This is a genomic window from Nonomuraea sp. NPDC046570, assembly GCF_040645915.1.
Classification (GTDB): domain Bacteria; phylum Actinomycetota; class Actinomycetes; order Streptosporangiales; family Streptosporangiaceae; genus Nonomuraea.
Genome location: NZ_JBEYZF010000010.1, coordinates 1 through 112943 on the forward strand (window position 1 = coordinate 1; position 112943 = coordinate 112943).

Sequence of the window (112943 nt, forward strand, 5' to 3'; positions counted from 1 at the left end):
CAGGACCGACCGGACCAGGTCGTACCCGGTGACCAGCCAGCCCTCGTGCCCATCAGGGAAGGGGAAGCGGCTGATCGGGCCGTGCTCGCGCGCCTCGATCAGCTCCTTGGGCGGGTCAAAGGGACAACCGGGCTGACGCGCGGTCGGCATCGTGGTGACGGTGTGTTCCATGGTCATTCCTCTCATCGGCCTAGGTTCTACTCGCGATAGTACGTGTTTTCCGCAACTCGAAAGCTACGTTGCGTTCAGAATTCCTGTCAACCGCAGGAAGTGCATTAAGGCAGGCAATCGCCACTAAATTGATGCAATGACGCTGCGCGCGAATGCAATGGTGCGCTGCAATATCTGTGCAGCGCGAGCGCAGCGGGCAACCGCGCACCGCCTTGGTTTCCGAACCGTTCATGGCGTCCACCATCGCCGACGGCTCTGATACCGGGCCGTTGCCGTACTGACACGACACCGCATCAGACCTGATCGCCGCTGGGACCTCCGCCAGCCCTGGATCGCCGAAAATCCAACACATTCGCTCGACCTGCGGTGATAACGGTCCGATGAAGGTCGACGGTGTGCACGCAGTGGCGATTAGTCGATTGTCGCCACGGTTCGGCACAATTGCCGATGTGCGAGTTGGATTGCTTGGGCCGTTCGAGGTTCGGAACCGTGATGGGGCCGTGGTGGAGGTTCCTGGCATTCGGCTGCGCGCACTTCTGGCCGCACTCGCCCTCGAACCTGGCCGGATCGTCACGCGTTCGAGGCTGGTGGACTGGATTTGGGGGCAACGGCCGCCCGCGGACGAAGTGAATGCCGTGCAGGCGTTGGTGTCCAGGCTGCGCAGGGTGTTGCCGGACGGTGTGATCGAGGCGGAGTCCGGCGGCTACCGGCTGGCCGTGGCTCCTGATGCCGTGGACGTGTGCCGGTTCGAGCAGCTGGTCGGTCAGGCCCGTGCCGCCGAGCCTGCGGCGCGGGCGGATCTGCTGCGCTCGGCCTTGGCACTGTGGCGCGGTACGGCCATGGCGGACATCGCCCTGCGAGACAGCGATGCGTTCGACGCCACGGTCGCGCGTCTGGACGAACTCCACGTTGCCGCGCTCGGGGATCGGGTGGATGCGGATATTCGCCTCGGCCGTGGCTCGGAGCTGGTCTCCGAGCTGACCGAGCTGGTTGCCGCGTACCCACTGCGGGAGGGGTTCGTGGCGGCCCTGATGCGAGCGCTCGCCGAGGACGGGCGTGGGAATGAGGCCTTGACCGTGTACCAGCGGACGCGTGAGCGGCTCGCTGAGGAGTTGGGCGCCGATCCATCGGCCGAGCTCTCCGCGCTGCACACCGCGTTGCTCCGTGGCGAACTGGGCGAGCGGGCGGAGAACCGCAGGACGAACCTGCGCGCCGAGCTGACGAGTTTCGTCGGCAAGGACGGTGACGTCGGCGCGGTCGCCGGTCTGGCCATCAATCACCGACTGGTCACCTTGACGGGGGCGGGTGGCTCCGGCAAGACAAGGCTGGCCACGGAGGCCGCGCGGACGATGCTCGCCGAGCTGCCGGATGGGGCGTGGCTGGTCGAATTGGCCTCGGTGCAGGCAGGCGGTGAGCTGGCGCAGGCCGCCCTCACCGCGATCGGCCTGCGTGACCAGGCGGTGCTCGGTGATGCGCGGGCTGGGGAACCGATGGATCGGCTCATCGCCGCGGTCCGGGAGCGCGCGATCTTGCTGGTCCTGGACAACTGCGAGCACGTGATCGAGGCGGCCGCGGCTTTCGCGGATCGGCTCTTGGGGGAGTGCCGTAGGCTGCGGATTCTGGCCACGAGCAGGGAACCGCTCGGTATCACCGGGGAGGTGCTGTGGCAGGTCGAGCCACTCGCGCTGCCCGCGAAGGAAGCGGACCTCTCCGAGGTCGGCTCCTCGCCCGCGGTGCGGCTGCTGCGAGACCGCGCGGGCTTGGTGCGCCAGGACATCGGCTCCGACGCGCACACCTTGTCGGCCATGGCGCGGATCTGCCGGGCGCTCGACGGGATGCCGCTGGCGATCGAACTGGCTGCGGCACGGCTGCGCACCATGTCCATCGATCAGCTGGCCCGTCGGCTCGATGACCGATTCCGTCTGTTGACCAGCGGCAGCCGTACGGTGCTTCCCCGCCACAAGACGCTGCGCGCGGTCGTGGACTGGAGCTGGGATCTGTTGACCGAGCCCGAACGCGGTGTGCTGCGGCGGCTCTCGGTGTTCTCCGGCGGGGTGAGCCTGGATGCGGCCGAACGGGTGTGCGGGGATGAGGCGTTCGCCGGGGAGCAGGTACTCGACCTGTTGACCGCGTTGATCGAGAAGTCGCTGCTGCTCGCCGACGGCGAGGGCACTCCGCGCTACCGGATGCTCAACACCATCAGGGAGTACGCGGGACACCGGCTCGCCGAAGCCGGGGAGACCGAGTCGGCGCGCCGGGCGCACCTTGCCTACTTCACCGAGCTGGCCGAGACGGCTGAGCCGTACCTGCGTCGGGCCGAGCAACTGGAGTGGCTGGCCACGCTTGAGGCCGAGCACGACAACATCGGTGCGGCCCTGCGCGGGGCGATCGCCGAGGGATGGGCCCAGGAGGCGATGCGGCTGGTCGCGCCCGTGGGCTGGTACTACTTCCTCAGTGGGCACAGGGCCGAGGGCACCGAGTTGTGCATCGCGGCGGCCTCGCTGCAGGGTGAGGTGTCCGATGAGGTGCGGGCGATGGCGTACGGCATCGTGACGGTGTTCCTGACCTCCGGGCCTGGCCGCGATCAGTATCAGGCGCGGGAGTGGATCCAGGAGGCGCACCGGTTCACCCAGCGCATTGGGGATCGCCACCCTATGCTCAGGTTCGTCGGGCTGTGGGAGCGGATGCTGCGGGAGCCGACGGAGTTCCTGCCCGCGTTCGAGCCGCTCATCGCCGACGACGATCCCTGGGTGCGCGCGACGGCCAGGCTCGCTCGTGGCCGCATGCGGCTCACACTCGGCGGCGACGAGACTGACGTCGACATCGACATCGAGATCGCCCTCGCCGAGTTCCGCACGCTGGGTGAACGCTATGCGATCTCGTTGGCGCTGACCTTCCTGGCCGATCGGCTCACCATGCGCGGCGAGTTCGCCGGCGCGTGTGAGCACTACGAAGAGGCGGTTGTGGCGCTGACCGAGGTAGGCGCGACCGAGGACGTGGTCGGCCTGCGGGCGCGGCAGGCTCAGTTGTACTGGCTGCTCGGCGATGAGCGATCCAGCACCTCCGCCATGGCCGAAGCGCAGCGGTGCGCGAGCGGGATCGCCTGGCCGGACACCCTTGCCGAGCTGGCGCTTACGAAGGCGCAGCTGGCGCGCTGGCGCGGCGAGCCGGACCAGGCACACCAGCACCTGGCCACGGTACGGGCGATGCTGGGCAACGCGGAACTAAGCGACATGGCCCGCGCCAAGGCCATGGACCTGTACGGCTACCTCACCGAGGATCTCGAGGAGGCCCGCGCGTATCGGAGCGAGGCGTTCGGTACGGCTGTGGAGTCGACGTATCTGCCGCTGATCGCCGAGGTGTTGATCGGGATCGCGGATCTCGCGCTGCGCCAGGGACAGTACGAGCAGGCCGTGCGATTGCTCGCGGCAAGCGACGACGTCCGCGGTACGCCGGATCGTTCGCAGCCGGATGCTTCCAGGATCGCCGCGGACACGCGAGATCGCCTCGGTGAAACCGTGTTCACCGAGGCGACCCGTGCCGGCCGGGGGCGGGATTGGCGTGAGCTGGCCGAGATCACGCTCGCTCCCTGACCGGGGTGTTCCGAGCCAAGATCGAAGCCCTTGCGCCAAGGCACCTGCCCTGCTGGGCTAGCGCAGCCACCGCAGGGCTGCGTCGGCGCAGTCCTCGGGGCTGCTGTTGAAGGCGATGGTTGCGTCGGGCGCGTGCTGCCGGACCAGGTTGACCACCTTCTCGAAGAGTTCGAGCAACGGCTCGTGCGTGCGGATGCCGCCCCCGATCACCACGCAGGCGTAGTCTTCGCGGGTCAGCGCCTCCGCGATCGCTCCTTCGGGGTTCTCGTCGAGTGCCACCAGGCACCAGTCGGCCTCGATACCATGATCGTCGAAACGGGCCTGACCGCGTGCTATCGCCGTCTGGACCGGCGCCGGGTCCCAGCCCTGGATCTTGGCGGGATCGAGACCGAGCACCAGTACTCGTGCCACTGTCACGCATCCTCCCTCTCGCAGAACGTTTCCACGCCCAGCGCACCCCATGCCGTACCGGCTTGTCGGTGTTGATCGATAATGTCCCGCACATGGCTGATGCAGTACTGGCGTACTCCTACGCCCGATCCTTTGGGCTTGAGCTTCCCTCGGGTCGTCTGGAGTTGTCCACATCGGGTGGGATGACTCGGCAGGGTCTGGTGACCCATCCGCAGTTCTTCAGCGGTCTGCTGACGCGGGCAGCCCCTGCGGCGGCCTGGCTGCTCGGCGTGGCCGATGTCGCGAAGGCGCGCTACTTCGGCGCTCGCCCGACGGGGATCGTCCGGGACCCAGCGGTCACCTGCCGGCGGGCTCGCAACCTGGTGGAGGCGTCGGCGTGAGCCCGTGGGAGAAGGTCCGGCGACAGATCGAGGGCGGAACCGGCAACACCGAGTTGCTGGCGTTCGTGGCGGCGCTGGACGAGCCGGCTCGTAAGGCTGTGGCCGCACAATTACCGGGTTACCTGGCCGAGCGACTGCGCAGCGACCCACGGGCCCGCTGGGAGGTCGTCATGCGGGCCTCCGCGTTCCGCATCGTGGGGGCAGCCTGTATGTCTGGGGCCTCCCAGGTGGCGACCTGGCTCAACCGGCGGGAATTCCGGGACATGCGAGCGCCGAAGGAGGACGCGGAACGAATCGCGCGACTGCTCCGCGGCAGGAAGGAAGAATGGCGCCGGAACCTGGCCCACCGGCTGGTCGACGGACTTCGGCCGGGTAGGGGCGGCACTGCGGCGCGCTCGGAGGGTGAGCCCGGCTGGGACCTGGCGGCGACCCTGGTGATCGAGACGGGGATCCAACCTGCCGAGAACGACGCCTTCGTGGCAGGTTGGGTCTGGGACCTGCACCGTCAACTGTGGATGGGCGCGGAGAGCCAAGTGGTCCGTGACCACCCTCTCCTGGACGTCATGGTCCCCCGGCTGTTCCACGCGGCAGGCGTCGCTCCTGCGCTGACGCACGACTGGCAGTGGAACACCGGGCATCAGCTCCCCTCGATCATCGGCGTACTGGCCGAACTCACGGTCGAAGGGCGGTTGGATCGGCAGGCATTGCTGGACGCATGCGCAGCACGGTTCCTACGTGGCGGTGAGGCACGGGATGTCGAACCGTTCGTGATCCTCTGGAAGGAACTGCGGCCGACAGTCGCCGAGCTCCCCGTCGTGGACCTGGTCCGGGTGCTTCCAGCCGCCGCCTCCCCGCTGGCGCAGTTGGCCGCAGACGAGCTCCGCCGCTTCGACGAAGCGGGCGGGCTCGACGACGACCTGTTCGCCGAGGCAGTCGGCGCTCTGGCATTCCGGCCGGAGAAGAAGTACGTCACGGCCGCGTTGCAGTGGATCGCTCAAGCGGCGCCGGAACGCGCCGACGGCTCGCTCACGGCCCTCGCACAGATCTTCGGCCTGGACACACCAGCGCTCCGTGATCGAGCGGTACGGCTGGCGATCAAACTGGCGCCGCACGCGAGCCCGGCAGCTGGGAGCGTGGTGCGGGAAGCGGCGGCGAGTCTTCCACCGGAGCCTCTCGGCCGGATCGCCCACGTCTTCGGTGAGGTCGAGCCGACACCGCCGGAAGCGCCCGTCGCCGGGGTCCTGCTGCCGGTGGCCTCCCTGCCCGACTTGCCGCCGCCGATCACCTCGGCGGCGGACTTGGCGGAGGAACTGTCCGCCTTGGGCTGGCCGCACAACACTCCCATGAAGCTCGAACGGCTCCTCTCCGCGATGGTCGAGCTTACCCATCGTGACCACGCTGCCACCGCTGAGGCCCTACGGCCATGGTGGAAGGAGAGATGGGACCGGTTCAGCCCGTTCTGGGTTGGCTGCGCGACCGTCTACAACCCCCACGCACTGTTGTCCCTCTGCGGGCTCGCGGTCGTGGCACCCGCGGACAGTGCCGAGCTCTCTCGCCAGATCACCGAATATCTGGATAAGAACCCTCCGTACCAGACCGTGCTGGACTGGTTCGTCCGGGACCGCTTCCGGGAGGTCATCGCGCTGTTCGAGGCCGGCCGGACCATTCCAGTACTGCTGGCCACCCCCACCGCTCCCACGGGGCATGTCGACGCCGACACGCTGATCAGCCGGCTGGAACGACTGGGTGACGCCGAACCGCTGCCCCTCGACTTCCATCAGGCCCTTCTTCGCTTGCCTCGCGCTGTCGATCCAGCGGCGCTCGCGCGGGCGGAGAAGCTGACTTCACCGGCGGGCAGGCGACTGGCAGCATGGCTGCGCGGCGGCGGACTGGCCGACCCGGTCATGACATGTCGCCTGGAGCGCATGAGCCGCTCGGCGGGGTATCAGAACTCCGTCGATGTCGCCGAGCTCCACATCCGCATGACCCCGGCACAGGACCTACCGGAGCCCGTCCACGATCTGTGCGTTCTGAAGCCGAAGGCATGGTTTCAGGGCCATTCGGAACGCATGGTGTGGTGGCCGGCCATCATGCCCTCCCACCGGGAAGTGATCGCCGCGCACGTACTGGAGTGTTTCGCCGTAGACATCGCCAACAGCCACGCCCAAGTGGATGTGCTCCCCACCCTGGTCCGTGGCGAAGGCCCGGTCGGCCTGGCGACCGGGAGCGCGATCGCCATGGGAATGGGACACAAGCTTCCTGCCACACGAGCGTGGGCGACCGACGCGGTGAAGATCCTCGCTCTGCGCGGCGAACTGCCCGCAGACGACCTCGGGTGGGCGCTGGGGCGTTTGGTCCGGGCGGACACCGTGAAACTCAGCCGGGTCACCCCTGCGCTGGAGGAACTCGCACTCTCCGGTGCGCACGCCGAAACGTGGACGATCCTGGCCAGCGCGCTTCCAGCCATGCTGCCCGCCGCTGGAGAACGACCTCGTCCGGGCCTGGCGGACCTCCTGGCCGTCGCGGTCCAGGCCGCCGCCCTCGCCGGGGCACGGGCCGATGTTCCCGAACTGGCCGAGGTGGCCGCGCGCAAGGGCGGCAGCCGCCTCACCGCGGAGGCTCGCCGTCTCCTGCAAACAATCAGCATGAGGTGAACGCCGAGCCCTGCTTCCAGAGCCATGGCGAGACGTTCCAGCCCTGTCACTAGCTCGCTTCTCGGAGCGGTTCGAATTGAACGTTGAGACGCACTTCGAGGGCCTCGGCGAGGCGTTCCAGCATCGGGATGGTAGGCATGGTGCCTCCCGCCTCGAAGCGCGCGACAGCGGGCTGCTTGAGGCCGGCCCGCTCGGCGAGCTCAGCCTGGGTCAGGCCGAGTTCCTCCCGCCGCTTCCTTACGGCCTCGCCGAGTTCGAACCGAAGCCTGGCGGCTTCGTAGGCGGCACCGGCCCCAGGACGGCTCATGATCTCGGCGCGCTTGTCCGACCACGCCCTGCGCTCGCCCATGTCGATCACTCCTCGTCCACCGTGTGCGCCTCGACGACGCATCGCCGCATGGCCCGCACAGCTCGTTCAATCTCGGCCGTCTCCCGCATCCGCTGCTTGCGGAAGACCGTGAGCAGGATGATGCGCCTGCCCGGGGCGATCCAGTACGTGATCCGCACCGCCTCGTGGGAGAGATGGAAGCGTAGTTCCCGAAGCTTGCCACGCAGTTGCCTGGTGTACGGCTCGTCGAGAAGGACGCCGCGCTCGGCAAGCAGATCCACGTAGAAGACAGCTGTCTCCTGGTCATCCTGGCTGAGCGAGTCGAACCACTCGTCGACCTCGGGTTCCAGTTCCACCTCTCCCCAATTCATAACACGGACGTTATATGAACGGCAAGTGCCGCATCCGCCGAATAGGGAATCAGCCCAGTTCACCGGCCAGGCCAGCGTGTATGTCGCAGAAGGAGGCGACGGCGGCGAGCAGGACGCTCGCGGTCGTGGGACCACGCCTGCGCTCCCCATCACTGAGTCGGCCATCGCTTCATGGCCCGCACAGTTCGTCGGCCGTCTCCTGTATCCGTCACTCTCTCTCACCAGGGGCCGCTCTCGGTGATCCTTCCTGGGTAGGGTCTGGTTTATGGGTGTCGAGGTTGAGATCGTCAGTGAGGTGAGCGAGGAGGTCGTGGGTGCGTTCGGGCGGCTGTTGCCGCAGTTGTCGGTGGGGGCGAAGGCGCTTGATCGTGAAGCGGTGGCCCGGCTGGTGGCGTTCGACGCGAACATCGTGCTGGTCGCTCGGGTGGGTGGGCAGATCGTGGGCACCTTGACCCTGGTGGTCTTTCCGCTGCCGTCTGGTGTTCGGGCTCGGGTCGAAGACGTTGTGGTCGATGAGGTCGCGCGTGGGCAGGGTGTGGCGGCGGCGCTGACGGACAAGGCGTTGGAGCTGGCCGGGGAGGCCGGAGCTCGCACGGTGGACCTCACGTCGCGGCCGTCGCGGGAGACGGCGAACCGGCTGTACGAGCGGGTGGGTTTCCGGCGGCGGGAGTCGCTGGTCTACCGGTTCGTGCTGGAGGGATAGCGGTCGGCAGGCATTCGCGGGTCGTGTTCACAGGGCGGACCTGGTTGCTTTCGAAGCCGCGCGCACCGCTCCGGCGGCGGCCTTGACCGCGCTGTTGATGGAGATCTCGCCGCGCATGCCGGGGGCGGCCACCATGTCGCCCACCAGGTACACGTCGTCGCCGCGGTCGATCGCGGGGCGGTCGCGCCAGGTGTGCCCCGGCAGGTCCAGCGCTCCCGCACGGCCCTTGGCGAACGCCGACCGCTGCCAGGTCGTCCGTTCCCGCCAGCCGGGGACCGCCTGGTCGGCGAGCGCCTCCAGCCGGGCGCGGGCGTCTCGTCTGTGCTCGTCCTGCCGTACCGGCATGTCCAGTTGGAACAGGGTCTCGCCGGGTGGCGCGACCGTCGGGTCCTGCATCGAGTAGCTCTCGTGGAAGCCGCCGCTGTCGAGGTCCCAGCAGATGAAGCGGTCGCGCGGGTCCGGGTGGACGGCGAGGTCGAGCATCGCGCAGTTGCCGCTCTCCCAGCTCAGCGATGTGTCGCCGAGGAGGGCGCGGGCGGAGGACAGCTCGGTCGCCACGATCGTGGGTCCGCCGGGCAGCTCGGTGATCCTGGACTTCAGCTCCATGCGGACGCCCAGTTCGCGGGCGCGGGCGGCGAGTCTGCCGATGACGGCCTGCCAGCCGCCGATCACCCACCGTACGGCGGGCGGGCTGGGCGCGAACACCCGCCGCAGCAGTTCCCACACGAAGGCGGCCGACAGGCGGCCGGTGTCGGCGTCGAGGGTGACGACGCTGATCGCGTTGGCGGCCACCTGGGCGGTCTCCGCGCCGTGCGTGCGGGACACCCAGGTGAAGAAGTCCTGGTCGACAGGCGCCTCCCGGCCTCGGCCGAGCATCATCAGGCGGACGAACCCGGCCGGCGGAAGCCTGCGCATCCGGCCGCCGTACAGGAATCCCATCCGGATGGCGTCCCTGCCCTTCGGCCTGCCGAGCGGGCCCGTCAGCCCCCGCGAGGTGAGCCACGTCCAGTGCGGGCCGTCGGCGTAGAAGACGTGCGCCCCTTCATGGGCGATGTACGGCGCGCCACTCGCGCGGGCCCGTCCGCCGAGGGTGGCATGCGCCTCGTGCAGCGTGACCCGCGTTCCGGCCTCGGCGCAGGCGATGGCCGCGACGAGCCCCCCGAGCCCGCCTCCGACGATCGTGATCTCCTTCGACACCCTGGTCCCCTTTCCCGCTTCCTGTCTCACTTCATGAGAGGGAAACGGGACCCGCGGATGTGACATGGCGGCGGGAAGATCTTGGCGCATGGGTCGCGCACTCAAGGCGCAGAGAGTGGCCTTAATGACCCCTCATATCCCAAGAATATGCAATAGTGACAAGTCGACTATCCCTATCACCCGACCGTCACCAGTTCGTCACGAGCCCTTACCGTCAATTCGGTGATGAATAATTGACGCCTATCTCTGACAATAAGGTCATGACCGAACAGACGTCCCTGTTCATGGTGCGAGCTTGGCACGAAGGTGCTGGTGAGGAGGGGTTTCGAGCCCGGATCTTGATAGCGGATCTGGAAACCGACACGGCCGCCATATCCCTATCCGCGGCCACCCGGGAAGAAGTGATCAACAGGCTGTGTGAATGGCTGGAAGAAATGACCACCCCTTGACACTGCCAATACCCCGGCATACGCTCGCACTCGAAATGCCGCATGAGAAGGGCACCCCATGGACAGCAATGCCGCTGTCGCGGGTTCCGGAGAAACTGCGGAGTCGGTGGGTCCGGCCAGGCTGAGGTTGCTCGGTGCCTTCGAGGTGACGGAGAGCAGGCCTGCGGCGCACGGGTGCTGGGGGGAGCTACCCCACAGCGCCCGCCGACTGGTCGCGTTCCTCGGCCTGCACGGCAACGTGACCCGCGATTTCGCGGCGGGCAGCCTGTGGCCGGACTCCAGGGAGTCCCACGCCCAGGCGGACCTGCGCACCGCCCTGTGGCGTACGGGCAGCATCTGCCCGGGGCTCGTCGTCGGCAAGCGGACCTCCTTGCAGCTCAACCCCCAGGTCAGGGTCGATGTCGCCGAGCTGCAGGAGCTCAGCCGGCGGCTGCGGGCGGGGCACCTGGTGGAGGGCGGCGGGTGGTCCTACGGCGTGCTGCTGCCGGGGTGGTACGACGAGTGGGTCGTGGTCGTCCGGGAGCGCTACCGCCAGCTCCAGTTGCACGCGCTGGAGGAACTCGCGGAGCAGCTGCTCACGCGCGGCGCGTACGGCCCGGCGCTGGACCTGGCGCTGACCGCGGTCGAGTACGAACCGCTGCGCCAGAGCTGCCAGCACCTCGTGGCCCGGATCCACCTCGCCGAGGGCAACTTCGCCGAGGCGGTCCGCTCGGTCAACGCCTTCAAGGATCTCCTCTGGCGCGAGCTCGGCGTCCAGCCGTCTCCCGAGCTGCTGCGCCTGGTCACCTGGTAGGCGGGTGGGCTACTCCTCCATCCCGGCGGCGGCCTTGAGGCGGTCCAGGATCGAGGGGTCCTTCTTCTTGGGGTAGGTCAGGCGTCCGACGGCTCTGCCGACCGCGCCGACCTGCGGCGGGGCCGCCTTGTACGCGACTGTGACCACGATCTTCCCGGTGTAGCCGGGAAGTAGCTTGATCAACTGGTCCACGCCGTCGTTGCCGATGTCGATGCAGCCGGAGGACCCGGGCATGACGCCGCCGTGGAGGTAGAAGCCGCTGCGCCTGCCGGTGTTGCCGCAGCCCGGAGGCGCGGGGAGGAGCTTGAGGGGGGCGAGGGGGACCCTGCCCGCTCCCCAGTCGCCGCCGTGCAGTGAGACGCCGAAGGGATCGGTGAACGTGCCGCCGGGGAGCATCTTGAGCCGCTCCGCCGTGGAGAATGTGGCGAACTGGGTGGCGCTGAACTGGAACGAACCCTCGGGAATCGGGCCGTTGTCGGCTATGCCGACGTACCGGGGATTGTTGAGGTAGGTGTCGTCCTTGCTGCCGCCGCAGGCCGTGGCGTCGCCGGGGCGTACCGTGTAGGGCCGCCCGGACTGGGCTTCGACCCGCATGACCTGGGCGCCGTCACCGGAGACCGTGAACCATTTGCCGTCGAAGTGGGCGGTGATCTTCTTGTACGTGGGCTTGGCGCCGGGCGGGTGGGTGAACTTGGTGCCGAGCACCGCGCGCTGGATGCCGGTGGCCGCCGCCGCCAGCGGGATCCTGTGGCCTACCGGCTGAAGGACGGGGGTGAGTTCGTGGGCGAGGAGTTGTTCGCCTGCCGCCGGGCCGGGGCGGGAGGCGCTGCGGCCGGTGGTGGGGCGTGCGGGCGTTGCCGAGCCGTCCTCGGGCACCTGTGCCGGTTTCCCGGAGGCGCGGCCGGTCGGCCGGCTCGTCCGCTGGCTCATCCTCATGTGCGGCTCCTCCGCGGGGTGGGTTCTCACGGAAACTTGATGGAGAACGGTTCGTAGGCCCAGTTCTTGAAGGCGATCGTCGGCTGTGGTTTCCGGTCCTTGAGCGGGGTGGAGTAGGCGATGCCCTTCAGCCTTCCCTCGCGCAGCGCCTTGGCCAGGATGCGCGCCCAGTCCCGGCCGGCCTGGCCGCCTTCGGCGTACAGCCGCTGGATGTTGCCGATGACCCAGAGGGCCTCCATCTGGCCCTTGGCCAGCCGGGCGTCGCCGCCCTTGTACTCCAGGAGGTAGATGTCCCCGACGTCGACATTCGCGCCCTTCAGCATGATGTCGTCGAAGCCCTGGCCGTAGCGTCCCTGCTTGATGGGGTTGTCGAAGCCGATGAGGCGTTTGTCCTTCAGTGCTTCCGCCCGGCCTCCGGCCACGCCGTGGTCGTGGGACTCGTCGCGGCGGGCCATCAGCAGTTTCGGGTCGCCCTGTGGCGGGAGCTTGGTGATGCCCTTGTCGCCGTTGAGGAACCTGACCCAGGCGTTGAGGTCGCCCGCGGTCTTGACGCCTTCGATCTGGTTGATGGCGTCGCTGAGCGAGGTTCGCCGGTCGTGGAAGTACTTCTTCAGTGCCGCTTCGTCGTATTCGCCGGTCTCCGCCAGCCGGCCCAGCAGCTTGTCCAGCCGGGCGACCTGTTCCGGCGTGACCTCCGGCGGGAAGCAGGGGGAGGCGCACTTCTTCAGCGCCGAGGCGGCCAGCGGCTGGTCGGCGAGTGCCCGGCGCAGGTTCTCGTCGGAGCGGAGCCGAGCCTCGGAGTCGGGGTCCATCCGTCCCAGGCGGTTCAGTTCACTATCGACGCGTGCCTTGTCCACGGGTCCGGAAGGCTCCGGCCTGCGGGGACCGCCTGGTGTCTCGTCCAGCAGCCCGCCGTGCTTGCCGGTCAGCGCCTCGGCCCGCGCCTGGTGGGCCCGCTCCACGAGCGCGCCGCCGACGACCAGACCGGCACTGATCATGCTCTGGCCGATCAGCATGAGCAGGGCGGAGGCCCGCTCGCCGGGGCTGAGCCGGGAGAGCTGCTCCAGTTGGGCGACGAACTGCGCGCCCATCAGGATGCCGCCCGCCGCGTCCGCGCCGAATCCGACGATCAGCAGCGCCTTGCCCACCCGGGTCATCCGCAGGGAGGTGGCGCCCAGGCGTCCGAGACCTATGACGCCGCCGGCGATGTTGACGATTTCGAGGGCGTTCTCCAGGTCGAGCTCGAAGGTGCCCGCGTCCACCCGCTTGGCGACGCGGTACGCCGAAGGAACCGCGCCGACCAGCCCGATCGGGATCAGCAGCGCCATCGACGCGCCCCCGGTGAACGGCGCGGCCGCGACCGCGGCGATCGACAGGACCGTCGACAGGTTCTCCACCGACTCGGAGAGCAGGCTGCCCAGGCTCGCCTCGATCCGGATCGTGCGCACCGTTCCGCCGAGCCCGATCGCCACCCGGCCCCGGCCGTACCCGTGGATGCCCTCCAGGAGATTCCGCACGCCGTCGGCGATGGCGTCCTCGCGGGTCTTGCCCACGCCGGTCTCGTCGCCGCTCTTGGGGGTGGTCACGTCGGAGATGTAGACCTGGGCTCTGCCCTTGGCCGACGGCCGGTCGGCGACCTCCAGGGTCAGCGCCATCGTCCGGCCGAGGTCGCTGACGAATCTCGCGTTCAGCGGCTCGGCGTCGCCGATCTTGCGCCGGGCGCGCAGCGCGATGGTCTTCTCCAGCCTCTCCTGCTCCTCGGTGGCCGCCTCCAGGTCGCCGTTCTCGGTCCCGGCCTTGATGGCGGCGATGCGCTTGGCGTTGTCGGCGCGTCGCCGCTCCAGCCGCTCGCCGAGGGGGGCGACGGCCAGTCGCAGCCCGTCGAGTTCCGTCGTGATCTCCGCGCGTTCGTCGGCGGTGAGGGCGGCCTGGCCGAGCCTGGCCGCCAGTTCCTTGATCCGTTTGAGGGTCTGTTCCCGGCTGTCGCGCGCGGCGGTGACGCCCGCTGTCGCCATCTCGTCCGGCTCGCGGGCCAGTACCGGGAGGTAGGCCACGCTCGGGGCCCGCACGATCGCCTCCCCTCCGCCGCGCACCTGCGACATCGCGGCTCTGACCAGGTACAGGCCGGGGCCGGGGAAGGTGACGAGCTTCTGGTCCGACGGCATGGTCAGGACATCCAGGGCGAGGCGGATGCCCGTCCCGATGTACCGGAGGATGGCGTTGGCCTGGATCAGTTGCAGGGCGCCGACGCCCACCGGCCCGAGGTCGCCCGTGATCGAGTCGATGGCGCGCCGGACGTCGGCCTTGGCGTAGGCCGTGGCCCGGCCGAAGCGTACGGCCGCGGCCTCGCCGGTCCGGATCTTCTCGCCGCGCAGCTTGGTCGCGTCGGCCGGTTCGCCGATCTTCTCGTCCGGGATCCGGACGCGCTCCCAGGTGAACGCGTAGCGGCCGAGCGCCTCGTACACGGACGGGAACTGCACCTCCATGCGCATCCGGTGATCGGTGCCGAGCGCGGCGTCGAACAGCGGCGGCGCCACGTCCGGGATCGCCGACAGCAGCGCCGGGAACGCCGAGGCGTTCGCCGTGGCAGGCTGGTCGCGGAGCTGCTCGTCGCCTCGCGAGCCACCGGCCAGCCGGTTCACGAACCCGGCGTAGCGCCTGAGCAGCTCGGCCCGGTCGGCGGAGTACGCCTCGGCGTCCCGCGCCAGGTCCGGCTGGGTCCGCGCGTATCCGAGGAAGAGGACCGCGGCGCCGGTGTGGCGCAGCCGGGTCGGCGGCCGGCCCTTGCCCGCGCTGGTCAGGTCCCACATGGCCGTGTAGGCCTCGGCCGCGTCCTTGTGCGCCGCCAGGCCGACGTCCATGCGGATCGCTTCAAGGACCATCGCCGGTTGGTACAGCGCGTCGATGATCTGGTTGACCGTCTCCGCGCCCGCGACGCGGTCGCTCTCCGACCCCGCGCGCGCCTTGCTCAGCTGTTCCGCGTAGCTCCGCAGCAGTTCCCCCTGCTGGGCCAGCTCCCGCTCGAAGATCGAGCGGGTGTACCAGGCGGGCAGCGGGTTGCCGCTCGCCTTGACCATCGAGACGAAGTCCGCCCACAGGTCGATTCCGGCGGCGCCGAGGGTGAGCAGTTCCTGCTGCTGGGTGGAGAGCTGGAGCTGGAGCTTCTTCTTGCGGAGGAAGCCGATCAGGGCGAGCGCGGGCCGGATCAGCAGCGTGATCGTGCCCACGGGTTCGCCGCCCTTGGCGTCGCGGCGGTCCAGGAAGCCGCCCGTGCGCTCGAAGTTGCCCTTGCCGAGCTCCGCGTACGCCTCGCGGCCCAGGTCCGGGTCGTACCCGGGGCCCACGAGCCGCTCCAGCACGAGCCCCATGAGCTGCGGGCCCTTGGGGCCCGGCCGGTAGGTGAGGGTGTCGGGCGGTTCGAGGACGAGGCCGCTGAGGGAGACCGTCAGCGCGACCCGCGACGGCCGCTGCTCCGCTTCGTCGCTCTGCCGCTGAACGCGACCGGCCATCGGCGCCAGCTCCGCCGGTCGGCCGCCGGCCAGCAGGGCGTCCGCGGCGGCCTCCGCCTGCCGTTCGTGTACGCCTCCGCTGGGCGCGATGCCGTCCGGCGCGGACTGGACGCCGGGGCCCGCGCCGGACTGCTGGACGACGTGCGCGAGTTCGTGGGCGAGCAGGTGACGGCCCTGAGCGGTGTGCGGGGCGTGTCGTCCGGCGCCGAAGACGATGTCACGGCCGACGGTGTAGGCGCACGCGTTCACCGCGCCGGCCGCGAGCGCGGCCTGCGCGTCGTCGTGCACGCGGACGTGCCCGAAGTCGTACCCGAAGTGCTCCTCCATCTCCTCCCGGACGCCCGGGTCCAGGGCCTGGCCTCCCCCGCCGGCCACCTGGCGGACGATCGGCGGCACCGCCGTCACCGCGCGCGACGGCGTGTCCTCACACCGCTGCACGGCGGCGCTCCGGCAGTCGGCGCACGGGTGGCCCTTCTCCTCGCACGCGCACTCCTGGCGCTGCACGACCGGCGCGGTCCCCCGGCCCAGCAGCCGCAGCGCCGCCCGGTTGCCGAGACCGCCCCGCGAACCCGGAACCGGGTCGGCCGACCGAGCTCCGGGCGGACGGCCTCCGCCGTGCTCGATTCCGGTGGACTCCGGCGCCCGGCCACGCGCGAGCCCCCGCATCACGACCCCTTGTCCGCCGCGGCCGCACCGCTCCGGATGGCCTTCCGCCTCCTCGGCGGAGCGGGCTCGATCTCTTCCGGTACGGCTTCCGCCTCCGTGCTCGGCGGCGGGTAGTCGCGATCCGTGCCGCCGCACCGACCCGGGGTGTCACGACTCGATGAGACGATGCGCCGGCACGAGCAGTTGTCGATCTTGGTGATCGTGCCGTCCTCGTCGGCCGTCACCTCGGCCAGGACCACCCACGGACTGTCGGGAGGCGCCGGGCAGGCGGGATTGCCGCTCTGGGGCTCCCCGCCGGGGGGCTGGTGCGAGGCGGGACAGCTGTCCAGGATCCCGAACTCGTAGCCGTCCCGGAAGCGGGAGTACTCGCAGGCGAGCTGGTCACAGTCGCAGCCCGCCGGTTGGGCGTGGATCGGGCGGGCCCGGTGTTCGCGGTAGCGGATCGCGACGTACAGGGGGCCGGTCCGGTCCTTGACGTACACCTCGGCACACCACGGATCGGTGCCGACTTCCCCGCGCAGCGGCACCTCGCAGGCCTGGTCGACGACGATCTCGTCGCCGTACGGGCCCAGGACGTAGCCGGGCTCCACCCGCACCAGCCACGGCTCGTTCCCCCCGGTCCGGGCCGGGACGACGCACACCAGCGCGCCGCACACCACGCCCCAGCCGTGCAGGTACCGGTTGTGGCGCCGCATCCGGTCGCGGAAGTAGTCCGCCTCCAGTGTCAGGTCGTCGGGGGTGATGAGCTGGCGGGGGAAGTAGCGCGGGCGTTCCAGGGTGTCGGATCCCGCCTGCCCCGTGCCGTCCTGCCCGCAGCAGGCCGAGTACCCGGTGGTGGTCGTGTGGTGCATGGGCCCTCCTCGGAGTTCGATGGTCAGCGCCGCCGGCCGTTGTCCGGGCGGCTCTCCTCGACGATCCGGGTGAGGATGTCGAAGAGGACGGCGTTGCCGAAGACGACCGGACGGATCTCGATGTCGACGTCCTGGATGACGCAACCGTCGTCGTCGCGGCGCAGCCGCAGGTTGGCCAGCGGGACGCAGGGGTCGCGGGGCGGGTCCGGGCACTCGCGGGTGACCCAGCGGGCGAGCGCGCCGTAGTCGATCTCGCCGTGCCGCAGGACGTCGGGGAAGCGGCAGCTCACCTCCACCGGGTCGGCGCATCCCGGCTCGAACCCGATGGAGTACTGCTCGCGGATCGCGCCGGGTGCGCACGGCGTCGCGGTGGAGCAGTCCCCCGCGAGCACCGCGACCGGGTCACCGTCGCACTCCTGGTAGCAGAGCGTCACCGTGACGCACGGGTCGTCCTCGTGGTCGGGGCGACGCCGGGGTCCCGCCGACGTGTCCGCCTCGGGTTCCTCCGCACACACCCTGTCGATGAGCGCGGCGGGGATGGCCACCGGGGCGCTGTCAGCCGGGACGATGATCTCGCGGCCCCACCCGTCGATCGCCACACCGGAGGTGACGATCACCGTGCACGGGTCGTCGCCCTGGACGACGTCGAGGCCGCACACCACCCCCGTGCCCACGACCATCCGGTTCAGCAGGCGGCGCATGGCGATGCCGTACGCCGTCTCCAGCTCGAAGTGGTAGACGTCCATCATCTTGCCGTGGAAGAACCGGTTGCGGCGTGGCGTGGCCAGCCCGCCGCGCCACTCCATGCGGGTCCTTCTGGTTCCTTGCATCGCTTCTCCTGTCACGATCCCAGCACTGTGGTCACGCCGATCCGGGCGCGCTCGCCGACCCGCCCCGGCGGTTCGCCGCCGAGAACGAACGCCTCGCCGAGCACCGCGCCGTCGTCCAGGCGGGTGGCGGGCGGCTCGCCGCCCACGATGGCGTCCACGCCGACCGTCGCCTGCAGGCCGATCGCGAACCTCGGCTCGACCACGCCGACCCGGCCCATGGTGTGCACGGGCCGCTCCCGGTCGACCAGCTCCCGTACGGCCCGCAGCCGCTCCGGCGAGAACGCGGCCCCCCGGTACACCCGTACGGAGAACCGGTGGGCCACCGACTCGAACAGGGGCGCGCCGAACTCGTCCCCGCTGATGAGGTGCGAGCCGTCCACGACCGCCGTCGAGCCGAGGATCGCCCCCTGCGGCTCGGCCGCGGCCAGCACGGTGGTCAGGCCCAGCACGGACGTCCCGCGCTCCGCCGCCGGGCTCGTCTCCCCGGCAGCGAGCGCCCACCATGCGGATTGCACGATCGGCTCCTCGACCAAGGCGTCCATGCTGGTCGCCCGCCGCAGCGTGGCCCGGAGCCCCGCGGCGGTGCCGCGGTCGGCGGCTTCGGTGAGGGCGTGGGCGACCGCGTCCCGCAGTTCCGCCTCGGTCCAGGTGGGCGACAGCTCCAGCCCCACCCAGCGGGCCAGCTCGGCGAGGAACGGGCCGGGCGCGGCGGCCGGGCTCAGCAGCCGCCCGAGATCGGCCACCTCGGCCTCGACCTCGCCGAAGAGGCTCTCCACGAGAGCCAGGTAGCGGGGCAGGAATCCGGTCTGCTCGGGCTCGGGCCGGTAGATGGCGGGCAGGTGCTCCAGGTAGCCGGAGTGGTCGAACTCCAGGCGGATCTGCTCGACGGCGGGCGAGCCGGCGCCCTGCCCATCGAAGCGCAGGCCGATCCAGGCCAGGCGGGCCGGGGGCCGGTCGATCAGGTGCTCCCCCAGGTCCGGGGGGCCGGGCGACCAGGCGGGCGCGGGGAAGGGGTCGGGTCCGGCGGGGTCGACGGGGGGCGTGGCGGCGGGGTCATCGGTGGTGTGGATGAAGAACCGGACGTGCGCGCTCTGGGGCGGTGCGGCCATCGTCGCGGCCAGGCGGTGCCAGGTTTTGGCTGCTTCCGTGAAACCGCCGAACGGGCCTCCCCAGGCCGTGCCCCGCCGCACTGACGCGGCGTGCAGCGCCAGCCGTACCGGCGGCTGGTCTGCGCCGGGGTGGACCAGCAGCCCGGCGCTGTGGTCCAGGGCCAGTGCCGCGACCGGGCCGGGGTAGCCCGGCGCGGCGCCCACGAACGAGCCGTCGCGCCGGAGCCTGACGACCCGGCCGCCCTCGGCGGCGTTCTCACCGACGTAGAGCGCGTCTTCGGTCGCCGCGAGCCCCAGCACATCCCCGTCCAGCGGTACGGCGAGCTCGTCGAGCAGGTGGCCGGAGACGTCGGCGACGAGCACGGTCCGGCGTTCGCGGTCGAGGATGTGCACGCGTGCGCCTTCGACGGCGACGGCCACCGGATCGGCCACGGCCGCCTCGGCGGACAGGGTTCGCCAGAAGCCCGGCACCGCCTGGCCGCCCGCGGTGAACTGCTGGACCCGGTGCCGGTCCGCGACGTACACCCGGCCGTCGGGGCCGCCGCCGAGCGCCACGGGGGTGTCGAACCGGCCCCAGACATCGAGCAACTGGAGTGTGGCCAGGTCGAAGAGCAGCACCTGATGCGTGCCCGCGTCGGCGACGAGCAGGGCGTGCCGCTGGGGGTGGGTCAGCAGGCCGCGCGGGTCCGCCGGGCCGGGGTCCGGGAAGCAGGTCAGCGGTTCCACCGTGCCGTCACATCCGTCTGTCCGCAGCACGGCGCCGGGAGCGGTGGTGAACACCGTGCCGTCGGGGGCCACGGTCACGCCCGCGCAGCCGTCCGGTGGTGCGAGCGCGGCGAGGCCGGGCGGTGGCGGGCCGTCCGGCGCGGGCAGCCGGGCAAGGACCAGCCGCCCGTCCACGATCTCGACGTCGTGGCGGGTGAAGTCCGGCCACGCGTCGTCCCGGTTGGCGAACAGGTAGGCGTTCATCCTTCGACGCCCATCCAGCCGACCTGCCACTGCCCCAGCAGCTCGCGCAGATTGGGCGGCTCGGCTCCGCCGTCGCGGATCTCGTCGCTTCCGCCGGACGGAGTGGCGAAGGCCAGCACCAGCACCTGGGCGGTGAACCCTGCCGGGGTCGGGTCCACCACGCTGAGCAGGCCGTCGAGGATCACCTGGCGACTCCCGTCGCCGTCGGGGATCTTGAAGAGGCGGGAGCCGTCGAGCCGGGCGAAGTAGGCGGGCGTGGCCAGGAACTCGCCCGAGCCGGTGGGTATTTTGGCCTGCACACCGCCGACCAGCACATACAGGCCGCGCAGCGCGGCCTCCACGCGGCCGCCCCAGGGGGCCCACTCATCCCAGTGGGTCGGGTCGGCGACACCGCAGGCGATGTGCGGCTGCGTCGGCGGCCGGGCGTTGCGGCGCTGCGCGAGGCTGAGGTCCTTGTCCAGCTTGCACTCGCGGACCGCGATCTCGGTGAGGACGAGGGCGCGCCCGCTGAGGATCTCGGCCTGGTCCTGGGCCGGGCTGCCGTCCGGGTTGAGCGCCACCCAGCAGAAGATCGGCTCCTCGCGCAGCCGTACGGCGCCGCGGGTGTCGCAGGCGCCCTCGCGCAGCTCCACCTCCTCCAGGTCCTCGTCACGCGGGTACCGCACGGTGAGCACATACCGCTGGGGCCTGCCGTCGAGGTCGCCCGCGACGGGCGGCACCGGGAGCGTGCGGCCGCTGGTCAGGACGATCTCGTGGCCTAGGTCGTCGATCGCGTACCCGGCGCCGACGAGGACCTGGCGATCGCCCTTCCGGCCGCTCACCGTGAACCCGGCGCCGATGCCCGGCTGGTGCAGGCTCTGGTTGTGCAGCCAGCGCATCTCGCGGTTGAACGCCTCGATGCTCTGCAGGTCCGAGGCGAGCAGGCGCTGCCCGTCGAAGAAGCGCTGACGCTCGATGGAGCGTGAGGCGTCGATGAAGCTCATGCCGGCCGCCGATCATGTCGCAGGGAGAATGAGCCGTACTCCTGGACGCCGATCCAGGTGACGGCCAGGCCGGCGGCGCGTGTCAGCACCCCGGCCCCGTCCTGTGCCCGGTCCTGGGACGCCGCCCACGGCATCAGCAACCGGTAACTGAACCCGTCCTTGGTGGCCTCGGCCACGTGCCCGAACGGCGTGAGCGGCAGCAGGGGCGCGGCGGAGGTCCACAACGGCCCGCTGATCTGGGCGAAGTAGCACGGCACGGCGGTGAACCCCGCCGCCGAGGTGTCGATCGCGACCTGGACGCCCAGCTCCCGCCACTCCTCGTCGAGCTGTTCCATCCATGGCTGCCACGAGGTCTGGCCCGTGACGGTCGCCCCGTGCCCGATGAGCGGACGCGCCAGCGGCCGGACCCGCGGCGGCCTGAACCCACCACCGGCGTCCCCGGTCGCCAGTGCGACCCCGTGCCGCGCGCTGAACGCCGAGCGCGGCACCCAGCTCAACTTGACCTCGCCGCATCCGCCCCAGGCCAGCACCAGATAGAAGGTCTCCTCCCCCTCCGGTACGGCGACCCGCCGGCCCTCGCGTAGCGGCAGCTCGCGGCCGTGACAGTCGTAGGCGAGTCCCGGCTCGACGGCGGCGAACCCGGCGGCGACGGTGACGGCGAGCCCGGCGGCGACACCGTAGGCGTGGTGCAGCGCCCGGTTGTGCCACCAGCGGACCTGGTCGTCCAACCGCGCCTGATCGGCGAAGTCCCCCAACGCGAGCCGCTCACCCGGCCCGTGCCGCAGGCGCTGCGGCTCCATCGGCGTCGGCGGCTCGTGCCGCAGGTACTGCGGGTCCGTCGGGGTCGGTGGCTTGGTCATGGTGCTCTCCTCGCCTCGATCTCGTGTGGGCCGGAGGCCACCAGGCTGATCGGGCCCAGGCAGAGGTCGCCGCAGCTTGGCGGGCCGCCGTCGGCCGCCAGTTCCAGGGACGCCACATGGGACACGCCCGGAACGCCGTCGAGGACGCCGAGCACCTCGGCGCGGTACACGTCACGGCCGAACGGCCAGCCGGTGCCGTCCGGGCCGCCGGTGAGGGGGTCGAAGAACCGGTCGAGCGCGAGTCGGATGGCCTCCGGCAGGTCAGCGGGCCGAACGCCGGGGGCGGGGACGACCGAGGCGCGGACGGTCACGGTTACGTACACGGGACCGGCCACCTCGACCCTCGTGCCGAGCACCCGCCGCCTGCACAGGTGGGCGGCGACGGCCTGGAGGAGTCCTCGGCTCGGTTCGGGACGGCCCTCCGGGAGGTGTGGGAGGACGAGGACGGTGACGATGCCCGGCGTGGTCAGGCAGGGGAAGCCCGGGTGGAGGTTGGCCCGCGCCTCGGCTCGGGCCAGCCGTACCCCCGGGGTCGCCAGCGCCAGCGCGACATGGTCGTCGAGGGTCACGGCGCGCGTGGACTGCGCCTGCCCGTCGGCGGCCCGCGCAGCGGCCTCGGCCACCGTCTCCTGCGCGGCACCCCCGACGGCGGCCACGACGTTGGTGACGACCAGCCGTGGGGTGGGTGATTGAGGCTGGTTGGGGAGTGATGCGTGGTTGCCTGGTGAGGCGGCTAGGCGGGTGATGGTGCCGGGGGGCAGGTTGCCGTTCTCGGCGTGGGTGAGGTCTGCGGTGAGGAGCAGGGTCGTGCCGGTGGGGGCCACTCGGCCGCGCTCGCCGTCGCCGAGGGTCACCACGCCTGCCGTGGGGTCCACCAGGGCGTGTGCGTCGGCGCGGGTGGAGGCGTCGAAGTCGGCTCGCCACGTCCAGGTGCGCCAGGTTCCGTCTTCCAGGCTGGTCAGGCGGAGGCTGTCCGCGACTACCGGAGCCCCGGGGATCTCGATGCGTTGAGCGGGGCCGCCCGTGCCTCGCTGGACCGCTGCCGCCTCGATCGTCAGCGTACGGGCCTTGGGATCGTAGGCCAGGATCCGGATTGCGGGCCGGTCAGCGGCGGGTGGCGCGAACCCCAGCCGCTCGACCTCGCCATGCGCGTCCAGCGCCAGGTCGAGGGCGGCGTATTCGCCCCGGCTCGGCGGGGTTCCAGTGACCGTCGCCTCTCGGGCGATCCGCAGTGTCGAGACCGCGGGGACCGTCTGCACCACCTCCACCGCGTTCGCGGCCAGGCAGCGCAGCACGGGCGCGGCGTCGTAGGCGCCCCCGGCCAGGCGGACCCTCAGCCACACCAGGGCGTCCTCGCTCCCTGGCAACGCGCGGGCGGCGGCCTTCGCCGGAAGGGTGAGGACCACCCGGCCGTCAAGAGTGAGCCCCCGGGTACCGTCCTCCACAACCATCCGGCTCCACATACCCGGACCGGTCAACAGCTCCCAAACCAACCGCACCGAGTGGTGCCGCGACCGATCCACACCACTCAAGGGACCAGGTTCGGCTACGGCGAACCCGAGGCTGAGGGTGCTGTCCTGTGGCCACGGCGACTGGACGGCGAAGCCGACGTACAGCGCGGATCCAAGCCGGGGATCCGGCCCGAACGGATGCATCGGCTCACCGCGCCGCCAGGCGTCGGTCAGGTCGCTCACGGGCACATCCGCACCACTGAGCACAGGCATGTCCCGGCCACCGAGCACGCCCCTGCCCCCACCACCACCGAGCACGGCCGCGAGTCGCCCCGGCTGGACGGTCAGCCCGTGTGGGGCGCGGAACCGGACCGCCGCCCCGAACGGGTCGAGGCCCTCGAACTCCAGCCCCGGCGGCAGCGCACAAGCCCGCGCCCCGGAGGGCAGGCGCAGGTCCAGGATGGTGCGGGCGGGCCGGGGCGGGTGCGGTGTGACCCCGGCGAGGGCCAGCAGCCGACGCCGGTGCGCGTCGGTCACCTGGTTCACCATGTACAGGTCCAGGTCCGCGACCCAGGCGAACAGCTCCATCAGCGTGACGCCCGGATCGTGCGCGTTGTGGTCCGTCCACGCGGGCGCGTAGAAGGGGATCAGGGCGCGGCCCTCGTCGACGAGGTCCTGCCAGCGCCGGTCGTCCAGGTTGGGCAGTGGCAGCCCGGTCACCATGGTGCCTCCTCCTTCACGCCAGCCTCAGCCGCAGTTCGCCCGCGACCACGGTCCCGTTCGGCGGGATGTCGACCCGCTCGCCGCCGATCCGCCCGTCCACCGACACGGCCAGCCGTTCGACGTGGTCCACGCCGTCCACCCGGTCGAGGACCGCGGCGACGTCGGACAGGTGGACCGCGCGGCCCGGCGGCCAGCCGCCGCCGTCGGGCCCGCCCTGCAGCGGGTGCAGCAGGCGGGCCAGCGCGGCCCTGGCGCGCCGCTCGACCGCGCCCGCCTCGGTGGGGTCGCGGGGGACGATCACGGCGTCGACGTCGACCGGCCGGTAGGAGGGGCCGGTGACGTCGATCCGCCGCAGCGCGGCGACGGTGGCGGGCGCCCGCGCCTCGACATACCTCCGGACGTGTTCGCGCAGTCCGTACGACGGCCACGGGAGCGGGTCGGCGGAGGCCGGGATGATGACGAGGGTGACGTGGCCCGGACGGCGCCCGCCTCCGGCCGGGAAGGCGTGCGCGACGGCGACCGCCGGTGACGCCTCGCGGGCGAGGGTGGCCAGGTCGGTGGCGGCCACCGCCCGGCCTCGGTGCCGCAGCGTCGCGGGACCACGCTCGCGTACGGCCCGCAGCGTCTCGGCGTCGGCGCCCCCTTCGGCCGCGACGGGGTTGGTCACGCCTTGGACGCCGCCGAGCGCCCCCTGAAGCTGGGTGATCGCGTCCACGGGTACGTTGCCGAAGGCGCCGCCGCCGCTCTGGTAGCGCCGGGCGAGGACGGCCGACCCGGCGGGCGGCACCCTGCCGTGCGTGCCGTCGCCGAACCGTAGGCGTCCGCGGGAGCGTTCGAGCGTGTAGTGCCGGTCGCCGGGGCCCGAGCCGAGCAACTGGTCGTGGCCGGTCCACCGTACCCAGATCTCGGTCACCCGCTTGGCGCGGTCGCGGCGCAGCCGCAGCGGGCCGTACTCGACGTCGGCGCCGCCTTCCCCGCCGAGCAGCTTCTCGATCTCCAGGACCGCCCGGCGGCCTTCGGGGAAGAGCTCCAGGGCGACGACCCGCCATTCGACGTCGGCGCGCGGCCCGGCGAGTTCGCGGATCTCGATGTGCTCGCCCGGCAGCACCGGCGCCCGGCGTACGGCGAGGACCTGGCCGGGCAGCCCGGTCCCGGCGCCGACGGGGTCGTCGACGATCGTCTCCTGCTGGACCGCCCAGGTGGCGTTGGGGAACAGGCCGCGGATGGCGGGCGATCCGGGCGGGCCGTCCTCCTTGAGGCGTACCCGCAGCCAGGACCGGGGCACGCCGAACCGCGCCAGGGGCTTGCCGTCGCCGGGGCCGATCAGGCTGACCAGTCCCGGCAGCCGCAGCCGGCGCGTCTCGTCGTCGACGTGCAGGCCGCGCCAGGCGCCGCCGTCCCAGTACTCCCACACCTGCGCGGGCCCGAGCAGGTCGGCGGGGTCCTCGTCGACGTCGAAGAAGAACCCGAGCCGGTCGGCGGGCAGCGGCTTGTCGAACCCCAGGTAGAGCGCGGGCGTGGTGTCGGCCGGAGGGGTGAAGGGCCGGAACGTCCGGCCGGTCCAGATCGCCTCCTCCGTCCTGTCGGTGTGGACGAAGTCGTTGTAGGCCATCACGCTCTCGGGGAAGAACGGGCCGAATGTCCAGGAGTAGCCCAGCTTGAACGATGACAGCGCGGGCGGGCGGCTGACCACGTAGGTGAGGCTGTTGGTCTCCGCGTTCTCGGCGGCCGACTCCTTCCAGGTGACCTTGCGGGTGACGCCGAAGCCGCCGCTGACCAGCCGTACCCGCATCCAGCGGGCTTCGACGCCCGCCACGGTGGCCGGTTCCATGTCGCCGGGCACGATGAGGTGCACGGTGCCGGACGGGGTGGTCGAGGGTGGGTCGAGGTCGGCCGGGTAGCTGGTCGGGGATGTCGCCGGTCCGGGCACGAGCGCCCATTCCCGGCCGTTCCAGTACTCCCAGGCGACCCGGTGCGGCAGCGGGGTCTCGCGGTCGGCCGTGGTCTGGTCCTGGGGGGTCGGCGTGCGGATGTAGCAGATCCGCAGGTCCGCGCCGGGTTTGGTGAACACTTCGGCGGAGGAGAAGTAGAAGACGGAACCCGGCTGCGGTTGCAGGCCGAACGGGTAGAACGGCGCGCTCAGGTCGGCGGGGGAACCGTCGGCGATCCCGTGCTCGGGCGGGAATCCGCCGGTGATCTCCGGTGGCTCCCCGACCGGGGTGGTCAGGCCGATCTCGCGGGTGATGACCGTGGCCAGCCTGATCCGCTCGACCTCCGGCAGGAGCTGGGCCGGGTCCGGCAGCAGCGGTTCGGTCAGCCGGCCGCGCACCCAGAAGTTCTCGACGCCGCCGACCGTGGTGGGCTTGGTCTCCGCGCAGCCGGTGAGCAGGTGGACGGTGCCGTTCCGGCGGAACCGCGCGGTGCTGTCCTGCTGGGCGGCGGACGCCGTGTCGCAGGCCGCGACGGTGTTCGCGAACGGCCGCCAGATCACGCCGTCCCAGTACTCCCAGATGGAGTCGAGCGGTTCGGAGGCCCCCTGGCTGAGCTCGAACTCCACCGTGACATGGCTTTCGGCGGAGAGCGCGAGCAGGGTGCGGTGCGCCAGGTAGAGGTGGTGCGGCATGTCCTCCAGCTCGGACAGGCGCCAAGGGTGGAAGGGCCGCCCGGCCGTCAGCGCGGGCAGGTGGTCGATCGACTGGTCGCGGCCGGGCCACAGGCTGCGCAGTTCGGCGAGCCCGGCCGACGCCAGGCCCGTCGCGTGCTCGGTCTCGAACACCACCTGGTCGGGCGGCGCCGTCGCCGCGGTGTCGTCCGGCTGCGACGGCTTGGCGGCGAGCCTGGTCCCGGCGGGTACGCGGCTGTCGGCCGCGTTCGGGGCGAGGGTGAAGACCACCGGGGCGCGGGCGGCCTGGGCGGGGATCACCCGGACGCCCAGCAGGTCGAGCAGCACCAGTTGGAGCTTGTCCGGGGCCTGGTTCAGCCGGGTCGTGAGCGCGGCGAGGTAGCGGGCCAGCACCTCGGACAGGGCGACGTCGGGGCCCTGCTCGCCCGGCAGCCACTCGGGCGCGTACCCGGGCCGGCGCGCGAGCAGCGCCGCGACGAAGGCCGCCGCGTCGCGCGGATCGACGACCGGACGGCCGGGTACGGTCACCGCGATGTCCCTTCGTCCAGGTAGAACGGGTACACGAGGTTGTGCAGCGAGTTGGTGGCCCGGACGCGGTAGTGCACCTCGATGTCGAGGCGGCCGGGCAGGGCGGGGTCGGCCGTGACGGTGACGTCGAGGACGTCGATGCGCGCCTCCCAGTCGACCAGCGCCTCGTGGACCCGGGTCCTGATCCGGGTCATCGTGGTGGCGTTGACCGGCTCGAAGACGAAGGCGTCCAGGCCCGCGCCGAAGTCGGGGCGCATCACCCGCTCACCGGGACTGGTGCCGAGGATGATCTGGATGGCCTGGTGGACATCCTCCTCGTACGCGGCCATGGTGACCGCCCCGTCCGCGCGGACCGAGACGGGGAAGCTCCAGCCGGAGCCGAGGAACGCCCGGGGGTCGGTGGGGGGCATCGACTCACCCGCCGATCTGGACGGTGGGCAGACCGGACAGGATCGGCGCGCCGCACCCGGCCAGGTCGCCGACCCGCGCCGCGCCCCGCCCGCCGATCAGGACCGTGAGGCTGCCCAGGACGATCGGGCTCGGCGGGTGCGGCCCGGCCGGTGGCGGCATGGCGCAGGTGTGCGTGTCGCCCATGACGGCGGCGGGCAGTCCGCCGATGAGCACGGTGGGCACGCCGGGCCCGGTGACCGTGCCAGGGTGTCCGGTGGGGTCGAGCACGCGTACGGCTGGCGGCATGGCGTCGTCTCCCTTCGCGAAATCAGTTGATCTTGACGAGCGGGGCGGTGACGTTGCAGACCGTGCCCGACTTCACCGTGGTCGCGGCCACGCCGTTGATCTCGACCGTGCCGCCCTCCAGCGAGATCTTGGGAGCCTTGAGCTCGATGCTGGCGGCCGCGGTGATCGACACCGCCTGTCCCTTGTTGTCCAGGCTGATCCGCACCGTCCCCGCCAGGTTGGTGAGCTCGATCTTGGTGGGATCCATGACGATCTTCTGCTTGGTGGCCGTCGTGATCGTGACGGACTGCAGGAGGTCGTCCAGCACGATCTCGTGACCGCTGCCCGCCCCCACCCCGCTGCGGATGACGCGGGTGGACGGGGCGGTCAACGGATCGGTGACCGGCACCCGGTCGCGGTCGTTCCACAGGCCGCCGACCACGAAGGCGTCCGTGGGGTCGTCCCCGGCCAGCGCCACCAGCACTTCGTCGTGCATTCGCGGCACGTAGAAGAAGCCCGCGCCGTCGCCAGCCCCGATCGCCGTGAGGCGCGCCCACACCTCCTGGTCCAGGGCCGGCAGGCGGACCAGGATCTTGCCCTCCATGAGCAGGTCGACGTTGTTGGTGACCGTGCCCGCCGCGATCCTGACCTCCCGCCGGGGCCCGGCCTCCTCCTGCGCGGCGCTCCGCTCGAACAGCGTCGACATGTCGCTCCCCTTCACCCGATGCCCTGGCCGTTGACCCGGGCCAGCCCGCCCACGCCCTTCGGCGTGGGGATCGAGCCGAACCAGACCTCTTTACGCGCCTCGAACGAGGTCTTGAATCCGCCGCCGTCGATCGTGTGAGTGGCGGAGGTGATCCGGTACAGGCCGCTGAACTGGTCGCCCAGCCCCTGCAGGTCGATCACCCGCCCGGCTTTGACGGCGAGGTTGCCGACCGTGCTCCCGCTCCCGGTCAGGCGGTTGTTCAGCCGCGGCAGCAGCTCGCTGAGCAGCTTCTTGGGCATCGTCGCCGGGCCGACGGCCTCGACCGTGAGCAGCTTGCGCGCCTCGGCGGGCCCGACGACGCCCTCCAGCGCGCCGAGCCCGGGGAAGATCCGCAGGTCGAAGGCGGCCCGGTCGTAGTCCCAGCTCAGGATCACGACCACCTCAGTCTTGATGCTCGGCAGCCACACGCGGGCGGAGACGCCGAGGACCTGCCCCACGGTGGTCAGCCTGGGCGTGAACTCCGACAGCGACTGGCCCCAGGCGAGGCCGACGCTCGGCGCGTAGTCCTGGACGAGGAACTGGAAGCGGAGGACCGAGCCCTGCGGCTCCTGCGTGTGGTCGATGTACATCTCCCAGCCGTTGTCCTTCGCGATCCGGCTGAGGAAGTCGAAGTCGCTCTCCGCCTGCTGCAGGCGCACGCCCTTCTTCGCCTCCAGCGGGCTGACCGCGTACGCCATGACGAGGGTGAGGAACGACAGCGCGGCGCCGACCGGGTCGTTGAGCGGGACCAGCAGGTTGGTGGCCGACACCAGCGAGGTGACCAGGGCGTCCGGCAGCGGGAAGTGCCCGATGGCCGGCAGGTTCAGCATGAACCCCCGGTCCTTGGTGCCGATGGTGAGCCGCTGGAGGAAGTCGTGCGCGACGATGGTCAGCGTGGGCATGCCGCCGTTGGGGAACGACGCGTTGATGCCGGTGATCTCGCCGACGAAGACCCGTTCCAGTGGGTCGGGGGCGTAGCCGAGCGCCAGTGTGAAGCCGTTGTCGACCTGCAGCAGCGGGTGGTCCAGCCAGCGCAGGTCCGGGTTGGCGACGGAGATCTCCACCCGGTCGGCGCCCTGGATGCCGTCGGTGTGGCTGATCCGGCTGACGCAGCCGCGCAGCGCGGGCGGGATCGGCTCCCCGTCGATCTCTATGCGGTACTCGGGGGCGTAGGCGGGGAATCTGGCCATTCAGCGCACCACCTCGCCGGTCTCCGGGTCGTTGAAGGGCAGGGCCGGGATGCGCAGCACCAGTCCGGCGGCGAGCGCGCGGGGGTCGGCCAGCGCGTTGGCGAGCGCGATCGGCCGCCACAGCCGCGGATCGTCGTAGTAGCGGGCGGACAGCCCGCTCAGCGTCTCCCCGTCCACCACGGCATGGAACTTCGAGAAGTCGGCGGTCTGGCGGCCGACCTCCTTCGCCTCCCGCTCCGGGTCGATCACCCGGTTGAAGGTGACCGAGACGCGGGCCCGCACGGGACGGCCGTCGTCGGCGAACATCTGGAACTTCTGGCCCGCCCGCACCAGGACGCAGTGGAAGTCGAGGCTCCCCCACTGCACCCGCAGCACCGGCGGCGCGTGCAGCTCCTTGTCGATGTCCAGCAGCCGGACCACCTGCCCCGTCAGCTCCCTGACGTCCCGTTTGGGCAGGCTGTCGGTGTCCCAGGTGTCGAACAGCAGCTCCATCTCAAGGGTCTGCGTGTTGCCGTTGACGAACTGGACGATCGGCCCCGACAGGCCCGGGATCGCCTGCGTGGCGAAGGCGTTGTCCTGGTTGAGGGTGTACTCCTCCGGATTGAAGGGCAGGAACACGACCTCGCCCGTGTGGACCACGGTCACCTGCAGTTTCGTCAGCGCCATCGCGTGTCCCGTCCAGATTCAGAAGGCCCGGCCCAACCGCTCGCGCTGAGCGATCAGGCGATCGTCGAGCCGGTTGACGATCTGGTCCGCGAGCCGTTCCAAATCCACCGGTACGGCTCCGCCCTGCGCGGCCCCCGGGCCCGTCGCGGGCTCCTGCCCTCCTCCCGGCCGTGACCACGGTCCGGCGGGCGAACGCCCCTGGACGGCGGCGGGAGCAGACACGAAGGGTGCCCCGGAAGGGGATGCGGCGAACGGCGCGGCGTGCACCATGCCAGGCATGGGCTGCCGTCCGGCAGGCCGCTCGACCCGCTGGTACCCCTGCGCCACCCTGGCCACCAGCTCACCGAGCATCCGGCCCACCACACCACCGGACCCCATACCGGCCCGGCCCTCCGGCAGCCCTCGGACCACGCCTCCGGCCGCCGCCCCCCGCACGAAGACCACGCGCGACAGGCCATGCCGTGGCGGATGGACCACGGCAGGAGGCAGGCCACCTGGGGCGGCGGCCCCAAGGCGGTAGGTCACGGAGCCGAGGCGGTGGGTCACGTGCCGTACCTGAACGGCGGAGCCGAGGCTCGCGGGTCGCTGGGCCTCGACGGTCAGGCGCGGGCGGGCGGGAGAGAGCCGCGCGGCCCCGGCGGGCCGCCACATCCGGAGAAACGCCAGATCCGGGGTACGGCGGGCGCGCTCCAGCCGCCCCCGGCCGCGAGTGCGCTCGCGGGCCCACGCCAGCCAGCGGTTCTGCCTCACGTCGGCGTCCCTTCGTTGATCCGGTGGTTGATGGCGGAGACCTCGGCGACCCACTGACGGCGGTCCGCATGTTCCAGGTTCATGACCGACTCGATGGGCCAGTGGAAGTGATAAGCGATGAAAGCTACCTCCTCGTACAGCGCCTTGAGGGGGTAGCTCAGAACCCCCCCGAGCCGTTCACCGCCGACGCGAAGCGGTGCTCACACTGCGGGCACGAGGTCTCGGCGGCGGCGCCGTGCTGGTTGGCCTGGTTGTAGAGCTCCTGAAGGAAGGCCAGGTCGGCGGCGTACAGTCCTTCGATGACCTTCGGGGTGATCTGCGGGACCGTGCCCAGCGACGTGATCACCCGCGACAGGATGATGACGATGAGGTACGCCTCGTTCTGCCGCACGCGGGGGTCGCGGAGCGGGTGGATCTCGTCGGCCGCCGTGGCCAGGCGCATGGTTCCGTGCCGGTGCAGCGTCCCGTCGTCGTCGGCATAGCCGAGCGGGAGGGTGAACTCGCGTTCCGTCTGGAACATGCTCAGGCCCTCTCGATGCGTTCGTGGGCGAGTTCGAGAGTCTCGATCGCGACGTCCGTGCCCTTGGCGCTGAAGTCGGGGCCGTCCCACTTGGCCGGCCAGGCCTCGAAGAAGTTCCAGCGCATGACCTCCTTGCCGGTGAGGTCGTTGAGGATGATGCTGCCGTTGCGCCTGGAGACCTTGCCCCGAGTGATGTCGCGGTACCAGTCGTACAGCTCGCGCGAATCGGTCAGCCCCCACTTCAGGGTGATGTTCGAGTACTTGGTCGGGCCGGGCAGCTTGCGGTTGGTGGTGTTGTCGCCGCCCTCCCGGTACTCGATCGGGTCGGTGCTGGCGCCGAAGCCCGAGCAGTCGGTGAAGCCGCCCTGGGTGATCCCGTCGATCTCCAGCAGGAAGTTGAAGTTGCGGTACGGATCGACACGCGCTCCTGTCGCCATCGATGACTCCTCGGGTTAGTTCGTGGGGATCTGGGAGAACTGGGCGATCCTGAAGACGACGAACTCCGCCGGCGTGACCGGGGCGACACCGATTTCGATGATCACCTGCCCGGCCTCGCGGATCTCCGGCGGGTTGGTCGAGGCGTCGCACTTCACGTAGAAGGCCTGCTCGGGCTGGGTGCCGAAGAGGGCGCCGTCACGCCAGACGCGGGTCAGGAACGCCGTGACACTCCGGGTGATCTGCTGCCAGAGGGGGTCGCTGTTGGGCTCGAAGACGGCGAACTGGGTGCCCTCGTCGATCGACTCGCGCAGGAAGTTCATCAGGCGGCGCACGTTGATGTAGCGGATCCTGGCGTTGTCCGAGGCGCCGAGCGTCCGTGCGCCCCACACCCGGATCGCGCCGTTGAGCGTGCGGATGACGTTGATCCCGTCGGGGTTCACCACGCCCTGCTCGGCCTTGGAGGTCTGGTAGGCGAGCCCGAGCGCGCCGCGCACCACCTCGTTGGCGGGTGCCTTGTGCACGCCGCGCAGGGTGTCGACGCGGGCGTAGATCCCGGCCATCAGGCCGCTGGGCGGGATGAGGATGTCCTTGCCGGTCGCCGGGTCCCTGACCTTGACGTACGGGAAGTAGATCGCCGCGTAGTCGCTGGTACTGGTCAGCCCGCCCATGATGGCGGCCTTCGTGACGGTGGTGACCCGCTGCCCGTCGAGGATGGCGAACCGGTCCTGCAGGTTGAGGTCAGCGCAGTGGTCGATCAGCGCCGTCTGCACGGCGTCGTCGAGCGCGCCGGGCGCGGCGACGATCGCGATCTCGTCGATCGCCGCGAACTTCGTCAGCACGCCGTTCACCTGGGCGAGGTCGTCGAGGTCGCCCACCCGGGCCACCCAGCAGACCGAGCCGCCGTTGTTGAAGAAGCCATACACCGAGTGGGCCAGCACCTGGTTTCCCGCGTCGAAGTCCCCGAAGTGGCGCTTGAACTGCTCGAAGCTGGTCACCTGGACCGGCTCGCCGGCCGCCGCCAGCGGGTACGGCGTCCCGTCGGGCGCGACCGGCATCTTGGCGCCGTCGGAGACTCCGACGAAGCCGCCGGTGCTGGTGCCCACACCGGAGATCGACGGAGTGAGCGGGACCTCCTCGACGTAGACGCCGGGCGTCTGGTAGCTGGGCATCGGAACTCCTTGTCTCAGGGGGCCAGTTCGATGTCGTACGGATCACCGGCGGAGGGGACGGTGACGGTTCTGCCGGACGCCGTGAAGCCGGGGGCGGTGGCGCGCAGCGCGTGGTCTCCGGCGCCGACGCGGGAGAACACGAAGCGTCCCGCGCCGTCGGTCGTGGCCGCGAAGGTCGCGTCGAGCGTGACGTCCGCGCCCTCGACGGGCAGGCCGGTCCCCGCCGCCCGCACGGTCCCGCCGATCGCGAACCGGGCCGCGCCCGCGGTCGCCGGGTCGAGGTCGTCGTCCAGGGTGACCTGCTTGGTCAGCACCGGAGGGCCCTCGGGCACGGCGTCCTGCGGGTCGATCGCGATCGTGACCATCAGGTGGAAGGACGGCCTCGGCGGCACGCCGAGCGCGCTCCAGAACTCCCCGAGGCTCCTGCTGTCATCCGTCTGGGCCACCCACACCTGGACCGGGAAGGGCTGGCCGGTCAGAGAGTTGCGCAGGTGGCCCGGCGGGACCAGGGGGAAGCGGCTGAGTTTGGCCAGCGCCAGGCCGAGGAGCCGGTGTTCCTCCTCGACACCGAGCGCGTCCGGCTTCTTCGACCAGGCCGTGACCAGGTAGTCGCAGTCGACCCGGAGGGGTGGCGTGCGGCGGACGAAGACCCCGCCGACCCGTTCCACGATGGGGACCGGGTCGCGCAGCAGGCGGTTCTCGTGCACGCCGTACAGGAAGAGGTCGAGGGTCGGCTGGACGAAGGCGAAACCCTTGTCCGGGGGTTTGAAGGTGATGTCCACGCCGGTCAGGGACGGCGGGACGGCGGGGTCGTCGAGCAGGGCGCGGATGGTCAGGTCCAGGTCCTGGAACACGGCTACCTCCGGTCCTCTCCGGCCCATCCGGCCAGGTGGCCGGCGTATTCGCCGATGTCGCCCGCCGACAGCACCCGGCCGATCTTCTGGTGCTCGCGCCAGGCCGCGCGGACGAGGTGGGTCATGCCGATCCGGCCGCCGTCGGCGCAGGCAAGGTAGGCAGAGGCCAGCACGATGTTCTTGATGTTGCCGCCGGACAGCCGGAACTGCCGGGCCAGGAAGGCGTGGTCGATGTCCTCCTCGACGGGCGCCTCGGGCGGCAGGAAGCCGCGCCACATCCGCTCCCGGTACGACTCGGTCGGCATCGGGAACTCCACGACGAAGTGCAGCCGCCGCAGGAAGGCGTCGTCGAGGTTCTCCCTCAGGTTCGTCGCGAGGATCGCGATGCCGTCGTACTGCTCCATCCGCTGCAGGAGGTAGGCGATCTCCAGGTTGGCGTACCGGTCGTGCGCGTCGCGTACCTCCGAGCGCTTGCCGAAGATGGCGTCCGCCTCGTCGAAGAACAGGACGGCGTTGGCGCTCTCCGCCGCCGTGAAGACCCGCTCCAGGTTCTTCTCGGTCTCGCCGATGTACTTGCTCACCACGGTCGCGAGATCGATCTGGTAGAGGTCGAGCCCGATCTCGGCGGCGACCACGCCCGCCGCCATCGTCTTGCCCGTGCCCGACGAGCCCACGAACAGCGCGCAGATCCCCCGGCCCAGCGCGAGCGCCCGGCCGAAGCCCCACTCGCCGAGGACCCGCCGCCGCTGCGCCACCCGGTCGCGCAGCTCGCGCAACTGGGCGAGGGTGTCCTCGGGCAGGATCAGGGAGTCCCACGAGTGGACCGGTTCGCTCTTGCGGGCCAGGGCCGCCAGCTCGTGACCGGACTGGGCGCGGGCCGCCGCGAACAGCTCCGCGGGCTGCGGCGCGCGGCGGGGGACGGTCGCGACCGCCTCGGCGATGCGGGTGGCGGTGAGCCGGTACCGGGTGGCCAGGTTCTCGACGAGGTGATCGTCCACGCCGATGCCGGCCGCCGCCAGTTCCCGCCGCCACCAGTGGCCCCGGGTCTCGGCCGACGGCGCGGGGAAGGGCACCACGACGACGCCCAGCGGCCCGCCCTCGCGCCCGTCGCCGGCCCACGGCTGCCGCCCGGCCAGCATGGTCGGCGGGCCGGCGCCCGAGACCTCGTGCAGCAGGCGCTCGTAGGCGCGCTCGCCCCGGATCGCGTCGACGCCGGTCACGAAGATGGCGCAGTCCTGGATCCACGCCTCGCGGAAGGCGACCCTGAGCACCTCGTCCAGCGGTGTCGGCGCCCCGGCAGCGAGCTCCAGGTCGACGGTCAGCAGCGCCAGCCCGCGCTCCGCCGCCAGCGCCTCGGCCGCGCCCCGCTGCCCGGCGTCCGGCGGACCGGCGAAGTACAGGCGGAGCGGAGGCGATCCGGGCCCGGCGTCCCGCGGCGGCAGGGCCTGTCGCGTGACCGCTTCCAGCGGTACGCTCGCGAGGCCGCCCCGCGGCCGGGCGAGCCGCGCGCACGGGGTGATCCGCGAGTCCAGGGTCGGCTGGCCGATCAGCAGGTGCAGGATCTGCTCGTCCACCCGCATCACCCGCCCGAGCAGCGGCTGGTACGGCTGGGCCGGGTCGGCGATCAGGTGCAGGAGGCCGTGCCGGACCAGCGGCGCATCGGCCGCGACCCGCCGCCGGGCCTCGATGCGTTCGGCCGCGGAGGCGCACAGCAGGTTGAGCGCGAGGTCGACGGTGGGCCGCCGCTTCGTCACGTCGTCCTGGAGGTAGGCGTAGAGCCGCTCGTAGCGCAGGTCGAGCTCCGGGGCCGTGGCAACGACCAGCAGGTCCAAGTCGAAGGGGGTGAGGTCGAAGGCTTGGGTGAGCCGGTTCAGCACGGCCCCGTGGTCGAGGTCGGGGGGCGGGTCGTCCGGGGGGAACAACGGTTCGCCCGGCTGTCGCCGTACCAGGCGGGTGACCTCGTCCGCGCCGATCACCAGGCCGCGGTAGGGGTCGTCGGCCGCGCCCGGCCCGTACACGTCGGCGGCGAGTTCCAGGGCGTGGGTGAGGAGGGCGTCGAGGCGGCGCAGCGCGGGCAGCAGCCCGAATCCGTGGAGGGCGACCGGTCCGTTCGTCAACGGCTCCCCCCTCCAGGGCCGTCCGCCTGCGCGGTGCCTGAGTTCCGTTGGATCCGCGGCATCGCCGTCGGGCAACGAGCCCACTGTGCGAACGCGGCGTCTCCGCAGCGTCACCGGCCCGTCTCCGCCGTGTCGCCCCCGGTGCGCCGTCAGGGGGCGGGCAGCCGTACGGTGACCGTTTTCGAGCTGCCGCCCCGGTCGGACAGCCGGCCGAAGGTGAGGGTGAGTCTCGTGCCGGTCGTGGCGCTCGCCAGGAGCGGGTGGGCGCGGAGCACCTCGGCCACGGGGCGGGCCCAGGTCACGGTCAGCTCGCTCAGGGCGCGGCGGGGATCGGAGACGGTGAGCGTGGCCGTACCGTCGCCGTGTTCCCTGAGCAGGACCGCGCACGGAGCGGAGGCGGTAAGGCGGCCGGCGGTGCCGTCGTTCCAGAAGTTGACGGCGGTGATCCCGAGCGACGGGATGTGGACTCCCTGCCTGCGGCCGGTGTTGGCGAGCACGTGCGCCCAGCCGGGGTCGGCGGCGCGGGCCCGGGTCTGCGCCAGGGTGGCGCCCGGCAGGAGCAGGTAGACGTAGTCGGCCGCGCGGGGGTCGGTGCCATGGTCGAGCCAGAGGGTCGCGTAGCCGCGGGTCGCCGAGCCGCCGGTGCGTTTCTCGCGCAGCGTGTTCAGGCGGGCGCCGCCGGGCAGGACGTAGCCGCCGTGGCCGTCCAGGTGCGCCCAGCCCTCCCGGTCGTCCACGATGAGGAGGGCGTCGGTTCTGCGGTTGTCCACGATGGTCTCGACCGGGACGCCGTCCTCGCCGGTGATCGCGGCGCCCAGGCAGAGCACCGCGTCGTCGAGGAAGAACCACGACTTGAAGGCCTCCATGGTGCTCTCGAAGCCGTTCAGGTGCTGGCCGACCGTCGCGTACCTGCCGTCGGTGGCGCCGCCCACCCACCGGCCCGGCGGGCAGGTGTCGCCCCATCCCTCGCCCGCGCCGTCGGGCAGCCGCCGGGTGGAGACGGTCGTGCCGGGCAGCCGGTAGGGGTCGACGGTCTGCCAGAAGAAGTCGGAGTACTGGTCGCCGTGGCCTTCGGCCCACCAGTAGAGCATTCCCGAGCCGGTGTGCCAGCCGCGCGTGTTCTCGCCGTTGCCGTGCTCGTAGTGGCCGATCCGGTAGGAGGCCATGCTGAGGCCCGCGCACCAGCCCGGCCGGCGATGGACGGCGCGGGCACTCATCGCCAGCAGCCGGTGCCCGGCGGGCTCGCTCGCGGCGGGGATCGCGTCGTCGTCCAGGATCGCGGCGAGCCGGGCGTGGAACCCCAGGTCGCCGCTCTCCTTGAGCATCGGCCTGACCGTGTCCCGCCGCGCCCACCCCTTCACCATCCCCTGCCAGCGGGCCCGCTCGGCGGCGGAGGCCGCCTCGCCCAGCAGCAGGATCGAGGCGGCGATCGCGTGTCCCCTCCGGTGGTCGCCGTACGGTTCCCTGCCGATGCCCCGGCCGCTGACCAGGTCCATGCAGAAGCCGTCGTGGACGACCGGCGCGAACGACCTCTCGACCATGTCGAACACGATCTGCAGGTTCGGGTCGGTGACCTCCCACGGCGAGCCGCGCAGCACCGCGAACAGCGTCGCGAGACCAGACAGCAGCACCGCTCCGTACCCGCCCTGGTAAGGGACGGAGGTGTGCTGGACGAAGGAGCCGTCCCGGTAGATCCCGTCGCCCTCGTGGACGTAGGGGAAGATCGGTGAGAGCGCCGAGACGGCCAGCGCGGCCTTGCCCGGGTCGGACCTGAGGGCGGCGCGCAGCAGCATCACCGTGCACAGGTCCACCCGGTTGGCGCCGGTGCTGGTGCCGCTGTAGTCGTCCAGACGGCATTCGGGGACGAAGTGGTCCACCGCATCCCGTAACTAACGCCCTGCTCTGTCGATCCGCCAGGTGCGGGCCGATCAGCACGGCCGCGTCGAGGAGCTTCTTGGGGGTGCCGATCTGCCAGTCCCACCAGTTTCCGGCCGGGTCCGCGCCCGCGGCGTACACCTGCCGCCGGTAGTGGTCGACGCCGGTGGCGACGGCCGCGGCCAGGTTCGCGTCGCCGGTCAGCCCCGTGCCCGGCAGGGCGTACGCGCGGGCCATGGTCCGCAGCCGCGCCGGGGTCTCGGCGAAGGACGGGAACCCCAGCCCGGGCCAGAGCGACCCGCCGGCCGGCGCCATGGTGTCCCGATATCCGGCCGCCACCGCCCCCAGCTTCGCCAACCGGCTCCGGTACGGCTCCGCCCCCGCGTCGAACCCCGCCCCCGCCGTCACGTCCCGCCAGCGACGGCGCAGCGCGGCGAAGGCATCCTCCCCCGGGACCAGCGTTCCGGCCACGGCGGCACCACTGAGCCGGAGAAATAATCGCCTGGAGTACCCGCGCACGCCTCCATTATCGAACGTAACTCAAAGTGATCATATGATGACGCTATGCTACGAGGCATGTGTTCGGATGCCTGCGCGGTCTGCCATCACCACCTTCGGACGGCGCATGAGCGCGGGCCCGCGGAGCTGGACATGCTCCGCTGGCCGCTCACCCGCCTGCACGCGCTGCGCGACGAGCGGCTGCGCGCGCTGATCGCGACGGCCAAGCGGCACTCCCCCTGGCACGCCGACCGGCTGCGCTCGATAGACCCCGACACCTTCGACCCCCGCCGGCTGGCGGACATACCGCCCATGACCAAGGCCGACCTCATGGCGAACTGGGACCGGATCGTCACCGACCGGCGCCTCACCTTCGAGTCCGCCGCCGGCCACCTGCGGCACATGGCCGAGCACGGTCCCGCCCACCTGCTGGACGGCTTCAACGTCGTGGCCAGCAGCGGCTCCAGCGGGCAGCGCGGGGTGGTGTGCTGGGACCGGCCCGGCTGGCTCACCTCGGGGCTGGTGTGGTGGCGGCTGCTGGCGGGCACCTCCCCGGCGCTCGCGGCCGGGGAGGGGAGGATGGCCGTGCTGGCCATCGGGACACCCGCCCAGGTCAGCAGCCAGGTGCTGCGGACCTTCGGCCCACTGGTCGGTTCCTGCCGGTTCTTCCCCGTCACGCTGCCGAAGGACGAGCTCATCGCCCGGCTGAACGCCTACCAGCCCACCGAGCTGTTCGGGTACAGCCACGTCCTGGCCGATCTGGCCACCTGGACCGGCAGCGGGCTCGCCGTCGCCCCCCGCCACGTGATCTCCCTCTCCGAACCGCTGACCGCCGCCGACCGCGCGACGATCGAGACCGCCTTCGGCGTCGGCGTCTGCGACCTGTACGGCACCTCGGAGACCGGCCTGCTGGCGATGTCCCGCCCCGGACAGGCCGAGCTGCACCTGGTGGAGGATGTCGCGGTCTACGAGCCGGTGGACCGGCACGGCAGCCCGGCGCCGGAGGGCACGACGGCGGCCTCGCTCCTGGTCACCAACGTGGTGAACCACGTCATGCCGCTCATCCGCTACCAGATCTGCGACGAGGTGACCCTGCTCCCCGCCCGGCGGGACGACCCCCGGCACGACGACCTCCGGCACGACGACGCCTGGAGCGGCAGGCGCCTGGCGCCGGTCCAGGGGCGCAGCGTGCCGCCGTTCCGCTACCCGGGGGGAGCGGTGGTGGACTGCTCCGTGTTCAGCGTGCCGCTGACGGCGGTCCCGCGCATCGACGCCTACCAGGTTCGACAGACCGCTCAGGGGGCCGACATCCGGCTGCGCCTGCGCGGCGACGGCGACCTGGATGCCCTGGAACCTCTGCGGCATCAGGTGATCAGCCGACTACGCAGCCCCGAACTGCCCGACCCGCAGGTCGTCATCACCGTGGTCGAGCAGCTCGACCGGCTGCCCAGCGGCAAACTGCCCTGCTTCATCAGCCTCTGACCTCTCGGGAGAGACAGTGGACATCCTCAGCGCGGCCCCCTTCGCCAAGCCATCGGTCTTCCGGCCCGGTATCGAGGAGTACGCCGAGCGGCACACCACCCCCACCCATCCCGAGCTGGACGCGCTCGCCGCGCGCACGCGCGAGGTGTGCCCGGAGTTCTCCGGCATGATGACCTCCCCCGCCCAGATCACCTTCCTCGGCATGCTCGCGTCGATGGTCCGGGCCGAGCGCATCCTTGAGGCGGGCACCTTCACCGGCTACTCCGCCCTCGGCATGGCGCGCGTCCTGCCCGACTACGGCGAGCTGGTCACCGTGGACGACTACTCGGTCGACGACCGCGCCAGGCAGCTCGCCCTGGACGCGTTCGCCGCGAGCCCGTACGGCGGGCGCGTCCGCCTCGTCGAAGCGGACGCGATCGCCGCCCTGAACAGCGAAACCGGCCCGTTCGACCTCATCTTCCTGGACGCGAACAAGCCCTGCCACCGCGCCTGCTACGAGATCATCATGAGCCGGAACCTGCTGGCGCCCAACGGCGTCCTGGTCATCGACAACACCTTGTGGTGCGGCCTCGTGCTGGACCCGCCCGTCCCCGGCAGCGCGCACACCGACCCGATGGAACGCCTCATGGCCGCCTGGGCCCACGACGTGGTGGCCCTCAACGCGCACATCGCCGGGGACCCGCGCGTGACGAACGCGCTCCTCACGGTCAGGGACGGCATGTCCCTCATCCGCCACGCCCACTGAAGACAACTCAGAGTATCCATTCAGCTACTAGTAGTGACAAAGGTCGATCGGTAGACATCAGTTGAACGCTCTCCACCTGAAGGAGAAACGCTGATGAAGGCACCAACCGCGGCAGAGGTGTGGCGGCCCGACTCGTTCCAGTTCTTCAGGTAGCGGGCGGCGGTGCCTGCGCGAGGTGAGATGTGGTTCGCCGTCCTCCCCGACGGCGAGGCGGGTCTCGCCGCGGTCGGGATGCTGCGCTCGCGGACGACCCAGGTGGTCGAGCACGCGTCGGGCCGGCCGTGGCTGATCGGCCAATGGCCCGACGACCAGCTGCGCCTGGTCCGCGCGGGATCGACGCAGGCGGCGGTGATCGGGCGCTGTCCGATCACCGCCCACCTGGCCGCCCGGCTGGCGCGGATGCGGCACATCGAGCAGATCGAGCAGGTGGCCGCCGGCCTGCCCGGCAGTTTCCACCTGGCCGCCTCGGCGGGCGGCCGGACCCGGGTGCGGGGCAGCGTCTCGGCGGTACGGCGGGTCTTCCACGCCCGGCTGGCCGGGGCGACCGTGGCCGCCAGCCGCTCCGACGTCCTGGCTCGGGCGATCGGCGCGCCGGTGGACGAGCGGGTCCTGGCCGCGCGGCTGCTCCCCGGCGGGGTGGTCCATCCGCTGGAGGACGCCTGCGTGTGGCGGGGCGTCAGCGCGGTGCCGGCCGACCACGGCCTGTCGCTCGAACCCGACGGCAGGGCGTTCATCCGGCGGTGGTGGCAGGTGCCGTACCCGGTGCTGCCGCTGGGTGAAGGGGCGTTGGTGGTGCGCGAGGCGCTGGTGGCGGCCGTGGACTCCTGCGTCCGCGATGGCGGCGTCCTCAGTGCGGACCTCTCCGGGGGGCTCGGCTCCACCAGTTTGTGTCATCTGGCCGCGCGTGGATCGGCGCGCCTGGTCACCGTCCACTGCGAGGGCATGGACCCGGGCGGCGACGACGGCCTGTGGGCCCGCCGGGCGGCGGCCGGACTGCCGAACGCCACGCACCTCACGGTGAGCCGCGACGAACTGCCGCTGTGGTTCGCCGGGCTGGGCGAGCGGCCGGCGGCGCTGGAGGAGCCGTCCGGCTGGGTCCGTGACGCGGCCCGGCTGGCCGCCCTGGCCGGGCGGATGACCACCGCCGGTTCACGGCTGCACCTCATGGGCGGCGGCGGGAACGAGCTGTTCAGCCCCCTGCCCTGTTACCTGCACGACCTGATCCGGCGCCGCCCGCTGACCGCCCTGATGCACCTGCGCAAGCGCCGGGCCCGGTGGCGACAGCCGTGGTGGACGGTGCTGCGCGCCCTGGCCGAGCACACCACCCACAGCGCATGGCTGGCCGCGCGCGCCGGTGACCTCGGTACCCGCCCGGCTCCCGCGGATCCGTACTCGATGGCCTGGGGTCCCGCGCTGCGCATGCCCACCTGGGCCACCCCGGCGGCGGTGCACGCGGCGCGCGAGGTGCTGGCCGGGATCGCCGCCGCCGACCCGCCGCCGCTCGCGCCGCAGCGCGCCCAGCACACGGCGCTGCTCCACGCGCGCACCAGCGGCAACGGCATCCGCCGGATCGACCAGGCCACCTCCCGCCTCGGCCTGACGTACACCGCGCCGTTCCTCGACGACGCCGTCATCGAGGCCGCGCTGTCGGTACGGCCGCACGAACGCATGGCGCTCGCCCCCTACAAGCCGCTGCTGACCGCCGCGATGGACGGCATCGTGCCCGCCCCCATCCTGAACCGCAGAACCAAGGACGAGTTCGGCGCCGGCTTCTACGCCGGGCTGGGCCGCCACCGGATCGAGTTACTGGAGATGTTCGCCGACTCCGAGCTCGCCCGGCTGGGGCTGATCGACACCGGCGTGCTGCGCTCCGCCCTGGTCGGCCCCCACCCGCAGCCGGACGTCATGGGCCCCCTGTCCCAGACGCTGGCCTGCGAGATCTGGCTGCGCTCACTGACCACCACGGCGACGGGAGACACCCGATGACCCTCTCCCGACGGTAATCTGAGGTGGGGTCGGCGGAGGAGGCGGGATGAGCGGCAGGGCGGTGGTTTTGCCGAGGCTTGTGCTGCTGGTCGCCGTACTGCTGGGGATCGGGCTCATGTACGCCGGGGCTCATCTGTGCGGCCCGGCTCCGTCCATGGCGGGTGTCTGCGCGCACGGCGACGGGCCTGCCGAGGTGGTCGCCGCGCAGGAGCAGCCCGCCGGTGAGAATCCGTTCGTGCTCTGTCTGGCCGCGATCTCGGCGCTGCTGATCGCCGGTGTGGTGCTCGTGCTGCGGCTGGGGCGGATCCCGGCCGAGGGCGGGGGCGCGCGGGAGCGGCCGGTGTCGTTGCCCGCCGTGCGGGGGTCGCCGCCCGTGTTCGGGCTGGTCGTTCAACGGGTCGCGGTTCTGCGGGTGTAGCGGGGCCGTGGCCAGGTGTGGCCTGGTCGACGGGTTTCTGTACACCTCGACACAACCGTGAGCGATCCATGACTTCGATCGATCGACGGTTCTTCCTGCGTGCCGGACTGGCCGCCGCAGGGGGAGCCTTGCTTTCCGCGTGCTCCGACAGCACGAGTTTCGTCCAGCCCACGAGCGAGCGGGTGCGGGCGGCCGAGGCGGCGCGCCGCCCGGGGAAGGTCAGGGAGTTCGTCCTGACCGCCCGGGAGGGCCAGGCCGACCTCGGCGGGCCGAGCGTCAAGACCTGGCTGTACGGCGAGCGCCTGCCGGGCGAGGCGATCCGCGTCAACGCCGGGGAGGTCGTCAGGGCGCGGCTGGTGAACCGGCTGCCGCAGCCGACGACGGTGCACTGGCACGGCCTGGCGTTGCGCAACGACGCCGACGGGGTGCCGGGGGTGACCCAGCCGAACATCGCCGCGAACGCGGAGCACGTGTACGAGTTCACCGCCCCGCATCCCGGGACCTACTGGTTCCATCCGCATCACGGCACACAGCTCGACCGGGGGCTGTACGCGCCGCTGATCGTCGAGGATCCGCGGGAGCCGCTCGGGTACGACGCCGAGTGGGTCGTCGTCCTGGACGACTGGATGGACGGCGTCACCGGCACCCCGGACGACGTCCTGACCGAGCTGACCTCCATGAGCGGCATGGACGGCATGGACGGCATGGGCGACATGTCGGGCGGCGGGCACGAGGGGCACGGCGCCATGGCGACCGAAAAGCCGTCGGAGAAGCCGTCAGCACAGCCGTCTGGAAAGCCCAGCTGGCCGCACATGATGATGAACGCCGAGAGCGACCTGCTCGGCGGCGACGCGGGAGACGTCTACTACCCGCACTTCCTGGTCAACGGCCGCGTCCCGGCGGCCCCCGAGACCTTCACCGCCAAGCCGGGCACCCGCCTCAGGATCAGGCTGATCAACGCGGGCGGCGACACTGCGTTCCGGGTCTCGCTGGGCGGCCACACGATGACGGTGACCCACACCGACGGCTTCCCGGTGGACCACGTCGAGACCGACGCGCTGCTGCTGGGCATGGGCGAGCGCTACGACGTGCTGGTACACCTCAAGGACGGCGTCTTCCCGCTGGTGGCCCTGGCCGAGGGCAAGCGCGCGCTGGCCAGGGCGCTGGTCCGTACGGCCAAGGGCGCCCGCGCGCCGGAGGCGGACGCCCGGCCGGCGGAGCTGGAGGGCAGGTTGGCGGGCTACGACCAGCTCAGGCCGGCGGCAGCCGTACGGCTGGCGCAGAAGGCCCCGGATCGGACGGTCACCCTCGAACTCACCGGAAGCATGGCGAAGTACGACTGGGCGATCAACGGCCGGAAGTACGACCCGAAGGTGATGGAGCCGATCGCGGCCGGTGAGCGGGTGAGGTTGTCGTTCGTGAACGCGAGCCTGATGTGGCATCCGATGCACCTGCACGGTCACACCTTCGCCCTGGGCGGCACCGGCGTGCGCAAGGACACCGCGATCGTGCTCCCGGGCCAGACCGTGCACGCCGACTTCGACGCCGACAATCCGGGCCTGTGGATGATCCACTGCCACAACCTCTACCACGCCGAGGCCGGGATGATGTCCCTGCTCGGCTACCAGGCCTGAAGGGAGCCAGCGATGGTGATCAAGAAGTTGGGGGCGCTCCTGCTCGCGGCGGCGGTCCTCACGGCCTGCGGTACCGGTACACCCGAGCAGAGGCCGGAGAAAGAGGCCGCCGACCCGGGCGTCGGGCACATCCACGGGCTGGGCGTCGACCCGGGCACCGGCAAGGTCTACGTCGCCGGTCACTACGGCCTGTTCACGGTCGAGGGCGGGAAACTGGCCCGGGTGGGCGATCGCGACGCCGACCACATGGGCTTCACGGTCGCGGGGCCCGGCGCCTTCTACGCCAGCGGCCATCCGGCGGCCGGTGACATCCAGGGCGGCCAGGCGCCGCACCTGGGGCTCATCCGGTCGGCCGACGCCGGGCGCACCTGGCAGCAGGTGGCGCTGGCCGGCCAGGCGGACTTCCACGCCCTGCAGGTCGCGGGCACGGTCGTGTACGGCTACGACAGCCAGACCGGCCAGATCTGGCGCGGCTCCGAGGGCGGCGAGAACCTGCGCGCCAAGGCCAGGCTCGACCTGCTCGACCTGGCCTCGGGCACGAACGCGCCGGACACCGTGTACGCGACCACCCCGGACGGCGTGCGGGTCAGCACCGACGGGGGCGCGTCCTTCAAGCCGCTGAAGGGCGCCCCGCTGCTCGCCTTCCTCGATGTCACCGGCGCGGACCGGCTGGTGGGCGTGGCCCCGGACGGGCAGGTGCACGCGAGCACCGACAACGGCGCGACCTGGCAGCCCGGGGGCCGCCTGCCGATGCAGGCTGTGGCCTTCACCGCGGTGTCGGCCGACCGCCTGCTGGCCGCGTCCATGGACGGCACCGTGTACGAGTCCACCAACGCCGGAAAGGACTTCACCACGCTGCACCGGCCGTGAGGACGCGAGCGCCCGGTGAACGGGCGCTCGCCTCCCCAATGAGTGGTCGGATATATCATCTGGACAACAGATGATTACCTGAGGAGGCCGGGATGCCCGACTACGGGCACGACCTGATGTTCGGCACGTTCATCACCCCCAGCGCCCACCGCGGCGTCCAGGAGGCTCTGCCCGCGTCCTTGCGCGGCAAGGCGATCGCCCCCGGCGACGCCGCCTATCCGGGAGTCCGGCACAGTTACTCCTGGCCCGGCTCGCCCGCTCTGGTCCTCCGCCCCGAGAACGCCGACGAGGTTGTCACCGCGCTGGCCTACGTCCGCGCCCAGGAGCTCCCCCTGGCGGTGCGCAGCGGCGGGCACGGCATCAGCGGCCGATCCACCAACGACGGCGGCATCGTCATCGACCTGGCCGAACTGAACCGCGTCGAGGTCCTCGACCGCGCGAGCGGGCGCGTCCGCCTCGAACCGGGCGCCCGCTGGGGCGAGGTCGCCCGGAAACTCGCCCCGTACGGCCTGGCGATGAGCTCCGGCGACTCCGGCGGCGTCGGCGTCGGCGGCCTGACCACGACGGGCGGCATCGGCTACCTGGCCCGCAAGCACGGTCTGACCATCGACCACGTCACCGCCGTCGAGATGGTCCTCGCCGACGGCACCCAGGTCCGCGCCGACCGGGACCACCACCCCGACCTGTTCTGGGCCGTGCGCGGCGCGGGCGGCAACTTCGGCGTGGTCACCGCATTCGAGCTGGAGGCGTACGAGGTCGGCGACGTGGTCTACGCGGGGCTCGTGGTGGACGCCACCGAGACCGCCGCGTTCCTGCGGCGCTGGGGGCGGCTGGTCGAGGAGGCGCCCCGGGAGATCACCAGCTTCCTGACCCTGGCGCCCGCCCGTGGCGGCAATCCGCCGGTGGCGCAGATGACGCTCGTCTACGCCGGGGACGAGGTCGAGGCGGCGCAGGACGCGCTCAGCCCGTTCCTGGGCGCGGGGCCGGTGCTGGACCAGCAGGCGGCGGTCGTGCCGTACCCGGAGCTCGTGCGGGCTTCTGGGCAGCGGCATGAGGGGCATGGGCTGGCCGAGGTGCGGTCGGGGCTGGTGGAGCACGTCACGCCTGAGATCGCGGCCGGGGTGGAGGGGATGCTGCACGCGGGTGACACCCTGTTCACGCAGTTCCGCTCGGTGGGCGGGGCGGTCAACGACGTACCGGCGCAGGCCACCGCCTACCCGCACAGGACGCAGAACTTCTCCCTGCTCGCGGCCACCGTCCCCGTGCTGTCGGCCCGCCTGAACAAGCGCTGGGAGGCGTTGCGCGAGCACCTGAACGGCCTCTACCTCAGCTTCGAGACCGACACCAGCCCGGAACGCCTCGCCGACGCCTTCCCCGAACCGGCGCTGAGCAGGCTGCGCGCCCTCAAGCAAATCCACGACCCCGACAACGTCTTCAACGGCAACTTCCCCATCCGCTGAGACGATCAGGGCGGTGCCGTAACGACCCGTTTAGTGTGCTGTTACGGTAGAGCGCTGATACGCCGTGACGTCATGTCGGCAACGTCATCGGCACAAAAGTCTGGTGACGGGGGCGTACGGTGCTGCGACGGTCGGCGTTCGCGCCATTGCTGGATCGCTTCCACCATCCCGCGCAGGTCGTCGTCGGCGGGTTCGGCACAGTGATCCTCATCGGCACCGTCCTGCTCACGCTGCCGATCTCCACCACGACCGGCGAGTCCGCCGGGTGGGTCGCCGGGCTGTTCACCGCGACCTCCGCCGTGTGCGTGACCGGGCTGGTCATCGTCGACACCTCCGCGCACTGGTCGGTCTTCGGCCAGGTGGTCATCGCCGCGCTCGTCCAGGTGGGCGGGCTCGGCATCATGACGCTCGCCACGCTGTTCACCGTGCTCGTCTCGAAACGGCTCGGCCTGCGCGCCCGGCTGTTCGCGCAGACGGAGAGCAAGCTGCTCAGCGCCGCGGGCATGCGCCGGGTGGTGCGCAACGTCGTGCTGTTCAGCCTGATCTCCGAGACGATCGTGGCCGTCGTCCTCACCCTCCGCCTGATGATCGGGTACGGCGAGCCGCTCGGCCGCGCCGCCTACCTCGGCGCCTTCCACGCGGTCTCCGCCTTCAACAACGCCGGCTTCGCCCTGTGGCCCGACAACCTCATGCGCTTCGTGGGCGACGCCTGGATCTGCCTGACCATCGCCGCCGCGGTGGTCGTCGGCGGCCTCGGCTTCCCCGTGGTGTTCGAGCTGCTGCGCTCGTGGCGACGGCCCCGCACCTGGTCGCTGCTGACCAGGGTCACCCTGACGCTCACCGTCATCCTGATCGGCGTGGGCACGCTGGCGTTCCTGACCGCCGAGTGGCGCAATCCGGGCACGATGGGCCCACTGCAGGACTCCGACAAGCTCCTGGCCAGTCTGTTCGCCTCCGCCATGACCCGCTCGGGCGGCTTCAACTCGGTGGACATCGCGCAGATGAACCCGTCGAGCTGGCTGGTCACCGACGTGCTGATGTTCATCGGCGGCGGCAGCGCGGGCACGGCGGGCGGCATCAAGGTCACCACCGTCGGCCTGCTGGCGTACGTGGTGTGGGCCGAGTTGCGCGGGGAGACGCGGGTGAACATCGCGCACCGGCGACTGCCCGAGACGTCGCAGCGGCAGGCCCTGTCCATCACGCTGCTCGGTGTCTCGCTGGTGACCGCGGGTACGTACACCCTGCTGGTGCTCACGCCGTTCTCGCTGGACCAGGTGCTGTTCGAGGTGATCTCGGCGTTCGCCACCAACGGGCTGTCCACGGGCATCACCTCCGGCATCCCGGTGGCCGGGCACATCGTGCTGAGCATCCTGATGTTCGCGGGCCGTATCGGTCCGCTGACCCTGGGCTCCGCGCTCGCCCTGAAGGAGCGCACCCGCCGCTACGACCTACCCGAGGAGCGAGTCATCGTTGGCTGAGAAAAGGAACGACCCGGTCGTGGTGATCGGGCTGGGCCGCTTCGGCAGCTCGCTCGCCCTGGAGCTGGTCCGGCGCGGCACCGAGGTGCTGGCGATCGACCACCGGGCCAAGGTGGTGCAGAGCCTGGCCGGGCAGATCACCCAGATCGCCGTCGCGGACTCCACCGACATCGAGGCGCTGCGCCAGCTCGGCGTGCCCGACTTCTACCGGGCGGTCGTGGCCATAGGGGGTGACCTGGAGGCCAGCATCCTGACCGCGTCCCTGCTGGTCGAGCTGGAGATCGACGACGTCTGGGCCAAGGCGGTCAGCAAGCAGCACGGCCGCATCCTCAACCGCCTCGGCGTCCAGCACGTGGTCTTCCCCGAGCACGACATGGGCGAGCGGGTGGCCCACCTGGTGAGCGGTCGGCTGATCGACTACATGCAGGTGGACGAGAACTTCGCGCTGATCACCACCCGGCCGCCGAAGGAGTTCGTCGGCATCCCGCTGGGCCGCTCCAACCTGCGCCGCAAGTTCGGGGTGACGATCGTGGCGGTCAAGAGCGAGGGCGAGGAGTTCACCTACGCCACCGCGGACACCGAACTCGACTACAGCGACATCATCATCGTCTCGGGCCGCACCGAGGCGGTCGAACGATTCGGGGAACTCGGTTAAAAACGCAACCCGGTTAACATAGGCGCATGAGCGAGCACGCCGGGCTGCGCGCCCGCAAGAAGGAGCGCACCCGCCAGGTCCTGTCCGACACCGCGATCGCCATGTTCCTGGCCGACGGCTTCGACCGGGTGTCGGTGGCCGACATCGCGGCGGCGGCCGAGGTGTCCAAGCCGACGCTGTTCCGCCACTTCGCGGCCAAGGAGGACCTGATCCTGCACCGCATCGCCGACCATCAGGGCGAGGCGGGCAGGGTGGTGCGCGACCGCCGTTCCGGCGAGACTCCGCTGGCGGCGCTGCACCGGCACTTCCGCGCCGGGCTGGACGCGCGCGAGCCGGTGACCGGGTTGTGCGATGTGCCGGAGGTGCTGGCTTTCCACCGGTTGGTGTTCGACACGCCGACCGTCGCCACCCGCGTGGCCGAATACGGCGCGGCCGACACGAGTGCGCTGGCCGAAGCGCTGGCCGACGCGGTCCCGGCGCCCCCACTCGCCCCGCGGTTGATAGCCGCCCAAATCATCGCCGTGCAACAGACGCTTTCCCGGAACAACTGGGCCGAACTGGCGGCAGGCCGGACCGCGGCGGAGGTGTATCCGGCGGCGGTCGAGGCGGCCGACCTTGCCTTCTCCCTGCTCAGCGGGGGTGCGGAAGTTCTGGGCTACTGACGCGTACTGCCAGGGAACCACCAGGGTGAGTGACTACCCTCCACGGCATGAGCTGGCAGCGCAAGATCAACAAGGTGCTGGCCCAGCACGCGGGATTCCAGATCAACAGGGTAGGAAAAGAAGAGTACGCCGTTCCGGCGCGTGAGGCCGTGGTCAGACCGCCGGCCGATCATCAGATCGACCGCCTGCTGCGGCGGCCCGTCTTCATCCTCTCCCCCGTCCGATCGGGCTCGACCCTGCTCCGTTCCATGCTGAACGCCCACTCCGCCGTACACGCCCCGCACGAGCTGCACGTCAGGCGGCTCGGCGTGGATTTCGGCACCACGCTGGCCGAGCAGGCGATGGACGCCCTCGGCCACAACCGGGCCGACCTGGAGCATCTGTTGTGGGATCGGGTCCTCCACCGCGAGCTGGTGCGCAGCGGCAAGCAGATCATCGTCGACAAGACCCCCGCCAACGCCTTCGCCCACCGGCGGATCACCACCTGCTGGCCCGACGCCAGGTTCGTCTTCCTGCTGCGGCACCCGGCCTCCATCGCGACCTCCTGGCACGAGGCCAGCCCGGACAGGCGCACGCCCACCCAGGCCGCCGCCGATGCCCTGCGGTACATGAAGGCGGTCCAGCGGGCCCGCGAGGCGCTGGACGGGCTGACCGTGCGCTACGAGGACCTGACCGCCGACCCCGAAGGCCAGACCAGGGCCGTCTGCGACTTCCTGGAGATCCTCTGGGAGCCCGCGATGCTCAGCTACGGCGACCAGGCAGTGCTGCGCAAGGGGCTGGGCGACTGGAAGGACAAGATCCGCTCGGGCGAGGTGCAGCCCGGCCGGGAACTGCCCGCCCCGCACCAGGTCCCCGAAGCGCTCAAACCGATCTCCCGAACCTGGGGCTACCTGCGATGAGGATCCGCTATGTGCTGCTGCACGCCTACGGCATGGGCGGCACGATCAGGACGGTGTTCAACCAGGCCAACGCGATGGTCGCGCTGGGCCACCAGGTGGAGGTGGCCAGCGTGGTCCGGCGTCGCGACCTGCCCCGCTTCGAGCTGGACCCGCGCGTCACCCTGATCCCGCTGGTGGACCAGCGCGACGGCGCCGGCCAGGACTCGGTCGCGCGCAAGCTCTGGCGGCGACTCCGCGGCAAGATCGTCCCGTACGGCGAGCCCGCCGCCGCCTTCTTCACCGAGCGGGCCGAGAAGGCGGTCATCGACTACGTCTCCACCCTCGACGGCGGCATCCTGGTGACGACCAGGCCCGCCCTGAACCTCATCGCGGCCCGCCGCGCCCCCGCCGGCGTGATCAAGGTCGGCCAGGAGCACATGAACCTGGCCACCCACCGCGAGCCCGTACGCCGCCAGATCGCCCGGCACTACCGCCGCCTCGACGCGGTCACCGTGCTCACCGCCACCGACCGCCTGGAGTACCGGCGGCTACTGCCGGACACGCCCGTCGTGCAGATCCCCAACGCGCTCCCGCCGCTGCCGGGGAACTTGTCGAGGCAGGAGCACCCGGTCGTGGTGGCCGCCGGGCGGCTGGTCGCGCAGAAGGGCTTCGACCTGCTCATCCCGGCCTTCGCCCAGGTGGCCGCCCGGCACCCCGAATGGCGGCTGCGCATCTTCGGCGCCGGCCCGCGCAAGGAACGGCTGAGCGCGCTCATCGAGGAGCACGGCATGGGCGCCCACATCTCGCTGAAGGGCCGCTCCGACCGCCTCTACGACGAGATGGCCAGGGCCTCGATCTACGCGCTCAGCTCACGCCACGAGGGGCTGCCGATGGTGATGATCGAGGCCATGGCGCACGCGCTGCCGATCGTCGCCTTCGACTGCCCCACGGGGCCGAAGGACGTGCTCACCCACGACGTCGACGGCCTGCTCGTCCCACCCGAGGACGTCGACGGGCTGGCCGCCGCGCTCAACCGCCTGGTGGAGGACCCCCACCTGCGGGTACGGCTGGGCGCGGCGGCGGCCGAGACGGCCAGGGAGTACTCGGCCGACGCCGTGATGCCGCTCTGGGAGGACCTGTTCAACGAACTGCTGGCCAAGGAGCCCGTCACCGACAGCTTCAGGCCATCAGGGCGGTGATGCGCTCCCGGTCCCAGGCGCCGTCGGCGACCACCAGCGAGTGGGCGAGGTCCAGGGTGTCGCCCGGGGCGAGCCGTACCTCCTCGGAGAAGGCGATCGACGGGTTGACGGCCGCGAACGGCTCGGTGCGGACGAACCAGGTGGCCTCCCCGGTGAACACCAGGGTGGAGGAGCGGTCCACCTCGTCGTGCTGACCGACGAAGGCCAGCCAGGAGGCGGTACGGCCCATCATCTCCGGCCCCCCGCCGCCGTCCGAGGCGAGCACCTCGCCGCCGGTGAACGAGCGCGGCCCGCGCCAGAACAGCCCGCTGTAGCCCGCCATGGGCCTGCCGTTGGTGGTCGGGCTGCCGAACATCAGGTCCTCGCCGCGTACGTTCCGCAGTGTCGTGGCGAAGTCGAGCCGCCACCAGCCCTCGCCCTCGACGACCGCGATCGTCCGGGTCTCGTCGATCCAGTGCTCGCCCTCCTGGGTCCACCAGGTCAGCCGCTCGACGCCCGGCGAGAGCCACTCCTCGTGCCGGATGGCGCCGTTGTTCGGCAGGTCGACGTAGGCCCGCTCGGCGTGTACATAGCTGCCGCCGCCCCAGAAGTTCTGGCCGGACAGCCAGGAGGCGGTCATCTGCAGGCCCTTGTGCCAGCGGTGGTCGTGCGGGCGGTACCCGGTCACGAGGTCGCCGCTCAGCGTGCGCAGCGGGTGGAAGTACGGCTTGGGCGACTCGTACTGCGGCATGTCGGGCCGGTACACATACCGCATCACCTCGACGCCGCCGAGCTCCGCGACCAGTTCGGTTCCCGTGTCCTTCACAGGGCCATGCCCCCGTTCATCTGGTGGTGGAAGGGACTGTCGGGGGTCAGCTCGGCTCGGGTGACGGGCCTGCCGGTGAGCGCCGAGGCGTAGAGGCCGGCCACCAGTTCCAGCGTGCCGCGGGCCTCGGGGCCGCTGACCGGTGGGCGTTCGCCGCGCTCGAAGGCGTCCAGCAGGTCGGCGAGCTGGGCGGTGTGTGAGCTGGGCACGTCCTCGCCGGGCTGCCAGAGGGGGGAGGTGGAGGTCCAGTCGGCGTTGCGGTAGCCGTACAGGTGGCTCAGTTCGACCGTGGCGTCGGCGAAGTCGAAGCGCAGGTAGCTCTCCTCGCGGCGGGACAGCAGGCTGTTGACCACGCTGGCCATCGCGCCGTTCGCGAAGCGGACGATCGCCATGGAGACGTCCTCGGCCTCGGTGTCGCGGTCGAGCCGCCCGGCCATCGCGCGCACCTCCTCCCACTCGCCGAGGACCGACAGCATGAGGTCCATCTGGTGGATGCCGTGCCCCATGGTGGGACCGCCGCCCTCGGTGTCCCACTTGCCGCGCCAGGGCACCGCGAAGTAGTCGTGGTCGCGGAACCACGTGGTCGTGCACAGCGCCACCAGTGGCCGCCCGAGCGCGCCGCCCGCCACCAGCTCGCGCAGGTGCCGCGCACCGGACCCGAACCGGTGCTGGAAGACCACCGACGAGTACGGCCCGGCCGCGCCCTCGGCCGCCGCGATGGCGTCGTACTCGGCCAGCGACAGGCAGAGCGGCTTCTCGCACCACACCCACGCCCCGGCCCGCAGGCAGGCGACCACCTGGGCCGCGTGCAGGAAGGGCGGCGTGCAGATGTGCACGAGGTCAGGCCGCTCGGCCTCCAGCATCTCCTCCAGCGAGGTGTACGCGGCGGGGACGGCGTACTCGGCACAGAACGCCTTGACCCGCCCCTCGTCCACGTCGACGGCGGCGACCACCTCCGCCCGGTGGGCCTGGGCGGCGAGCGCGGGGATGTGGCAGCTTCCGGCGATCCCGCCTGTGCCGACGATGGCGACGCGGACCATACGGCTCCTCCTCAATGGTAAGCGCTTTCCAGCCTAGTTGCTAAGGATCATCGTAGTAAGTCCCCCTAAGCCTTCAGGTTGTGCAGCGCCCCCACATGTGGGATCTCTCTGGGATATGACAGCAGCTCTCGCGGCGGGCGACCCCGAGCGAATCGGCGGCTACGCCCTGGCGGGCCGCCTCGGCAGCGGCGGGCAGGGCGTGGTCTACGAGGGGTACGGCGAGAGCGGCGAACGCGTGGCCGTCAAGGTCCTGCACGTCGAGTCGTCGCTGCGCCGGCCGTTCGGCAAGGAGGTCGCCGCCGCCCGCCGGGTGGCCGCCTTCTGCACCGCCCGCATCCTGGCCGCCGACCTGGACGGGGACCGGCCGTACATCGTCAGCGAGTTCGTCGACGGACCCAGCCTGCGGCAGGCCGTCACCGAGTACGGCCCCTACACCGGGGACGCCCTGCTGCGGCTGGCCATCGGGACCGCCACCGCGATGGCCGCCATCCACGACGCGGGCGTGGCCCACTGCGACCTCAAGCCCGACAACGTCCTGCTCGGCCCGGACGGGCCCAGGGTGATCGACTTCGGGATCGCGCGGATCGTGGACCACTCGCTGACCGCCTCGCGCGGCGTGGTCGGCACCCCCGGCTATATGTCGCCCGAGTTGTTCTCCGGCGGCCTGCCCGGACCTGCGACCGACGTGTTCGCCTGGGGCGCGGTCATGGTGTTCGCCGCGACCGGCCAGGCGCCGTTCGAGCGCGACCACGTGGCCGCGGTCATCCACCAGGTGCTGCGCTCCGAGGTGGACCTGACCCGCCTGGACCACCCGCTGCGCGGCCTGGTCGCCGCCGCGCTCGCCAAGGACCCCGCCGCCCGGCCCGGCGCCCGCGACCTGCTCCTCGGCCTGCTCGGCGGCGGACAGCCCGGCGACCCGCACGCCACCCTGCCCCCCTCCCCGGCCGGTGACCTGCTCGACGCGGGCAGCCGGGCCGCCGCGGGGCTGGCCGGGTCGCCCGGCGTGCCTCCGCTGGGCGACCGGGCCGAGCGCGCCTTCGCGGAGCTGTCCCCCGGCGCCCAAGGGCTCGCCGCCCAGCTCCTGCTCCGCATGGTCAGGCCCGGCGAGGCGGGCGACGACCTGGTCAGCGTCGACCCCGGCGAGGTGGCGGGGCTGAGCGGCGAGACCACGATCGAGCCGGTGCTGGACGTGCTCAACGAGGGCGGCATCGTGCGCGGCAACGGATCCGGCGTGGGGATCGCCAACCCCGCGCTGCTGAAGGCGTGGCCCCGGCTGCGCGACCTGGTCGCCGAGGAGCGCGAAGGACTGGCCACCTACCAGCGACTACGGGAGGCGGCCAGGAGCTGGAACCAGTACGGCCGCCGCGAAGGCGACCTGTACAACGGCGTGGCCCTGGAACAGGCCACCGCCTGGGCCGCCACCGCCCGGCGGCGCCTGGAGCTGAGCCCCGTCGAACGCTCCTTCCTCACCGGCAGCGCCGGGCTGGCCAGGCGCAGGGCCAGGCGGCGGCGGGCGCTGTCCGGTGTGCTGGCCGTCCTGCTGATCGGCGCGACCGCGCTGGCCGGACTGGCGGAGCTGAACCGCCGCGAGGCCCAGGACGCCAAGGTCACCATCGCCGCGCAGCGCGACGAGGCGGTCGCCCGCGGCCTCGCGGCCAAGGCGGACACGCTGCGCGAGTCGGACCCGGCAGCCGCGCTGCTGCTCAGCGCGGCCGCCGCCCGGATCGCGCGGGTACCGGACACCGAGCACGCGCTGATCGGGTCGCTGGGCCAGCCCGACGTGGTCCGCCGGGTCAGCCAGGCCATCGGGGTCGGCGAGGACGGCCGCTCGCTGATCGAGGTCTCGAACGGCACCGCGACCGTGACCGACGCGATCACGGGGGCGACGGTCGCCACGGTCCGGGGGGTGCCGAAGGACGTGCGGCGCGCACACCTGTCGATGGACCGGTCACGGCTCGCGCTCGCCTCCTGCTCCGACGTCTACTGCGGAGACGAGACCATCACCGTGACCCTGTGGCTGACCGAGACCGGCGTGCGAACGGACAAGGTGGTGCTGGAGCCGGAGGAGGACAACAGCCTGATCATGCTGGCCTTCGACGGCCACCAGGTGGTGCGCAGGAAGGCCGAGTGCGGCCGGTCCCCCGTGGTCGTCGGGCAGGCGGCGGCCCTGGGCCTTCGGGCTTGCTCGACGGACAAGGGGTTCGGCCTCACCGACGGCGACGGGCGGGTGACGGCCTCACGGCTGATCGACAACAAGAGAGAAGTCGAGCAGGCCGTGCTCGGTCCCGACGGACGCATGCTGGCCGTGCAGTGGCACCGCGAGACCGACACCTCGTCGCTGCGCGGCGTCGATCTCTGGACGGTGGACGGCACCCGGATCGGCAAGCACCTCGCCCGCGGCGTCTACCCCGAGTACCAGCCGGTGGCCGACGGCAGTTCCGGCTCGGGGGAGTGCGAGCTGGGACAACTGGTCCTCGGTGACGTGCTCACCACCGAGCGATGCGGCCAGGTGATCATCTGGAGTCACCTCGACAGCGACCCGGACAGCCCGCCGGACCTTCCCGGCGACGAGTTGTCGCCCGACGTGGCGAGCATGGGGCAACTGGCCCGCTACGAGCACTCCCGGGGCGTGCAGGTGAACGCCACGCAGGACGGCCGCTTCCTGACCATCGTCGGCGGGGGTGACCTGCGCGTGGCCGACACGAGCGCGTACGCGCGGAAGGGGTCGGCCGCGCTCCGAGCGCTCAGGTCCGCCGCGTTCAGCCCCGACGGCCGGATGATGGCGGCGATGGACGACACGGCACTCCACCTGACGGACATCACCACGGGCAGGACACGGGTGATCAAGGAGAAGTGGGTCTCCCCCAACCCGTCGCAGACCCTCGAGAACCAGCCCATGCCGCCGATCCGGTTCTCACCCGACGGGCGACTGGTGGCGGTGAACGGCGACCAGGCCGAGGTGGTGCTGGTGGAGGCGGCCACCGGAAAGGTGACAGGCAGGCTCACCGTGCCGCATGACCGGACCCCCGTCCCTGACGTGCCGTCCTCGACCAAGGGGGACATCCTGGCGATGGACTTCGCGCCCGACGGCAAGACCCTGGCGATGGCCACCGACATCACGGCCGGCGACGTCGGCGACCACGTCCGGGTGTGGGACCTGACCGCGGCGCGGGAGGTCGCCCAGATCCCGGTACTGGCGGAGAGCGTCTACTTCAGCGCCGACGGGAAAAGCCTCATCACCGGGCACCTCGACTCGGGTCTGTGCGCCATAGACCTGGCCGTGCGGAAGTCCACCTGCCCTGACGACAGCAGGGATCGCGGCTTCCGGCTGTCCGGATACGTCACCGGCCCGCTCGGCTTCTCCCCCGACCGCAAGCACATGCTGCTGCGCCTGGGCGGTGGTTCGGTCGTCCTCTGGGACCCGGTCACCGGGAAGATCACCAGCAAGATCATGCGCGGTCACACCGGCCGCTGGATCTCGGCGGCCGCCTTCTCCCCGGACGGCAGGCTGCTGGCCACCGGCGGCTACGACAACCTCGTCGTCCTCTGGGACCTGGCGAGCGGCACAGCCATCGGACGCCCGTTCCGCCACCACGGCGACGTGCTCGCGGTGGCCTTCGCCGCCGACGGCAGGACGCTGCACAGCGTGGACGTCTCCGGCGCTGCGCACGTCCAGCGCCTGGACCCCGAAGGGGCGGCACACGCCGTCTGCGCCAAGGCCGGACGCGACCTCACCGACGAGGAGCGCCGCCTCCACGGCGTCCCGGTCAGCCGGGCGTGCCAGGGGTGACGCGGAGACCGGCGAACAGGTCGTCCTCGCGGTCGGGCGCGTCCACCGTGCAGCGCATCCTGATGAAGCCCTCCCGGGAGAAGACGCGGGCCTGGGCGTCGTCGGGCATGCGCAGCAGGAAGATGCTGTCGGTCTGGCTCTCGTGCGCCCGCAACGCCTTCACCTTGTGCTGCACGTACGCCGAGACGTCCACCGTGGCGGTGATCTGCTCCTCGGGGACGCCGAAGTCGTCGGGCAGCTCGAAGTCGCCCATCTCCATCCCGGCGGCGCGCAGGTCGTCGAACATGCCCTTCGCGCCCTCGCGCGAGGCGGCCGCGTAGTAGAGCTTGGCGGGGATCCCGGTCGCCTCGGTCGCCGCGACCGCGACGCGGTGCGCCTGGATGTGGTCGGGGTGGCCGTAGCCGCCGTTCTCGTCATAGGTGACCACGACGTCCGGCCGGTACCGCTCCATCAGCTCCGCCAGCCGGGCCGCGGCCTGCTCCAAGGGGATGTTGCAGAAGGCGCCGGGGTCGTCGTTGCCGGCCCAGCCGTCCATGCCCGAGTCGCGGTAGCCCAGCAGTTCCACATCGGAGATGCCCAGGTGGGACGCCGACTCGCGCAGCTCGGCCAGCCTGCGCTCGGCGACCGCGGCGTCGTCGTGGCCGTCCTCGCCGGGCTTCACCCCGCCGGGCCCGTCCCCCTGCTCACCGTTCGTGCAGGTGACCAGGACCGTGCGGATGCCCTCCTCCGCGTACCGGGCGAGAATCCCACCGGTGCTGATGACCTCGTCGTCCGGATGGGCGTGCACGGCCATGATCGTCAGCGCTCGGTCCATGAGATCCCCAATCCTCAGTAATGGTCCGCCCCTACTGTACGGCGAGCGAGCCGCCAGGATCGCGGACGTACCGCGCACTAGAGTGCGAAGGTGGCCGAACCCACCTACCGCCGGCGGCTGCTGGTGCTGGCGATCTGCTGCATGAGCCTGCTGATCGTCAGCCTGGACACCACGGTGCTCAACGTGGCGCTGCCCTCGATCCGCAGGGAGTTGAACGCCTCCGTCTCCGGCATGCAGTGGACGATCGACGCCTACACCCTGGTGCTGGCCGCGCTGCTGATGCTGTCGGGCTCGATGGCCGACCGGTACGGCCGCCGCCGGGTCTTCCAGCTCGGCCTGGTCGTCTTCACGATCGGCTCGGTCCTGTGCAGCCTCGCGCCGAGCCTCGGCTGGCTGGTGGCCTTCCGCATGGTGCAGGCGGTCGGCGGTTCGATGCTCAACCCGGTGGCGATGTCGATCATCACGAACGTCTTCACCGACCCCAAGGAGCGGGCCCGCGCGATCGGCATGTGGGGCGGCGTGGCCGGGCTCAGCATGGCCGCGGGGCCGCTGGTGGGCGGGCTGCTGGTGGACACCCTGGGCTGGCGGTCCATCTTCTGGCTCAACCTGCCGCTCGGCGCCGCCGCCCTGCTGCTGACCGCGCTGTACGTCCCCGAGTCCAAGGCGCCCACACCGCGCCGGATCGACCCGGTCGGCCAGCTCCTGGTCATCGTGCTGCTCGGCTCGCTCACCTTCGGCATCATCGAGGTGCCGTCGACGGGCTGGCTCTCCCCGCTCATCCTGGGCTGCTTCGCGCTCGCCGCCTGCGCGCTGGCCGGGCTGCTGCTCTACGAGCCCAGGCGGGTCGATCCGCTGATCGACCTGCGGTTCTTCCGCAGCGCGCCGTTCAGCGGCGCCACGGTCGTCGCGGTGGCCGCGTTCGCCGCGCTGGGCGGCTTCCTGTTCCTCAACACGCTGTACCTGCAGGAGGCGCGCGGCCTGTCCGCGCTGAACGCCGGCCTGTACACGCTGCCCATGGCGGGCATGACGCTGGTCGCCGCCCCGCTGTCCGGCCGCCTCGTCGCCGCCCGCGGCCCGCGCCTGCCGCTGGTGCTGGCCGGGCTCGCGATGGCGGCCAGCGGCGTGCTGGCGGTCGCCTTCGACGCCGCGACCTCCGACCCGCTGCTGATCACCGTCTATGTGCTGTTCGGCGGCGGGTTCGGCCTGGTCAACGCGCCGATCACGAACACCGCGGTGTCCGGGATGCCGATCGCCCAGGCGGGGGTCGCGGCGGGTATCACCTCGACCAGCCGCCAGGTCGGGCAGTCGCTCGGCGTCGCGGTGATCGGTTCGGTGATCGCCGCGAGTGCGGGATTCGCGGCGGCCGGCCGTACCTCGTGGTGGATCATCACCGGTTGCGGGGTGGCGGTGCTCGTGATCGGCGCCGCCACCAGCGGCCCGTGGGCCGCCGGGACGGCCGAGCGCACCGCCGCCAGAATGGCCGCCGTCAGAACCTAGGCGGCCACGACTCGCACGCGGTCACGACGTCAAGCGGACGTCGTCTGGTCGTGCGCGGAGTCGGCCTGCCTGGCCTCCTCGCGCGTCGAGTCGGCGCCCAGCTCCTCCCGCAGCCGCTCGAGATCGATGTCGTGGTTCGTGTACTTCAGCTGGCGCGCGACCTTCGTCTGCTTCGCCTTGGCCCGTCCTCGCCCCATGGCTCCACTCCCTGTCCCCGCACTCATCCTAACTTGAAGAATTATGCAACTCGCTATATTACGATAGTTGCATGCCCGTTCCGCTGTACCAGGCCAAGGCAGATTTCTTCCGAACGCTCGGGCATCCCGTGCGCGTCCAGGTGATGGAGCTGCTGCAGCAGGGTCCGCTGCCGGTCCGCGACCTGCTCACGGAGATCGACATCGAGGCGTCGAGCCTCTCCCAGCAACTGGCCGTGCTCCGCAGAGCCGGCATCGTCACCGCGACCCGGGACGGCGCGACCGTCGTCTACGCCCTCTCCAGTCCGGACGTCGGACACCTGCTGATCGCCGCCAGGGCCATCCTCACCGACATGCTAGCCGGACAGGGCGAGTTGCTGGCCGAACTTCGCGCCGAAGCACGCGGCTAGCCGAATACCAGCGCGACGGCGGTCCATTGTCTCGAAAACCCATCTTGTCGCTCTTTGGGCCTTGACAGTTCGGTGCGCTGAAGGAAATTGACCGCAGGGCGGATTAATCGCGACTTCGGGCTCTCCACGGCGTTCCTCTCCTGTCCGACCAGGGCCGGACGACCGCGTTTCACGAGGTACGCGCGACTGCTGAATGACGCGCGCTCCTCTTGATTTGATAAATTCGGCGACCATGGGCGGGCAGGGGAGAAACGCTCATGAAGCAATGGGTATTCGATTCCGCGGCCTGGTGGCGATTGCCGCGGTGGCCCTTCTGGCCCCGGGAATCGGGCAGCTCTGGGAAACGTCGCTGGAGTCGCTGCCGGAATTCTCCCCGCCGTACGTCGCCGCTACCTGCGGTTTGCCAGGAGGAGGATCCGTTAGGCTCTGGAGCCATGGTCTCCGAGCTGTTCGACCCCAAGGCCTGGCAGGTCGTCGAGGGATTCGACTTCACCGACATCACCTACCACCGAGCTGTCGACCAGGGCACCGTGCGCATCGCCTTCAACCGGCCCGAGGTGCGCAACGCCTTCCGGCCGCAGACGGTCGATGAGCTGTACCGCGCCTTCGACCACGCCCGGCAGAGCAGCGACGTCGGCTGCGTGCTGCTCACCGGCAACGGGCCCTCGCCCAAGGACGGCGGCTGGGCGTTCTGCTCGGGCGGCGACCAGCGCATCAGGGGCAAGGACGGCTACCAGTACGCCGACGGCACCAAGGCGACCGGCCGCCTGCACATCCTGGAGGTGCAGCGGCTGATCAGGTTCATGCCCAAGGTCGTCATCTGCGTGGTGCCCGGCTGGGCCGCGGGCGGCGGGCACAGCCTGCACGTCGTCGCCGACCTGACGCTGGCCAGCGAGGAGCACGCCCTCTTCAAGCAGACCGACGCCGACGTGGCCAGCTTCGACGGCGGCTTCGGCTCGGCCTACCTGGCCCGCCAGGTGGGCCAGAAGTTCGCCCGCGAGATCTTCTTCCTCGGCGACACCTACACCGCGGCCGACGCCCACCGGATGGGCATGGTCAACGCGGTCGTGCCGCACGCCGAGCTGGAGACGACCGCGCTGGAGTGGGCCCGCAAGGTCAACGGCAAGTCGCCGACCGCGCAGCGCATGCTGAAGTACTCCTTCAACCTGATCGACGACGGCCTGGTGGGTCAGCAGCTCTTCGCCGGTGAGGCGACCCGGCTGGCCTACATGACCGACGAGGCCGCCGAGGGCCGCGACTCCTTCCTGGAGAAGCGGGAGCCCGACTGGAGCCCCTACCCCTGGCACTACTGATGATCGAGGTGCCTCCGGCGCTCCGTGCCCACCACCTGAAGCACGAGGCCGACGCGGGCGCCGCCTGGTCGGACGGGCTGCCCGCGCTGGCCGAGAGCTTTCTCAACCGCTGGGACCTGCGCCCGGACGGGCCCGCGGCGCACGGGATGATCGCGCTGGTGCTGCCCGTCGTGCGCGCCGACGGGTCGCGGGCCGCGCTCAAGCTGCAGCCGGTCAACGACGAGAGCGCGGGCGAGGCTCCCAGCCTGCGGGCGTGGGCGGGCGACGGCTCGGTGCTGCTGCTCGACGAGGATCCCGCGACGGGGACGATGCTGCTCGAACGCCTGGACGGCGGGCGGTCGCTGTCGTCGGTGCCCGATGACATGGAGGCGCTGCGGATCCTGTCGGAGCTGCTGGCCAGGCTCGTCGTGCTGCCCGCGCCACCTGGGATGCGGCGGCTCGCCGACGTCGCCGAGGCCATGCTCGCCGCCGTGCCCGGCGCGCTGCCCGAGCTCGGGGAGGGCGACGCCGGGTGGCTGCGGACCTGCGCGGGCGCGGTGCGGGAGCTGGCCGGGGAGGCGGGTGACCGGTTGCTGCACTGGGATCTGCACTATGACAACGTGCTGGCCGGTGAGCGGGAGCCGTGGCTGGCGATCGACCCCAAGCCGCTGGCCGGGGACCCGGGGTTCGATCTGCTGCCGGCGCTGTGGAACCGGTGGGGGGACGTGGCGGCGAGCGGGGATGTGGCGCGGGCCGTACTGCGGCGCTTCGATCTGATGGTGGACGTGCTGGGGCTCGACCCGGGGCGGGCCGCCGGGTGGACGCTGGGCCGGGTGCTGCAGAACGCGCTGTGGGACGTGGAGGACGGCGAGCCCGCCCTCGACCCGGCCCAGCTCGCCATCGCCGAGGCGGTCCTGCGGCGCGCCTGATCCGTCAAGTCGCGCACTAACCGGCCAAGCCGACTTAAGAGGTTAGAGATTGACCAAGGTCAGGGCGGGTACGTACTCGACGCCCCCGACGACGGCTGTTCGACGGGGGCACCAATGTGCTCAGGACACCAAGATGGCGATCTTGCCCCGGCCGTGCCTGGTCTCGATCTCGCGGTGGGCGTCCGCGGCCCGCTCCAGCGGGTAGGTCCGGCGGATCGGGAAGACGAACTCGCCCCTGCTGATCAGCTCGGCGTACCGGCCCAGCCGCTCGGCGCTTCTGACGCCCTGCGTGGTCTTGACGCCGAGCCCGGCGGCGCGCTCGTGCTCGAACAGCGTCAGGATCCGGGCGCGGTCCTTGACCAGTTCCAGGGAGACCTCCAGGGCGTGACCGCCCGCTCCGTCCAGGGCCGCGTCCACACCCTGGGGAGCCAGCGCGCGCACCCGGTCGGCCAGGCCGTCGCCGTACGCCACCGGGATCGCGCCGAGTTCCCGCAGGTAGTCGTGGTTCTCCGGGCGGGCGGTGCCGATGACGGTGGCGCCGCGCATCCGCCCGAGCTGCACCGCCGCGGTGCCGACCGATCCGGCCGCGGCGTGGATCAGGACGGTGTCGCCCTCGCCCACGGCCAGCCCGTCCATGGCCAGCTCGGCCGTCTGCACACCCGCCGTGAGCGCCCCCGCGACCTCCCACGGCACATTGGCGGGCTTGGGCGTGACATTGGCCGAGGGCACCACGATGTACTCGGCGTAGGCGTTGAGCAGCGAGAACCCCAGTACCTCCGCCCCCACCGCGACCTCGGTCACCCCCTCACCCACCTGATCCACCACCCCGGCGAACTCGTTGCCCGGCACGCGCGGCAGCGGAGTGTCCACACCCTGGGGAACCCATCCCGCCCGCACGGCGGCGTCGAAGGGCTGTACGCCCGCGGCCTTCACCCGCACCCGCACCTCCCCCTGGCCGGCCTGCGGCGTCTCCAACTCCATCACGCGCAGCACCTCGGGCCCACCGGCGGACGAAAAAGCAGCAGCTCTCATGGGAAACAGCCCCCTTGTCTCGGATACCGCCCCCAGCCTGCAACCTCAAGTCATCTTGAGGTCAACCCACCCGTCCCCCCATGAGCTGACGTGGCGTAGTAATTTGGCTACGTACGGCACACATCAGGATTCGGGGGAATCATGAGTCACCTGGTCGCCATCGCGTACCCGGACGCCAACACCGCCATTCAGGTCCGGGACCGGCTGTTCGCCATGCAGAAGGAGAAGCTGATCACGCTCGAGGACGCGGCCGTCGTCGAGCGCCAGCAGGACGGGAACATCAAGCTCCACCAGGTCGCCAGCGCCGTCGGGATGGGCGCCGCGGGCGGCGCGCTCTGGGGCGGCCTGATCGGGCTGCTCTTCTTCATGCCGCTACTCGGCATGGCGCTCGGCGCGGCCGGCGGCGCCGCCAGCGGCAAGATGACCGACCTGGGGGTGGACGACAAGTTCATGAAGGATCTCGGCGAGGATCTCACGCCCGGCACCGCGGCGCTGTTCCTGCTGGTCGTCAAGAGCACACCGGACAAGGTGGTCCCGGAGATCGCCCAGTACGGCGGGCACATCCTCAAGACCTCGCTGAGCACCGAGGCGGAGACCCGTCTGCGCGAGACCCTGGAGGCCGCCGAAGCCCAGGCCCGGCCCGGCACGCAGCCCCAGGGCTGACCACGACCGGGCGGGGCCCGCAGCACCCGCCCGGCGCGGAACTCCCTCCCAGGAGTGAGCCGGGAAACCGCTCCTGTCGGCGATCACACGGGCCTCCTGATCTCCGAGGATGGGACCAACCAGCCCAGGAGGTCCCGATGCTCACCTATGAGGAAAGATTGGACGCCCCTGCCCCACTGGCCGCGACCTGCCCTCCGGCGGCAACGGCCTGATCGGCATCCGGGAGCGCGCCACCGCCTGCGGCGGCACCGCGAGCACCGGCCCCCGCCCCGACGGCCCCGGCTTCCAGGTCTCGGTACGGCTCCCGCTGACCGCCCGGACGGTGACGGCATGACGATCCGCGTGGTGGTCGCCGACGACCAGGAACTGGTCCGCGGCGGATTCGCGATGATCCTGGACGCCCAGCCCGACATCCAGGTCGTGGCCAAGGCGGGCGACGGCCAGGAGGCGCTGGAGGCGGTCCGCGCGCACCGGCCCGACGTGCTGCTGCTCGACATCCGGATGCCCAGGATGGACGGGATCGAGGCGGCGCGGCTGGTGTGCGCGGAGAGCGAGTGCCGGGTGCTCATGCTGACCACGTTCGACCTGGACGACTACCTCTACGACGCGCTGCGCGCGGGGGCGAGCGGGTTCCTGCTCAAGGATGTACGGCGGGACGACCTCGTGCACGCCGTCCGGGTGGTGGCGGCGGGCGAGTCCCTGCTGGCGCCGTCGGTGACCAGCAAGCTCATCGCCGAGTTCACCTCCAGGCCGAGCGCGCCGGGCGGGGTGCCGGTGGCGGAGCGGCTGGCTGTGCTCACCGTGCGGGAGCGGGAGACGCTGCAGCTCATCGCGCGCGGGCTGTCGAACGCGGAGATCGCCGAGTCGATGGTGGTCAGCGAGCACACGGTGAAGACGCATGTGAGCAAGGTGCTGACCAAGCTCGGGCTGCGGGACCGGGTGCAGGCGGTGATCGCGGCGTACGAATCTGGCCTGGCCGTACCCGGTATTTCGTGAAATTTAGTGATCCGCAAGCAGGCTGCAATGTCATTACGAATACTCAGAAAGGACACATAACGGGGATATAGTCGGCCTCTTCGCAGGGGGCACACCGAGGGGGACACCAACGCAGATGGGCGACTTCGTCGACTCCGCGCTGGCCTTCCCGGCCGTGCTCTTCAGCTTCCTGCTCGTGGTCGTGGCCGGCTACTGGATCGTCGTGATGTTCCTCGGCGCGGATCTCGACACCGAGGGACTGCAGCTCCCGCTCGGCCTCGGCGGCGTGCCCGCGGCCGTCGCCTTCTCCGTCTTCGTCGCCCTCGCCTGGTTCATCAGCCTCGCGGGCGTCACCCTGCTCAGTGGCCTGCCGCTGATGTTCGCCGTGCTCGCGGCCGCCCTCGCCGGGGCCTGGCTCGGCACCCGCCTGACGATCATCCCGCTCCGGCGGTTGTTCCCGGACGCCGCGGAGCCCTCGCGCAACGACTTCGTCGGCCGCATGTGCGTCATCCGCACCGGCCGTGCCGGCAACGACTTCGGCCAGGCCGAGGTCACCGCCGCCGACGGCTCCTCGGCCGTCGTGCAGGTCCGTACGACCGGTGAGGACAGCCTCGGTCGCGGCCAGCACGCCATGATCTTCGATTACGACGCAGAGGGCGAGTTCTTCTGGGTCATGCCCTATGAAAGGGATCACTAGTGGATGTCATCTCCGCCGGCTTCGGCATCCTGCTGGCCGTCATTCTGATCGTCGTCATCGGCCTGATCTTCACCATCAGCCGCCTGTTCCGAAAGGTGGAACAGGGCAAGGCGCTCATCGTCTCCAAGGTCCGGCGGGTGGACGTCACCTTCACCGGCGCGGTGGTCCTCCCCGTGCTGCACAAGGCCGAGGTGATGGACATCTCGGTGAAGACCATCGAGATCGTACGCGCCGGTCAGGAAGGCCTGATCTGCCGCGACAACATCCGGGCCGACATCCGGATCACCTTCTTCGTCCGGGTCAACAAGACCGTGGAGGACGTCATCAAGGTCGCCCAGGCGATCGGCACCGTCCGCGCCAGCGACGAGCGCACCCTGCAGGAACTGTTCAACGCGAAGTTCTCCGAGGCGCTCAAGACCGTCGGCAAGCAGCTCGACTTCGTCGACCTCTACACCAAGCGCGACGAGTTCCGCGACCAGATCATCCAGGTCATCGGCACCGACCTCAACGGCTACAGCCTTGAGGACGCGGCGATCGACTTCCTCGAGCAGACCCCGATGTCCAAGCTCGACCCGGCCAACATCCTCGACGCCCAGGGCATCCGCAAGATCACCGAGCTGACGGCCGGCGAGAACGTGCGGACCAACGAGTTCCGCAGGCACGAGGAGAAGGAGATCACCCGCCAGAACGTGGACGCCCGCGAGGCCATCCTCGAACTGGAGCGCCGCCAGGCCGACGCGGAGATCAAGCAGCGCCGCGAGGTGGAGACCATGCGGGCGCGCGAGGAGGCGGAGATCGCCCGCGTGCAGGCCGAGGAGCGGCTCAAGGCCACCAGCGCCGCCATCAAGACCGACGAGCAGATCGGCGTCCAGCACGAGAACCGCGCCCGCGAGGTCGCCGTCGCGGAGAAGAACCGCGAGCGGGTCATCGCCATCGAGAGCGAGCGGATCGAGAAGGACCGCATGCTGGAGGTCATCTCCCGCGAGCGGGAGACCGAGCTGTCGCGCATCTCCAAGGACAAGGAACTGGAGACCGAGAAGCGCTCCATCGCCGAGGTCGTCCGCGAGCGCATCGTGGTGGAGAAGACGGTCGCCGAGCAGGAGGAGGCCATCAAGCGGCTGCGCGCGGTCGAGGAGGCCGAGCGGCTGCGGCAGACCCTGATCATCCAGGCCGAGGCCGAGGCGCAGGAGAACCTGGTCAAGGACATCAAGGCGGCCGAGGCCGCCGAGGCCGCCTCCAAGCACCGGGCGCGCGAGGCGCTGGTGCTCGCCGAGGCCCGGCAGCAGGCCGCCGACCTCGACGCCAGGGCGAAGATCCGGCTGGCCGAGGGCATCCAGGCGGAGACCGCCGCGGCCGGGCTGGCCGAGGTGCAGGTCAAGGAGCGGGACGCGGAGGCGATCGAGAAGGTCGGCCGCGCCGAGGCGATCGTGGTGAGCGAGAAGCTCAAGGCCGAGGCCGAAGGCGCGCGGGCGATGGCGGTGGTCGAGGGCGAGCGGCTCAAGGCCGAGGCCGAGGGCGAGCGGGCCAAGGCGCTGGTCATCGGCGACCGGCTCAAGTCGGAGGCCGAAGGCCGGCAGGCGATGGCGCTGGCCGAGGCCGCGACCGTCGGCGAGAAGCTCAAGGCCGAGGCCGAGGGTCTCACCGAGAAGGCCGCCGCGCTGGCCGCGCTGGACGACGCGAGCCGGGCGCACGAGGAGTACCGCCTGCGGCTCGACGCCGACAAGGAGATCAGGCTCAAGCACATCGACGTCCAGCGGCAGATCGCCGAGTCCCAGGCGAGCGTGGTGGCCGCGGGCCTGTCGAAGGCGAACATCGACATCGTCGGCGGGGACACGATGTTCTTCGACAAGGTGGTCGGCTCGATCACCGCGGGCAAGGTCGTGGACGGGTTCGTGGAGCACTCCGGGGTGGCCAGGGCGATCGCGGAGCCGTACCTCAACGGGTCGGCCAGCCTGCCCGGGGACCTGGCGCGGCTGATCGGCGGGATCAGCACCGAGGATGTCAAGAACCTCACCGTCTCCACGCTGCTGATGCAGCTCATCGCGAACGGCGGCCCCGACTCCGCCAAGCTGAACGAACTGCTGGAGTCCGCCAAGCGGCTGGGCGTGGCCGAGTCGCCGGTGGCCGCGCTCACGGCGGTGAAGCACTGACATGACGACCGAGCAGGCGGGGCCCGGCCCGGCGCGGGGCGCCGCCTCCGGCCCCACGACTCCAGGCACGGACGCGAGTACGGCCAGCGCCGGGATCGGCGGGATCGAGGCCGGGACCTACGAGGTCCTGCGCACCCGCCTGGCGAACCAGGCCAGGGAACTGGCCAGGGCGGCCGAGGCGGTGAACGCCGAGCGCCTGAAGGTGTTCGGCGGCGCCGAGCTGCGCCTGATCGGCACCGAGCGGATCCGTACCGAGAACAACTGCGTGCCGCGCGACATCGTCTCCGTGGGCGATTTGATGATCTTCGGCTACAACGTCTTCATCGGCCTCAAGCCCGAGACCACGGTCGACGACGTCTTCTCCGTGCACTCCTTCTCCCGCGAGGACGAGGCGTTCCGGTTCGACGCCGGGACGCTGCCCGCGCTGCAGGACGACCAGTTCAAGAAGGACTTCGCCGAGCTGTACCGGTACTACAAGGAGACCCGCCTGCTGCAACTGCGCAGGGTGGAGGGCAAGCTGCTGGCGGTCTTCCAGACGGGCCCGGCGGACCTGCGCGTGCTCCGCTGGTCAGTCACCACCACCGGAGTCCCGAAATATCAGGACAATCGGGGGGAGCGGGATCATGTCTTCCCGCCCTCGCACGACTTCGAGTGGATCCCCACCACCCGCGACGACCACATCCTCGGCCGCCACCCGCACATCTCCATCCAGGGCGAGGTGTTCGTCGAGACCGTCGGCGGCGACCTCACCGTCAAGATCGAGAACAACACCGAGTCCGGCGCCGGCGTCTACCGCGAGCCGGTCGCCGAGCCGCTGCAGAGCCTGGCCGACGCCGACGTCGAGCACGCCAGGATCGGCCCGCTCATCCTGCTGCGCGTCAAGCCGTACAAGGAGGACGAGTGGCGGCACCTGGTGTTCAACACCAGGACCAAGGGCGTGGTGCGGCTCGACGGGATCGGGCAGGCGTGCCAGCGGCTGCCGGAGGACCAGGGGCTGATCTTCCCCGGCGGCTACTACCTGTCCACGGGCGTGTCCAAGACGTTCGACACCGACGTGACGGATCTGGAGTTCGAGCGGGTGATCCGCTCCCCCAACGGTGAGGACGTGCTGTACGCCTTCCACGCCAAGGGGGACGGGCGGTCGCTGCTGCTGCCGTACAACGTGATCAGGAAGGAGGTCGCCAACCCGATCCCCTGCCACGGCTACTCGATCTTCGACGACGGCACGCTGGTCGTCTTCCGGGCGACCTCCGACGAGCCCACCCGCGTGCACCCGATGCAGGTCTGGCAGACGCCGTACGTCTCCGACACCTACGCCGCCGCGCAGCCCGTCGGCACCGGGCCACTGGACCGGATCGGCAACGCCGAGCTGGTCAGGGGCGTGTCCGACTGCCTGTCGGTGGCCCGCATGGTCGAGGAGATGGCGCCCTCGGCGGCGACGTTCGAGGCGCTCATCGCCACCTGCACGCGGGCCTTCGACCACTACCACTGGCTGGGCGAGCAGGGCCTGCGCACCCCGCTGGCCGACGTCCGGGCGACCGCCGAACAGGTCCTCGACGAGTACGAGAACGTCGAACAGCTCACCCTCCAGGCCAGGACCACCCTGGAGCGGGCCGCCGCCGAGACCACCGAGCTGGTCCGGAAGGCCAGAGGCGAGACGCTCACCTCCGCCGACGCCTGGGTGTCCCGGCTGGCCGAGCTGCGCCGCCGCCAGGGCGGCCTGGTGACCCTGCGCGAGACCCGGTACATCGACCTGAGCAGGCTCGACGAGCTGGCCGCCGAGCTGTCCGGCGAGCTCGAATCCGTGGGCCGCCGCGCGGTCTCCTTCCTGGAGGGCACCGACGCCTTCACCGGCTACCACGCGGCCGTCGCCCAGTTGGAGGCCGACGCCGCCGCCATCGCCACCGCCGCCGAGGCCGCGCCGGTCGGCGAGCGGCTGGCCGCGCAGGCCGAAGGGCTTGAGGTGGTCACCGAGGTGGTGGGCTCGCTCGACATCGCCGACGCCACCGTCCGCACCTCGATCCTGGAGCGGATCGGGGAGGTGATGGGCGGGGTCAACCGGGCGCGGGCCGTACTCGACGGGCGGCGCAGGCAGTTGCTGTCCACCGAGGGGCGGGCCGCGTTCGCCGCCGAGTTCGCCCTGTTCGGGCAGGCGGTCACCGGGGCGCTGGCGATGGCCGACACGCCCGAGCGGTGCGACGAGCAGCTCGGGCGGCTGATGCTGCAACTGGAGAACCTGGAGTCGCGCTTCGGGGAGTTCGACGACTTCGCCCAGTTGCTGACCGGCAAGCGGGAGGACGTCTACGAGGCGTTCTCGGCGCGCAAGCAGACCCAGCTCGACGAGCGGGCCCGGCGCGCCGACCGGATCTCCACCTCCGCCGAGCGCATCCTGGCCAGCGTGGCCAGGCGGGTGGCGACGCTGGGGTCGCTGGAGGAGGTCAACACCTACTTCGCCACCGACCCGATGGTGTCGAAGCTGCGCGCGGTGGCCGCCGAGCTGCGCGAGCTGGGCGACTCGGTACGCGCCGAGGAGCTCGAAGGCCGGGTCAAGGCCGCCCAGCAGGAGGCGGGGCGGTCGCTGCGGGACCGCCTCGACCTCTTCTCCGACGGCGGCGAGACGCTGCGCCTGGGCCGCCACCGGTTCGCGGTCAACACCCAGCCGATCGACCTGACCCTGGTGCCGCACGACGGCGAGATGCAGTTCGCGATCACCGGCACCGACTACCGCTCCCCCGTCCCCGCCGACTTCGCCGACACCCGCCCGTTCTGGGACCAGCTCGTCGTCTCCGAGACCCCGGCCGTCTACCGCGCCGAACACCTGGCCGCCACCCTCCTCGCGTCCACCCCACCCGAGGAACTCCACACCGCCAACCTCCTCGACCTGGTACGGCGAGCCTCCGAGGACCGCTACGACGAGGGCTACGAACGCGGCGTCCACGACCACGACGCCGCCGCCATCCTGGACACCCTCTTCCGCCTGCGCGAAGGCGCCGGACTGCTGCGCTACACCCCCGAGGCCCGCTCCCTCGCCCAGCTCTGCTGGTCCCACGGCCTCGACGATGTTTCACGTAAAACATTCACCACCCGCGCCACCTCCCTGGCCCGCGCCCGCGAAGCCTTCGGCCACACCGCCGCGATCGAGTCCCTCGCCCAGGAGCTGGCCGCCCGGGTCGCCGACTTCCAGACCCGCCTGAGCGCGAGCGCGGATCTCGGCCTGGCTGCGCTCGCCGGGGAGTACCTCGTCGAGGAGCTCGCCGCCCAACCGGCCGGCTTCGTCACCAGCGCGGCGGCGCGCGACCTGCTCGACCGGTTCCGCCAGGCGCTCGGGCCGTCCAAGGCGAGAGAGTTCGACGACGACCTGCGCGCCCTGGGGGGCGACCTGGTGGCGAAGGTGCAGCTCGTCCAGGCGTGGTTGAGCGCGTTCGATCCGGTGCCCGAGCTGGCCGAGGCGATAGCCGTACAGCTGTGTGACCTGCCGAGGCACGACTCCAGTGCCATGCTCACCGCGACCGTCGAGGGGCTGCTCGGCACGCACCCGCGGGTCGCCGACCGGAAGCTGGAGCTGCGGCTGGACGAGACGCTGGCCAGGACCAGGGTGTTCAGGCAGGAGCGGGTGCCCGCGTTCCGGGCCTACCAGCGGCGGCGCGGCGAGCTGGTCGCCGCCGAGCGCGACCGGCTGCGGCTGGAGGAGTACAAGCCCAAGGTGATGAGCGCGTTCGTGCGCAACCGCCTGCTCGACGAGGTGTACCTGCCGCTGATCGGCGACAACCTGGCCAAGCAGCTCGGCGCGGCGGGCGAGGGCAAGCGCACCGACCAGATGGGCCTGCTGCTGCTCATCTCCCCGCCCGGCTACGGCAAGACGACCCTGATGGAGTACGTCGCCAGCCGCCTCGGCCTGGTCTTCGTCAAGGTGAACGGCCCGGCCCTGGGCCACGAGGTCACCTCGCTGGACCCGGCCGACGCGCCGGACGCCACCGCCAGGCAGGAGGTGGAGAAGATCTCCTTCGCGCTGGAGTCGGGCAACAACACGCTGCTCTACCTGGACGACATCCAGCACACCTCGCCGGAGCTGCTGCAGAAGTTCATCTCGCTGTGCGACGCGCAGCGCCGCATCGAGGGCGTCTGGAACGGCCGGACCCGGACCTACGACCTGCGCGGCAAGCGGTTCGCGGTGTGCATGGCGGGCAACCCGTACACCGAGTCGGGGCAGCGGTTCCGCATCCCCGACATGCTGGCCAACCGCGCGGACGTGTGGAACCTCGGCGACGTGCTGTCGGGCCGGGACGAGCTGTTCGCGCTGAGCTACATCGACAACGCGCTCACCTCGAACCCGGTGCTCGCGCCGCTGTCCACTCGCGACCGGGGCGACGTGGAGATCCTGGTCAGGCTGGCCAGGGGGGACGAGTCGGTGCGTACCGACCAGCTCGCCCACCCGTACTCCAAGGTCGAGCTGGACCAGATCCTGAACGTGCTGCGCAAGTTGCTGCGGGTGCAGCGGGTGGTGCTGGCCAACAACCAGGCCTACATCGCCTCGGCCGCGCAGTCGGACGAGGCGCGCACCGAGCCGCCGTTCCGCCTGCAGGGCTCCTACCGCAACATGAACAAGCTGGCCGAGCGCATCGTCCCGGTGATGAACGACGCCGAGCTGGAGTCGGTCATCGACGACCACTATGTGGGCGAGGCGCAGACGCTCACCACGGGGGCAGAGTCCAACCTGCTCAAGCTGGCCGAGTTGCGCGGACGGCTGACGCCCGCGCAGGAGGCGCGCTGGGCCGAGGTCAAGGCGGCCTACCTGCGGGCGAAGGCGCTCGGCGGGTCGGCGGACGACCCGGTGACCCGCGCGGTGGGGGCCATCGGGCTGCTCGCCGACCGGGTGGGCGACATCGGCCAGGCCATCCGCCACCCGGACCGCTGACGGCCCGCTCGCCCGCCCCGGCTCCTCAGTCGTCGAGGCGGGCGAGCACCGTGCCGGAGATCTGGGCCAGCACCCGGAGCTGCTCCTCGCTCAGCAGGTCGATGAAGTGCTTGCGGACCGAGGCCACGTGCCCCGGAGCCGCCTCCTCGATCACCCGCAGCCCTTCGGCGGTGAGCACGATCATCGCGCCCCGCCCGTCCTCGGCCACCTCCTGCCTGCGCACCAGCCCGCGCTCCTGCATGCGGCTGAGGTGGTGCGAGAGCCTGCTCTTGGACCAGCGCATGTGGGTGGCCAGCTCGGTCAGCCGTTGGCGGTGTCCCTCGGCCTCCGACAGGTTCGACAGCACGTCGTAGTCGGGCTCCGACAGCCCGGACTCGCGCGACAGGTCGCGCTGCACCTCCAGGTCGAGCAGCAGGCGCATGCGCCGGTACCCGATCCAGGCGGCCATCTCCGTCTCGTTCAGCCAGTTCACGGCCTCATCCTAGTTGACACGTCATCAACTCTCGAGCTCGGCGGTGGCCGCGTTCTGGATGGCCGTGGCCCGGGTCAGGAAGTCGAGGATGAGCTCGAGCTGCTCGTCGGTGTAGCCGTCGTACAGCTCGGTCAGCCCTGCCACCAGGCCGTGGAACATGTCGCCGAACATGGCCAGCCGCTCCCGGTTGAGCTCCACGATGACCCGGCGCCGGTCCTTGGCGTCCTTCACCCGGCGCACCATCCACTTGGCCTCCAGCCGGTCGATGAGCCCACTCACCGAGGCCGGCGCGAGGCCGGTGTGCTTGGACATCTCCCCGGCGGTCAGCGGCCCGAGGCGTTCGAGCACGTCGAGCGCCTTCTCCTCGGTCATGCTCAACCCGACGCGCGCACTGACGACGCCATGGAACATGACCGCCGCGCTGCTGTTCTCCCGGCCCGCGACGAACAGCTTCTCGAGAAGATTCTTTCGGTGATCCGAAATATCTCTGGACACGGCCATCCTCTGGTGCTTATATTTCGTTCGACCGAACGAAATAATCTGAGAAGAGGTTACCAGATGAAGGCTCTGATCATCGGATGCGGGATCGGCGGCCCCACGACCGCGATGGCCCTGCAGCGGGTCGGCATCGACGCCGAGATCTTCGAGGCGTACGGCGCCGCCGCCGACGGCGTCGGCTCCTTCCTGAACATCGCCTCCAACGGCCTGGACGGCCTGCGCGTGCTCGGCGCCCACCGCGAGGTCATGGCCGAGGGCGTGCCCACCCCCGAGATGGTCATGTGGAGCGGCAACGGCAAGCGCCTCGGCGCCGTGCCCAACGGGCTGCCCCTGGCCGACGGCACCGTGAGCCACACCATCCTGCGCGCCGACCTCTACCGCGTGATCCGCGACACGGCCGTCTCCCGCGCCGTCCCCATCTCCTACGGCAAGCGCATGGTCTCCTACGAGGACACCGTCCACCAGGTGACCGCCCACTTCGACGACGGCACCGAGGCCACCGGCGACATCCTCATCGCCGCCGACGGCGTCCACTCGCGCACCCGCACCCTGCTCGACCCCGCCGCCCCCGCACCCCGCTACGCGGGCCTGCTCAGCTTCGGCGGCATCGTCAAGGACCCCGACTTCACCGGCGAACCCGGCGTGTACAACATGGTCTTCGGCAAGAAGGCGTTCTTCGGCTACACCGTGGCCACCACGGGCGAGACCTGGTGGTTCGCCAACCTGCCGATGGCCACGCCGCCGAGCAGGCGGGAACTGGCCGCCACCGACTGGCGGCCGATCCTGGTCGAGGCGTTCGCCGGCGACGACAACCAGGCCGCCGAGATCATCCGCAGGAGCATCGTAGAGCCCGGCCTGCCCGTCTACGACCTGCCGCCCGTGCCCACCTGGCACCGGGGCCGGGTGATCCTGACCGGCGACGCCGCGCACGCCACCTCGCCCAGCTCCGGCCAGGGCGCCTCCCAGGCGATCGAGGACGCCCTGGTGCTGGCCAGGTCGCTGCGCGACTCGCTCGGCCACGAGGCGGCGTTCGCCAGGTACGAGGCCGAGCGCAGGGAGCGGGCCGAGCGCGTGGTGGCCTACTCCAAGCGGATCAGCAACAGCAAGGCCGCGGGCCCGGTCGCCCGGGTGTTCCGCGACCTGATGATGCCGATGTTCCTCAAGAAGGCGGCCAGCTCGGAGTCGCTGGCCTGGATGTACCGCCACCACATCGAGCTCTAGAGCATGCGCAGCGCGCCCGCCACGGACTCGGCGCTGGCCGGCAGCAGCGGCAGCCGTACGTCGGGGGTCGGGATCAGGCCTTGGGCGTGCAGCACGCCCTTGATCACGGCCGGGTTGGGCTCGGCGAACAGGGTCGCGGACAGGCGGGCCAGCTTGTGGCCGAGCGCGCGGGCCCGGGGCACGTCGCCGTCGTGCCAGGCGGTGACCAGTTCCGCGAACTCGGCGGTGGCCAGGTGCGCCGAGGCGAGGATCCCGCCGGAGGCGCCCAGCGCCAGCAGCGGCGAGATGACCGCGTCGTCCCCGCCCAGCACCGCGAACCCCTCGGGCAGGTCCCCGAGCAGGGCGACCGCGTCCTGGTCGAGCCCGCCGGCCGCGTACTTCACCCCGTCGACCATCGGCAGCGCGCCCAGCCGCCGCAGCGCCGCGGCGCTCAGCGCCTGCCCCGTCCGGTAGGGGATGTGGTAGATCACCAGTGGCACCGGCGTCTCCGCCGCCAGCGCCTCGAAGTGCGCGATCACCCCGCGCTCGCCCGGCCGGACGAAGCTCGGCACCGTCACCAGCGCCGCCACCGCCGACTCCGGCAGCTCGCGCAGCGCCCGCGCGGTCGCCCTGGTGTCGCTGCCGCCCGCCCCGACGATCAGCTCCGCGCCGCGCGCCGCGCACACCCGCGCACACGCCTCGATCACCTGGCGCCGCTCGCTCCCGTCGAGCGTCGCGACCTCCCCGGTGGTCCCCAGCGCGACCAGGCCGACGGCCCCCTGATCGAGTACGGCCTGCGCCAGCTTCTCCAGCGCGTCCACCGCCACCTCGCCGTCGGGGGCGAACGGCGTGATCATCGGTATGTAGATTCCGCTCAGCATGCCTTCAGGCTGACGCGCCCCGACCCCTTAGGTCCAGCTCCGATTTCTACGGTCGAGATTAAGCTGACCTGATGCTCGACCCGCGCAAGCTCCGTCTGCTCCGCGAACTGTCCCGCCGCGGCACCATCGCCGCCGTCGCCGAGGCGATGACCTTCACCCCGTCCGCGGTCTCCCAGCAACTCGCCGCCCTGGAACGGGAGGCGGGCGTCCCCCTCCTGGAGCGCACCGGCCGCACCGTGACTCTCACCCCCGCCGCCCACCTGCTGGTCCGGCACGCGGAAGCCGTACTCGAAGAGTTGGAGCGGGCCGCGGCCGCGCTGGCGGCCACCCGCACCGGGTTGTCCGGGCCGCTGCGGATCGGCGCGTTCCCCACCGCGGCCCGCACGCTGCTGCCGCCCGCACTGGTCGAGCTGGCCCTGCGACACCCCGCCCTGGAGCCGATGGTGTCCGAGATCGACCCCGCCGACGTCTCCGACGCGCTGCGGGCGGGCGAGCTGGACCTGGCGCTGATCCACGAGTACGACTTCGTGCCCCAGGTCCTGGACGCCGGGGTGGCGGGCGAGCCGCTGTTCACCGAGCCGATCTACCTGGCCTCGGCCTCCCCCGGCCACCGCGGCCTGGCCGACGCCCGGGAGGAGCCGTGGATCGTCGGCAAGCCCGGCACGCTCTGCCACACCATGACCATCCGCGCCTGCCAGGCCGAAGGCTTCGAGCCGCGGGTCCGCCACCGCATCGACGACTTCGACGCCGTCCTGGCCCTGGTCGCGGCGTCCCAGGGCGTCGCCCTGATCCCCCGCCTGGCCGCCCTGTCCCCGCCCTCCGGCGTCACCCTCACCCCGCTACCGATCCGCCGCCGCACCCTGACCGCCGTCCGCAAGGGCTACGGCGCCCACCCCGCCATCCGAGCGACCGTCACCGCACTCCAGGCAGCCTTCAGGACAAAGTCCATAGCATCTAAGTAAGATTGAAACTTACTTAGATGCGATCTTACTTAGGAGCCCGCCATGGTGGTCGAGTTCTCCGGACGCGCGCACGACCTCCGAACGCTGAACGACCAGCTAGATCTGATCAGGAGGGGGAAACTGGCCACACGTGGTCGCGCTTTGACCATGACAGGCCGACGGCGGGTGGGAAAGTCCCGGCTGGTCCAGGAGTTCTGTGATCGGTCCGGTCTGCCATACGTGATCTTCCAAGCTTCGCGCGGCCGAGCACCCGCAGCGGAGCGGAATGACTTCGTCGAGGCCATGGTCTGCGCGGGACTACCCGCTGTCGATCTTGTGTCAGGGGCCCGGCCACAGGACTGGAATCAAGCCCTGCGAGCCCTCGCCCAGGCCACCGGAGACGAACCCGCCATCATCGTCCTCGACGAGGTTCCCTGGCTGATCGAGCAGGACCACGAGTTCGAGGGCGCCCTGCAGACGGTCTGGGACAGATTCCTGTCAGCCAAGCCGCTCCTGCTGATCCTGGTCGGCAGCGACCTCACCATGATGGAAGCGCTTCAACAGTACGGCAGGCCCTTCTTCGGAAGGGCCGCCCGCATGACCATCCGGCCACTCGATCTCGCCGACGTGGCCGGGATGACCAAGCTGCCCGCCGCCGATGCCATCGACGCGCTGCTGGTCACCGGCGGCTTCCCGGAGATCGTTCGATCCTGGGAACCGGAGATGGACCGGGTCGGCTTCCTCCGCCAGAGCCTTGATTCGCCGCTGTCCCCGCTCCTCGCGGCCGGAGAGCTCACGCTGCTGGGCGAGTTCCCCGCCTCAACCCACAGCCGGATGGTCCTGGAAGCCGTAGGGGCAGGGGAACGAACCTTCGCCAACATCGCCGGCAAGGTCGGCGGCGTGAATCCGCTGCCTTCCGGAACCCTTGCCCCCATCCTCGCCAATCTCGTGGGCAAAGGAGTGGTCAGCGCGGAACTACCGCTGTCCACCAAGGCCGACACCAGGAACAAGCGCTATCGGGTGGCCGACCCCTACCTGCGCTTCTGGCTAACGTTCCTGCGCCGCGCGATCGCCGACAGTGAGCGTGGCAGACCGGACCTGGCTCTGCGGCGAATCGAACGATCCTGGAGCGCGTGGCGGGGTCGTGCCGTGGAACCGATCATTCGCGAGACCCTGGCCAGGGCGCTGCCCGACGACAGATGGCCGGATACCGAGGAGATCGGCGGCTGGTGGAACCGGCAGAACAACCCAGAGATCGATCTTGTGGGAGCGGACAAGGGGCCGGTCGCCGGTCAGATTCACTTCGTCGGGTCGATCAAGTGGTTCGACAACCGCCTCTTCGACCGTCACGACTACGACCAACTGGTCAAGGACGGGAGCTTCGTACCCGGTGCGACCCCGGAGACCCCCAGGATCGCGATCTCCCGGGCGGGCTTCGAGTCCGGGGTGCCCGTCGACCAGTGCTGGGGGCCTGAGGAGTTGCTCGGGGTCTGGGCGGGCTGAGAAGGGTCTCAGTGTCTCTCAGGGCGGGCACAGCGCCCAGGGAGCAGGCTGGAGGCATGGATCTTCTGCTGAGCACCCCCGCCGTCGTCCAAGGTCTGCGCAAGGTCGAGACCCGGATCAGGAGGCTGAGCGCCTCCTCCACGCTCCCCGGCATCAACGAGGGCGCCGCGCGGATCGTCAGCGCGGGCGGCAAACGGCTCAGACCCGCTCTGTCCCTGGCCACCGCGCTGGCGCTGGGCGGCTCGATCGACCGCCGGACGGTCACCGCCGCGGCCTGCGTCGAGCTCATCCACGCCGGGTCGCTGGTGCACGACGACCTGATGGACAGGGCCACCGAACGCCGGGGCGCCAAGACGCTGAACGCCGACCTCGGCGACGGCAAGGCCCTGGTCATCGGCGACTTCATGCTGGCCAGGGCGGGCCTGGCGGCGATCACCTCGGTGTCCAGGCCGGTCGCCGAGGTGCTGGCCGCGACGGTGGTGGAGCTGACCGAGGGGCAGTACCTGGAGACGGCCGAGCAGTTCAACCTGGCCAGGACGGAGGAGAGCGCGCTCAGATCCGTGACGGGCAAGACGGCGGCGCTGTTCAGGGCGGGCTGCCTGGTGGCGGCGGTCTGCGCGCACGCGGGCCCGGAGGAGCGGGCCAGGATGTCCGCGTACGGCGAGCGCTTCGGCCTGATCTTCCAGATCCTCGACGACCTGCTCGACCTGGCCGCCCCCGCCGAACTGCTGGGCAAGCCCGCCGGCAACGACCTGCGCCAGGGCGTCTACAGCGTCCCGTTCCTGCGCGCCCTGGCCGGGGACCCCGAGCTGGGACCGCTGCTGGCCGAGGACGTCGACGCGGTGCTGTCCAGGCTCAGGCGGGGCCCGATGGTGGCCGACACCCTGGAGTACTGCCGCGCCCTGGCCGCCGACGCGCAGGGCGTACTGCCCGTGATCGCCGACCGCGAGATCGCCGCCGCCCTGCACGCCCTGCCCACCGCCTATATCGACAGAGTCGCCGAAATGACCCGTCACGCTGCGTTGACCTACCCCAGTTGAGATTTGTTGGGACAATTAGTAGAAATCCCAAGCCAAACCCCGCAAAGAGTGCTCATACTGGAAAACAGCTGGCCATTCAGGAGCGCGCTCATGCGGAAGACACCCCCTCGCATGACCACGGAGAAGCAGCTCGAGTCGACTGCCTTCCTCCAACTCACCGCCGTGGACTTCAGCGGCATCTACGCGGTCCATCTGGCCGCCAAGGACGAACGTCTGAAAATGACCCGGCTGGCGATGAGCCTGCTCTCGGTGCCGTTCGCCGCCGCGATCGCGCTCACCAGCACGAAGGTCGTTGACCCGGCCAGCCTCACCAGCTGGGAGCGGGTGCCGCCCTACCTCTTCGCGCTCGTGGCCGCCTTCGGGCTGCTCGGCGTGCTGCCCTTCCTGCGCCTCATCGAAGCGGTCAACGCGCACGCCAGGACCGCACGGGCGATCAACAACTTCCGGCTGCTCTACGTGTCGAGACTCAAGGACGAGCTCGGCTGGGAGCCGAACCTGCCGATCGACCCGCGCTTCCCCGAGACGTACGCGCCGCTGGCCTGGCCTGGCATCAACGTCATGATGCTGTCGATCGTCAACTCCGCCTATCTCACGGTCGGCGTCACCGGCCTGAGCGGGTCCGAACCCAACGCACTACTGCTGCTGACCAGCATCCTGCTCGTGGCGCTGGTCCACTACGCGGTCTACTACGTCCGCTGCAACGTCACGCGGCGCCGCCGCCTTCCCCGTGACACGTATTGAGTTCTCCAGACGGGAGACGTGATGCCCAGCCCCGATGATGTGGCGGGGACGAGTGAGTGGAAGTCCTGTGGGGAGGCGTGGATCTGGCTGATGCGCCATGTCTGGACCTCCGGCGCGCCCGCCGACGACGACCGCGGCCCGGTGATCGAAGGTTCCCCGGTGCTGTTCGAGATCATCGACGTACGGCAGGACGACCCGATCCTCGCGACGTACGGCGACCCCGCCAAAGCCGCCCTGTACGCCAGGAAGTTCACCGAGGACGCCGTCGTGCCCCCTTTCAAGTACAGCTACGGCGCCAGGATGCGCGGTCAGGTGCGGTGGGTGACCGAGTTGCTGCGGGCCAAGCCGTACAGCAAGAGCGCGTGGATCTCGCTGACCGGGCCGGGGGAGCCCTATGACGCGGTGCCCTGCCTGACCTCGGTGTCGTTGCGGATCAGGGACGGGCGGCTGGTCATGACGGCGGTCTTCCGGTCGCAGAACGCGTTCACCAGCTACCTGAACTACGTGCCGTTGCGGGACGTCCAGGCCGGGATCGGGCGGGATCTCGGCCTGGAGCTCGGGCCGCTGCGGGTGTTCGTGGACGTGCCGCACCTGTACCTGTCCGATGTGGCCGAGGCGCTGGCCGTCATGCGACCCCGGCAAGCGTTCTGCAACCAGGGCTGACTACATTTCCCTCGATGAGAGCGCGCATTGTGGACGTGTCGACGTACCTTCCCCCGGACACCCTGGGCAGTGACGAGGTCGAGGAGCGGATCAGGGGCTACCGGCCGCCGCGCGGCATCGTCGAGCGGATGACCGGCATCAGGCGGCGGCATGTGGCCGGGGACGGCCAGCAGGCTTCCGACCTGGCCGTCGAGGCGGCCAGGGGGATCGCCGAAGGCGTCGATCTGCTGATCTTCGCCTCGGCCTCGCAGGACATGGTCGAGCCGGCCACCGCGCACATCGTGGCGGCCAAGCTCGGCCTGTCCTGCCCGGTGTTCGACGTGAAGAACGCCTGCAACAGCCTGCTCAACGGGATCCAGGTGGCCGAGGCGCTGATCCTGACCGGCGCGCACCGCCGGGTGCTGGTCTGCACGGGCGAGACCCCGTCGCGGGCGATCAGGTGGCGGGTCGGGGACCGCGCCCAGTTCCGGCGCCGCCGTGGTGGTCGCCGCCGACCCGGCCCGCGGCATCTTCTACCGCGACTTCTCCGCGCACAGCGCGGCCTGGTCGATCGGCACGCTGCCCGGCGGCGGCTCGGCGCATCCCCGGGACCCCGAGTACAGCTACTTCACCGGCGACGGGCGGCGGTTGAAGGAGGCGTTCGAGCGGGTCGGGCCGGACCTCTTCCTCAACGCGCTCAAGCGCACCGGGCTGGGCTGGGAGGACTTCTCGCTGGTGGCGGTGCATCAGGTGGCGCTGCCGTACCTGCACTTCCTGGTCGGGGTGCTCGGCATTCCCGAGGACCGGCTGGTGGTGACGCTGCCCGAGCACGGCAACTGCGCCTCGGCCACGCTGCCGCTGCAGCTCGCGCTCGGCCAGGCCGGGCCAGGCGACCGGGTGGCGCTGCTCGGCCTCGGCGGAGGCATCAGCATGGGCGTGATGCTGGCGGAGATGTGATGGACCTGTGGGTGGTGATCCCCGCGTACAACGAGGCGGCCGGGATCGCGGGCACGCTCCGCGCGCTGCGCGAGCAGCACGACCGCCGCTTCACGCCGCTGGTGGTCGACAACGGCAGCACCGACGGCACCGCGCAGGTGGCCAGGGACTGCGGCGTCGAGGTGATCCACGAGACGCGCAAGGGTACGGGCGCCGCCAGCGACACCGGCATCCGGCACGCCATCTCCCGGGGCGCGACCCACCTGGCCAGGACCGACGCCGACTGCCTGCCGCGCCCCGACTGGACCGCCAATGTGCGGCGGGCCTTCGACGACGGGCTCGAACTGGTCGGCGGCAAACTCCGCGCCCGCACCGACGAGTACGAGCTGCGCCTGTGGGAGCGGCGGCTGATCCCCGCGATCGTGGAGACGGCCGCGTTCTTCGGCAAAGTACGGCCCAGCAATCGCTCCCCCGAATACCGAGGACCGTACGTCATGATGCCCGGCGCGACCCTGGCCATCACCGCCGACCTGTACCAGCGCTGCGGCGGCTTCCCGCGCACCTCGATCGAGGAGATGCACGAGGACCGCGAGCTGGTCAACCGCGTCCGCCGGCTGACCGGCGCCTACGGCTCCCGCCGCGACGTGGTGGTGTTCGCCTCGGTCCGCAGGCTGCGCGCCTACGGCCTGGCCGGAACCCTCGCCTGGTACATCAACCACCACAACAAGCCCGAAGTCATCGACATCAGATGATCGACCACGAAACCCGCCTCTACCTGGCCGCCCACCCCTTCGCCTACCCGCTGCTGCGCCTGCTGGCCCGGCTGGGCCCGGTCGTCCGGGTGCCCGGCCTCGGCGTCGTCGTCAACGACGCCGCGGTGGCCAGGAGGGTGCTCCTGGACCCCCGCTTCCGCAAGGACGGCCCCGGCTCCCCCGGCGACCTGTGGACGCCGGTCCTCGGCCCCTCGGTGCTGCTCAACATGGAGGGCGAGGCGCACGCCGCGCTGCGCGCCAGGCTCCAGCCGCTGTTCACCCCCTCCTCGGTCGCGGCGCTGGTGTCCGGCGTGCTCCGCGAGCCGCTGGCCGCGCTCGACGCCAGGCTGGCCGCCGGGCAGGAGGTGGACCTGGTCGACGCGATGCGCCTGATGGCGGGCGCGGTGATCTGCCGGGTGATCGGGCTCGGCGAGGTGCCCGAGGACCGGGCCAGGGCGCTGTACGCCGACGGCGAGCGGGTGGTGTCCATGGTCTCGCTGCGCACCCGCCGCCTCGCCGACCGGCAGGTGGCCGTGGCCCGCGAGGTGCTCGACCGGATCGGCGACATCGCCGAGGCCGCCTTCACGCGCGGCGACGCCGCCACCGTGATGGGCCGGATGCGGCGGCTCGGCCTGTCGGCCGCCGAGGCGCGCGGCGCGGCGGGCGCGTTCTTCCTCACCGGCACCGAGACCGTCGCCACGTTCGTCCCCCGGCTGATCGCCCTGCTGCACGACCATCCGGCCGACGGCGTCGACCTCGACCGGGCGATCGAGGACGCCCTGCGGGTGACCACCCCGACCCCGGTCATGCTCCGCTCGGTGGCCGAGCCCGCGCACGTCGGCCAGATCGCGGTACGGCCCGGCGACCGGATCGTCCTGGCCACCCACAACTGCGCCCGCGCCCACGGCCCCTTCGACCCGGCCGCCGCGCACCCGCCCGAGCTGCGCCGCCTCTGGTTCGGCGCGGGACCGCACTTCTGCATCGGCTACCCGCTGGCGCTGGCCGAGATCCGCGCGGTCGCCTCGACGCTGCTGGCCCGCCGCGTCACGGTGGTACGCCGCCGCGCCGCCCGCGGCGTGCTCATCCCCACCTACGCCGAACTCTGGATCCGAGCCGCCGCATGAGGATCGGGGTCACCGGCGCGTCGGGCTTCGTCGGCGGCGCCGTCTGCCGGGCGGCGGTCGCCCGGGACTGGCAGGTGTACGGCTTCGGCCGCCGCCCCGCCGTCGGCCCGGCCCGCCTGGGCGGAGCCCCCTACCTGCCGTGGGATCTCACCCTCGGACCGCCTCCGCCGGTAGAACTGGACGCGCTGATCCACTGTGCGGGAAGCGTCACCGACTGGGGCCCGCCGCAGGAGATCTGGCGGGCCAACCTCACCGGCACCCGCAACGCCCTGGCAGCCTTCCCACTGGCCAGGTTCGTGCACGTGAGCACCGCCAGCGTCTACGACCCGTACACGCCCACGGTGATGGCGGCCGAGCACGAGGCCCCGGTCCGGCGCTACGCCAACGCCTACGGCGCGTCCAAGGCGGCGGCCGAGCACGCCGTCCATGGCCGGGCGGTGATCCTGCGCCCGCACGCCGTCTACGGGCCGGGCGACACCACGCTGCTGCCTCGCCTCCTGCGCTCGGTCAGGGGGCGCGCGCTGCTCGCGGTGGGCGACGGCGGGCAGCAGATCAGCCTGACGTCGGTGGACAACCTCGTCCAGGCGTGCCTGCTGGCCGTCGAGGCGCCCACCGGGGTGTACAACGTCACCGACCGCGAGCCGGTGGTGCTGGACGACGCGCTGCGGAGCGTTCTGCGCGAGCGGCGGATCGACGCCGTGCCGCGCTACCTGCCGTACCGGCTCGCCCATCGGATCGCGGCGGTGGCGGAGACGGTCGCGTCCGTGACGGGCCGGCCGCCGCGCCTGACCCGTTACGCGGTCGGGCATCTGGCCGTCGAGCGCACCCTCGACATCTCCGCGGCGCTCGACAGGCTCGGCTACGATCCCGCGCCCACCTCGTTCGAGGGTGCCGCGTCCTGGTGAAGGGCTTGCCGTGAATTGGGGTGACGCGCCAGCTCAGCGGGCCTAATCATCCACCGACCGTTACTAACCTGTGATGGATCTGCGTGGTGACGGGGGTTGCACAGGATGACAGGTAAAGATCGCGGTTTCAGCCTCGGCGCGAGCCTCGCGCTGACGCTGGCCTCGGCGGCGCTGTGGGGCGTCGCCCACCTGGCGACGGGACGGCAGCGCACCGGCGTCCTGCTCATGACGTTCCACCTCGTGATGATCGCGTTCGTGGTGACCATGGCCACGACGTTCAAGTCGCAACTGCTGTCCCTGGCGGTGCAGCCGAACTGGCTGACCGCGCTGACCGGCGGCCTGATCGGCCTCGGCCTCACCTGGTCGGTCGTGATCATCTGGTCGTTCGTCCTGGTCAAGCCCGCGGTCACGACGACGGCCTCGCGCACGCTGACCACCGTCACCGCCACCCTGCTGTGCGCGCTGATCATCGCGCCCAGCGCCTACGCCGCCCGCCTCGCCTACCTGTCGCGGGACGTGGTCACCAGCCTGTTCAGCGCCACCAGCAGCACCCCGGTGATCGCCCAGGACCCGTGGAACGGGGCCAGGCGGGTCAACGTCCTGCTGATCGGCGCCGACTCCGCGGCGAACCGGCCCGGGGTGCGGACCGACAGCATGACCGTGGCCAGCGTCGACACCGCCACCGGCGCGACCACCCTGCTCGGCCTGCCGCGCAACCTGGAGCAGGTGCGGCTGCCCACCGGCCCGCCCCGCGAGCGCTTCCCCTACGGCTTCACCGGCGAACCCCCCTACACCCCCGGCCTGCTCAACGAGGTCTACCAGTACGCCGAGGACTACCCCGAGATGGTCCCGGGCGTACGCAAGGGCCAGCGCGGCCCGACCCTGCTCACGAAGACGATCAGCAACGTCCTCGGCATCCCCGTGCACTACTACGCGATGGTCGACATGACAGGATTCGCGCAGATCGTCGACGCGATGGGCGGCGTCAAGGTCACCATCCGCCAGCCCATCACCTACGGCAAGTACAACGAGGGCCTGCTCCCCGCCGGCACCCGCAAGCTCTCCGGCCAGGAGGCCCTCTGGTACGGCAGGTCCCGCACCCACAGCGACGACTACGTGCGGATGGGGCGGCAGAAGTGCCTGCTCAACGCCGTGGCCAAGCAGGCCGACCCGATCACCGTGCTGAACAGCTTCGAGAAGCTGGCCACCGCCACCAAGCGGGCCATCTCCACCGACGTCCCGCAGGCCCTGCTGCCCGCGATGATCGACCTGGCGCAGAAGGTGAAGGGCACGCACATCAGGAGCCTGTCGTTCGTGCCGCCGCTGATCAGCACGGGCGACCCCGACTGGAAACTGATCAAGCGCAAGGTCGCCGGCGCCCTGGCCGACCGCCCCGTCAGCAAGGCCGCCACGGCCCCCGCCCCCCGCGATGCCGCCCCGCCCGCCCCCAGCCCCGAGGAGCCGATCTCGCTGGACACCCACTGCGGCTAGCGCTACTTCGCCGTGCCGCGCAGCAGGAGGGTCACGAAGCCGAGCAGGCCGCGGTAGCCGTTGAGCCACATCTCGCGGTGCTCCAGGGCCGCGGCCGTGGCGGCGTCGCCGTCGGGCCCCGGGTGGGCGAGTGCCCAGTCCAGCAGCGAGCCGGTCCACGACCACTCGTACTCGTCCCACTCGCCGAGCTCGCTGGTGTGGCCGTAGACGGTCCGGAACCCCCCGGCCTCCATCTGCGCCACCGTCCCGGCCAGATCCGCGTACTCGCCGATCAGCTCCTTCTCCTCCGGCGTCGCCGCCCGCTCGTAGAACCCCTCGCCGACCAACGCGAGACCACCGGGCTTCAAAAACTTGGCCACGGCCTCAAGCGTCGGGGTCAGCCCGCCGAAGGCATGCGTCGACCCCACACAGAGCACCAGGTCGTACGGCTCCGCCGGCTCGTAGGAGGTGGCCGACTCCAGGTGCAGGCCGAGCCGTTCGGCTACTCCTCGCTCGGTGGCGGCGCTCTTGGCCGCGGTCAGGGCCGGCTCGCTGACGTCGACGCCGTCGGCGGTCGCGTCGCCGTACAGCTCCAGCAGTCTGATGCTCCAGAACGCCTCGCCGCAGCCCAGGTCGAGGATCCTGGCCCCGGCGGGCAACGAGGCTCTGCGCAGCAGGGCGTCCAGGTGGTGTTCACTGATCGGCGCGGCGATCGGGTGGTGGGCGTGGGCAAGGTGGCTGATCAGCTGTCGGTCCATGTGGGCGACCCTAGCGAGCACAGGGGTGGACAAGCGTCTCATTTTCACCCCGAGCTGCTGATGTCACACAGTGAGTGATCTCAACCAACAATTCCGACTTGACGTAGCGGAAATCACGGGCTTTGATACTCCTATAGCCGACTTATTAAGTAGGAAATAGGGAGAAGTGATGAAGACTCGCAGGGTGGTCGCCGCTCTGGCCGCACTGGCGCTCACGGCCGTCACGGCCGCCTGCGGGGGCGGGGAGAGCGCCGGAGGCGGCGGCTCGACAGGGGCCGTCAAGGAGGTCCGCCTCGGCTACTTCCCGAACATCACGCACTCCACGGCGCTGGTCGGCGTCGAGAAGGGCCTGTTCAGCAAGCACCTCGGCTCCGGCGTCTCGCTCAAGACCAGCACGTTCAACGCCGGACCGGCCGCCATCGAGGCGGTCTTCTCCGGGGCGATCGACGCCACCTACATCGGCCCCAACCCGGCGATCAACGCCTGGGCCAAGTCCAAGGGTCAGGCCATCAAGATCATCGCAGGCTCGGCCTCCGGCGGCGTCTCGCTGATCGTCAAACCCGAGATCACCTCGGTCGAGGGCCTCAAGGGCAAGAAGATCGCCACCCCGCAGCTCGGCAACACCCAGGACGTCGCCCTGCGTTACTGGCTGCAGGAGAAGGGCCTCAAGACCGACGTCAAGGGCGGCGGTGACGTGCACATCGTGCCCCAGGAGAACTCCCAGACCCTGCAGACCTTCGCCACCGGCGACATCGACGGCGCCTGGGTGCCCGAGCCGTTCGCCAGCCGGCTGATCCTGGAGAGCAAGGGCAAGACCCTGGTGGACGAGCGCGACCTGTGGCCGAACCGGCAGTTCGTGATCACCCACCTGATCGTCCGCCAGGAGTGGGCCAAGGCCAACCCCGACCTGGTCAAGAAGCTGCTCGAAGCGCACGTCGAGTCCACCAAGTACATCACCGACGACCCCGCCGCGGCGGCCAAGACGGTCAACACGGCCATCGAGAAGCTGACCCAGAAGCCGCTCAAGCCGGAAGTCCTGGACAGCGCCTTCAAGAACATCACCTTCACCAACGACCCGATCGCCTCGTCCCTCGTCGGCAGCGCCGACCACGCGATCAAGGTCGGCCTGCTCGACCCGGTGGACCTGAACGGCATCTACGACCTCAAGACGCTCAACGAGGTGCTCGCCGCCCAGGGCCAGCAGTCCATCTCCGACAAGTAGGGAGATCCCGGTGACCACCCTGACGGACCGCGACGTGGCCGTACGCCTCGACGGCGTCTCCAAGCTGTACGGCCACGGCAAAACCGGCCTGCTCGCCCTCGACCACGTCTCGCTGACGGTCTCGCCCGGCGAGTTCGTCTGCCTGCTCGGCGCCTCCGGCTGCGGCAAGAGCACCCTGCTGTCCCTGGTCGCCGGACTCGACCGCCCGACCACCGGCCTGATCCACACCGAGGGCCGCAGGATCGCCATGATGTTCCAGGAGCCCGCGCTGTTCCCCTGGCTGACCGTCTCGGCCAACGTCGAGATGGCGATGCGCGCCAAGGGCGTGGCCAAGGCCGAGCGCCAGGCCCGCGCCGCCGAGTTCCTGGACATCGTGCACCTCGGCGGATTCGGCCGGAAGCGCCCGCACGAGCTGTCCGGCGGGATGCGCCAGCGGGTCGCCCTGGCCCGCGCGCTCGCCCAGGACGCCGACGTGCTGCTGATGGACGAGCCGTTCGGCGCGCTCGACGCGATGACCCGCGACCTGCTCCACGACGAACTGGAGCGCATCTGGCGGGAGCGGGGGCTGTCGGTCGTCTTCGTCACCCACAACGTCCGCGAGGCCGTACGGCTCGGCGACCGGGTCGTGCTGCTGAGCAGCCGCCCCGGCAAGGTCGTCGAGGACTTCCCGGTGGACCTGACGCGGCCCCGCCGTACCGACTCCGCCGAGGTGGCGGGGCTCGCCTCGAAGATCACCGACCGGCTCCGCGAGGAGGTCCTGCGGCATGGCCGTTGACACGCACGCCCGGCAGATGGCCGGGCTGGACGCCCTCGAACTGTCCGGCGAGCAGCGCACCGGCGTCGCCGCCAAGGTCTGGGGCCGGGTGTGGCCGATGCTCACCGCGGTCGCCATCGTGCTGGTCGTCTGGGAGCTGGTCGTGCTCAGCGGCTGGCGGCCCGAGTACGTCTTCGCCGGGCCGGTCACCACCTTCCAGGACCTGTTGCACCGGATGGGCGAGGCCGAGTTCTACCAGGCGGTCGCCACCACGATGCGGCGGGCGGTCACCGGTTTCGCGCTCGCGATGCTGATCGGGCTGATCATCGGCGCGGCGGTGTCCCGGATCAAGGTGCTGCGGGCCGCCTTCGGCTCGCTGATCACCGGTCTGCAGACCATGCCGTCGATCGCCTGGTTCCCGTTCGCGATCCTGCTGTTCGGGCTCACCGAGAGCGCGATCCAGTTCGTGGTCATCCTGGGCGCGGCGCCGTCGATCGCCAACGGCCTGATCACCGGCGTCGACTACACCCCGCCGCTGCTGCTGCGCGCGGGGCACGTGCTCGGCTTCCGGCGGCTGCAGCTCTACCGGCATGTCATCCTGCCCGCGTCGCTGCCGTCCTTCCTGGCCGGGCTGAAGCAGGGCTGGGCGTTCGCGTGGCGCTCGCTGATGGCCGGAGAGCTGATGGTGATCATCGCCTACCAGGCGTCCCTCGGGGAGCAACTGGCCATCTCGCGCGAGCTGGCCGACTCCCCCGGGCTGATCGGCACGATGATCGTGATCCTGGCCCTGGGCATCCTGATCGACATGCTCTTCGAGGCCGCCGACGGCGCCCTGCGCCATCGGTGGGGCCTGCACCAGGTGCGCAACTGACACCATGCGGATCTCCGCACGAACCCAGTACGCGTTGCGGGCGGTCACCGAGCTGGCCGCCGCACCGCCGGGACCCGTTCCCGCCGAGAAGATCGCCACGGCGCAGAGCATCCCGCGCAGGTTCCTGGACAACATCCTGCTGCAGTTACGCCGCGCCGGGCTCATCCACAGCCAGCGCGGCCCCGAGGGCGGCTACTGGCTGGCCAGGCCCGCCGGTGAGATCACCCTGGCCGACGTGATCACGATCGTCGAAGGCCATCCCGAGCAAGCCGAGCACGGCGGCTACCCCGGGGTGGCCCAGCCGCTCGCCGAGGTCTGGAGCATGCTGCGCGAGCACGAGGAGACCCTGCTGACCGAGATCACCTTCGCTCAGATCGTCTCGTCGAGGTTCTCCGCGTAGTACTCGACCGCGGGGCGGTAGCCGCCGACCTGCCCGGTCTCGGCGAGCAGCTTGAGCAGCGCGCCCACCGCCTCGCGCGCCTCGCCCGCGTTAGAGGGGCCTCGTCCCGCTCGCCTTCCTCACGCAGCCGTACAGCTCGCGCCAATTCGCCGTCTCGCATGCGCTCAGTGTGGCATCATGACTCTCGATGGAAACGATTTTCATAGTCACTTGGAGTCCAAGGTGAGGGTGGCGTTCGTCGGCAAGGGCGGCAGCGGCAAGACCACGATGTCCGCGCTGTTCGCGAGATACGTGTCGAGCCAGGGCAGGCCGGTGGTCGCCATGGACGCCGACATCAATCAGCACCTGGCGCTGGTGCTCGGCCTGGACCGGCAGCCCGAGCCGCTGGGCGAGCGCCTCACCGAGATCAAGGAGCTGCTGCGCGGCGACAACCCGCGCATCCCGTCGGCCGGGGCCATGGTCAAGACCACCCCGCCCGGGCGCGGCTCCCGGCTCCTCCGCTTCACCGACCTGCCGTACTCCGTGCAGACCCCCGAAGGCCCGCGCCTCATGGTCACCGGCCCGTTCAGCGAGGACGACCTCGGCGTCGCCTGCTACCACTCCAAGCTCGGCGCGATCGAGCTGCTGCTCAACCACCTGGTCGACGGCCACGGCGAGTATGTCGTGGTGGACATGACCGCCGGGGCCGACTCCTTCGCCTCCGGCCTGTTCACCCGGTTCGACCTCACCTTCCTCGTGGTCGAGCCGACCCGCCAGGGCGTGAGCGTCTACCGGCAGTACCGCGAGCACGCCGCCGGTTTCGACGTGCCGATCAAGGTGATCGGCAACAAGGTGCACGGCCCCGACGACGTGGCGTTCCTGCGCGAGCACCTCGGCGACGATCTGCTCACCTGGGCCGAGCACTCCGCCGCCGTGCGCGCGATGGAGCAGGGCCGCGCGTTCGCCCTCGACGACCTCGAACCGGTCAACGCCGAGGCGCTGGCCATCCTGCTCAAGCACGTCGACGCGCAGGAGAAGAACTGGCCGCTCTTCGGGCGCCAGACCGCGGAGTTCCACCTGCGCAACGCCCGCGCCTGGGCCGACAAGGCCACCGGCCGCAACCTCGCCGACCAGATCGACCCGGGGTTCGTGTACGGCCCGGTCTCACTCCGCGACTAGACGACTGTCCCCCTCGCGCCATCTGGAGCGCCTCCCCCAGCCCACCTAGCGTCAAGTAGACCCGTCCTTCCGAGAGGAGACAGCATGTCGCTGACCGTTCCCAATGATCTGCTCGACCAGGCCAGAGCCGGAGAGGTGGACGACGCGGCGTTCATCGCCTGCGTCCGCGACTCCCTGCCGTACGCCTGGTCGGTGATCAGCGAGCTGGCGCGGCAACGCGACCGGACAGGAGCCGAGTTCACCGACAACCAGGTGCCACCGCCGGACGAGGAGGCCCGCGGCCAGCTCTTGCGCTGCCTGGCGAGCGACTCGATGCGCGGCGCGCTCGAACGCCACTTCGGGGTACGGCTGGCCTTCCAGAACTGCCACCGGGTGGCCGTCTTCGACCCCACCGCCACCAAGGCCCTGAGCGAGTTCGTCACCCCGAGGGCCCAGATCCTCAACCAGAAGCCCGAGCTCGTCGACTGCTAGCGAACCCGGGGTAGGACCTCGGCGCCCAGGCGCCTGATGTTCTCGAGGGTGCGGGCCTGCTCGCCCGCACCCTCGACCATGAGGATCAGATGGCCGAGCCCGGTGACCTCGGCGGTGCGCAGGATCGTCTCCACGCACCGGTCCGCCGACCCCACCGGATGCACCTCACACAGGAAATCCACATATTTCCGCACATCCCGCGACGCACCGGGCCGGCCGTCCACCGGTACGTATCCGGCCAGCCCCGGCTCCATCCACAGCGGCAGCGCCCGCTTCATCTCCCGCACGGCGATCGCTGTCGAGTCGGCCACATACCCAACCCCAGCCGCCAGATGCCCCACCGGCCCGGCCCCCTGCGCCGCCTGGTGTGCCTCGTCGTAGGCCCGTAGCGTCGCCGCCTTCTCGGCGTCGCCGACGTGCATGCCGAGCAGCATGGGCAGCCCCCGTTCCGCCGCCAGCCGTACGGTCCCCGGCGAGGTGCAGGCGACGACCGGCGTCATCCGCGCCGACGGCACCATCGCCACCTCCCGGAAGGCGAAGAACTCCCCCGCCGCCGCGATCGCGGACCGTTCCAGGGCGGCGCACAGCAGATCGAGCGACTCCGCGAAGCCGTACTCGAACCGCGCCAGCCCCGTCCCGAACACCTCCAGGTCCACCCACGGCCCGCCCCGCCCCACCCCGAGCGTGAAGCGCCCGCCCGACAGGTGGTGCAGCATCGCCGCCTGCTCGGCCAGCGCCACCGGATGCTGCGTCGACAGCACGCTCACCGCGGTGCCGACCCCGATCCGGCTGGTCCGCCCCACCGCCACGGCGGCCAGCGTCACCGCCGACGGGCACACCCCGTAGGACATGAAATGGTGCTCGGCGATCCACACGTCATCGAACCCGGCCTCCTCGGCGACCACGACCGCCTCGACGGCATCCGCCAACACCCGCCCCGGCTCCCGACCCGGAAACCCAGCGGCGACCAGAAAGATCCCGATACGCACCCCTCCGATAGTGACCGATTCCCGATCGCCCGGACAGTGCTCGCCACCAGGTTGTAGAAGTGCCACATGGCGACGAGGAACAGGTGATCGCACTATGCGCATCAACAGCAAGGGGCAGGTCACCATCCCTGCCTTCCTGCGCAGGAAGTACAGCCTTCACCAGGGCGACGAGGTCGAGGTGGTCGAGATCGACAACACCCTCCAGATCGTCCGCAGGCCGGTCGCCCCAACTAGTCGAACAGAGAGGTCTGTCCTTCCCTGACCGCTGGGTTTCTGTGTCTCTTGAGGTGGCGCCAGCGGGGCAGGTCGTCCAGGTAGGACCATGACAGCCGGTGGTGCGGAGTGGGGCCCAGCTCGGCCAGGGTCGCCTGGTGCTGGGGTGACGGGTAGCCCGCGTTGTCGGCGAAGCCGTACTCGGTGTAGCCGATCGTGCCCATGTAGGCGTCTCGGCGGACCTTGGCCAGGACCGAGGCCGCCGCCACCGAGATGCTCGCGGCGTCGCCCTTGATCTCCAGCCGTACCGGCCACGGCGCGCCGATGTAGTCGTGCTTGCCGTCGAGGATCACCACGTCGGGGCGGACCGGCAGCGCCTCCAGCGCCCGGCGGGCCGCACGCCGCAGGGCCTCGGTCATACCCAGCTCGTCGATCTCCGTGTGCGAGGCCTCGCCGTGCGCGTACCCGGCCGCCCAGCCCTCGATCTCGGACACCAGGCCCGCCCGCTTGGCGGCGGAGATCTGCTTGGAGTCGGTCAGCCCGGCCGGCGGCTCGGACAGGTCGGTCACCACCGCGCAGACACTCACCGGACCGGCCCAGGCCCCGCGCCCCACCTCGTCCACCCCCGCGACGATCTTCGCGCGGCCGGCGGTGAGGAGGCGTTCGATCGCGTACGTGGGGGCCACGCGCCCAGGCTAGCGGTCGGCCGGCCGTACCGGATCCAGATCCGCGGCGAGGTAGCGGGCGGCCACGTGGATCGCGCGCAGCGTCACCGACACCGAGGGGCGGTGCACGCTGGAGACCCGGGCGACGGCGTGCACGTCGCGGCCGACGGGGTTGCCGGGGAACTCCCGCACGGCGATCCCGCGCACCCCGGCCGCGAGCGCGAGCGCGGGCACCGCGGCGATCCCGATGCCCTTGGCGACCAGTGACAGGATCGTGCCCAGGCCCTCGAACTCCCAGGGGGTGGGCCTGGTGCCGCCCACGTCGACGAACAGGCGGTCCACCGCCAGCCGGGACGGCTCGCCGTCGGGGGTCGCCATCCACGGCTCGTCGCGCAGTTCGAGCAGGTCCAGCGGCACCTCGGGGTCGGCCAGGCGGTGCTTGCGGGGCACGACCAGGACGAGCGGGTCGTGCAGCAGCGGGAAGACGCGCAGGCCCTCGCTGTCGCGTGCCCTGCCGTACCAGTCGTCGACCAGCGCGATGTCCACCTCGCCCGACTGCACCTCGCGCCGGCCGCGCCCGGATCTGCTCTGGCCGAGGCGCAGCGTGAGCTCGGTGTGCCGGCGCAGCGAGCGGGCCAGCGCGGGCGCGAAGGCGACGGCGGCGGTGGGGAAGGCGGTGACCACCACGCGGCCGACCGGCGTGGCCGCGTGCGCGGACAGGTCGGATTCGGCCTCCTCGACCATCGACAGGATGCGCTCGGCGTGCGCGACGAGCCTGCGGCCGGCGTCGGTGAGCTCGGCGCTGCGGGCGGTCCTGTCGAGCAGCGCGGTGCCCGCCTCGCGTTCCAGCGCGACGAGTTGCTGGGAGACCGCGGACGGGCTGTAGCCGAGCGACGCGGCGGTCGCCGCGATGCTGCCCCGCCGGGCGAACTCGCAGATCAAGGTCAGACGACGGAGATCGAGCATCGGACTTCCTTATGCCTACCCATGAAAAGCCTCGCTTGTGCTGATGCCCTCATCCAACCACGCTTGGGAACGTGACAAACATGACCGTGACACCGTCCGCCACTCTGGTGGCCAACGAGGACATCGAGCGAAGACGGCGCGCCGGGGAACGTGTGCTGCACCTGGCCTTCGGTGAGGCAGGGCTGCCCGTCCACCCGGCGCTGCGCGACAAGCTGGTCGCCGCATCCGAGCGCAACGGCTACGGGCCGGTCGCGGGCGCGGCCGAGCTGCGATCGGCGGCGGCGGGCTACTGGACGAGGCGGGGACTGGCGACCGATCCCGAGCTGGTGGTGTGCGGGCCCGGCAGCAAGTCGCTGCTGTACGGCCTGCTGCTGGCCATCGGCGGCGACGTGGTGCTGCCCATGCCGAGCTGGGTGAGCTACGCCGCGCAGGCCGAGCTGATCGGCTCCCGCTCCATCCTGCTTCCCGCGCCCCCCGGCGAGGGCGGGGCGCCGGACCCGGACCTGATCGTCTCAGCCGTCCTGCACGCCAGGGCGCAGGGCAGGATCGTCCGCTCGGTGCTGGTCACGCTGCCCGACAACCCCACGGGCAGACTCGCGACGCCGCAGACCATCCACCGCCTGGTGGAGGTCGCCCGCGAACTCGACCTTGTGATCATCTCCGATGAGATCTACCGCGATCTGGTGCACGATCCCGCCGCCTCCTTCGTCTCGCCCGCCGACCTGGCCCCCGAGCGGACCGTCGTCACGACGGGCCTGAGCAAGAGCCTGGCGCTGGGCGGCTGGCGGATCGGCGTGGCCAGGCTGCCCGACGGAGCGCACGACCTGCGCACGAAGGTGCTCGCCGTGGCCAGCGAGATCTGGTCCGCTCCGGCCGCCCCCGTCCAGGAGGCCGCCGCCTACGCCTTCACCGAGCCGATCGAACTGGTGGAGCGGGTGGCCCTGAGCCGTCGCCTGCACAGCATCGTCTCGCGCGCCGTGTACGACAGGTTCACCGAGGCGGGCGCGTCGGTGGCGATGCCGCAGGGCGGGTTCTACCTCTACCCGGACCTCGGTCACCTGGGCCTCGGCGGATCCGCCGAGACGGCCCGGGTGCTGCTCGACTCGCACGGCATCGGCGTCCTGCCTGGACACGCCTTCGGCGACAACCCCGCCGCGGCCCGCGTACGAGTGGCCACGAGCCTGCTGTACGGCGAGACCGCCGAGGAGCGACTGGCCTCCCTGACCGCCACCGAACCCCTCCTGTTGCCCTGGATCTCGGCAAATCTCGACCATCTGTCGATGGGCTTGAAGGAGCTCTCGCTCACGCCCCCCGCACCCACCCGGACCAGGGCCGCGACCCTCATCCCAGCGGCGGCCCACGGGTAGGCATCGGTTTGGAGAATTCTTCGCTCAGCGGGCCTCCGCCAGCCTCCCGAATAGGCCCGCTGAGCTGGGAAAACGCGACAGCTTCAGGAAGCTGCAAAAGTTGTTTCGTGTCACCTGGTGCCGACCATGCCGAGCAAGCCTCATCATGTGCTCATGCCCGCTTTCGTCACCCTGTCCGGGCGCTCCGTGCGCCTGGAACCTCTCAGCCTCGCGGCGGTCGATGACCTCGTCGCCGCGGCGAGTGAAGACCGCTCCACCTACGCCTTCACTCGCGTTCCCGCCGGGCGGGAAGAGATGGTCTCCTACGTGGAGGCCGCCCTGGCTGAGCAGGCGGGGGGCCGCACGATGCCCTTCGCCATCCGGTGGCTGCACACCGACCGTGTGGTCGGTGCCACCCGCCTCATGAACCTGGAGTACTGGCAGGGCCCCATGCCCTGGCCTCCGGGCGCTCGGGGCGCGGTGGGCGAGATCCCGTCCGTGGCCGATATCGGTTACACCTGGCTGGCCGCTTCGGCGCAGGGCCTGGGTGTCAACCGGGAGAGCAAGTTCCTGCTGCTCTCGCTCGCCTTCGAGACCTGGAACGTCCACCGCATCACCCTGAAGGCAGATGTACGCAACACGCGCTCCCGGGCGGCCATCGAGGCCCTCGGCGCGCAGCTCGACGGCGTGCGAAGGGCTGAGACTCGCGGCGCCGACGACACGGTCCGAGATACGGCCTATTACTCGATCCTGAGTTCCGAATGGCCTGCCGTCCGAGAACGGATGAGCCAGAGGCTCGGACTCGTCGTCGCCGCGTAACTACCAGCATTCACGGACACAAGGGCCCTGCTCATACCGATGAGCAGGGCCTGGTGTTTGTTCCGGCCCGGTCAGCGCCGCATGCCGGCGAGGACCTCCTGGGCGAGTGCGTCCCGCTCGGCGGCCTCCCGGTCCGCCGCCTCCTGCTCGTCCGCCGCGCGAGCGTCGTAGGCCGCGCGGGCGGCGGCTATCTGGTTCTGGTGCTCCTCGGTCCAGGTGACCAGCGCGCGGATGGTGTGGTGCAGGGTCGCGCCGAGAGGCGTGAGCTCGTAGTCCACCCTCGGCGGCACGGCCGGGTACACGGTACGGCTCACCAGGCCGTCGCGCTCCAGGTGGCGCAGGGTCCTGGCGAGCATCCGCTGGCTGATCCCGTCGATCGCCCGGCGCAGCTCGGTGAAGCGGAGGGTGCGCCGGTCGAGCAGGGCGATGACCAGCAGCGACCACTTGTCGGCGATCCGGTCGAGGATCTGCCGGACCTCGCAGTCCTCCCGCGCGTCCCACTGCAGGACGTCGTAGTCGCCGGTATCCCCGCAGTAACCGGGTGACTTTGAAGTGCCGTCTTCCATACCTCCTGATGGTGTCTCACGATGCTCTTGGTTACAAGAGAGAACCGACATTCAGCGTGAGAACCATAGGAGTCCCCCTTGTCCGGAAAAGTCATGAACAGGCGCGCTTGGAGCGTCTTGCTGGTGTTGTGTGGCGCGATCTTCCTGGAGGGGATCGACGTGGCGATGCTGAACGTGGCGTTGCCCGCGATCCGGGCCGACCTGGGCCTGTCCACCGAAATGCTCAGCGGCGTGGTCAGCGCCTACGTGCTCGGCTACGGCGGGTTCATGCTGCTGGGCGGCCGGGCCGCCGACATGCTCGGCCGCCGCCGGATGTTCCTGTTCTGGCTGGCCGTCTTCCTGGTCTTCTCCGGCCTGGGCGGGTTCGCCACCGAGGGATGGATGCTGCTGGTCGCCCGGTTCGTCACCGGAGTCGCGTCCGCGTTCATGGCCCCCGCCGGGCTGTCGCTGGTCACCGGCCACTTCCCCGAGGGCCCGCAGCGCACCAAGGCCCTCAGCGTCTACGCCGGCACAGCGGCGGGCGGGTTCTCCCTCGGCCTGGTCGCCGGCGGCGTGCTGGCCTCGTTCGGCTGGCGGTGGGTGTTCTTCGCCCCGGTCATCCTGTCGGCGCTGATCCTGCTGGCCGCCATCCCGCTCATCAAGGACACGGCGGCGCCGACGCGCGCCCCGGGCGGCTTCGACCTGGCCGGCGCGTTCAGCATCACCGGCGCGATGCTGCTGCTGGTGTACGGGGTCGTCCGCCTGGAGCATCCCGGCAACGGCTGGACCGGCACCGCAGGGGCGTTCGTCGCCGGGCTGGCGCTGCTGGCCGCCTTCGTCGCGATCGAGCGCCGAGCCGCCAACCCCCTGGTACGGCTGGGCATCCTGCGCTCCGGCCCGCTCGTCCGCGCCAACCTGGGGGCGCTGCTGTTCATCGGCTCCTTCGCCGGATTCCAGTTCCTCGCCACCTTGTACCTACAGGAGCTGCGCGGCTGGAGCACGCTGGAGACCGGGCTGGCCATGCTGGTGATCGGCGTCGACATGATCCTGTCCCCGACCGTGACGCCCCGGCTGGTCAACCGCTTCGGCAACGTCCGGGTGCTGTTCGGCGGGCTGCTCCTGGCGGTCCTGGCCTACCTGCTGTTCCTGCCCATCGGGCTGGACTGGGCCTACGCCGCCATGCTGCCGACCATGGCCCTGCTGGGGCTGGCGTTCGCCCTGGCGTACGGCCCGCTGACGATGGCCGCCACCGACGGCGTCGACGAGCGCGAGCACGGCCTGGCCGGCGGGCTGCTGTACACCTCGATGCAGTTCGGCACCGCCCTCGGCCTGTCGGCGGTGACCGCCGTCAGCGTCGCGGCGCTCGGCGACGGCGGCTCCCCTGAGGCGGGGCTGAACGCCCTCCACCACGCCCTCCTCGTCCCGGTCGCCGCCACCGTCGTGGGCGCCGCCATCACCGCCTTCGGCCTCCGCGCCAGGAGGACCGTCCCCGCCACCGCCGAAGTCCCGGCCTGACACCCGAGGAGAAACCGACATGAAGCCCTTCGCCGAGATCCAGGACGAGTTCGAGACCTACATCGGTGACATCGTCTACGCCACCATGACCACCGTCGACAAGAAGGGACGCCCCCGGGCGCGGGTCCTGATCCCGGTATGGGAGATCGTCGACGGGCGCCCGCTCGGCTGGCTGGCCACGTACAAGACTCCCGTCAAGGCGGCGCACCTGGCCGGCAACCCGCACACCACCTTCTCCTACTGGACCAGGCGGCAGAACGCCGTCAGCATCGACGCCGTCGCCGAATGGACCGAGGACCTGGAGACCAAGCGGCACGTGTGGGATCTCTACCGCAGGACCAGCCCGGCCGGGGCCGGGTACGACCTGGGTCGGTTCTGGCGCGGAGGTCCCGCCGATCCCGAGCTCCACGTCCTGCGCCTGGAGCCCTGGCGCGTCCAGGTCATCCGAGGGAGCGACCTGCGCAGCGGAATCTGGAAAGCCGAGGAAGCCGCCTGACCCGTCATCACAGCCGCGCACCGCCCAGCCGGTGCGCGGCTTCCGCGCGAAGGGCCCCGCACCCCCGCGCGAGACCCTTCCTGAAAGGAGGGGCATGACCGCCCCCGTGGTGATGGGGCCATGCCCTGCTGACCACCAGAATCCAACAAGTCGGTCAACAGCGGATCAACGCCGGATCAACGAATTGAAGGGTGCCTATGGCGTGAGCAACGGAGGATCTATCATTTGGTCATAAAACTGTCCATTGCGTTGGAGATTCTGGGAATGGCTGGTCAGGGAATCGACAGCGGGTTACGGTTCGCCGTACTCGGCCCCGTGCGCGCCTGGCGCGATGGCGAGGAACTGGATCTGGGCACCCCGCTGCAACGCTCGATTCTCGCGATGCTGCTCCTCAGGCAGGGCCGTTCGGTCACGCCGACCGAGATGATCGACGCCGTCTGGGGCGAGGATGCCCCGCCCCGCGCGCTCGGCGCGCTGCGCACCTACGTCTCCCGCCTGCGCACCGTCCTGGAGCCCGACCGCTCCCCGCGCTCCCGCCCCGACCTGCTCACCTCCGTCGGCAGGGGCTACGCGCTGCGGCTGCCCGAGGGCACGCTGGACCTGGCGCGGTTCGAGCGCGGCATCGCCGAAGCGGAGACGGCCCGCCGGCTGGGCCGCCTCGACCAGGCCGCCGACGCGCTGCGGGCGGCGCTGACGCTGTGCGAGGGCGAGCCGCTGTCCGGGGCCGTCGGGCCGTACGCCGAGCACCAGCGCGATCGGCTGATCGAGACCCGGATCAGCGTCGTCGAGACGCTGATGGACGTGGACCTGGAGCTCGGCAGGCACGCCGCGATCGTCTCCGAGCTGATCGCGCTGACCGCCGACCACCCGCTGCGCGAGGGCCTGCGCGCCCAGCTCATGCTCGCCTACTACCGGTGCGGCCGGCAGGGCGACGCGCTCAACGTGTTCACCGAGACCCGCGACGCGCTCATCGAGGAGCTCGGCATCGAGCCCGGCCCCGAGCTCACCGCCCTGCACCAGCGCATCCTGGCCGCCGACCCCACCCTCGCCGCGCCCACCCCCGCCGCCTCCGCCCCCGAGGAGCCCGAGGCCGCCACGGGCACGGCCGACGACGAGCCCGCGCACGAACTCCCCCGTCCGGCGCAGCTCCCCGCCGCGGTAAACGACTTCACCGGCCGCCGCGAGGTCGCCGGGCGGATCCGCGGCCTGCTGTCGGCCCAGGGCTCCGCCGAGGGCGTACCCGTCGCGGCCATCTGCGGCATCGGCGGCGTCGGCAAGACCGCGCTCGCCGTGCACGTCGCGCACTCCGCCGACGACCTCTTCCCCGACGGGCAGCTCTACGCCGACCTGCGCGGCTACACCGAGGAGGCGACCGCCCCCGAGTCCGCGCTCGGCGCGTTCCTGCGCGCGCTCGGCATCCCCGCCGACGTGATCCCCGAAGGGCTGTCCGAGCGCTCGGCGCTCTACCGCTCGCTGCTGGCCGACCGGCGCATCCTCGTGCTGCTCGACAACGCCCGCGACGCCCAGCAGGTCATGCCGCTGCTGCCCGGCTCGGCGGGGTGCGCCGCCATCGTCACCAGCCGGGGCAAGCTGGCCGACCTGCCCGCCGCGCGACTCATCGACCTCGACGTGATGGAGCCCGACGAGGCGCTGTCGCTCTTCGCCGCGGTCGCCGGTCCCGAGCGGGTCGCCGCCGAGCGGGCCGCCGCCATGGACGTGGTGGCCGCCTGCGGGTTCCTGCCGCTGGCGGTACGCATCGTGGCCGCACGCCTGGCCGCACGCCCGTCGTGGACCGTCGCCTCGCTGGTGCCCAGGCTCGCCGACGAGGCCCGCCGCCTCGACGAACTGCGGGTGGGCAACCTCGCCGTGGAGGCCACCTTCGCCCTCGGGTACGGCCAGCTCGACCCCGCCCAGGCGCGGGCGTTCCGGCTGCTGTCGCTGCCCAACGGGCCCGACATCTCCACCGGCGCCGCGGCCGCCGTACTCTCACTGAGCACGCTGGAGACCGAGGACCTGCTGGAGTCACTCGTCGACACCAGCCTGCTCGAAGCGCCCGCGCCCGGCCGGTACCGCTTCCACGACCTGCTCAAGCTGTTCGCCCGGCGCATCCTGGAGAAGACCGAGCGGCCCCAGGCCAGGACCATGGCGCTGCGCCGGCTGCTGGGCTTCTACCTGGCCTCGGCCCAGTCGGCGCACCGCCTCGCGTACGAGGGCAGCATGATCGCCGAGAACCTCGTCGTGGTCGGCAGCGGGCGCACCTTCGCCTCCGCCGACGACGCCGTCGCCTGGCTCATCGCCGAGGGCGACTCGCTGTTCGCGACCATCAACCAGGCCGCCGGCTCCTCCCGTACGGCCGAGCACCTGCTGCCCGCGGGCGACCTGCTGGTCGCGATGGAGCCGCTGCTGGAGTCCGGCACCCACATGCGCGAGTTCGACCAGGGCACCCGCGCCGTCCTGGCCACCGCCAGGAAGATCAGTGACAGCGCGAGCGAGCTGCGCTCCCGCTATGTCCTCGGCCGGGTGCTGTTCGGCGCCAACCGGCTGCCCGAGGCCGAGGAGCAGTTCAGGATCGTGCTCGACCTGTCCAACGCCGGCGACGAGGTGGTGGTGACCGGCGAGGTGCTCAACGCCCTGGCCGTCGTCTCAGGCCGGCGGCGCCGCCACAACGAGGCGCTGGCCTGGTTCGACGCGGCCATGAAGTTCTACCGGGACAACAACGTGCCCGCGGGCGAGGCCCTGGTGCTGAGCTACTCCGCCAGGGACCACCTCGGCCTCGGCCACCAGGAGGACGCGATCAGCGCGGCGGAGAAGGGCCTGGCCATCTTCACCGAGCTGGGCAGCGGCGCAGGCACCGCCCGCGCCCGCTACCACCTGGGCATCGTGCTGTCCCGCGTCGGCCGCCTCAACGAGGCCGTCCACCACCACGCCGAGTGCCTGGCCTTCTTCCGGGCCAGCAAACAGCGCGTCTGGGAGCAACGGGTCTGCACCCGCCTCGCGGAGACGTTCATCGCCGCCGAACGCTTCCCCGACGCCGTACGGCACGCCGAGCAGGCCCTCCTGGTCAGCAGGGAGATCGGCCACCCCTTCGGCGAGGCGCTCTCCCTGGCCGTGCTGGGCAAGGCCCTCAAGGGGCTGGGCAGCACCACCAGGAGCGTCGACTGCCTACAGCGGGCCCATGACATCTTCGTCAGGCTCGGCGCCCCCGAGGCCGGGGACCTCAAGGCCCTCCTCGCCGCCTCGCAGGTCGTCGAGTCCTGAGTACAGCTCGTCGTCCAGACGTGTCATCCACACATGGTTGATCAAGGCTGCCTCTTCTCGGCACGATGTGATAGCCCGGCCGGCCATCTGACCATCACGCTTCGCTAGGGGGCCCGGTTGTCCGGATGCTCCACGTGACGGCTAGCCGCCTCACATCGACGACCGGCCGGACCTGGCACGAACCCTCGAACCCCCCAGGTCCGTGCCCACGACCAGAGCCTGCCCCCCAACGGTCAACATCCGATCAACAGCCGATTGCCCCGCCTGTCACGTCCGTCACCCGTTAGTGGCTGCCGTAGTTGATGGTAAGAATGGCCACGACCGGATGGGCGTCACCATCCGCGCAGGTCTGAAAGTCGTCGCAGTATTGGTAGTCGATTCGAGCACTGCTGCTCAATTCGTAGTGAATGGTCCGCGACCAGCCGGAACTCTGCGGACGGCCAGCCTTACCACGCAGAAAGCACGTCTGCGCGATCGGATCAGGCTTACCGGGTTCGTGTGCCACGTGATCCCAGAACTGCTGGGCCTGCTGAAGGCCTACACGCTCCGCCATCTGCGCGTAGTGCTGAAGGAACCTCCGATGGACGAGAATCCTGTAGGTAGGAGCCTGCGCCGGTTTCCCGCCGGGACGCCGGGCGCTCATCAACGGCTGGTAGGCGCTGGTGCCGCTCACTGCGGCTCGCTCACCTGGACAAGGTCATCAGGCCCATGACGACCGAGAAGGATGGAGCGGCGCAGCGGGTCTTCCAGCTGACGTGCTGTGATCCGCCAGGCCTTGATGACCTCGTCCAGCGCCGTGGGGTCCTCATCCGAGGATGCGGCGAGCAATGCGTCGTGCAGTTCGTCGACGAACTCGCGTAGGTCGTCCACATCGAAGGCACGCAACCAGGCGAGATCACCCAGTTCTCCCACATCTGGAGCGACCTCTCGCCGCAGCAGGTGCTCCAGCCGCATGTGGGCGCGGGACCACCTGGCAATCTCCTCCAGAAGGCGCAGGCGCCTCTCGGGGAGCATCACCAGGCTGGTGCCGTCCTTGTCGCGCAGGCGGGCCAAGCCGTCGCGGGCGGCGTCAAGCACTTCGGTGCGTTTTGTCGCGAGGTCAGACGCTTGGAAAATCATGTCAGCCATGACCGCCTCCCATTGCCAGGATCATAGTTAGGATCCTAGATGTCAATGGGCCGAGTTCGAGGCAACGGTCTCGCAAAGCCTCTGAATGAGGAGGGTCGAGCATGGGTGAGGACGAGCGGCCCTACGATGCCCGCGAAGCCCTGATGCGCGAGGACACAGCGGGCCCTCGGTCCGAGTGGAAGACACCCAGCCTGGTGATGGAGCTGGTCGATGCACTGAAGAACCGATTCAACGGCGACCGTGAGCATGAGGATGCCGCCCATCGCTTCTTCAAGGCCTCTCATGAGCTGACCAAACGGGGTATGGACGCCGATTCGCTCGTCCGCTACGGAATGCGGCAAGAGGTTCTGGCCCCTCTCCTCGCATCCCTTGTGATCAGCTACGTCCTGCCCGCAGACAAGAGAGACGCCGCCCTCACGTCGAACCACCTCGACCTGTCGGGCTGGCAACCGCTCATGAAGATCCTGCCCGCACCGGCCGACGAGCGGCCTGACCCCGGTCGGCTGGCGGAGATCGCAATCGAGATGACCGGGACGGTGCTGGCGTCGTTCGACCACTGGATCGCGCACTCATCTCTCACGGCCTTGTTCGCTTTGAAGGCGCCCGGCGACGACCACTTCGGGGGCGAGCGGTCGGACGACATGGATCAGACTCTCTGTGACGACTATCGATGGCTGGTCGAGCGCTACTCGGAGACCTTTCTGCGGGAGTGGTCTACGACTTCCCTGCACAGGGAGTATCGGTGGATCATGGAGATCGAGCCCGCCGTGTTCGCCGAGAGACTTCTGCGGGACCGCCGGATCGAGCCGTTGGCGCTTGAGGCCGAGATCGCTCGACGAGCCGTTCTGGAGTCGATGGGCGCACCTGACACGCTCCGCCACCACGCCCCTCTCGTCCACGAGATGTCAGCACACGCGATCACCCTGCTCCACCAAGGACGACGAAACGACGCCGCCGCCCTGTTCGAGTTCGCCACCCGTAAGTGGCCCGGAGACCCGGTCGCGCACAACAATCTGGGGTTCTGCCTGATCCCTGACGCCCCCGAGCGAGCGATGTCGCACCTCGACAGAGCCTCCCGAGCCGGGTACAAACCCCCGGCGACGAATGCCTACAACCGCATGTGCTGCCACCTCGCCCTCGAACAGCCGCGACTTGCTCTCGCCGTCGCCAACGATTTCTGGACTACGCACGCCGACCAACTGAGCACTCCGGCCGTCCTGTGGCGGCGTTCGGGCGACGAGTGGGTGCTGCACAACGTGATCGACGCCCGAAAGGATCTCGTCATGCTGGCGATAGAGATCACTCTTTTGGAAGGGCGCACCGAAGAGGCCCGGCTGTGGCGAGAGCGAGCCAACCAACTCGCCACGGGCTAGCTACAGCTGGAAGTAGCCCTCGGCGATCAGGGGGCGGAGGGCGTCGGGGTTGAGGGATTCGCCGTTGTCGACCAGTTCGGCGATGACGTTGAGGAGGGGGCCGAGGGCCAGGTCGCCGTCGCAGACGCCGGCCAGGGCCGCCTCCACAGTGCCTACGTCCGTGCTGCGCCGCAGGCCCCGCGTCTGGCGCAGCACGATCCTCGACGGATCCTCCGCGCCGGGTGCGCCGATGCGTTCGTCGAGGAGGCCGTCGACCGTGCGCAGCCGGGCGGTGTCCAGGCCGGTGGCGCGGTGGGCGGTGGCGATCGCGTCGAGCACCTCGTCCACGTAGCCGCCCACCGGGAGCTCGACCTGGTGGGTGAGCCGCTCCAGGCGTACGACGGGGTCTAGGGTGCCGGAGTTGCGCATGGTGATCCAGCCGAAGCCGACGCCCTCGACCTGGGCCGCCTCGAACCAGGCCAGCCAACGGTCGTAGTGCTCGGTGTAGGCGGGGGTGCCCTGTTCGGCGGCGTCCCGCAGCCACAGTTCGACGTATTCGGCCGGGTCCTGCACGTCGCGTTCGACCACCCAGCCGTCGCATCCGGTCTCGGCGAGCCAGCCGCCGACCCGTTCGCGCCAGTCCTCGCCCCGGACGTGCAGCCAGTTGGCCAGGATCTGGCAGTGGCCGCCGGGGGTCAGGTGGCGGGGGGCTTGCCGTACCAGGTCGCGGCAGAAGCCGTCGGCCTCGAAGCCGGACTCGCGGTAGGTCAGGGCGCCGCCGCCGGGGGCGATCACGAAGGGCGGGTTGGAGACCACGAGGTCGAACAGTTCGCCTTCGACCGGCTCGTACAGGGAGCCGACCCGGGCGTCGATCCCTTCGACGCCGGACAGCGCCCAGCTGATCCTGGACAGTTCGATCGCGCGCGGGTTGACGTCGGTGGCGGTGACGTGCGCGGCGCGGCCGGCCAGGTGCAGCGCCTGGACGCCGCAGCCGGTGCCGAGGTCGAGGGCGCGCTCGACCGGGCGGCGGGACACGAGCTGGGCCAGGTTGGCGGAGGCGCCGCCCGCGCCGACGACGTGGTCGGCGCGCAGGGCGGGGTCGCCGGGGCGCACCTTGCGGTCGCTGACGACGTAGCCGGTCTCGTCCCAGGGCTGCAGGTGCACGCTGGCCCGCACGTCCTCCCCGACGGGCACGACCAGCCCGGACTCGAACACCTCGGCGGGCAGGTCGTCGGCGGGTACGGGCACGCCGAGCCACCACAGCCGGATCATCGTGGCCAGCGGGTCCCCCTCGCGCGTGGCCCGCAGGGCGGGGACGAGCTCCTCGCGGGCGAGGGCCGTCGCGGCCATGTCGCCGAGCCGCGAGCGGACCCCTTCGATGGTGTAGCCGGTCTTCAGGAGATGGTCGCGCAGTCGTTCCACCCGGCCATCCTCCCATCGGCCACCACACACCCAAGATCCGGAACTCACAGTAATCATACTGTTACAGAAATACCCAAGCATTCTGCAAGCGGGGAACAAGTGACGCGCGATATCCATGTGAGAGCAGCCGCCGTTCGAGGGGAAGCGGACCTTCCATGTTGATCCCTTGCTTCGCGTGCGAGTCCAGGTTCAGGCCCGACGAGTACTTCCAGGCGTGTTCCGACTACGACCGCGCGCTCGACCGGGTGTCGTGGACCTGCCCTCGCTGCGGCAACCGCGACGACCTGCGGGTCTTCCATGGCGAGTTGGGGTTCGGCGCGCCCGCCCGGGGGCGCTTCGACGTGCAGGACCGGCTGCGGGTGCCCGGTCTGCGGCGGCAGCGGCAGGACCTCCGGCTGGACATCTCGCTCGACACCGCCTCCTGGCGGGTGCCTTCGCAGGCCGCTAGACGGGTCGGGCAGCCGGCATGACCACCGGGCAGGCGTGTTCGGGGGTCTCGCCGCGCATCAGGCGGACGATGTCGGCCACGATCGTCTCGGCCTGCTCCGCCAGTGTCTCCGCGGTGGCCTCGCCCAGGCGCGGGGTGAGCACGACGTTCGCGAGCCGGGTGAGCGGGTGGGTGGGGTCGAGCCACTCGCCCTCGAAGTGGTCGAGCCCGGCGCCGCCGAGCCGGCCGCCGCGCAGGGCGTCGACCAGGGCGGCCAGGTCGTGCAGGGCGCCTCTGGAGGTGTTCAGGTAGATCGTGCCGGGGCGCATCGTGGACAGTTCGGTGTCGCCGATGAAGCCCATGGTCTCGATGGTCACGGGGACGTGCAGGGAGACCACGTCGGATTCGGCGAGCAGGGCGGGCAAGCTGTGGGTGGCCTCGTCGACGTAGGGGTCGCAGGCGATGACCCGCATGCCGAGGCCGCGGGCCCGCCAGCTCACGGCGCGGCCGACGCGGCCGAGCCCGACGATCCCGAACGTGCGTCCGGCCAGGCGCAGCCCGCGGTGGCGGTGGGCGGGTGGGACGCCGCCCCAGAAGACGCGGCCGCGCCGTACCTCGCGGTCGGCGGTGACGATGTGGCGGCTGACGGCGAACAGCAGGGCCAGGGTGAGTTCGGCGACGGCGTCGGCGTCGCGGTGGGCGAGGCGCAGGACGGTCACCCCGCGCCGGGCGGCGAGGCCGAGGTCGATGCCGGTGGGGGCGCCGAGGGAGGCGACGATGTCGAGGGGGAGGTCGAGGACGGCGGCGCGCACCTCGTCGCCGTCGACGACCAGGACGCTCGCGCCGGTCTCGGTGACCAGGTCGGCGAGGCGGTCGTCGGAGTATCCGAGCGGAGGGCGGTGGGGAGCGAGGACGACGTCGGCCACTTCGCGCAGCCGCGCGACGGCGTGCTCAGGCAGCGGGGCCAGCACCAGCGCACGAGATCGGCTCACAAACGCGACAATAACACCACAGAGGGTGGTCGCCTCATTGCTCCCCGCGCTGACGCAGACTCTGCCAGGCGGCCTCGCCGAGACCCTTGATCTCCTCGCTCGTGGGCAGGTGGGCGCCGGCGAACCACAGTCGGCACATCTCCTGCGCGGGCCCGAGCCAGAGGACGTAGCACATGGTCGGGTGCACCGGCTGGAGCTGGCCGTTCTTCATGTGCGGCCGCCACCATTCGGAGACCTGCTTGAAGAAGGCGCGTCTGGCCTCGGCCACCTCGGGTCCGCCCGGCTCGTTCTTGCGCGGCGGGCGCTCGCTGACCAGCAGCCTGGCCCGCTCGGGGTGTTCGCCGGCCCAGCGCATGTGGAAGGCGACGACGGCCTCGATGCCGTCGCGAGCGTTGTCGTGGCTGACCAGCTCGGCGAGGAAGGACTCCTGGTAGGCGGTCAGGATCTCCGCGTAGAGGACGCCGAAGACGTGTTCCTTGCTGGCGAAGTGGTGGTAGAAGCTGCCGACGCTGACACCGCTCTCCTCGCGGAGGCTGGCGAGGGTGGTGGCCGACACCCCGTCCTGGCTGAAGCGCCGCAGGGCGCCCTCGATGATCCGGCTCCGGCCGTCGCGTCCGTTCCTGACACTCTTCACGAGGTCAATGGTGAGCCACCAGAACCTTATTCCGCAAATACCCCTGCCTGTTGGATCATAGCGACAACCTCCACTGATCCGGAACTGACCTTCATTTTCGCGTCGGGCCAGGTCTTCCTGATCAGCTCGAGCACCTTCCGGTTCTCGCCCAGCACGTCCATGCCGACCGTGGTGGCGCCGCGCGTCGCGGCTCTGTGCAGCAGGGCGTCGAACAGTCGGGTGCCGATCCCCATCCCCTGCCACTGGTCGGCGACCACGATCGCGATCTCCACGTCGGCCCCGCCGCCGCGGTAGCTCATGGCGTGCCCGACGATCTCCCCGCCAACCTCGGCGACCAGGGCGTCCCTGCGCTCGTCGACGGCCAGGAGGGCGCGCACCAGGCTGGTCGCGGGCGTGGTCACACCGGTGAAGAAGCGGAGGGTCTGGGTGTGCAGGGACAGCCCCGTCAGGAAGCGCCTGACCCGCTCCTCGTCGTGTGGTCGCGCGAGCCGCACCTGAGTCTCGAACACAGACTCAGCATTTCGCGATCACCTGAGTCTGTCAAGTAGACTTAGGCGGACGGAGAGTTACCATGCCAGATATGAACGAGCCTTTCCGGGCTGAGAACTGCTCGATCGCGCGAACCCTGGACGTCGTCGGGGAGAAGTGGACCTTCCTGGTGCTCCGCGAGGCGTTCTCCGGCGTGCGCCGCTTCGCCGACATGCAGGCCATCACCGGAGCGCCCCGCCAGGTGCTCAGCGCCCGCCTCGCCCGGCTGGTCGACGAGGGACTGCTGCGCAAGGTGCCGTACCGCGAGCCCGGACAGCGGCAACGCGACGAGTACCGGCTGACCGAGAAGGGCCTCGACCTCTATCCGCTCCTCATCGCGCTGATGCACTGGGGCGACAGATACCTGGCCGACGCCGCGGGACCGCCCATGGAGCTGACCCACCGCGACTGCGGCGCCCCCGTGGAGCAGTTCCTGCGCTGCGCGGACGGCCACGAGGTCGGCGGCCCGCGGGAGGTCACCGCGCGGCCGGGGCCCGGCGCGCTGCTGAGCGCCTAAGCCAGCGAGCGCAGACTCCGCCGGAAGTCGAGGACGGTCGCCAGCGCGGCCCCGCCCAGCAGTACCGCGACCGCCAGAGCGCGCACCAGCACGTACGTCTCGACCGGCAGGGTCAGCAGCAGCCACATGCTCAGCGCCCCGTTGCCCAGCTGCGCGAGCCCCCACATCAGCGACTGCCGGGTGTAGAAGCGGCGCATCCTCGGGTGCGCGACCACCCGCTCGGGCAACGGCACCAGGTCGGCCGCCACCCGTTCGGCCAGCGGCCTGCGCGCCTTGGCGGTGACCAGGAACGCGGCGCTCGCGCAGAACACCCCCAGCGTCGGCTGCAGGAAGAACAGCCGGGGATCGACGAAGACCAGGACCAGCGCCAGCCGTACCGTCATCATGATCGAGGCGAGCAGGACGCCGCCGGGCACGGTCTGGCGGCGCGCCAGCCGCCAGGCCAGGCCGCCGTAGACCCAGGCCGCCGCGATCGCGAACGCCCCCGCCAAACCGGCCACCAGCAGGCCCAGGTAGAAGACCGCGACCGGCATGACCATGCTTTCGAGCACGCGTGGCAGCGCGTGCCGGAGGAGGACGCCCATCCGGGGCAACGCGACCGCGGGCGAGACGGCGAGCATGGTCATATGGGGTGTGCTGCTCCCAGGGGGATGGAGCGTTCCTAAAGGGCCGATCCGACCGTAGACGACGGTGGAACGATCCGACACCCTTTTGCCCACATCTTCGCGGCCTCGGCGGTCGAGGCGCAGGTGGCAGTGCCTACTCTGTAGGGGTGTACCGGTTCCTCCTCACGCCACGCTGGCTGGCGCTGCATGTCGTCGTGCTGCTGGTCATCCCCGCCTTCGTCTTCCTGGGCCAGTGGCAGTTCGGCAGATTCGAGGAGCGGTCGTCCAACAGCGACCTGGTCACCAGGAACATCGAGGCCCCGCCCGCCCCGCTGGAGACGGTCATCGCCCCCGGCAAGCCGGTGAGCGTGGACGACCGCTACAAGCGGGTCACGCTGAGCGGCACCTACGACGCGAGTCACGCGCTGCTGGTGCGCAGGCGCCCGCAGAGCAGCCAGCTCGGCTTCTACGTGCTGACCCCGCTGGTCACCGGCGACGGCCGGGCCGTGCTGGTGAACCGGGGCTGGGTGAAGGCCGGCGCGACCGCCGACACGCTCCCCGAGGTGCCCGCTCCCCCGGCCGGCCAGGTCGAGGTCACCGGGCGGCTGCGGATCAGCGAGACCGAGGAGTCGAGCGGCATCAAGGACCGGGCGGGCCTGCCCGCGGGCCAGGTGCTGCTGATCAACACCCAGGCGATCGGCAAGGGCCTGCCGTACTCGCTGCTCGACGGGTTCGTGGAGCTCACCGAGCAGCGGCCGAAGACCTCGCCGGCGCCCGAGCCGGTCCCCGCGCCCGACGTCGGCGCGGGCGGCGGCCTCAACCTGGCGTACGGCGTGCAGTGGTGGCTGTTCATCGGCATCGCGATCGGCGGCTGGCTGCTGCTGATCCGCCGCGAGGCCAACGACCGCAAGGCCGCTGCGGCGAGCAGCGACGAGACCGAGAAGGTGAACGCCTGACGTGTCCCGCCATATCGCATTCTCCGAGCTGCACAACTTCCGCGACGTCGGCGGCTACCCCACCCAGGACGGGCGGCACAGCGTCAGGTGGGGGCGCCTCTACCGCGCCGACTCCCTCGGGCTGCTGGCCGGCGACGACCTCGGCAGGTTCGAGGCGCTCCAGGTGCGCACGGTGATCGACCTGCGGCATCCCTTCGAGGTGGAGCACCGCGGCCGGGTCCCCGAGGCCGACGGGCTCAGCTACCACAACCTGCCGGTCGAGGTCCGCAGGTGGGACGTGACGCTCTTCGACCCCGGACTCGGGGTGGGCAGGTTCCTCGCCGACCGCTACCTGGAGGTCTCGGAGGACGGCGCCGACCTGCTGCGCTCGGCCATCGAGACGATCGCCGTGGCGGACAACGCCCCCGTCGTCGTCCACTGCGCCGCCGGCAAGGACCGCACCGGGCTGCTCACCGCGCTGGTGCTGTCGCTGCTGGGGGTCTCCCGCGAGGACGTCGTGGCCGACTACGCGCTCACCGGTCTGGCCACCGAGCGGTTCATCACCTCCTGGCGCACCCGCCATCCGGAGGCCGAGCTGTGGCCGGGCTTCGGCCTGGCGCCGGCCGAGGCGATGGACCTGTTCCTCGCCGACCTCGACAGCCGCCACGGCTCGGTCGAGGACTACTGCGCGCAAACGCTGAACCTGGCTCCGCAGGCCGTTGAGCTGCTCAGCAACAATCTTCTCGACTGACGCGAACGAGACATCCGCGCCCCCTTTGTCCGAGATCGTCAGTCCGATGATCCCAGGTCTCAACACGATCAGATACACACAGCTTGTTCCGGCTGTCACGGTCGTCGTACGGTTGCCTGCGTGACTACGCCGCTGCTCCCCGATCCTGACCCAAGGCGGCGCGACTACGTGATCATCTCCGCCGACGATCACCTGATCGAGCCTCCCGACCTTTTCGATGGCCGAGTCGCGGAGAAGTACGCCGAGCTCGCGCCCAAGGTCGTCGAGACCGACACGGGCCACCAGGTCTGGAGGTACGGCGGCGCCACCTACCCCTGCGCCGGGCTCGACGTCGGCGCCGGCCTCCCGCGCGAGCAGTGGACGCTCGACCCGGTCAGGTTCGAGAACATGCGGCCCGGCTGCCACGACATCGAGGCCAGGATCGACGACATGGACCTGGCGGGCATCTGGGCGGCGCTCTGCTTCCCCGGCATGCTGGCCGGTCAGTCCGGCATGCTGTTCGCCAGAACCCGCGACCAGGACCTCGGCCTCGCCCTGGTCAAGGCGTGGAACGACTGGCACATCGACGTGTGGGCGGGCACCTACCCCGAGCGGATGATCGGCCTGCAGCTCCCCTGGCTGCCGGACCCCGACATCGCCGCCAAGGAGATCAGGGCGAACGCGGCCAGAGGCTTCAAGGCGGTCGTCTTCCCCGAGTTCCCGACCCGGCTGCGACTGCCGTCGATCCACTCCGGCCACTGGGACCCGTTCCTGGCCGCCTGCGAGGAGACCGGCACGGTCGTCTGCCTGCACACCGGCGCGTCGAGCTGGTCCCCCGTACCGTCCCCCGACACGCCCATCGAGGCG

At 71.0% G+C, this 112943-nt stretch carries 103 protein-coding genes and 3 pseudogenes (1 of these 106 running past the window's edge); 58 read left to right on the top strand and 48 right to left on the bottom strand.

What is annotated here, in order from left to right; all coding sequences use genetic code 11:
• A pseudogene (locus tag ABZ911_RS17755) lies at positions 1 to 171 on the bottom strand (cytochrome P450); the annotation flags it as partial.
• A gap of 380 nt (positions 172 to 551) precedes the next feature.
• On the opposite strand from ABZ911_RS17755, the gene ABZ911_RS17760 reads away from it, so the two are divergent.
• Positions 552 to 3764, top strand: a complete 3213-nt coding sequence (locus ABZ911_RS17760; RefSeq protein WP_358056407.1) for a BTAD domain-containing putative transcriptional regulator — start codon at positions 552 to 554, stop codon at positions 3762 to 3764.
• Between the two features lie 57 nt (positions 3765 to 3821).
• On the opposite strand, the gene ABZ911_RS17765 is transcribed toward ABZ911_RS17760, so the two are convergent.
• Positions 3822 to 4181, bottom strand: coding sequence for a hypothetical protein (locus ABZ911_RS17765; RefSeq protein WP_358056409.1), 360 nt, complete (start codon positions 4179 to 4181; stop codon positions 3822 to 3824).
• A 176-nt stretch (positions 4182 to 4357) separates the two neighbouring features.
• Between ABZ911_RS17765 and ABZ911_RS17770 the strand changes: the two genes are divergently transcribed.
• Together ABZ911_RS17770 and ABZ911_RS17775 are read left to right on the top strand one after the other, a co-directional pair.
• On the top strand, positions 4358 to 4555 hold the full coding sequence (locus ABZ911_RS17770) for a hypothetical protein (protein WP_358056411.1): 198 nt from the start codon (positions 4358 to 4360) through the stop codon (positions 4553 to 4555).
• Positions 4552 to 7209 (top strand): DUF6493 family protein, encoded by a 2658-nt coding sequence (locus ABZ911_RS17775; protein WP_358056413.1) that lies wholly within the window; start codon positions 4552 to 4554, stop codon positions 7207 to 7209. Before ABZ911_RS17770 ends, ABZ911_RS17775 begins: the two co-directional genes overlap by 4 nt.
• A 49-nt stretch (positions 7210 to 7258) precedes the next feature.
• Here the strand turns inward: ABZ911_RS17775 and ABZ911_RS17780 are convergent, their stop codons facing one another.
• Both ABZ911_RS17780 and ABZ911_RS17785 read right to left on the bottom strand, forming a co-directional pair.
• On the bottom strand, positions 7259 to 7558 hold the full coding sequence (locus ABZ911_RS17780) for a helix-turn-helix transcriptional regulator (protein WP_358056415.1): 300 nt from the start codon (positions 7556 to 7558) through the stop codon (positions 7259 to 7261).
• A 5-nt stretch (positions 7559 to 7563) separates the two neighbouring features.
• Positions 7564 to 7908 carry a type II toxin-antitoxin system RelE/ParE family toxin gene (locus ABZ911_RS17785; RefSeq protein ID WP_358056417.1) on the bottom strand — a complete coding sequence of 115 codons (345 nt, stop codon included), beginning with the start codon at positions 7906 to 7908 and terminating at the stop codon, positions 7564 to 7566.
• 265 nt (positions 7909 to 8173) lie between these two features.
• Between ABZ911_RS17785 and ABZ911_RS17790 the strand changes: the two genes are divergently transcribed.
• Positions 8174 to 8611, top strand: a complete 438-nt coding sequence (locus ABZ911_RS17790) for a GNAT family N-acetyltransferase (RefSeq protein WP_358056419.1) — start codon at positions 8174 to 8176, stop codon at positions 8609 to 8611.
• Between the two features lie 27 nt (positions 8612 to 8638).
• Here ABZ911_RS17790 and ABZ911_RS17795 read toward each other — a convergent pair whose 3' ends face one another.
• Positions 8639 to 9808 (bottom strand): NAD(P)-binding protein, encoded by a 1170-nt coding sequence (locus ABZ911_RS17795; RefSeq protein ID WP_358056421.1) that lies wholly within the window; start codon positions 9806 to 9808, stop codon positions 8639 to 8641.
• A 260-nt stretch (positions 9809 to 10068) separates the two neighbouring features.
• Between ABZ911_RS17795 and ABZ911_RS17800 the strand changes: the two genes are divergently transcribed.
• Positions 10069 to 10257: a hypothetical protein gene (locus ABZ911_RS17800; RefSeq protein WP_358056423.1), complete on the top strand. Its 189-nt coding sequence runs from the start codon at positions 10069 to 10071 to the stop codon at positions 10255 to 10257.
• Positions 10258 to 10315: 58 nt separating this feature from the next.
• On the top strand, positions 10316 to 11050 hold the full coding sequence (locus ABZ911_RS17805; protein WP_358056425.1) for a BTAD domain-containing putative transcriptional regulator: 735 nt from the start codon (positions 10316 to 10318) through the stop codon (positions 11048 to 11050).
• 9 nt (positions 11051 to 11059) lie between these two features.
• On the opposite strand, the gene ABZ911_RS17810 is transcribed toward ABZ911_RS17805, so the two are convergent.
• The 23 genes and pseudogenes from ABZ911_RS17810 to ABZ911_RS17920 form a co-directional block, all read right to left on the bottom strand.
• A complete protein-coding gene (locus ABZ911_RS17810; RefSeq protein ID WP_358056427.1) occupies positions 11060 to 11986 on the bottom strand; it encodes a hypothetical protein in 927 nt (308 codons plus the stop codon).
• Positions 11987 to 12012: 26 nt separating this feature from the next.
• The gene (locus ABZ911_RS17815; RefSeq protein WP_358056429.1) at positions 12013 to 16161 is read right to left on the bottom strand and encodes a DUF4157 domain-containing protein; all 4149 of its coding nucleotides are present in this window, start codon (positions 16159 to 16161) and stop codon (positions 12013 to 12015) included.
• Complete coding sequence (locus ABZ911_RS17820; RefSeq protein ID WP_358056431.1) at positions 16161 to 17012, bottom strand: hypothetical protein; 852 nt, start codon at positions 17010 to 17012, stop codon at positions 16161 to 16163. The genes ABZ911_RS17815 and ABZ911_RS17820 overlap by 1 nt, the downstream gene beginning before the upstream one ends.
• A gap of 23 nt (positions 17013 to 17035) precedes the next feature.
• Entirely contained in the window at positions 17036 to 17842 is an 807-nt protein-coding gene (locus ABZ911_RS17825; protein WP_358056433.1) for a hypothetical protein, read from the bottom strand.
• Between the two features lie 11 nt (positions 17843 to 17853).
• Complete coding sequence (locus ABZ911_RS17830) at positions 17854 to 19920, bottom strand: phage tail protein (RefSeq protein WP_358056435.1); 2067 nt, start codon at positions 19918 to 19920, stop codon at positions 17854 to 17856.
• Complete coding sequence (locus tag ABZ911_RS17835) at positions 19917 to 20903, bottom strand: hypothetical protein (protein ID WP_358056437.1); 987 nt, start codon at positions 20901 to 20903, stop codon at positions 19917 to 19919. The genes ABZ911_RS17830 and ABZ911_RS17835 overlap by 4 nt, the downstream gene beginning before the upstream one ends.
• Positions 20900 to 21763 carry a hypothetical protein gene (locus ABZ911_RS17840; RefSeq protein WP_358056439.1) on the bottom strand — a complete coding sequence of 288 codons (864 nt, stop codon included), beginning with the start codon at positions 21761 to 21763 and terminating at the stop codon, positions 20900 to 20902. The genes ABZ911_RS17835 and ABZ911_RS17840 overlap by 4 nt, the downstream gene beginning before the upstream one ends.
• Complete coding sequence (locus tag ABZ911_RS17845) at positions 21760 to 23937, bottom strand: putative baseplate assembly protein (protein WP_358056441.1); 2178 nt, start codon at positions 23935 to 23937, stop codon at positions 21760 to 21762. The genes ABZ911_RS17840 and ABZ911_RS17845 overlap by 4 nt, the downstream gene beginning before the upstream one ends.
• Before the next feature lie 13 nt (positions 23938 to 23950).
• Entirely contained in the window at positions 23951 to 27088 is a 3138-nt protein-coding gene (locus ABZ911_RS17850) for a putative baseplate assembly protein (RefSeq protein WP_358056443.1), read from the bottom strand.
• Positions 27085 to 27498 (bottom strand): GPW/gp25 family protein, encoded by a 414-nt coding sequence (locus tag ABZ911_RS17855; RefSeq protein WP_358056445.1) that lies wholly within the window; start codon positions 27496 to 27498, stop codon positions 27085 to 27087. Before ABZ911_RS17855 ends, ABZ911_RS17850 begins: the two co-directional genes overlap by 4 nt.
• A gap of 4 nt (positions 27499 to 27502) precedes the next feature.
• Entirely contained in the window at positions 27503 to 27784 is a 282-nt protein-coding gene (locus ABZ911_RS17860; protein WP_358056447.1) for a PAAR domain-containing protein, read from the bottom strand.
• Between the two features lie 22 nt (positions 27785 to 27806).
• Positions 27807 to 28469, bottom strand: a complete 663-nt coding sequence (locus ABZ911_RS17865; protein WP_358056449.1) for a phage baseplate assembly protein V — start codon at positions 28467 to 28469, stop codon at positions 27807 to 27809.
• A gap of 11 nt (positions 28470 to 28480) precedes the next feature.
• Positions 28481 to 29698 (bottom strand): hypothetical protein, encoded by a 1218-nt coding sequence (locus ABZ911_RS17870; protein ID WP_358056451.1) that lies wholly within the window; start codon positions 29696 to 29698, stop codon positions 28481 to 28483.
• Positions 29699 to 30364 (bottom strand): hypothetical protein, encoded by a 666-nt coding sequence (locus ABZ911_RS17875; protein ID WP_358056453.1) that lies wholly within the window; start codon positions 30362 to 30364, stop codon positions 29699 to 29701.
• A gap of 18 nt (positions 30365 to 30382) precedes the next feature.
• The gene (locus ABZ911_RS17880; protein WP_358056455.1) at positions 30383 to 31114 is read right to left on the bottom strand and encodes a hypothetical protein; all 732 of its coding nucleotides are present in this window, start codon (positions 31112 to 31114) and stop codon (positions 30383 to 30385) included.
• A complete protein-coding gene (locus ABZ911_RS17885; protein WP_358056870.1) occupies positions 31111 to 31275 on the bottom strand; it encodes a DUF6760 family protein in 165 nt (54 codons plus the stop codon). The genes ABZ911_RS17880 and ABZ911_RS17885 overlap by 4 nt, the downstream gene beginning before the upstream one ends.
• Positions 31272 to 31634, bottom strand: coding sequence for a phage tail assembly protein (locus ABZ911_RS17890; RefSeq protein WP_358056457.1), 363 nt, complete (start codon positions 31632 to 31634; stop codon positions 31272 to 31274). The genes ABZ911_RS17885 and ABZ911_RS17890 overlap by 4 nt, the downstream gene beginning before the upstream one ends.
• A gap of 2 nt (positions 31635 to 31636) precedes the next feature.
• Positions 31637 to 32071, bottom strand: a complete 435-nt coding sequence (locus tag ABZ911_RS17895) for a phage tail protein (RefSeq protein ID WP_358056459.1) — start codon at positions 32069 to 32071, stop codon at positions 31637 to 31639.
• Between the two features lie 15 nt (positions 32072 to 32086).
• A complete protein-coding gene (locus ABZ911_RS17900) occupies positions 32087 to 33241 on the bottom strand; it encodes a phage tail sheath subtilisin-like domain-containing protein (RefSeq protein ID WP_358056461.1) in 1155 nt (384 codons plus the stop codon).
• Between the two features lie 14 nt (positions 33242 to 33255).
• Positions 33256 to 34095 (bottom strand): Pvc16 family protein, encoded by an 840-nt coding sequence (locus tag ABZ911_RS17905; RefSeq protein WP_358056463.1) that lies wholly within the window; start codon positions 34093 to 34095, stop codon positions 33256 to 33258.
• Positions 34096 to 34097: 2 nt separating this feature from the next.
• Positions 34098 to 36212 (bottom strand): ATP-binding protein, encoded by a 2115-nt coding sequence (locus tag ABZ911_RS17910; RefSeq protein WP_358056872.1) that lies wholly within the window; start codon positions 36210 to 36212, stop codon positions 34098 to 34100.
• A 149-nt stretch (positions 36213 to 36361) separates the two neighbouring features.
• Positions 36362 to 38089 carry a polysaccharide lyase 8 family protein gene (locus ABZ911_RS17915; RefSeq protein WP_358056465.1) on the bottom strand — a complete coding sequence of 576 codons (1728 nt, stop codon included), beginning with the start codon at positions 38087 to 38089 and terminating at the stop codon, positions 36362 to 36364.
• 88 nt (positions 38090 to 38177) lie between these two features.
• A pseudogene (locus tag ABZ911_RS17920) lies at positions 38178 to 38606 on the bottom strand (lyase); the annotation flags it as partial.
• A 132-nt stretch (positions 38607 to 38738) separates the two neighbouring features.
• On the opposite strand from ABZ911_RS17920, the gene ABZ911_RS17925 reads away from it, so the two are divergent.
• The 12 genes from ABZ911_RS17925 (at position 38739) to ABZ911_RS17980 (ending at position 52052) form a co-directional block, all read left to right on the top strand.
• On the top strand, positions 38739 to 40067 hold the full coding sequence (locus ABZ911_RS17925) for a hypothetical protein (RefSeq protein WP_358056467.1): 1329 nt from the start codon (positions 38739 to 38741) through the stop codon (positions 40065 to 40067).
• A gap of 16 nt (positions 40068 to 40083) precedes the next feature.
• Positions 40084 to 40812, top strand: a complete 729-nt coding sequence (locus ABZ911_RS17930) for a class I SAM-dependent methyltransferase (protein WP_358056469.1) — start codon at positions 40084 to 40086, stop codon at positions 40810 to 40812.
• 180 nt (positions 40813 to 40992) lie between these two features.
• Positions 40993 to 42798: an asparagine synthase-related protein gene (locus tag ABZ911_RS17935; RefSeq protein ID WP_358056471.1), complete on the top strand. Its 1806-nt coding sequence runs from the start codon at positions 40993 to 40995 to the stop codon at positions 42796 to 42798.
• A 46-nt stretch (positions 42799 to 42844) separates the two neighbouring features.
• Complete coding sequence (locus tag ABZ911_RS17940; protein ID WP_358056473.1) at positions 42845 to 43216, top strand: hypothetical protein; 372 nt, start codon at positions 42845 to 42847, stop codon at positions 43214 to 43216.
• A gap of 68 nt (positions 43217 to 43284) precedes the next feature.
• Complete coding sequence (locus tag ABZ911_RS17945) at positions 43285 to 44850, top strand: multicopper oxidase family protein (RefSeq protein ID WP_358056474.1); 1566 nt, start codon at positions 43285 to 43287, stop codon at positions 44848 to 44850.
• A gap of 12 nt (positions 44851 to 44862) precedes the next feature.
• Positions 44863 to 45720, top strand: coding sequence for a F510_1955 family glycosylhydrolase (locus ABZ911_RS17950; RefSeq protein WP_358056475.1), 858 nt, complete (start codon positions 44863 to 44865; stop codon positions 45718 to 45720).
• Positions 45721 to 45812: 92 nt separating this feature from the next.
• Positions 45813 to 47180 carry an FAD-binding oxidoreductase gene (locus ABZ911_RS17955; RefSeq protein ID WP_358056477.1) on the top strand — a complete coding sequence of 456 codons (1368 nt, stop codon included), beginning with the start codon at positions 45813 to 45815 and terminating at the stop codon, positions 47178 to 47180.
• Positions 47181 to 47299: 119 nt separating this feature from the next.
• Entirely contained in the window at positions 47300 to 48658 is a 1359-nt protein-coding gene (locus ABZ911_RS17960) for a potassium transporter TrkG (protein ID WP_358056479.1), read from the top strand.
• Positions 48651 to 49313, top strand: coding sequence for a TrkA family potassium uptake protein (locus ABZ911_RS17965; protein WP_358056481.1), 663 nt, complete (start codon positions 48651 to 48653; stop codon positions 49311 to 49313). Before ABZ911_RS17960 ends, ABZ911_RS17965 begins: the two co-directional genes overlap by 8 nt.
• Positions 49314 to 49339: 26 nt before the next feature.
• Complete coding sequence (locus tag ABZ911_RS17970) at positions 49340 to 49975, top strand: TetR family transcriptional regulator (protein WP_358056483.1); 636 nt, start codon at positions 49340 to 49342, stop codon at positions 49973 to 49975.
• Positions 49976 to 50022: 47 nt separating this feature from the next.
• Complete coding sequence (locus ABZ911_RS17975) at positions 50023 to 50874, top strand: sulfotransferase (RefSeq protein ID WP_358056485.1); 852 nt, start codon at positions 50023 to 50025, stop codon at positions 50872 to 50874.
• Entirely contained in the window at positions 50871 to 52052 is a 1182-nt protein-coding gene (locus tag ABZ911_RS17980) for a glycosyltransferase family 4 protein (RefSeq protein WP_358056487.1), read from the top strand. Before ABZ911_RS17975 ends, ABZ911_RS17980 begins: the two co-directional genes overlap by 4 nt.
• Here the strand turns inward: ABZ911_RS17980 and ABZ911_RS17985 are convergent.
• On the bottom strand, positions 52033 to 52857 hold the full coding sequence (locus ABZ911_RS17985; protein WP_358056489.1) for a PmoA family protein: 825 nt from the start codon (positions 52855 to 52857) through the stop codon (positions 52033 to 52035). The two genes, ABZ911_RS17980 and ABZ911_RS17985, sit on opposite strands and share 20 nt — an antisense overlap.
• Positions 52854 to 53897, bottom strand: coding sequence for a Gfo/Idh/MocA family oxidoreductase (locus tag ABZ911_RS17990; RefSeq protein ID WP_358056491.1), 1044 nt, complete (start codon positions 53895 to 53897; stop codon positions 52854 to 52856). The genes ABZ911_RS17985 and ABZ911_RS17990 overlap by 4 nt, the downstream gene beginning before the upstream one ends.
• A gap of 115 nt (positions 53898 to 54012) precedes the next feature.
• Here ABZ911_RS17990 and ABZ911_RS17995 point away from each other — a divergent pair, with 115 nt between their 5' ends.
• A complete protein-coding gene (locus ABZ911_RS17995) occupies positions 54013 to 57687 on the top strand; it encodes a serine/threonine-protein kinase (RefSeq protein WP_358056493.1) in 3675 nt (1224 codons plus the stop codon).
• Here ABZ911_RS17995 and ABZ911_RS18000 read toward each other — a convergent pair.
• A complete protein-coding gene (locus ABZ911_RS18000) occupies positions 57665 to 58501 on the bottom strand; it encodes a PIG-L family deacetylase (protein WP_358056495.1) in 837 nt (278 codons plus the stop codon). The two genes, ABZ911_RS17995 and ABZ911_RS18000, sit on opposite strands and share 23 nt — an antisense overlap.
• A 90-nt stretch (positions 58502 to 58591) precedes the next feature.
• Between ABZ911_RS18000 and ABZ911_RS18005 the strand changes: the two genes are divergently transcribed.
• Positions 58592 to 59998, top strand: a complete 1407-nt coding sequence (locus ABZ911_RS18005) for an MFS transporter (RefSeq protein ID WP_358056497.1) — start codon at positions 58592 to 58594, stop codon at positions 59996 to 59998.
• 29 nt (positions 59999 to 60027) lie between these two features.
• Here ABZ911_RS18005 and ABZ911_RS18010 read toward each other — a convergent pair whose 3' ends face one another.
• The gene (locus ABZ911_RS18010; RefSeq protein ID WP_358056499.1) at positions 60028 to 60195 is read right to left on the bottom strand and encodes a DUF3073 domain-containing protein; all 168 of its coding nucleotides are present in this window, start codon (positions 60193 to 60195) and stop codon (positions 60028 to 60030) included.
• Between the two features lie 71 nt (positions 60196 to 60266).
• Here ABZ911_RS18010 and ABZ911_RS18015 point away from each other — a divergent pair, with 71 nt between their 5' ends.
• The 3 genes from ABZ911_RS18015 to ABZ911_RS18025 all read left to right on the top strand — a co-directional run bounded on the left by ABZ911_RS18015 (position 60267) and on the right by ABZ911_RS18025 (position 62823).
• Positions 60267 to 60602 carry a metalloregulator ArsR/SmtB family transcription factor gene (locus ABZ911_RS18015; RefSeq protein ID WP_358056501.1) on the top strand — a complete coding sequence of 112 codons (336 nt, stop codon included), beginning with the start codon at positions 60267 to 60269 and terminating at the stop codon, positions 60600 to 60602.
• Between the two features lie 434 nt (positions 60603 to 61036).
• Positions 61037 to 61915 carry a 1,4-dihydroxy-2-naphthoyl-CoA synthase gene (locus ABZ911_RS18020; protein WP_358056503.1) on the top strand — a complete coding sequence of 293 codons (879 nt, stop codon included), beginning with the start codon at positions 61037 to 61039 and terminating at the stop codon, positions 61913 to 61915.
• The gene (locus ABZ911_RS18025; RefSeq protein ID WP_358056505.1) at positions 61915 to 62823 is read left to right on the top strand and encodes an aminoglycoside phosphotransferase family protein; all 909 of its coding nucleotides are present in this window, start codon (positions 61915 to 61917) and stop codon (positions 62821 to 62823) included. Before ABZ911_RS18020 ends, ABZ911_RS18025 begins: the two co-directional genes overlap by 1 nt.
• Positions 62824 to 62943: 120 nt before the next feature.
• Here the strand turns inward: ABZ911_RS18025 and ABZ911_RS18030 are convergent, their stop codons facing one another.
• Entirely contained in the window at positions 62944 to 63804 is an 861-nt protein-coding gene (locus tag ABZ911_RS18030) for an NADP-dependent oxidoreductase (protein ID WP_358056874.1), read from the bottom strand.
• Between the two features lie 192 nt (positions 63805 to 63996).
• Between ABZ911_RS18030 and ABZ911_RS18035 the strand changes: the two genes are divergently transcribed.
• From ABZ911_RS18035 to ABZ911_RS18055, 5 genes are all read left to right on the top strand, one after another.
• Positions 63997 to 64518 (top strand): DUF1269 domain-containing protein, encoded by a 522-nt coding sequence (locus ABZ911_RS18035; protein ID WP_358056507.1) that lies wholly within the window; start codon positions 63997 to 63999, stop codon positions 64516 to 64518.
• Between the two features lie 330 nt (positions 64519 to 64848).
• The gene (locus ABZ911_RS18040; RefSeq protein ID WP_358056509.1) at positions 64849 to 65514 is read left to right on the top strand and encodes a response regulator transcription factor; all 666 of its coding nucleotides are present in this window, start codon (positions 64849 to 64851) and stop codon (positions 65512 to 65514) included.
• Between the two features lie 115 nt (positions 65515 to 65629).
• Positions 65630 to 66190 (top strand): hypothetical protein, encoded by a 561-nt coding sequence (locus ABZ911_RS18045; protein ID WP_358056511.1) that lies wholly within the window; start codon positions 65630 to 65632, stop codon positions 66188 to 66190.
• On the top strand, positions 66190 to 68340 hold the full coding sequence (locus ABZ911_RS18050) for a flotillin family protein (RefSeq protein WP_358056513.1): 2151 nt from the start codon (positions 66190 to 66192) through the stop codon (positions 68338 to 68340). Before ABZ911_RS18045 ends, ABZ911_RS18050 begins: the two co-directional genes overlap by 1 nt.
• A gap of 1 nt (position 68341) precedes the next feature.
• A complete protein-coding gene (locus tag ABZ911_RS18055) occupies positions 68342 to 73255 on the top strand; it encodes a DNA repair ATPase (RefSeq protein ID WP_358056515.1) in 4914 nt (1637 codons plus the stop codon).
• A 25-nt stretch (positions 73256 to 73280) separates the two neighbouring features.
• Here the strand turns inward: ABZ911_RS18055 and ABZ911_RS18060 are convergent, their stop codons facing one another.
• A complete protein-coding gene (locus ABZ911_RS18060) occupies positions 73281 to 73727 on the bottom strand; it encodes a MarR family transcriptional regulator (protein WP_358056517.1) in 447 nt (148 codons plus the stop codon).
• Positions 73728 to 73751: 24 nt separating this feature from the next.
• The gene (locus ABZ911_RS18065) at positions 73752 to 74228 is read right to left on the bottom strand and encodes a MarR family transcriptional regulator (protein ID WP_358056519.1); all 477 of its coding nucleotides are present in this window, start codon (positions 74226 to 74228) and stop codon (positions 73752 to 73754) included.
• A 57-nt stretch (positions 74229 to 74285) separates the two neighbouring features.
• Here ABZ911_RS18065 and ABZ911_RS18070 point away from each other — a divergent pair, with 57 nt between their 5' ends.
• The gene (locus tag ABZ911_RS18070; protein ID WP_358056521.1) at positions 74286 to 75446 is read left to right on the top strand and encodes an FAD-dependent monooxygenase; all 1161 of its coding nucleotides are present in this window, start codon (positions 74286 to 74288) and stop codon (positions 75444 to 75446) included.
• On the opposite strand, the gene ABZ911_RS18075 is transcribed toward ABZ911_RS18070, so the two are convergent.
• Positions 75443 to 76306, bottom strand: a complete 864-nt coding sequence (locus ABZ911_RS18075; RefSeq protein ID WP_358056523.1) for a 4-hydroxy-tetrahydrodipicolinate synthase — start codon at positions 76304 to 76306, stop codon at positions 75443 to 75445. The genes ABZ911_RS18070 and ABZ911_RS18075 overlap by 4 nt on opposite strands.
• A 71-nt stretch (positions 76307 to 76377) precedes the next feature.
• Here ABZ911_RS18075 and ABZ911_RS18080 point away from each other — a divergent pair, with 71 nt between their 5' ends.
• From ABZ911_RS18080 to ABZ911_RS18130, 11 genes and pseudogenes are all read left to right on the top strand, one after another.
• A complete protein-coding gene (locus ABZ911_RS18080) occupies positions 76378 to 77268 on the top strand; it encodes a LysR substrate-binding domain-containing protein (RefSeq protein ID WP_358056525.1) in 891 nt (296 codons plus the stop codon).
• 315 nt (positions 77269 to 77583) lie between these two features.
• The gene (locus ABZ911_RS18085) at positions 77584 to 78750 is read left to right on the top strand and encodes a DUF234 domain-containing protein (RefSeq protein WP_358056527.1); all 1167 of its coding nucleotides are present in this window, start codon (positions 77584 to 77586) and stop codon (positions 78748 to 78750) included.
• A 56-nt stretch (positions 78751 to 78806) separates the two neighbouring features.
• Positions 78807 to 79790 carry a polyprenyl synthetase family protein gene (locus ABZ911_RS18090; protein ID WP_358056529.1) on the top strand — a complete coding sequence of 328 codons (984 nt, stop codon included), beginning with the start codon at positions 78807 to 78809 and terminating at the stop codon, positions 79788 to 79790.
• A 111-nt stretch (positions 79791 to 79901) separates the two neighbouring features.
• The gene (locus ABZ911_RS18095; protein WP_358056531.1) at positions 79902 to 80531 is read left to right on the top strand and encodes a hypothetical protein; all 630 of its coding nucleotides are present in this window, start codon (positions 79902 to 79904) and stop codon (positions 80529 to 80531) included.
• Between the two features lie 21 nt (positions 80532 to 80552).
• Positions 80553 to 81194 carry a hypothetical protein gene (locus ABZ911_RS18100; protein ID WP_358056533.1) on the top strand — a complete coding sequence of 214 codons (642 nt, stop codon included), beginning with the start codon at positions 80553 to 80555 and terminating at the stop codon, positions 81192 to 81194.
• Positions 81195 to 81448: 254 nt separating this feature from the next.
• A pseudogene (locus ABZ911_RS18105) lies at positions 81449 to 81580 on the top strand (ketoacyl-ACP synthase III); the annotation flags it as partial.
• 91 nt (positions 81581 to 81671) lie between these two features.
• A complete protein-coding gene (locus ABZ911_RS18110) occupies positions 81672 to 82130 on the top strand; it encodes a 3-oxoacyl-[acyl-carrier-protein] synthase III C-terminal domain-containing protein (RefSeq protein WP_358056876.1) in 459 nt (152 codons plus the stop codon).
• Positions 82130 to 82861 (top strand): glycosyltransferase, encoded by a 732-nt coding sequence (locus ABZ911_RS18115; RefSeq protein WP_358056878.1) that lies wholly within the window; start codon positions 82130 to 82132, stop codon positions 82859 to 82861. The genes ABZ911_RS18110 and ABZ911_RS18115 overlap by 1 nt, the downstream gene beginning before the upstream one ends.
• Positions 82858 to 83985: a cytochrome P450 gene (locus ABZ911_RS18120; RefSeq protein ID WP_358056535.1), complete on the top strand. Its 1128-nt coding sequence runs from the start codon at positions 82858 to 82860 to the stop codon at positions 83983 to 83985. The genes ABZ911_RS18115 and ABZ911_RS18120 overlap by 4 nt, the downstream gene beginning before the upstream one ends.
• Complete coding sequence (locus tag ABZ911_RS18125; RefSeq protein ID WP_358056537.1) at positions 83982 to 84890, top strand: NAD(P)-dependent oxidoreductase; 909 nt, start codon at positions 83982 to 83984, stop codon at positions 84888 to 84890. Before ABZ911_RS18120 ends, ABZ911_RS18125 begins: the two co-directional genes overlap by 4 nt.
• Positions 84891 to 84995: 105 nt before the next feature.
• A complete protein-coding gene (locus tag ABZ911_RS18130) occupies positions 84996 to 86381 on the top strand; it encodes an LCP family protein (protein ID WP_358056539.1) in 1386 nt (461 codons plus the stop codon).
• 2 nt (positions 86382 to 86383) lie between these two features.
• On the opposite strand, the gene ABZ911_RS18135 is transcribed toward ABZ911_RS18130, so the two are convergent.
• Complete coding sequence (locus ABZ911_RS18135) at positions 86384 to 87118, bottom strand: class I SAM-dependent methyltransferase (protein ID WP_358056541.1); 735 nt, start codon at positions 87116 to 87118, stop codon at positions 86384 to 86386.
• A gap of 169 nt (positions 87119 to 87287) precedes the next feature.
• Here ABZ911_RS18135 and ABZ911_RS18140 point away from each other — a divergent pair, with 169 nt between their 5' ends.
• The 6 genes from ABZ911_RS18140 (at position 87288) to ABZ911_RS18165 (ending at position 91994) form a co-directional block, all read left to right on the top strand.
• Positions 87288 to 88340, top strand: a complete 1053-nt coding sequence (locus tag ABZ911_RS18140; protein WP_358056543.1) for an ABC transporter substrate-binding protein — start codon at positions 87288 to 87290, stop codon at positions 88338 to 88340.
• A 10-nt stretch (positions 88341 to 88350) separates the two neighbouring features.
• Positions 88351 to 89115 (top strand): ABC transporter ATP-binding protein, encoded by a 765-nt coding sequence (locus ABZ911_RS18145; protein ID WP_358056545.1) that lies wholly within the window; start codon positions 88351 to 88353, stop codon positions 89113 to 89115.
• Complete coding sequence (locus ABZ911_RS18150) at positions 89105 to 89965, top strand: ABC transporter permease (RefSeq protein WP_358056547.1); 861 nt, start codon at positions 89105 to 89107, stop codon at positions 89963 to 89965. Before ABZ911_RS18145 ends, ABZ911_RS18150 begins: the two co-directional genes overlap by 11 nt.
• Before the next feature lie 4 nt (positions 89966 to 89969).
• Positions 89970 to 90365, top strand: a complete 396-nt coding sequence (locus ABZ911_RS18155) for an Rrf2 family transcriptional regulator (RefSeq protein ID WP_358056549.1) — start codon at positions 89970 to 89972, stop codon at positions 90363 to 90365.
• 222 nt (positions 90366 to 90587) lie between these two features.
• Complete coding sequence (locus ABZ911_RS18160; protein ID WP_358056880.1) at positions 90588 to 91523, top strand: ATP-binding protein; 936 nt, start codon at positions 90588 to 90590, stop codon at positions 91521 to 91523.
• A gap of 84 nt (positions 91524 to 91607) precedes the next feature.
• Positions 91608 to 91994 (top strand): SCO5389 family protein, encoded by a 387-nt coding sequence (locus ABZ911_RS18165; protein ID WP_358056551.1) that lies wholly within the window; start codon positions 91608 to 91610, stop codon positions 91992 to 91994.
• On the opposite strand, the gene ABZ911_RS18170 is transcribed toward ABZ911_RS18165, so the two are convergent.
• Positions 91991 to 92926 carry an LLM class flavin-dependent oxidoreductase gene (locus ABZ911_RS18170; protein ID WP_358056553.1) on the bottom strand — a complete coding sequence of 312 codons (936 nt, stop codon included), beginning with the start codon at positions 92924 to 92926 and terminating at the stop codon, positions 91991 to 91993. The genes ABZ911_RS18165 and ABZ911_RS18170 overlap by 4 nt on opposite strands.
• 151 nt (positions 92927 to 93077) lie before the next feature.
• Here ABZ911_RS18170 and ABZ911_RS18175 point away from each other — a divergent pair, with 151 nt between their 5' ends.
• Positions 93078 to 93245: an AbrB/MazE/SpoVT family DNA-binding domain-containing protein gene (locus tag ABZ911_RS18175; protein WP_358056555.1), complete on the top strand. Its 168-nt coding sequence runs from the start codon at positions 93078 to 93080 to the stop codon at positions 93243 to 93245.
• Here the strand turns inward: ABZ911_RS18175 and ABZ911_RS18180 are convergent.
• Together ABZ911_RS18180 and ABZ911_RS18185 are read right to left on the bottom strand one after the other, a co-directional pair.
• Positions 93214 to 93882, bottom strand: coding sequence for a ribonuclease HII (locus ABZ911_RS18180; RefSeq protein WP_358056557.1), 669 nt, complete (start codon positions 93880 to 93882; stop codon positions 93214 to 93216). The genes ABZ911_RS18175 and ABZ911_RS18180 overlap by 32 nt on opposite strands.
• 9 nt (positions 93883 to 93891) lie before the next feature.
• On the bottom strand, positions 93892 to 94827 hold the full coding sequence (locus ABZ911_RS18185; protein WP_358056559.1) for a LysR family transcriptional regulator: 936 nt from the start codon (positions 94825 to 94827) through the stop codon (positions 93892 to 93894).
• Between the two features lie 80 nt (positions 94828 to 94907).
• Between ABZ911_RS18185 and ABZ911_RS18190 the strand changes: the two genes are divergently transcribed.
• Together ABZ911_RS18190 and ABZ911_RS18195 are read left to right on the top strand one after the other, a co-directional pair.
• Positions 94908 to 96194 carry a pyridoxal phosphate-dependent aminotransferase gene (locus tag ABZ911_RS18190; protein ID WP_358056561.1) on the top strand — a complete coding sequence of 429 codons (1287 nt, stop codon included), beginning with the start codon at positions 94908 to 94910 and terminating at the stop codon, positions 96192 to 96194.
• A 153-nt stretch (positions 96195 to 96347) separates the two neighbouring features.
• Positions 96348 to 96992: a GNAT family protein gene (locus tag ABZ911_RS18195; RefSeq protein WP_358056563.1), complete on the top strand. Its 645-nt coding sequence runs from the start codon at positions 96348 to 96350 to the stop codon at positions 96990 to 96992.
• Between the two features lie 71 nt (positions 96993 to 97063).
• On the opposite strand, the gene ABZ911_RS18200 is transcribed toward ABZ911_RS18195, so the two are convergent.
• Positions 97064 to 97558 carry a helix-turn-helix domain-containing protein gene (locus ABZ911_RS18200; protein ID WP_358056565.1) on the bottom strand — a complete coding sequence of 165 codons (495 nt, stop codon included), beginning with the start codon at positions 97556 to 97558 and terminating at the stop codon, positions 97064 to 97066.
• A 93-nt stretch (positions 97559 to 97651) separates the two neighbouring features.
• Between ABZ911_RS18200 and ABZ911_RS18205 the strand changes: the two genes are divergently transcribed.
• The 3 genes from ABZ911_RS18205 to ABZ911_RS18215 all read left to right on the top strand — a co-directional run bounded on the left by ABZ911_RS18205 (position 97652) and on the right by ABZ911_RS18215 (position 102806).
• Complete coding sequence (locus ABZ911_RS18205; RefSeq protein ID WP_358056566.1) at positions 97652 to 99052, top strand: MFS transporter; 1401 nt, start codon at positions 97652 to 97654, stop codon at positions 99050 to 99052.
• A gap of 19 nt (positions 99053 to 99071) precedes the next feature.
• Positions 99072 to 99548: a pyridoxamine 5'-phosphate oxidase family protein gene (locus ABZ911_RS18210; RefSeq protein WP_358056568.1), complete on the top strand. Its 477-nt coding sequence runs from the start codon at positions 99072 to 99074 to the stop codon at positions 99546 to 99548.
• Positions 99549 to 99812: 264 nt separating this feature from the next.
• Positions 99813 to 102806: a BTAD domain-containing putative transcriptional regulator gene (locus tag ABZ911_RS18215; protein WP_358056570.1), complete on the top strand. Its 2994-nt coding sequence runs from the start codon at positions 99813 to 99815 to the stop codon at positions 102804 to 102806.
• 283 nt (positions 102807 to 103089) lie between these two features.
• On the opposite strand, the gene ABZ911_RS18220 is transcribed toward ABZ911_RS18215, so the two are convergent.
• Complete coding sequence (locus tag ABZ911_RS18220; protein ID WP_358056572.1) at positions 103090 to 103479, bottom strand: hypothetical protein; 390 nt, start codon at positions 103477 to 103479, stop codon at positions 103090 to 103092.
• Positions 103476 to 103934 carry a hypothetical protein gene (locus ABZ911_RS18225; RefSeq protein ID WP_358056574.1) on the bottom strand — a complete coding sequence of 153 codons (459 nt, stop codon included), beginning with the start codon at positions 103932 to 103934 and terminating at the stop codon, positions 103476 to 103478. Before ABZ911_RS18225 ends, ABZ911_RS18220 begins: the two co-directional genes overlap by 4 nt.
• A 101-nt stretch (positions 103935 to 104035) precedes the next feature.
• On the opposite strand from ABZ911_RS18225, the gene ABZ911_RS18230 reads away from it, so the two are divergent.
• On the top strand, positions 104036 to 105307 hold the full coding sequence (locus ABZ911_RS18230) for a hypothetical protein (RefSeq protein ID WP_358056576.1): 1272 nt from the start codon (positions 104036 to 104038) through the stop codon (positions 105305 to 105307).
• On the opposite strand, the gene ABZ911_RS18235 is transcribed toward ABZ911_RS18230, so the two are convergent.
• Positions 105308 to 106708, bottom strand: a complete 1401-nt coding sequence (locus ABZ911_RS18235; RefSeq protein ID WP_358056578.1) for a methyltransferase — start codon at positions 106706 to 106708, stop codon at positions 105308 to 105310.
• Positions 106709 to 106863: 155 nt separating this feature from the next.
• Here ABZ911_RS18235 and ABZ911_RS18240 point away from each other — a divergent pair, with 155 nt between their 5' ends.
• Positions 106864 to 107178: a hypothetical protein gene (locus tag ABZ911_RS18240; protein ID WP_358056580.1), complete on the top strand. Its 315-nt coding sequence runs from the start codon at positions 106864 to 106866 to the stop codon at positions 107176 to 107178.
• Here ABZ911_RS18240 and ABZ911_RS18245 read toward each other — a convergent pair.
• Genes ABZ911_RS18245 through ABZ911_RS18255 form a run of 3 tightly spaced genes read right to left on the bottom strand, consistent with a single transcriptional unit; the run spans position 107153 to position 109270 of the window.
• Positions 107153 to 108127: an NAD(P)-dependent oxidoreductase gene (locus tag ABZ911_RS18245; protein WP_358056582.1), complete on the bottom strand. Its 975-nt coding sequence runs from the start codon at positions 108125 to 108127 to the stop codon at positions 107153 to 107155. The genes ABZ911_RS18240 and ABZ911_RS18245 overlap by 26 nt on opposite strands.
• 34 nt (positions 108128 to 108161) lie before the next feature.
• Complete coding sequence (locus tag ABZ911_RS18250; protein ID WP_358056584.1) at positions 108162 to 108761, bottom strand: TetR/AcrR family transcriptional regulator; 600 nt, start codon at positions 108759 to 108761, stop codon at positions 108162 to 108164.
• Between the two features lie 26 nt (positions 108762 to 108787).
• A complete protein-coding gene (locus ABZ911_RS18255) occupies positions 108788 to 109270 on the bottom strand; it encodes a GNAT family N-acetyltransferase (RefSeq protein WP_358056586.1) in 483 nt (160 codons plus the stop codon).
• Between the two features lie 71 nt (positions 109271 to 109341).
• Between ABZ911_RS18255 and ABZ911_RS18260 the strand changes: the two genes are divergently transcribed.
• Complete coding sequence (locus ABZ911_RS18260) at positions 109342 to 109806, top strand: helix-turn-helix domain-containing protein (protein WP_358056588.1); 465 nt, start codon at positions 109342 to 109344, stop codon at positions 109804 to 109806.
• Here the strand turns inward: ABZ911_RS18260 and ABZ911_RS18265 are convergent.
• Entirely contained in the window at positions 109803 to 110432 is a 630-nt protein-coding gene (locus ABZ911_RS18265) for a VC0807 family protein (protein WP_358056590.1), read from the bottom strand. The two genes, ABZ911_RS18260 and ABZ911_RS18265, sit on opposite strands and share 4 nt — an antisense overlap.
• 146 nt (positions 110433 to 110578) lie before the next feature.
• Between ABZ911_RS18265 and ABZ911_RS18270 the strand changes: the two genes are divergently transcribed.
• The 3 genes from ABZ911_RS18270 to ABZ911_RS18280 form a co-directional block, all read left to right on the top strand.
• Complete coding sequence (locus ABZ911_RS18270; protein ID WP_358056592.1) at positions 110579 to 111367, top strand: SURF1 family protein; 789 nt, start codon at positions 110579 to 110581, stop codon at positions 111365 to 111367.
• Between the two features lies 1 nt (position 111368).
• Positions 111369 to 112097 (top strand): tyrosine-protein phosphatase, encoded by a 729-nt coding sequence (locus ABZ911_RS18275; RefSeq protein WP_358056594.1) that lies wholly within the window; start codon positions 111369 to 111371, stop codon positions 112095 to 112097.
• Positions 112098 to 112217: 120 nt separating this feature from the next.
• On the top strand, positions 112218 to 112943 hold the 5' portion of the coding sequence (locus ABZ911_RS18280) for an amidohydrolase family protein (protein ID WP_358056596.1). Its footprint extends 471 nt past the window's final position; the window shows 726 of its 1197 coding nt (coding positions 1-726); the start codon lies at positions 112218 to 112220; its stop codon lies beyond the right edge, outside the window.

Excerpts from the sequence above, each read along its gene's own strand:
- ABZ911_RS17760 (WP_358056407.1), top strand. The coding sequence starts at position 552 with ATGAAGGTCGACGGTGTGCACGCAGTGGCGATTAGTCGATTGTCGCCA.
- ABZ911_RS17770 (WP_358056411.1), top strand. The coding sequence starts at position 4,358 with ATGACTCGGCAGGGTCTGGTGACCCATCCGCAGTTCTTCAGCGGTCTG.
- ABZ911_RS17780 (WP_358056415.1), bottom strand. The coding sequence starts at position 7,558 with ATGGGCGAGCGCAGGGCGTGGTCGGACAAGCGCGCCGAGATCATGAGC.
- ABZ911_RS17785 (WP_358056417.1), bottom strand. The coding sequence starts at position 7,908 with ATGAATTGGGGAGAGGTGGAACTGGAACCCGAGGTCGACGAGTGGTTC.
- ABZ911_RS17790 (WP_358056419.1), top strand. The coding sequence starts at position 8,174 with ATGGGTGTCGAGGTTGAGATCGTCAGTGAGGTGAGCGAGGAGGTCGTG.
- ABZ911_RS17800 (WP_358056423.1), top strand. The coding sequence starts at position 10,069 with ATGACCGAACAGACGTCCCTGTTCATGGTGCGAGCTTGGCACGAAGGT.
- ABZ911_RS17805 (WP_358056425.1), top strand. The coding sequence starts at position 10,316 with ATGGACAGCAATGCCGCTGTCGCGGGTTCCGGAGAAACTGCGGAGTCG.
- ABZ911_RS17810 (WP_358056427.1), bottom strand. The coding sequence starts at position 11,986 with ATGAGGATGAGCCAGCGGACGAGCCGGCCGACCGGCCGCGCCTCCGGG.
- ABZ911_RS17815 (WP_358056429.1), bottom strand. The coding sequence starts at position 16,161 with ATGCGGGGGCTCGCGCGTGGCCGGGCGCCGGAGTCCACCGGAATCGAG.
- ABZ911_RS17820 (WP_358056431.1), bottom strand. The coding sequence starts at position 17,012 with ATGCACCACACGACCACCACCGGGTACTCGGCCTGCTGCGGGCAGGAC.
- ABZ911_RS17825 (WP_358056433.1), bottom strand. The coding sequence starts at position 17,842 with ATGCAAGGAACCAGAAGGACCCGCATGGAGTGGCGCGGCGGGCTGGCC.
- ABZ911_RS17830 (WP_358056435.1), bottom strand. The coding sequence starts at position 19,920 with ATGAACGCCTACCTGTTCGCCAACCGGGACGACGCGTGGCCGGACTTC.
- ABZ911_RS17835 (WP_358056437.1), bottom strand. The coding sequence starts at position 20,903 with ATGAGCTTCATCGACGCCTCACGCTCCATCGAGCGTCAGCGCTTCTTC.
- ABZ911_RS17840 (WP_358056439.1), bottom strand. The coding sequence starts at position 21,763 with ATGACCAAGCCACCGACCCCGACGGACCCGCAGTACCTGCGGCACGAG.
- ABZ911_RS17845 (WP_358056441.1), bottom strand. The coding sequence starts at position 23,937 with ATGGTGACCGGGCTGCCACTGCCCAACCTGGACGACCGGCGCTGGCAG.
- ABZ911_RS17855 (WP_358056445.1), bottom strand. The coding sequence starts at position 27,498 with ATGCCCCCCACCGACCCCCGGGCGTTCCTCGGCTCCGGCTGGAGCTTC.
- ABZ911_RS17860 (WP_358056447.1), bottom strand. The coding sequence starts at position 27,784 with ATGCCGCCAGCCGTACGCGTGCTCGACCCCACCGGACACCCTGGCACG.
- ABZ911_RS17865 (WP_358056449.1), bottom strand. The coding sequence starts at position 28,469 with ATGTCGACGCTGTTCGAGCGGAGCGCCGCGCAGGAGGAGGCCGGGCCC.
- ABZ911_RS17870 (WP_358056451.1), bottom strand. The coding sequence starts at position 29,698 with ATGGCCAGATTCCCCGCCTACGCCCCCGAGTACCGCATAGAGATCGAC.
- ABZ911_RS17875 (WP_358056453.1), bottom strand. The coding sequence starts at position 30,364 with ATGGCGCTGACGAAACTGCAGGTGACCGTGGTCCACACGGGCGAGGTC.
- ABZ911_RS17890 (WP_358056457.1), bottom strand. The coding sequence starts at position 31,634 with ATGTTCCAGACGGAACGCGAGTTCACCCTCCCGCTCGGCTATGCCGAC.
- ABZ911_RS17895 (WP_358056459.1), bottom strand. The coding sequence starts at position 32,071 with ATGGCGACAGGAGCGCGTGTCGATCCGTACCGCAACTTCAACTTCCTG.
- ABZ911_RS17900 (WP_358056461.1), bottom strand. The coding sequence starts at position 33,241 with ATGCCCAGCTACCAGACGCCCGGCGTCTACGTCGAGGAGGTCCCGCTC.
- ABZ911_RS17925 (WP_358056467.1), top strand. The coding sequence starts at position 38,739 with ATGCTCCGCTGGCCGCTCACCCGCCTGCACGCGCTGCGCGACGAGCGG.
- ABZ911_RS17935 (WP_358056471.1), top strand. The coding sequence starts at position 40,993 with ATGTGGTTCGCCGTCCTCCCCGACGGCGAGGCGGGTCTCGCCGCGGTC.
- ABZ911_RS17940 (WP_358056473.1), top strand. The coding sequence starts at position 42,845 with ATGAGCGGCAGGGCGGTGGTTTTGCCGAGGCTTGTGCTGCTGGTCGCC.
- ABZ911_RS17945 (WP_358056474.1), top strand. The coding sequence starts at position 43,285 with ATGACTTCGATCGATCGACGGTTCTTCCTGCGTGCCGGACTGGCCGCC.
- ABZ911_RS17950 (WP_358056475.1), top strand. The coding sequence starts at position 44,863 with ATGGTGATCAAGAAGTTGGGGGCGCTCCTGCTCGCGGCGGCGGTCCTC.
- ABZ911_RS17955 (WP_358056477.1), top strand. The coding sequence starts at position 45,813 with ATGCCCGACTACGGGCACGACCTGATGTTCGGCACGTTCATCACCCCC.
- ABZ911_RS17970 (WP_358056483.1), top strand. The coding sequence starts at position 49,340 with ATGAGCGAGCACGCCGGGCTGCGCGCCCGCAAGAAGGAGCGCACCCGC.
- ABZ911_RS17975 (WP_358056485.1), top strand. The coding sequence starts at position 50,023 with ATGAGCTGGCAGCGCAAGATCAACAAGGTGCTGGCCCAGCACGCGGGA.
- ABZ911_RS17980 (WP_358056487.1), top strand. The coding sequence starts at position 50,871 with ATGAGGATCCGCTATGTGCTGCTGCACGCCTACGGCATGGGCGGCACG.
- ABZ911_RS17990 (WP_358056491.1), bottom strand. The coding sequence starts at position 53,897 with ATGGTCCGCGTCGCCATCGTCGGCACAGGCGGGATCGCCGGAAGCTGC.
- ABZ911_RS17995 (WP_358056493.1), top strand. The coding sequence starts at position 54,013 with ATGACAGCAGCTCTCGCGGCGGGCGACCCCGAGCGAATCGGCGGCTAC.
- ABZ911_RS18000 (WP_358056495.1), bottom strand. The coding sequence starts at position 58,501 with ATGGACCGAGCGCTGACGATCATGGCCGTGCACGCCCATCCGGACGAC.
- ABZ911_RS18010 (WP_358056499.1), bottom strand. The coding sequence starts at position 60,195 with ATGGGGCGAGGACGGGCCAAGGCGAAGCAGACGAAGGTCGCGCGCCAG.
- ABZ911_RS18015 (WP_358056501.1), top strand. The coding sequence starts at position 60,267 with ATGCCCGTTCCGCTGTACCAGGCCAAGGCAGATTTCTTCCGAACGCTC.
- ABZ911_RS18020 (WP_358056503.1), top strand. The coding sequence starts at position 61,037 with ATGGTCTCCGAGCTGTTCGACCCCAAGGCCTGGCAGGTCGTCGAGGGA.
- ABZ911_RS18025 (WP_358056505.1), top strand. The coding sequence starts at position 61,915 with ATGATCGAGGTGCCTCCGGCGCTCCGTGCCCACCACCTGAAGCACGAG.
- ABZ911_RS18030 (WP_358056874.1), bottom strand. The coding sequence starts at position 63,804 with ATGGAGTTGGAGACGCCGCAGGCCGGCCAGGGGGAGGTGCGGGTGCGG.
- ABZ911_RS18035 (WP_358056507.1), top strand. The coding sequence starts at position 63,997 with ATGAGTCACCTGGTCGCCATCGCGTACCCGGACGCCAACACCGCCATT.
- ABZ911_RS18040 (WP_358056509.1), top strand. The coding sequence starts at position 64,849 with ATGACGATCCGCGTGGTGGTCGCCGACGACCAGGAACTGGTCCGCGGC.
- ABZ911_RS18045 (WP_358056511.1), top strand. The coding sequence starts at position 65,630 with ATGGGCGACTTCGTCGACTCCGCGCTGGCCTTCCCGGCCGTGCTCTTC.
- ABZ911_RS18055 (WP_358056515.1), top strand. The coding sequence starts at position 68,342 with ATGACGACCGAGCAGGCGGGGCCCGGCCCGGCGCGGGGCGCCGCCTCC.
- ABZ911_RS18065 (WP_358056519.1), bottom strand. The coding sequence starts at position 74,228 with ATGGCCGTGTCCAGAGATATTTCGGATCACCGAAAGAATCTTCTCGAG.
- ABZ911_RS18070 (WP_358056521.1), top strand. The coding sequence starts at position 74,286 with ATGAAGGCTCTGATCATCGGATGCGGGATCGGCGGCCCCACGACCGCG.
- ABZ911_RS18075 (WP_358056523.1), bottom strand. The coding sequence starts at position 76,306 with ATGCTGAGCGGAATCTACATACCGATGATCACGCCGTTCGCCCCCGAC.
- ABZ911_RS18080 (WP_358056525.1), top strand. The coding sequence starts at position 76,378 with ATGCTCGACCCGCGCAAGCTCCGTCTGCTCCGCGAACTGTCCCGCCGC.
- ABZ911_RS18090 (WP_358056529.1), top strand. The coding sequence starts at position 78,807 with ATGGATCTTCTGCTGAGCACCCCCGCCGTCGTCCAAGGTCTGCGCAAG.
- ABZ911_RS18095 (WP_358056531.1), top strand. The coding sequence starts at position 79,902 with ATGACCACGGAGAAGCAGCTCGAGTCGACTGCCTTCCTCCAACTCACC.
- ABZ911_RS18100 (WP_358056533.1), top strand. The coding sequence starts at position 80,553 with ATGCCCAGCCCCGATGATGTGGCGGGGACGAGTGAGTGGAAGTCCTGT.
- ABZ911_RS18115 (WP_358056878.1), top strand. The coding sequence starts at position 82,130 with ATGGACCTGTGGGTGGTGATCCCCGCGTACAACGAGGCGGCCGGGATC.
- ABZ911_RS18120 (WP_358056535.1), top strand. The coding sequence starts at position 82,858 with ATGATCGACCACGAAACCCGCCTCTACCTGGCCGCCCACCCCTTCGCC.
- ABZ911_RS18125 (WP_358056537.1), top strand. The coding sequence starts at position 83,982 with ATGAGGATCGGGGTCACCGGCGCGTCGGGCTTCGTCGGCGGCGCCGTC.
- ABZ911_RS18130 (WP_358056539.1), top strand. The coding sequence starts at position 84,996 with ATGACAGGTAAAGATCGCGGTTTCAGCCTCGGCGCGAGCCTCGCGCTG.
- ABZ911_RS18135 (WP_358056541.1), bottom strand. The coding sequence starts at position 87,118 with ATGGACCGACAGCTGATCAGCCACCTTGCCCACGCCCACCACCCGATC.
- ABZ911_RS18140 (WP_358056543.1), top strand. The coding sequence starts at position 87,288 with ATGAAGACTCGCAGGGTGGTCGCCGCTCTGGCCGCACTGGCGCTCACG.
- ABZ911_RS18150 (WP_358056547.1), top strand. The coding sequence starts at position 89,105 with ATGGCCGTTGACACGCACGCCCGGCAGATGGCCGGGCTGGACGCCCTC.
- ABZ911_RS18155 (WP_358056549.1), top strand. The coding sequence starts at position 89,970 with ATGCGGATCTCCGCACGAACCCAGTACGCGTTGCGGGCGGTCACCGAG.
- ABZ911_RS18165 (WP_358056551.1), top strand. The coding sequence starts at position 91,608 with ATGTCGCTGACCGTTCCCAATGATCTGCTCGACCAGGCCAGAGCCGGA.
- ABZ911_RS18175 (WP_358056555.1), top strand. The coding sequence starts at position 93,078 with ATGCGCATCAACAGCAAGGGGCAGGTCACCATCCCTGCCTTCCTGCGC.
- ABZ911_RS18185 (WP_358056559.1), bottom strand. The coding sequence starts at position 94,827 with ATGCTCGATCTCCGTCGTCTGACCTTGATCTGCGAGTTCGCCCGGCGG.
- ABZ911_RS18190 (WP_358056561.1), top strand. The coding sequence starts at position 94,908 with ATGACCGTGACACCGTCCGCCACTCTGGTGGCCAACGAGGACATCGAG.
- ABZ911_RS18195 (WP_358056563.1), top strand. The coding sequence starts at position 96,348 with ATGCCCGCTTTCGTCACCCTGTCCGGGCGCTCCGTGCGCCTGGAACCT.
- ABZ911_RS18200 (WP_358056565.1), bottom strand. The coding sequence starts at position 97,558 with ATGGAAGACGGCACTTCAAAGTCACCCGGTTACTGCGGGGATACCGGC.
- ABZ911_RS18205 (WP_358056566.1), top strand. The coding sequence starts at position 97,652 with ATGAACAGGCGCGCTTGGAGCGTCTTGCTGGTGTTGTGTGGCGCGATC.
- ABZ911_RS18210 (WP_358056568.1), top strand. The coding sequence starts at position 99,072 with ATGAAGCCCTTCGCCGAGATCCAGGACGAGTTCGAGACCTACATCGGT.
- ABZ911_RS18215 (WP_358056570.1), top strand. The coding sequence starts at position 99,813 with ATGGCTGGTCAGGGAATCGACAGCGGGTTACGGTTCGCCGTACTCGGC.
- ABZ911_RS18225 (WP_358056574.1), bottom strand. The coding sequence starts at position 103,934 with ATGGCTGACATGATTTTCCAAGCGTCTGACCTCGCGACAAAACGCACC.
- ABZ911_RS18230 (WP_358056576.1), top strand. The coding sequence starts at position 104,036 with ATGGGTGAGGACGAGCGGCCCTACGATGCCCGCGAAGCCCTGATGCGC.
- ABZ911_RS18240 (WP_358056580.1), top strand. The coding sequence starts at position 106,864 with ATGTTGATCCCTTGCTTCGCGTGCGAGTCCAGGTTCAGGCCCGACGAG.
- ABZ911_RS18260 (WP_358056588.1), top strand. The coding sequence starts at position 109,342 with ATGAACGAGCCTTTCCGGGCTGAGAACTGCTCGATCGCGCGAACCCTG.
- ABZ911_RS18265 (WP_358056590.1), bottom strand. The coding sequence starts at position 110,432 with ATGACCATGCTCGCCGTCTCGCCCGCGGTCGCGTTGCCCCGGATGGGC.